Source organism: Streptomyces sp. NPDC059743 (assembly GCF_042732975.1).
Lineage (GTDB): Bacteria > Actinomycetota > Actinomycetes > Streptomycetales > Streptomycetaceae > Streptomyces.
In genome coordinates this window covers 1-114724 of sequence record NZ_JBHWGS010000025.1, presented here as the reverse complement: position 1 = coordinate 114724, position 114724 = coordinate 1, and the positions used below count along the sequence as shown (strand labels likewise).

Annotated in this window: 102 protein-coding genes and 11 pseudogenes (1 of these 113 cut by a window edge); 70 read left to right on the top strand and 43 right to left on the bottom strand. The window is 68.8% G+C overall.

Annotation, left to right across the window (positions count from 1 at the left end):
- Window positions 1–164, top strand: partial view of a sensor histidine kinase gene (locus ACFV6H_RS34485; protein WP_385550384.1) — the 3' end only. 1171 nt of this gene lie to the left of the window's left edge; the window shows 164 of its 1335 coding nt (coding positions 1172–1335); its start codon lies beyond the left edge, outside the window; it ends in the stop codon at window positions 162–164.
- Window positions 165–215: 51 nt separating this feature from the next.
- On the opposite strand, the gene ACFV6H_RS34480 is transcribed toward ACFV6H_RS34485, so the two are convergent.
- The 4 genes from ACFV6H_RS34480 to ACFV6H_RS34465 are packed head-to-tail and all read right to left on the bottom strand — an operon-like array spanning window position 216 to window position 4841.
- The gene (locus ACFV6H_RS34480) at window positions 216–2858 is read right to left on the bottom strand and encodes an FtsX-like permease family protein (RefSeq protein ID WP_385550382.1); all 2643 of its coding nucleotides are present in this window, start codon (window positions 2856–2858) and stop codon (window positions 216–218) included.
- The gene (locus ACFV6H_RS34475) at window positions 2855–3580 is read right to left on the bottom strand and encodes an ABC transporter ATP-binding protein (protein ID WP_385550380.1); all 726 of its coding nucleotides are present in this window, start codon (window positions 3578–3580) and stop codon (window positions 2855–2857) included. The genes ACFV6H_RS34480 and ACFV6H_RS34475 overlap by 4 nt, the downstream gene beginning before the upstream one ends.
- Window positions 3580–4254, bottom strand: coding sequence for an ABC transporter ATP-binding protein (locus ACFV6H_RS34470; protein ID WP_385550378.1), 675 nt, complete (start codon window positions 4252–4254; stop codon window positions 3580–3582). The genes ACFV6H_RS34475 and ACFV6H_RS34470 overlap by 1 nt, the downstream gene beginning before the upstream one ends.
- Window positions 4242–4841 (bottom strand): hypothetical protein, encoded by a 600-nt coding sequence (locus ACFV6H_RS34465; protein ID WP_385550376.1) that lies wholly within the window; start codon window positions 4839–4841, stop codon window positions 4242–4244. Before ACFV6H_RS34465 ends, ACFV6H_RS34470 begins: the two co-directional genes overlap by 13 nt.
- A gap of 136 nt (window positions 4842–4977) precedes the next feature.
- On the opposite strand from ACFV6H_RS34465, the gene ACFV6H_RS34460 reads away from it, so the two are divergent.
- The 3 genes from ACFV6H_RS34460 to ACFV6H_RS34450 all read left to right on the top strand — a co-directional run bounded on the left by ACFV6H_RS34460 (window position 4978) and on the right by ACFV6H_RS34450 (window position 9064).
- Entirely contained in the window at window positions 4978–6324 is a 1347-nt protein-coding gene (locus ACFV6H_RS34460; protein ID WP_385550374.1) for a 6-phospho-beta-glucosidase, read from the top strand.
- A 127-nt stretch (window positions 6325–6451) separates the two neighbouring features.
- Complete coding sequence (locus tag ACFV6H_RS34455; protein ID WP_385550372.1) at window positions 6452–7870, top strand: DUF2252 domain-containing protein; 1419 nt, start codon at window positions 6452–6454, stop codon at window positions 7868–7870.
- A 144-nt stretch (window positions 7871–8014) separates the two neighbouring features.
- Window positions 8015–9064 (top strand): zinc-binding alcohol dehydrogenase family protein, encoded by a 1050-nt coding sequence (locus ACFV6H_RS34450; RefSeq protein ID WP_385550369.1) that lies wholly within the window; start codon window positions 8015–8017, stop codon window positions 9062–9064.
- 65 nt (window positions 9065–9129) lie between these two features.
- Here the strand turns inward: ACFV6H_RS34450 and ACFV6H_RS34445 are convergent, their stop codons facing one another.
- Both ACFV6H_RS34445 and ACFV6H_RS34440 read right to left on the bottom strand, forming a co-directional pair.
- Complete coding sequence (locus tag ACFV6H_RS34445) at window positions 9130–11532, bottom strand: glycoside hydrolase family 65 protein (protein ID WP_385550366.1); 2403 nt, start codon at window positions 11530–11532, stop codon at window positions 9130–9132.
- 16 nt (window positions 11533–11548) lie between these two features.
- Window positions 11549–13984, bottom strand: a complete 2436-nt coding sequence (locus ACFV6H_RS34440; RefSeq protein ID WP_385550363.1) for a phosphoketolase — start codon at window positions 13982–13984, stop codon at window positions 11549–11551.
- A 472-nt stretch (window positions 13985–14456) separates the two neighbouring features.
- On the opposite strand from ACFV6H_RS34440, the gene ACFV6H_RS34435 reads away from it, so the two are divergent.
- Window positions 14457–17447, top strand: coding sequence for a carbohydrate binding domain-containing protein (locus ACFV6H_RS34435; protein ID WP_385550360.1), 2991 nt, complete (start codon window positions 14457–14459; stop codon window positions 17445–17447).
- Window positions 17448–17606: 159 nt separating this feature from the next.
- Entirely contained in the window at window positions 17607–19070 is a 1464-nt protein-coding gene (locus ACFV6H_RS34430; RefSeq protein ID WP_385550357.1) for a hypothetical protein, read from the top strand.
- Between the two features lie 85 nt (window positions 19071–19155).
- Here ACFV6H_RS34430 and ACFV6H_RS34425 read toward each other — a convergent pair whose 3' ends face one another.
- Window positions 19156–19950: a hypothetical protein gene (locus tag ACFV6H_RS34425; protein ID WP_385550354.1), complete on the bottom strand. Its 795-nt coding sequence runs from the start codon at window positions 19948–19950 to the stop codon at window positions 19156–19158.
- Window positions 19947–21617, bottom strand: a complete 1671-nt coding sequence (locus tag ACFV6H_RS34420; RefSeq protein WP_385550351.1) for a serine/threonine-protein kinase — start codon at window positions 21615–21617, stop codon at window positions 19947–19949. Before ACFV6H_RS34420 ends, ACFV6H_RS34425 begins: the two co-directional genes overlap by 4 nt.
- Window positions 21618–21823: 206 nt before the next feature.
- Between ACFV6H_RS34420 and ACFV6H_RS34415 the strand changes: the two genes are divergently transcribed.
- Window positions 21824–22000 carry a hypothetical protein gene (locus ACFV6H_RS34415; protein WP_176732601.1) on the top strand — a complete coding sequence of 59 codons (177 nt, stop codon included), beginning with the start codon at window positions 21824–21826 and terminating at the stop codon, window positions 21998–22000.
- A gap of 90 nt (window positions 22001–22090) precedes the next feature.
- Here the strand turns inward: ACFV6H_RS34415 and ACFV6H_RS34410 are convergent, their stop codons facing one another.
- Complete coding sequence (locus tag ACFV6H_RS34410; RefSeq protein WP_384787983.1) at window positions 22091–22417, bottom strand: MiAMP1 family antimicrobial peptide; 327 nt, start codon at window positions 22415–22417, stop codon at window positions 22091–22093.
- Window positions 22418–22606: 189 nt separating this feature from the next.
- Between ACFV6H_RS34410 and ACFV6H_RS34405 the strand changes: the two genes are divergently transcribed.
- Window positions 22607–23101 carry a hypothetical protein gene (locus ACFV6H_RS34405; RefSeq protein WP_385550346.1) on the top strand — a complete coding sequence of 165 codons (495 nt, stop codon included), beginning with the start codon at window positions 22607–22609 and terminating at the stop codon, window positions 23099–23101.
- Window positions 23102–23372: 271 nt separating this feature from the next.
- Entirely contained in the window at window positions 23373–24392 is a 1020-nt protein-coding gene (locus ACFV6H_RS34400; RefSeq protein WP_385550343.1) for an LLM class flavin-dependent oxidoreductase, read from the top strand.
- 48 nt (window positions 24393–24440) lie between these two features.
- Here ACFV6H_RS34400 and ACFV6H_RS34395 read toward each other — a convergent pair whose 3' ends face one another.
- Entirely contained in the window at window positions 24441–24980 is a 540-nt protein-coding gene (locus ACFV6H_RS34395; RefSeq protein ID WP_385550340.1) for a hypothetical protein, read from the bottom strand.
- A 450-nt stretch (window positions 24981–25430) separates the two neighbouring features.
- Here ACFV6H_RS34395 and ACFV6H_RS34390 point away from each other — a divergent pair, with 450 nt between their 5' ends.
- From ACFV6H_RS34390 to ACFV6H_RS34380, 3 genes are all read left to right on the top strand, one after another.
- Complete coding sequence (locus ACFV6H_RS34390; protein ID WP_385550337.1) at window positions 25431–25985, top strand: hypothetical protein; 555 nt, start codon at window positions 25431–25433, stop codon at window positions 25983–25985.
- 12 nt (window positions 25986–25997) lie between these two features.
- Window positions 25998–26471, top strand: a complete 474-nt coding sequence (locus tag ACFV6H_RS34385) for a hypothetical protein (RefSeq protein WP_385550334.1) — start codon at window positions 25998–26000, stop codon at window positions 26469–26471.
- A gap of 224 nt (window positions 26472–26695) precedes the next feature.
- A complete protein-coding gene (locus ACFV6H_RS34380) occupies window positions 26696–28837 on the top strand; it encodes a serine/threonine-protein kinase (protein ID WP_385550331.1) in 2142 nt (713 codons plus the stop codon).
- A gap of 123 nt (window positions 28838–28960) precedes the next feature.
- Here the strand turns inward: ACFV6H_RS34380 and ACFV6H_RS34375 are convergent.
- Window positions 28961–29275: pseudogene (locus ACFV6H_RS34375) on the bottom strand (VOC family protein); the annotation flags it as partial.
- On the opposite strand from ACFV6H_RS34375, the pseudogene ACFV6H_RS34370 reads away from it, so the two are divergent.
- Window positions 29263–29599: pseudogene (locus tag ACFV6H_RS34370) on the top strand (enolase C-terminal domain-like protein); the annotation flags it as partial. The pseudogenes ACFV6H_RS34375 and ACFV6H_RS34370 overlap by 13 nt on opposite strands.
- Before the next feature lie 157 nt (window positions 29600–29756).
- Here ACFV6H_RS34370 and ACFV6H_RS34365 read toward each other — a convergent pair.
- From ACFV6H_RS34365 to ACFV6H_RS34355, 3 genes and pseudogenes are all read right to left on the bottom strand, one after another.
- On the bottom strand, window positions 29757–30290 hold the full coding sequence (locus tag ACFV6H_RS34365) for a TetR/AcrR family transcriptional regulator (protein ID WP_385550423.1): 534 nt from the start codon (window positions 30288–30290) through the stop codon (window positions 29757–29759).
- Between the two features lie 22 nt (window positions 30291–30312).
- A pseudogene (locus tag ACFV6H_RS34360) lies at window positions 30313–30975 on the bottom strand (alpha/beta fold hydrolase); the annotation flags it as partial.
- A gap of 45 nt (window positions 30976–31020) precedes the next feature.
- Window positions 31021–31587: a snapalysin family zinc-dependent metalloprotease gene (locus ACFV6H_RS34355; protein ID WP_093591679.1), complete on the bottom strand. Its 567-nt coding sequence runs from the start codon at window positions 31585–31587 to the stop codon at window positions 31021–31023.
- Window positions 31588–32021: 434 nt separating this feature from the next.
- Here ACFV6H_RS34355 and ACFV6H_RS34350 point away from each other — a divergent pair.
- Window positions 32022–32692 (top strand): annotated as a pseudogene (locus ACFV6H_RS34350) (SDR family oxidoreductase).
- 488 nt (window positions 32693–33180) lie between these two features.
- Window positions 33181–33798, top strand: coding sequence for a GNAT family N-acetyltransferase (locus tag ACFV6H_RS34345; protein ID WP_385550327.1), 618 nt, complete (start codon window positions 33181–33183; stop codon window positions 33796–33798).
- Between the two features lie 14 nt (window positions 33799–33812).
- On the opposite strand, the gene ACFV6H_RS34340 is transcribed toward ACFV6H_RS34345, so the two are convergent.
- From ACFV6H_RS34340 to ACFV6H_RS34325, 4 genes are all read right to left on the bottom strand, one after another.
- Window positions 33813–34223, bottom strand: coding sequence for a transposase (locus tag ACFV6H_RS34340; protein WP_385550324.1), 411 nt, complete (start codon window positions 34221–34223; stop codon window positions 33813–33815).
- A 105-nt stretch (window positions 34224–34328) separates the two neighbouring features.
- Entirely contained in the window at window positions 34329–34463 is a 135-nt protein-coding gene (locus ACFV6H_RS34335; protein ID WP_385550321.1) for a hypothetical protein, read from the bottom strand.
- A 216-nt stretch (window positions 34464–34679) separates the two neighbouring features.
- Window positions 34680–35129, bottom strand: a complete 450-nt coding sequence (locus ACFV6H_RS34330) for a hypothetical protein (RefSeq protein ID WP_093591670.1) — start codon at window positions 35127–35129, stop codon at window positions 34680–34682.
- 381 nt (window positions 35130–35510) lie between these two features.
- The gene (locus tag ACFV6H_RS34325) at window positions 35511–36044 is read right to left on the bottom strand and encodes a helix-turn-helix domain-containing protein (protein WP_176732439.1); all 534 of its coding nucleotides are present in this window, start codon (window positions 36042–36044) and stop codon (window positions 35511–35513) included.
- Window positions 36045–36216: 172 nt separating this feature from the next.
- Between ACFV6H_RS34325 and ACFV6H_RS34320 the strand changes: the two genes are divergently transcribed.
- The 6 genes from ACFV6H_RS34320 to ACFV6H_RS34295 all read left to right on the top strand — a co-directional run bounded on the left by ACFV6H_RS34320 (window position 36217) and on the right by ACFV6H_RS34295 (window position 41920).
- Complete coding sequence (locus ACFV6H_RS34320) at window positions 36217–36576, top strand: nuclear transport factor 2 family protein (RefSeq protein WP_385550316.1); 360 nt, start codon at window positions 36217–36219, stop codon at window positions 36574–36576.
- 86 nt (window positions 36577–36662) lie between these two features.
- Window positions 36663–37505: an SDR family NAD(P)-dependent oxidoreductase gene (locus ACFV6H_RS34315; RefSeq protein WP_385550313.1), complete on the top strand. Its 843-nt coding sequence runs from the start codon at window positions 36663–36665 to the stop codon at window positions 37503–37505.
- Window positions 37506–37703: 198 nt separating this feature from the next.
- Window positions 37704–38678, top strand: coding sequence for a zinc-binding alcohol dehydrogenase family protein (locus tag ACFV6H_RS34310; RefSeq protein ID WP_385550421.1), 975 nt, complete (start codon window positions 37704–37706; stop codon window positions 38676–38678).
- Between the two features lie 184 nt (window positions 38679–38862).
- A complete protein-coding gene (locus ACFV6H_RS34305) occupies window positions 38863–39924 on the top strand; it encodes a cupin domain-containing protein (RefSeq protein ID WP_385550310.1) in 1062 nt (353 codons plus the stop codon).
- 43 nt (window positions 39925–39967) lie between these two features.
- Window positions 39968–40921, top strand: coding sequence for a hypothetical protein (locus tag ACFV6H_RS34300; protein ID WP_385550307.1), 954 nt, complete (start codon window positions 39968–39970; stop codon window positions 40919–40921).
- Between the two features lie 9 nt (window positions 40922–40930).
- Window positions 40931–41920, top strand: coding sequence for an alpha/beta fold hydrolase (locus ACFV6H_RS34295; RefSeq protein WP_385550304.1), 990 nt, complete (start codon window positions 40931–40933; stop codon window positions 41918–41920).
- A 55-nt stretch (window positions 41921–41975) separates the two neighbouring features.
- Here the strand turns inward: ACFV6H_RS34295 and poxB are convergent, their stop codons facing one another.
- The 3 genes from poxB to ACFV6H_RS34280 form a co-directional block, all read right to left on the bottom strand.
- On the bottom strand, window positions 41976–43712 hold the full coding sequence (gene poxB / locus ACFV6H_RS34290; protein WP_385550301.1) for a ubiquinone-dependent pyruvate dehydrogenase: 1737 nt from the start codon (window positions 43710–43712) through the stop codon (window positions 41976–41978).
- 183 nt (window positions 43713–43895) lie between these two features.
- Window positions 43896–44492: a DoxX family protein gene (locus tag ACFV6H_RS34285; protein ID WP_385550298.1), complete on the bottom strand. Its 597-nt coding sequence runs from the start codon at window positions 44490–44492 to the stop codon at window positions 43896–43898.
- Window positions 44493–44561: 69 nt separating this feature from the next.
- Complete coding sequence (locus ACFV6H_RS34280) at window positions 44562–44942, bottom strand: YciI family protein (protein ID WP_384986010.1); 381 nt, start codon at window positions 44940–44942, stop codon at window positions 44562–44564.
- Between the two features lie 289 nt (window positions 44943–45231).
- Between ACFV6H_RS34280 and oxc the strand changes: the two genes are divergently transcribed.
- From oxc to ACFV6H_RS34260, 4 genes are all read left to right on the top strand, one after another.
- Window positions 45232–46950: an oxalyl-CoA decarboxylase gene (gene oxc, locus ACFV6H_RS34275; RefSeq protein WP_385550419.1), complete on the top strand. Its 1719-nt coding sequence runs from the start codon at window positions 45232–45234 to the stop codon at window positions 46948–46950.
- Window positions 46951–46964: 14 nt separating this feature from the next.
- Entirely contained in the window at window positions 46965–48179 is a 1215-nt protein-coding gene (locus ACFV6H_RS34270) for a CaiB/BaiF CoA transferase family protein (protein ID WP_384986008.1), read from the top strand.
- A 73-nt stretch (window positions 48180–48252) separates the two neighbouring features.
- A complete protein-coding gene (locus tag ACFV6H_RS34265) occupies window positions 48253–49776 on the top strand; it encodes an AMP-binding protein (RefSeq protein WP_385550294.1) in 1524 nt (507 codons plus the stop codon).
- 170 nt (window positions 49777–49946) lie between these two features.
- Window positions 49947–50225 (top strand): hypothetical protein, encoded by a 279-nt coding sequence (locus tag ACFV6H_RS34260; RefSeq protein WP_385550291.1) that lies wholly within the window; start codon window positions 49947–49949, stop codon window positions 50223–50225.
- Here the strand turns inward: ACFV6H_RS34260 and ACFV6H_RS34255 are convergent.
- Window positions 50112–50669: pseudogene (locus tag ACFV6H_RS34255) on the bottom strand (TetR/AcrR family transcriptional regulator); the annotation flags it as partial. The gene ACFV6H_RS34260 and the pseudogene ACFV6H_RS34255 sit on opposite strands and share 114 nt — an antisense overlap.
- A gap of 12 nt (window positions 50670–50681) precedes the next feature.
- Here ACFV6H_RS34255 and ACFV6H_RS34250 point away from each other — a divergent pair.
- On the top strand, window positions 50682–51053 hold the full coding sequence (locus tag ACFV6H_RS34250) for an SDR family NAD(P)-dependent oxidoreductase (protein ID WP_385550288.1): 372 nt from the start codon (window positions 50682–50684) through the stop codon (window positions 51051–51053).
- Between the two features lie 315 nt (window positions 51054–51368).
- Here ACFV6H_RS34250 and ACFV6H_RS34245 read toward each other — a convergent pair.
- Window positions 51369–51584: pseudogene (locus ACFV6H_RS34245) on the bottom strand (dihydroxyacetone kinase subunit DhaK); the annotation flags it as partial.
- A 206-nt stretch (window positions 51585–51790) separates the two neighbouring features.
- Between ACFV6H_RS34245 and ACFV6H_RS34240 the strand changes: the two are divergent.
- Window positions 51791–52183, top strand: coding sequence for a hypothetical protein (locus ACFV6H_RS34240; protein WP_385550285.1), 393 nt, complete (start codon window positions 51791–51793; stop codon window positions 52181–52183).
- 28 nt (window positions 52184–52211) lie between these two features.
- Here ACFV6H_RS34240 and ACFV6H_RS34235 read toward each other — a convergent pair whose 3' ends face one another.
- Window positions 52212–52937, bottom strand: coding sequence for a dienelactone hydrolase family protein (locus tag ACFV6H_RS34235; protein ID WP_385550283.1), 726 nt, complete (start codon window positions 52935–52937; stop codon window positions 52212–52214).
- A 203-nt stretch (window positions 52938–53140) separates the two neighbouring features.
- On the opposite strand from ACFV6H_RS34235, the pseudogene ACFV6H_RS34230 reads away from it, so the two are divergent.
- The 8 genes and pseudogenes from ACFV6H_RS34230 to ACFV6H_RS34195 form a co-directional block, all read left to right on the top strand.
- A pseudogene (locus ACFV6H_RS34230) lies at window positions 53141–53457 on the top strand (transposase); the annotation flags it as partial.
- A 148-nt stretch (window positions 53458–53605) separates the two neighbouring features.
- Window positions 53606–53911: a beta-galactosidase gene (locus ACFV6H_RS34225; RefSeq protein ID WP_384986005.1), complete on the top strand. Its 306-nt coding sequence runs from the start codon at window positions 53606–53608 to the stop codon at window positions 53909–53911.
- Between the two features lie 2 nt (window positions 53912–53913).
- Window positions 53914–54156, top strand: coding sequence for a hypothetical protein (locus ACFV6H_RS34220; protein ID WP_384986004.1), 243 nt, complete (start codon window positions 53914–53916; stop codon window positions 54154–54156).
- A pseudogene (locus tag ACFV6H_RS34215) lies at window positions 54147–54293 on the top strand (hypothetical protein); the annotation flags it as partial. The gene ACFV6H_RS34220 and the pseudogene ACFV6H_RS34215, both read left to right, overlap by 10 nt.
- A 343-nt stretch (window positions 54294–54636) precedes the next feature.
- Window positions 54637–56898 carry an MMPL family transporter gene (locus tag ACFV6H_RS34210; RefSeq protein ID WP_385550280.1) on the top strand — a complete coding sequence of 754 codons (2262 nt, stop codon included), beginning with the start codon at window positions 54637–54639 and terminating at the stop codon, window positions 56896–56898.
- Window positions 56899–57018: 120 nt separating this feature from the next.
- The gene (locus ACFV6H_RS34205; protein WP_385550277.1) at window positions 57019–58230 is read left to right on the top strand and encodes a sensor histidine kinase; all 1212 of its coding nucleotides are present in this window, start codon (window positions 57019–57021) and stop codon (window positions 58228–58230) included.
- Window positions 58215–58877 carry a response regulator gene (locus ACFV6H_RS34200; protein WP_385550274.1) on the top strand — a complete coding sequence of 221 codons (663 nt, stop codon included), beginning with the start codon at window positions 58215–58217 and terminating at the stop codon, window positions 58875–58877. The genes ACFV6H_RS34205 and ACFV6H_RS34200 overlap by 16 nt, the downstream gene beginning before the upstream one ends.
- A gap of 180 nt (window positions 58878–59057) precedes the next feature.
- Complete coding sequence (locus ACFV6H_RS34195; protein WP_385550271.1) at window positions 59058–60692, top strand: bifunctional 3-(3-hydroxy-phenyl)propionate/3-hydroxycinnamic acid hydroxylase; 1635 nt, start codon at window positions 59058–59060, stop codon at window positions 60690–60692.
- Between the two features lie 117 nt (window positions 60693–60809).
- Here the strand turns inward: ACFV6H_RS34195 and cofC are convergent, their stop codons facing one another.
- From cofC to ACFV6H_RS34170, 5 genes are all read right to left on the bottom strand, one after another.
- Window positions 60810–61763 carry a 2-phospho-L-lactate guanylyltransferase gene (cofC, locus tag ACFV6H_RS34190; protein ID WP_385550268.1) on the bottom strand — a complete coding sequence of 318 codons (954 nt, stop codon included), beginning with the start codon at window positions 61761–61763 and terminating at the stop codon, window positions 60810–60812.
- Between the two features lie 140 nt (window positions 61764–61903).
- Window positions 61904–62965, bottom strand: coding sequence for a pyridoxamine 5'-phosphate oxidase family protein (locus tag ACFV6H_RS34185; RefSeq protein ID WP_385550265.1), 1062 nt, complete (start codon window positions 62963–62965; stop codon window positions 61904–61906).
- A gap of 322 nt (window positions 62966–63287) precedes the next feature.
- Window positions 63288–63734, bottom strand: coding sequence for a MarR family winged helix-turn-helix transcriptional regulator (locus ACFV6H_RS34180; RefSeq protein WP_382864401.1), 447 nt, complete (start codon window positions 63732–63734; stop codon window positions 63288–63290).
- 47 nt (window positions 63735–63781) lie between these two features.
- Window positions 63782–64153: an antibiotic biosynthesis monooxygenase family protein gene (locus tag ACFV6H_RS34175; protein WP_376385880.1), complete on the bottom strand. Its 372-nt coding sequence runs from the start codon at window positions 64151–64153 to the stop codon at window positions 63782–63784.
- 318 nt (window positions 64154–64471) lie between these two features.
- Window positions 64472–65338 (bottom strand): fumarylacetoacetate hydrolase family protein, encoded by an 867-nt coding sequence (locus ACFV6H_RS34170; protein ID WP_385550260.1) that lies wholly within the window; start codon window positions 65336–65338, stop codon window positions 64472–64474.
- A 97-nt stretch (window positions 65339–65435) separates the two neighbouring features.
- On the opposite strand from ACFV6H_RS34170, the gene ACFV6H_RS34165 reads away from it, so the two are divergent.
- A complete protein-coding gene (locus ACFV6H_RS34165; RefSeq protein WP_384787872.1) occupies window positions 65436–65942 on the top strand; it encodes a VOC family protein in 507 nt (168 codons plus the stop codon).
- An 83-nt stretch (window positions 65943–66025) separates the two neighbouring features.
- A complete protein-coding gene (locus tag ACFV6H_RS34160) occupies window positions 66026–66829 on the top strand; it encodes an IclR family transcriptional regulator (protein WP_384787869.1) in 804 nt (267 codons plus the stop codon).
- Between the two features lie 215 nt (window positions 66830–67044).
- On the opposite strand, the gene ACFV6H_RS34155 is transcribed toward ACFV6H_RS34160, so the two are convergent.
- Genes ACFV6H_RS34155 through ACFV6H_RS34145 form a run of 3 tightly spaced genes read right to left on the bottom strand, consistent with a single transcriptional unit; the run spans window position 67045 to window position 70090 of the window.
- On the bottom strand, window positions 67045–67965 hold the full coding sequence (locus ACFV6H_RS34155) for a VOC family protein (protein ID WP_385550247.1): 921 nt from the start codon (window positions 67963–67965) through the stop codon (window positions 67045–67047).
- A 15-nt stretch (window positions 67966–67980) separates the two neighbouring features.
- A complete protein-coding gene (locus ACFV6H_RS34150; protein WP_384787863.1) occupies window positions 67981–68838 on the bottom strand; it encodes a fumarylacetoacetate hydrolase family protein in 858 nt (285 codons plus the stop codon).
- Window positions 68839–68872: 34 nt separating this feature from the next.
- Window positions 68873–70090, bottom strand: coding sequence for an acyl-CoA dehydrogenase family protein (locus ACFV6H_RS34145; protein WP_385550243.1), 1218 nt, complete (start codon window positions 70088–70090; stop codon window positions 68873–68875).
- A 69-nt stretch (window positions 70091–70159) separates the two neighbouring features.
- Between ACFV6H_RS34145 and ACFV6H_RS34140 the strand changes: the two genes are divergently transcribed.
- From ACFV6H_RS34140 to ACFV6H_RS34105, 8 genes are all read left to right on the top strand, one after another.
- The gene (locus ACFV6H_RS34140; RefSeq protein ID WP_384985992.1) at window positions 70160–70990 is read left to right on the top strand and encodes a FadR/GntR family transcriptional regulator; all 831 of its coding nucleotides are present in this window, start codon (window positions 70160–70162) and stop codon (window positions 70988–70990) included.
- Window positions 70991–71329: 339 nt separating this feature from the next.
- Complete coding sequence (locus ACFV6H_RS34135) at window positions 71330–72310, top strand: TAXI family TRAP transporter solute-binding subunit (protein ID WP_385550239.1); 981 nt, start codon at window positions 71330–71332, stop codon at window positions 72308–72310.
- On the top strand, window positions 72307–73035 hold the full coding sequence (locus ACFV6H_RS34130; RefSeq protein ID WP_385550236.1) for a class II aldolase/adducin family protein: 729 nt from the start codon (window positions 72307–72309) through the stop codon (window positions 73033–73035). The genes ACFV6H_RS34135 and ACFV6H_RS34130 overlap by 4 nt, the downstream gene beginning before the upstream one ends.
- A 12-nt stretch (window positions 73036–73047) precedes the next feature.
- Complete coding sequence (locus ACFV6H_RS34125; protein ID WP_385550233.1) at window positions 73048–73815, top strand: dienelactone hydrolase family protein; 768 nt, start codon at window positions 73048–73050, stop codon at window positions 73813–73815.
- An 11-nt stretch (window positions 73816–73826) separates the two neighbouring features.
- A complete protein-coding gene (locus ACFV6H_RS34120; RefSeq protein ID WP_385550230.1) occupies window positions 73827–74813 on the top strand; it encodes a hypothetical protein in 987 nt (328 codons plus the stop codon).
- Between the two features lie 22 nt (window positions 74814–74835).
- Complete coding sequence (locus ACFV6H_RS34115; protein ID WP_384985987.1) at window positions 74836–75936, top strand: alcohol dehydrogenase catalytic domain-containing protein; 1101 nt, start codon at window positions 74836–74838, stop codon at window positions 75934–75936.
- Window positions 75933–77555 carry a bifunctional 3-(3-hydroxy-phenyl)propionate/3-hydroxycinnamic acid hydroxylase gene (locus ACFV6H_RS34110; RefSeq protein WP_385550227.1) on the top strand — a complete coding sequence of 541 codons (1623 nt, stop codon included), beginning with the start codon at window positions 75933–75935 and terminating at the stop codon, window positions 77553–77555. The genes ACFV6H_RS34115 and ACFV6H_RS34110 overlap by 4 nt, the downstream gene beginning before the upstream one ends.
- Before the next feature lie 184 nt (window positions 77556–77739).
- A complete protein-coding gene (locus ACFV6H_RS34105; protein WP_385550224.1) occupies window positions 77740–78183 on the top strand; it encodes a TIGR03618 family F420-dependent PPOX class oxidoreductase in 444 nt (147 codons plus the stop codon).
- Window positions 78184–78325: 142 nt separating this feature from the next.
- Here the strand turns inward: ACFV6H_RS34105 and npdG are convergent, their stop codons facing one another.
- The 3 genes from npdG to ACFV6H_RS34090 all read right to left on the bottom strand — a co-directional run bounded on the left by npdG (window position 78326) and on the right by ACFV6H_RS34090 (window position 81188).
- Window positions 78326–79045, bottom strand: coding sequence for an NADPH-dependent F420 reductase (npdG, locus tag ACFV6H_RS34100; protein WP_385550221.1), 720 nt, complete (start codon window positions 79043–79045; stop codon window positions 78326–78328).
- A gap of 59 nt (window positions 79046–79104) precedes the next feature.
- The gene (locus tag ACFV6H_RS34095) at window positions 79105–80553 is read right to left on the bottom strand and encodes an MFS transporter (RefSeq protein WP_385550219.1); all 1449 of its coding nucleotides are present in this window, start codon (window positions 80551–80553) and stop codon (window positions 79105–79107) included.
- 140 nt (window positions 80554–80693) lie between these two features.
- On the bottom strand, window positions 80694–81188 hold the full coding sequence (locus tag ACFV6H_RS34090; RefSeq protein ID WP_385550216.1) for an antibiotic biosynthesis monooxygenase family protein: 495 nt from the start codon (window positions 81186–81188) through the stop codon (window positions 80694–80696).
- A 1376-nt stretch (window positions 81189–82564) separates the two neighbouring features.
- On the opposite strand from ACFV6H_RS34090, the gene ACFV6H_RS34085 reads away from it, so the two are divergent.
- A complete protein-coding gene (locus tag ACFV6H_RS34085) occupies window positions 82565–82816 on the top strand; it encodes a nuclear transport factor 2 family protein (RefSeq protein ID WP_385550417.1) in 252 nt (83 codons plus the stop codon).
- A gap of 97 nt (window positions 82817–82913) precedes the next feature.
- Here ACFV6H_RS34085 and ACFV6H_RS34080 read toward each other — a convergent pair whose 3' ends face one another.
- Together ACFV6H_RS34080 and ACFV6H_RS34075 are read right to left on the bottom strand one after the other, a co-directional pair.
- Window positions 82914–86078, bottom strand: a complete 3165-nt coding sequence (locus ACFV6H_RS34080; RefSeq protein WP_385550213.1) for a discoidin domain-containing protein — start codon at window positions 86076–86078, stop codon at window positions 82914–82916.
- Between the two features lie 106 nt (window positions 86079–86184).
- Window positions 86185–86535, bottom strand: a complete 351-nt coding sequence (locus ACFV6H_RS34075; protein ID WP_385550415.1) for a LysR substrate-binding domain-containing protein — start codon at window positions 86533–86535, stop codon at window positions 86185–86187.
- Between the two features lie 256 nt (window positions 86536–86791).
- Between ACFV6H_RS34075 and ACFV6H_RS34070 the strand changes: the two genes are divergently transcribed.
- The 7 genes from ACFV6H_RS34070 (at window position 86792) to ACFV6H_RS34040 (ending at window position 94344) form a co-directional block, all read left to right on the top strand.
- The gene (locus ACFV6H_RS34070; RefSeq protein WP_385550210.1) at window positions 86792–87877 is read left to right on the top strand and encodes a LacI family DNA-binding transcriptional regulator; all 1086 of its coding nucleotides are present in this window, start codon (window positions 86792–86794) and stop codon (window positions 87875–87877) included.
- A 14-nt stretch (window positions 87878–87891) separates the two neighbouring features.
- Window positions 87892–89211 carry an ADP-ribosylglycohydrolase family protein gene (locus ACFV6H_RS34065; protein ID WP_385550207.1) on the top strand — a complete coding sequence of 440 codons (1320 nt, stop codon included), beginning with the start codon at window positions 87892–87894 and terminating at the stop codon, window positions 89209–89211.
- A complete protein-coding gene (locus ACFV6H_RS34060; protein ID WP_385550204.1) occupies window positions 89208–90215 on the top strand; it encodes a nucleoside hydrolase in 1008 nt (335 codons plus the stop codon). Before ACFV6H_RS34065 ends, ACFV6H_RS34060 begins: the two co-directional genes overlap by 4 nt.
- Before the next feature lie 32 nt (window positions 90216–90247).
- Entirely contained in the window at window positions 90248–91609 is a 1362-nt protein-coding gene (locus ACFV6H_RS34055) for an ABC transporter substrate-binding protein (RefSeq protein WP_385550201.1), read from the top strand.
- A 64-nt stretch (window positions 91610–91673) separates the two neighbouring features.
- A complete protein-coding gene (locus ACFV6H_RS34050; RefSeq protein WP_385550198.1) occupies window positions 91674–92621 on the top strand; it encodes a carbohydrate ABC transporter permease in 948 nt (315 codons plus the stop codon).
- A gap of 2 nt (window positions 92622–92623) precedes the next feature.
- A complete protein-coding gene (locus ACFV6H_RS34045) occupies window positions 92624–93502 on the top strand; it encodes a carbohydrate ABC transporter permease (RefSeq protein ID WP_385550195.1) in 879 nt (292 codons plus the stop codon).
- Between the two features lie 11 nt (window positions 93503–93513).
- The gene (locus ACFV6H_RS34040; protein ID WP_385550192.1) at window positions 93514–94344 is read left to right on the top strand and encodes a ribokinase; all 831 of its coding nucleotides are present in this window, start codon (window positions 93514–93516) and stop codon (window positions 94342–94344) included.
- A gap of 195 nt (window positions 94345–94539) precedes the next feature.
- On the opposite strand, the gene ACFV6H_RS34035 is transcribed toward ACFV6H_RS34040, so the two are convergent.
- Window positions 94540–95562, bottom strand: coding sequence for an alpha/beta hydrolase (locus ACFV6H_RS34035; RefSeq protein WP_385550189.1), 1023 nt, complete (start codon window positions 95560–95562; stop codon window positions 94540–94542).
- Window positions 95563–95656: 94 nt separating this feature from the next.
- Window positions 95657–95974: a putative quinol monooxygenase gene (locus tag ACFV6H_RS34030; RefSeq protein ID WP_385550186.1), complete on the bottom strand. Its 318-nt coding sequence runs from the start codon at window positions 95972–95974 to the stop codon at window positions 95657–95659.
- 193 nt (window positions 95975–96167) lie between these two features.
- On the opposite strand from ACFV6H_RS34030, the gene ACFV6H_RS34025 reads away from it, so the two are divergent.
- From ACFV6H_RS34025 to ACFV6H_RS33995, 7 genes are all read left to right on the top strand, one after another.
- On the top strand, window positions 96168–97073 hold the full coding sequence (locus ACFV6H_RS34025; RefSeq protein ID WP_384985969.1) for an AraC family transcriptional regulator N-terminal domain-containing protein: 906 nt from the start codon (window positions 96168–96170) through the stop codon (window positions 97071–97073).
- Window positions 97074–97491: 418 nt separating this feature from the next.
- The gene (locus ACFV6H_RS34020) at window positions 97492–98034 is read left to right on the top strand and encodes a (2Fe-2S)-binding protein (protein WP_385550183.1); all 543 of its coding nucleotides are present in this window, start codon (window positions 97492–97494) and stop codon (window positions 98032–98034) included.
- The gene (locus ACFV6H_RS34015) at window positions 98031–99020 is read left to right on the top strand and encodes an FAD binding domain-containing protein (protein ID WP_385550181.1); all 990 of its coding nucleotides are present in this window, start codon (window positions 98031–98033) and stop codon (window positions 99018–99020) included. Before ACFV6H_RS34020 ends, ACFV6H_RS34015 begins: the two co-directional genes overlap by 4 nt.
- A 232-nt stretch (window positions 99021–99252) precedes the next feature.
- Complete coding sequence (locus ACFV6H_RS34010; RefSeq protein ID WP_385550413.1) at window positions 99253–101337, top strand: xanthine dehydrogenase family protein molybdopterin-binding subunit; 2085 nt, start codon at window positions 99253–99255, stop codon at window positions 101335–101337.
- A gap of 105 nt (window positions 101338–101442) precedes the next feature.
- Window positions 101443–102435: an XdhC family protein gene (locus tag ACFV6H_RS34005; protein ID WP_385550179.1), complete on the top strand. Its 993-nt coding sequence runs from the start codon at window positions 101443–101445 to the stop codon at window positions 102433–102435.
- A gap of 550 nt (window positions 102436–102985) precedes the next feature.
- On the top strand, window positions 102986–104206 hold the full coding sequence (locus ACFV6H_RS34000; protein WP_385550176.1) for a cytochrome P450: 1221 nt from the start codon (window positions 102986–102988) through the stop codon (window positions 104204–104206).
- Window positions 104207–104439: 233 nt separating this feature from the next.
- Window positions 104440–104763: a hypothetical protein gene (locus ACFV6H_RS33995; protein WP_385550173.1), complete on the top strand. Its 324-nt coding sequence runs from the start codon at window positions 104440–104442 to the stop codon at window positions 104761–104763.
- A gap of 108 nt (window positions 104764–104871) precedes the next feature.
- Here the strand turns inward: ACFV6H_RS33995 and ACFV6H_RS33990 are convergent, their stop codons facing one another.
- Window positions 104872–105168 (bottom strand): hypothetical protein, encoded by a 297-nt coding sequence (locus tag ACFV6H_RS33990; protein WP_385550170.1) that lies wholly within the window; start codon window positions 105166–105168, stop codon window positions 104872–104874.
- A 596-nt stretch (window positions 105169–105764) separates the two neighbouring features.
- On the opposite strand from ACFV6H_RS33990, the pseudogene ACFV6H_RS33985 reads away from it, so the two are divergent.
- From ACFV6H_RS33985 to ACFV6H_RS33970, 4 genes and pseudogenes are all read left to right on the top strand, one after another.
- Window positions 105765–106040, top strand: a pseudogene (locus ACFV6H_RS33985) (TetR-like C-terminal domain-containing protein); the annotation flags it as partial.
- Between the two features lie 42 nt (window positions 106041–106082).
- On the top strand, window positions 106083–106208 hold the full coding sequence (locus ACFV6H_RS33980) for a hypothetical protein (RefSeq protein WP_385550167.1): 126 nt from the start codon (window positions 106083–106085) through the stop codon (window positions 106206–106208).
- 335 nt (window positions 106209–106543) lie between these two features.
- Window positions 106544–107194: a cysteine hydrolase family protein gene (locus ACFV6H_RS33975; protein ID WP_385550164.1), complete on the top strand. Its 651-nt coding sequence runs from the start codon at window positions 106544–106546 to the stop codon at window positions 107192–107194.
- A gap of 638 nt (window positions 107195–107832) precedes the next feature.
- Window positions 107833–108102: a hypothetical protein gene (locus ACFV6H_RS33970; RefSeq protein WP_385550161.1), complete on the top strand. Its 270-nt coding sequence runs from the start codon at window positions 107833–107835 to the stop codon at window positions 108100–108102.
- Window positions 108103–108221: 119 nt separating this feature from the next.
- On the opposite strand, the gene ACFV6H_RS33965 is transcribed toward ACFV6H_RS33970, so the two are convergent.
- A complete protein-coding gene (locus ACFV6H_RS33965; protein WP_384985955.1) occupies window positions 108222–108614 on the bottom strand; it encodes a heme-binding protein in 393 nt (130 codons plus the stop codon).
- A 336-nt stretch (window positions 108615–108950) separates the two neighbouring features.
- Here ACFV6H_RS33965 and ACFV6H_RS33960 point away from each other — a divergent pair.
- From ACFV6H_RS33960 to ACFV6H_RS33945, 4 genes and pseudogenes are all read left to right on the top strand, one after another.
- Window positions 108951–109127 (top strand): annotated as a pseudogene (locus tag ACFV6H_RS33960) (disulfide bond formation protein DsbA); the annotation flags it as partial.
- Window positions 109058–109267, top strand: a complete 210-nt coding sequence (locus tag ACFV6H_RS33955) for a hypothetical protein (protein WP_385550411.1) — start codon at window positions 109058–109060, stop codon at window positions 109265–109267. The pseudogene ACFV6H_RS33960 and the gene ACFV6H_RS33955, both read left to right, overlap by 70 nt.
- A 248-nt stretch (window positions 109268–109515) precedes the next feature.
- Window positions 109516–109788, top strand: a complete 273-nt coding sequence (locus tag ACFV6H_RS33950; RefSeq protein ID WP_385550158.1) for a hypothetical protein — start codon at window positions 109516–109518, stop codon at window positions 109786–109788.
- Window positions 109789–109925: 137 nt separating this feature from the next.
- Complete coding sequence (locus ACFV6H_RS33945) at window positions 109926–110621, top strand: type 1 glutamine amidotransferase domain-containing protein (protein ID WP_385550155.1); 696 nt, start codon at window positions 109926–109928, stop codon at window positions 110619–110621.
- Window positions 110622–110740: 119 nt separating this feature from the next.
- Here the strand turns inward: ACFV6H_RS33945 and ACFV6H_RS33940 are convergent, their stop codons facing one another.
- The gene (locus tag ACFV6H_RS33940; RefSeq protein WP_385550152.1) at window positions 110741–111145 is read right to left on the bottom strand and encodes an SDR family NAD(P)-dependent oxidoreductase; all 405 of its coding nucleotides are present in this window, start codon (window positions 111143–111145) and stop codon (window positions 110741–110743) included.
- 402 nt (window positions 111146–111547) lie between these two features.
- Entirely contained in the window at window positions 111548–111964 is a 417-nt protein-coding gene (gene tnpA, locus ACFV6H_RS33935; RefSeq protein WP_385550149.1) for an IS200/IS605 family transposase, read from the bottom strand.
- Window positions 111965–111987: 23 nt separating this feature from the next.
- Here tnpA and ACFV6H_RS33930 point away from each other — a divergent pair.
- Together ACFV6H_RS33930 and ltrA are read left to right on the top strand one after the other, a co-directional pair.
- A pseudogene (locus tag ACFV6H_RS33930) lies at window positions 111988–112824 on the top strand (RNA-guided endonuclease InsQ/TnpB family protein); the annotation flags it as partial.
- A 650-nt stretch (window positions 112825–113474) separates the two neighbouring features.
- The coding region (gene ltrA, locus ACFV6H_RS33925) for a group II intron reverse transcriptase/maturase (protein WP_385550146.1) at window positions 113475–114724 on the top strand (1250 nt) is incomplete at its 3' end.

Sequence of the window (114724 nt, the reverse complement as noted above, 5' to 3'; positions counted from 1 at the left end):
AGGACGGCCATGGCATCGGTCTCGCGCTGGCCCGCTCGCTGGCCGAGGCCGAGGGCGGCAGACTCTTCGTCTCCCGCCCTCGGCCGCACCCCAGATTCACCTGGCTCGTGGCCCTTCCCGCGCGGCCCGCGCCGGCGCGGCTCCCGTCACCCGGGACGCCGTGAGACGCTCAGGACCGATCCGCCCGGCCCGGTCCTGCCCGGCCCGTCGGTCCGTCACAGCTCCCGCAGCTCGGTGAGCGGAGGCCGGCGGGCGTGCCGTACGGCGGCCCAGGCCGCCACCGCCAGCGCCGCCACCGTGATCCCCGCCATCGCGCTCAGATAGGCCCAGGGCACGGCGATCTGTGACGGCGGCGGATCGAAGACTCCGGAGAGCACCTTCACCAGCATCCGCGACAGCGCCCAGCCGAGCACCGCGCCACCGGCGAGGCCCGACACAGCTACGAGCGCCGCCTCGCTCCACACGAATCCCGAGAGCTGCCGCCCTCGCGCGCCCAGCACCGACGCCAGCGCCAGCGTGCGCCGCCGCTCCGCCAGCCCGAGCGCCAGCACCAGACCGCCCGCGGCGGCAGCGATCACCAGCGCGAATCCCAGCTCGACCCGGGTGAGTCCGGCGAGATCCACGGCGGTGAGACTGGATCCGATCGCGGTCCGCGACGACGGCAGATCCGTGATGTGCGCGTTCGGTCCGAGCAGCGCCCGAGCCCGCGCCGCGACTGCCCGCTGATCCGTGCCGCCCGTGTCGACCAGCAGCGTACTGGCGGCACCGCTGCCCGTCGTACGGGCGATGTACGACGCGTTCGCGACCAGGAAGCTGTCCTTGGGCGCGGTCGGGAACTCCTTCACGACACCGGCGAAGTGGAAGGGCACCGTACGTGGTTGGCCTGTCCGCGCGTCGGTCAGCCGGAGCCGGACCTGATCGCCCGGGTGGAGCTGGAAATCGTGCGCCGTCTCCGCGCTCACCAGCAGCCCGTCGGGACGCCCGGCGAGACGGTCCATCAGGGCGCCCGCCGTACCGCCGGAGAAGTAGGCGTCCTGCAACCGCCCGGCCGACACGATGCTCGCAGGCCGTACACCGTACAGATCCTGGAGATCGGCGCCGACATACGCGAACCGGTGCTGGAGCGGCTCGACATGACGTACGCCGGGCACCGCGGCGACCTTGGCGATGTCCGCGGGACCGGTGGCCGAGGCCGTGGACGTGGTGACGGTGACATCGGCGCCGTTGGTCAGCACGGCGTCCACCTCGGCCTGTTGCCGGTAGGTGGAGTTGAACACGGCGGTGGACGCGGCGAACGCGCAGGCCAGCGCGAGCAGCACCACCGAGCGCAGCACCGTGCCGCGCTGCCGCGACAGACTGGCCGCGACCGTGCCGGAGAGGGCGCCGGCCGCCGGCCGGAACAGCCGTCGCAGTACGGGCCCGCCACGGTGCAGCAGCCCGTCGGTCAGCAGCCAGGCCAGCACCGCGCCGGCCGCCCACAGCAGGGCGGGGCCCGCGAAGGCCCAGTAATCGACGGACAGGCTCGCGGTGCCCTCCGGGGCCAGGACCAGTGCGTAGTTCGTCGTGCTCGTGGCGCGGAACACTGCCAGTGAGCCCGCCAGCAGCGCTGCGGCCAGCGCCCACCATGCCGGACGTGGCACCGGGCGGCGTCCGACCACCGTACGGCCGGAGACGACGGTCGCCCGCCGCGCGTCGAACCGCGCGGGCACCAGTACGGTCGCGCCCGCCACCACGACACCCGCCGCAGAGGCGACCAGCGCCCACGCCGGAGAGATGCCCGCCGTACCGAACGCCATACGGCTCACCAGCGCGGCGAGCGCCAGCCCGCCCGCCGTGCCGGCCACCGCGACGACCGCGGCCTCCACCGCCGCCAGACCCATCAGCCGGCCCAGAGTGGCTCCGCGGGCCCGCAGCAGCGCCTGTTCCCTGCGCCGACGGCCCGCTCCGGCCTGGGCGACCGCCCAGGTCAGCGCGGCGGCCAGGACGGAACCGGGCACGCCGAGGAAGAGGAACAGCAACTGCGCGTAGAGCGCGTCCGAACGGGCGGCGTCCAGAACGGCGCCCAGATTGTCACCGACCAGACCGGTACCGGCGAGCCGTACCTCCGCGTTGTGCGCGCTGCCGGTGGCCGCGGTGTACGCGGCGGCCGGATCGGCGGGCAGATCGTGGCCGCGCCGAGTGTGGATCTGCGTCCGTACGAGATCGGGCCGGGGACCGGCGAGCGGATCGAACACGGTGTGCCAGGTCTGCTCGGGCAGCAGGACGACATTGTCCGGCGGCGCCGAGGGCTGCGACTGCGGCGGCGCTCCGACCTTCTGGAACAGCGAGTCGGCGAGCGGCAGTTCCACCACACCGGCCACCTGGAGCGGCACCGCGGGCAGCCCGGCCCGCTTGACGGTGACGGTGTCGCCGGGAGCCGCGTGCAGATTGGCGGCGGTCTGCTGGGCGAGCAGCACACCCTGGCCGCTTCCCGCCAGTACCCGGATCTCGCCGGGGAAGACACTGGCGTAATCGGCGGGCAGACCCAGCACGGACCCGGGTCCGGTGCTCTGGAGTGTGCCGCCCGTCCGGGCGTCCAGCCCTTCGGTCTGCCCGTAGCCGACCGGCAGGGCCTTCTTCGTACCGGCCAGAGCGCGCACGGCGGACAGCACACCGTTCGGATCGGCGCCGTCGGCGACCTGCACCTGCCAGTCCGCGGAGACCGAACGGACCGACTGGGACGTCATGGTGGCCCGGGTCGTGGAGAGGAAGCCGCCCAGCACGGACAGCAGCGCGACGGCCACCATCACTCCCGAGGCGGTCGCGAGAAGCCGGCCGCCGCGCACGCGCAGCAGCCCGGAAAGCCACATCCTGATCATCGCGCCTCATCTTCCTGATGTTCCCGCGGCTCGGATCCCGTACGGTCCGGCAGCACCAGCCGGCCGTCGGCCATGGACCACCGCGTGGGCAGCGCCTGTGCCACCCGGGTGTCGTGCGTGGTGACCACCACGGCCGCGCCGAGCGTCCCGGCGGCGTCCAGCAGCACCGTCATCACCTGCTCGGCGCTGTGGCGGTCGAGCTGGCCCGTCGGCTCGTCCGCCAGGATCAGCCGCGGCCGTCGTGCCAGCACACGTGCCACCGCGACACGCTGGGCCTGGCCGGCCGACAACTCGTCGGGCAGCTTCGCCGCCAGCGCCGCCAGTCCCAGGCTCTCCAGCGCTGCGACGGCGCGGTCCTCAGCGTCCCTCTCCTCCGCGCCGTCGATACGCAGTGGCAGGGCGATGTTCTCCACCGCCGTGAGCGGCGGCAGCAGGCTCGGTCCCTGGAAGACAAAGCCGATGTGCCGGGCGAGCGGCCCTTCGGGCAGCCCGGGATGGGTGATCCGCCCGGCCGTGGGCCGGTCCAGACCGGCCATCAGATGCAGCAGCGTCGACTTGCCGGAGCCCGAAGGGCCCACGACCGCGATGCGCGCGCCCGCGGCGACCGTACAGCTCGCGCCGTGCACGGCCACCACCGCGCCGCTGCCCGAGCCATAGGTGCGCGCCGCGTCCGCGCAGACGACCAGCGGTTCTCCGGTCCCGGCCATCACATCCACCGTCATCACACCCACCGTCCGTCCCGCATCTGCAGCACCCGGTCGGCCACGGCGGCCACCGCCTGCGAGTGCGTGACCACCACCATGGAGGTCCCGGTCGCGGCCCGTTCGCGCAGCAGCGCGAGAATCCGCCGCTCGGTCTCCGCGTCCACCTCACCGGTGGGCTCGTCCGCGAGGACCACGGCCGGATCGTTGGCCAGTGCCACGGCCAGACCGGCACGGGCCGACTCGCCGCCGGAGAGCTGCCGGGGCAGCGCGCCCGCGCGTCCCGCGATGCCCATCCGCTCCAGCAGATCCCCTGGCCCGATGTGGTCCGGCGTACGGGAGAGCCGCCGTACGAGCCGTACATTTCCGGCGACCGTGAGGTGCTCCAGCAGATTGCCCGACTGGAACAGCACACCGATATGGCGGGCGCGGAGCCGGCCGCGCAGTTGTTCCCGCTGGTGGGACAGCGGCAGACCGGCGATATGCACCATGCCGCCGTCAGGTTCGTCCAGACCGGCCAGACAGTTCAGCAGAGTCGTCTTGCCGGAACCGGAAGGGCCCATGACCGCGACGATCTCGCCCTTCGCCACCTCCAGCCCGACGCCTTGGAGCGCGAAGGTCTCCTCCTCACCGGCCCGGAAGAACCGGTACAGGGAGCGTGCGCTGAGCGGAACGGCCGCGGTCACTGTGACCACCGGAAGGAGTCCGTGACGGTACGCCACGGATCGACGTTGTCCGCGCCGACCGCGCCGGAAAGCGTCAGCACGACCTGTTCGCCCTTCTGCCAGAACACATACCGCTCCACGTCCTGCCGGACGCTCTTGCCGGTCACTCCGTCGGCCGCCGAGTCCGCCTGATACGTGGCCAGTACGGCGCTGCCGCCCTGGCGGCTCACGGTGCTGACCTTGCCCACCGTCACATTCGTCCCGGACCGTTCCACCGCAGGCAGATCGGCCGAGCGGACCGAGTCGACGGTCGGCGCCTGAGCCGCCGGCGACCGCTCGATCCGGACGCTGTTGAACTTGTCGCTGAAGACCGTGGCGGCACCGGAGGCCTGGCGCGCCCAGCCCTCGGGCACCTTGACGCGATAACCGCCGTCGGCAGGTGACCAGTCCACGTACACCTGGTTGTCCGGGATGTCACCGGCGGGATTCACCTCCGGCGCGGGAGCCGAGGAGGACGGACCGGAGCCGGAGTTGGAGCTGGAGCCGTTGGAGGAGCACGCCACTGCTCCGGTCAGGATCACCAGACCGGTCAGGACGGCGGACAGGGTACGACGCATCGTGACACCTCTGCGCGGGGGAGAGCCGGCCGGACGACCGCCTCGGAACCGACGCTAGAAACCGGACGGCCAGCGCCCGCACCGCGACAGGTGAGCGCGCGGTTAACGTCCCGGTCCGACGAGTAGTGTTCACGGCGTGAAGCTGACTATTCTCGGCGGCGGCGGGTTCCGGGTGCCGCTGGTGTACGGAGCGCTCCTCACCGACCACGCCGAAGGCCGGGTCACCCGGGTCACTCTGCACGATCTCGATCCCGCCCGGCTCACGGCCGTCGCCCGAGTCCTGGCCGAGCAGGCCGAGGGCATCCCCGACGCACCGGCGGTCACGGCCACCACCGATCTCGACGAGGCACTGCGCGGCGCCGACTTCGTCTTCTCGGCGATCCGCGTCGGCGGACTCGAAGGACGCGCTGCCGACGAGCGCGTCGCCTTGGACCTCGGTGTCCTGGGCCAGGAGACGGTCGGCGCGGGCGGTATCGCGTACGGACTGCGCACCGTGCCCGTCGCGGTCGACATCGCGCGGCGCGTCGCCCGGCTCGCACCCGACGCCTGGGTCATCAACTTCACCAATCCCGCCGGACTGGTCACCGAGGCCATGTCCCGCCAACTCGGCGACCGAGTCATCGGCATCTGCGACTCACCTGTCGGCCTCGCCCGTCGCGTCGCCCGGATCCTCGGAGCCGACCCGGACCGCGCGTCGGCGGACTATGTGGGCCTCAACCATCTCGGCTGGCTGCGCGGCCTGCGGGTCGACGGGCGCGACGAACTCCCGCGGCTGCTCGCGGACTCCGAGGCGCTGGGCTCCTTCGAGGAGGGCAGGCTCTTCGGTCCCGAGTGGCTGCGCTCCCTGGGCGCGATTCCCAACGAGTATCTGCACTACTACTACTTCAACCGGGAAACGGTACGCGCCTACCAGGAGGCCGAGCAGACGCGCGGCGCGTTCCTCCGGGACCAACAGGCCCGTTTCTACGACGAGATGGCTCTGCCGGACGCACCTGCTCTCGCGACCTGGGACCGTACGCGCGCCGAACGCGAGGCCACGTACATGGCGGAGAACCGCGAGGCGGCGGGCGTCGGCGAACGGGACGCCGACGATCTGGAGTCCGGCGGCTACGAGAAGGTCGCCCTCGCCCTGATGCGCGCCATCGCCCGCGACGAGCGCACCACGCTCATCCTCAATGTCCGCAACCGCACCACACTGCGGGTGCTGGACGAGGACGCGGTCATCGAGGTGCCCTGTCTCGTGGACGCGAACGGCGCCCATCCGCTCTCCGTCGCGCCACTGCCGGACCACGCCACCGGCCTGGTGTGCGCCGTCAAGGCCGTGGAACGCGAGGTCCTCGCCGCGGCCGGGAGCGGCTCACGCGCGACCGCCGTCAAGGCCTTCGCCCTGCATCCGCTGGTGGACTCGGTGACCGTGGCCCACCACCTCGTTGACGGTTACACAAAGGCGCATCCCGGTCTCGCGTATCTGAACCGTCCCTGAGACGCGTCCGCGCCCTGGAAACGCCGGGATGCGGGCCGTGAGTGCTCCTGGACAGAATGGGAGGAGAGGGGCAGGACGGGGGCCGCAGGGCCGTGTGCCCTCGGCTGTCGGACAGGAGGAGCACGCCATGAACAGCGGCAGCGAAACCTCCGAAGGTACGTCGCATCTCTCGCCTCGGGAGCGGGCCGACCACGGCAGAGCCGCCCGCAAGAACGCGCCACGGTCCAGCCACGCCGGATTCACCGCCGTGCCGGGACGGCCCGATCCCGTGGAGGTGATCGAGGCACAGTCCGCCGCCCGGGTGCCGGAACTCGTGCCCATCCGCTACGGCCGTATGACGGAATCACCGTTCCGTTTCTACCGGGGCGCCGCCGCGATCATGGCCGGTGATCTGGCCGCCACGCCGCGCTCCGGCCTCACGGCGCAGCTCTGCGGAGACGCCCACCTCATGAACTTCCGGCTGCTCGCCTCGCCGGAACGGCATCTGGTGTTCGACATCAACGACTTCGACGAGACTCTGCCCGGCCCGTGGGAGTGGGATGTCAAACGGCTCGCCACAAGCCTGGTGATCGCGGGCCGGGAGAACGGCTACACGGAGACGGAGCGCGCGGACATCGTCCGGACCGCCGTACGGTCGTACCGCGCGCATATGCGCACCTACGCCGGTATGAGCAATCTCGATGTCTGGTACGACCGGGCCGACGAGGAGGAGCTACGGGCGATGACCGCGCCGCAGCTCGGCAGACGAGGCCGCGGACGTCTCACCAGGACCATGGCCAAGGCCCGGACCAGGGACAACATCAAGGCCTTCGACAAGCTCACCCGGATCGGCGGCGGCGAGCGCCGGTTCGCGCCCGATCCACCGCTGATCGTGCCGCTGGACGACCTGCCGTCGGACGCCGGGCGCGACAGGATGGGCCGGGAACTGCGCGACCTGGTCGACCGGTACGGCCGGAGCCTGTCCACGGACCGCCGGCATCTCCTCCACGAGTACAGGGTGGCCGACATCGCCCGTAAGGTCGTCGGCGTCGGAAGCGTCGGTACCCGCTGCTGGATCCTGCTGCTGCTCGGCAAGGACGACGAGGATCCGCTGATCCTCCAGGCCAAGGAGGCCGACCGGTCCGTGCTCGCCGAGCATGTCGGCCCGAGCGCGTACGACAACCAGGGACAGCGTGTCGTCGCCGGACAGCGTCTGATGCAGGCCGTCGGCGACATCTTCCTCGGCTGGGACCGGGTCCTCGGGCTCGATGACCGGCGGAGGGACTTCTACGTCCGCCAGCTGCACGACTGGAAGGGCATTGTCGAGCCGCAGAACATGGTGCCCAGAGGGATGCGCGTGTTCGGCGACCTCTGCGGCGCCACGCTCGCCCGGGCCCACGCCCGCTCCGGGGACCGGATCGCCATCGCCGCCTATCTCGGTGCCGGGGACTCCTTCGACCGCGCGCTTGCCGAGTTCGCGGAGCGCTACGCGGACCGGAACGAGGCCGACCATCGCGCGCTGACGGACGCGGTGGAGGCCGGGCGGGTACGGGCCGAAGCGGCCTGAGCACTGGGAGCACCTGGGAGGACCCGGGGAAGCCGGGGCCGGACGGCAGCGCCGCGCCCGGGCGACGTACGAGGCCACGGCAGCCGGCGACGGGCGGTCCGGCGACCGTTTGCTCCTCGTCCGTGCCCGCCGCACGCTGGAGACATGGCTTCTCCCGCTTCCGCCGCCTCTCCCGCGGCCATCCCCGACGCACTGAGCGCCTGGGCCGTCGAGACGCCCGGACCGGTCGCCACCGGGCCGCTGGTCCGTATCCGCCGCCGCACACCGGTCCCGGGCCCCGGGGATCTGCTGCTGCGCGTGGAGGCCTGCGGTGTCTGCCGTACGGATCTGCATCTCGCCGAGGGAGATCTGAGCCCGCACCGTCCGTCGACCGTCCCGGGCCATGAGATCGTCGGCCGGGTGATCGCCACCGGCGAGGGCGTGACCCGGTTCCGCACCGGCGACCGGGCCGGCGGCGCCTGGCTGCGCGGCACCTGCGGGACCTGCCGCTATTGTCTGGCCGGCCGGGAGAACCTCTGCCCGTGGTCCGTCTACACCGGATGGGACGCGGACGGCGGCTTCGCCGATCTGACCGTGGTGCCCGAGGCCTTCGCCTATCCACTGCCCGAATCCCGCGATCCGGTCCTGCTCGCGCCGCTCCTGTGCGCCGGGATCATCGGCTACCGCGCGCTGCGCCGCAGCGCGCTGCCCGAGGGCGGACGGCTGGGACTCTACGGATTCGGCGGCTCCGCCCATCTCGCCGCCCAGGTGGCCCTCGCCGAGGGCGCCACCGTCCATGTGCTGACCAGATCGGCGCGGGCACGCGAACTCGCCCTGGAGCTCGGCGCCGCTTCCGCGGGCGACGCCTACGACCGTCCGCCCGAGCTGCTGGACTCGGCGATCCTGTTCGCTCCGGTCGGTGATCTCGTACCGGTGGCGATGGAGGCCCTGGACCGCTCCGGCACGCTGGCCATCGCCGGGATCCATCTCACCGACATTCCCGTGCTGAACTACGAGCGCCATCTCTTCCAGGAGCGGAATCTGCGCAGCGTCACCTCCAACACACGCCACGACGGCCGGGAGTTCCTGGCGCTCGCCGAGCGCATCGGCATCCAGGTCACCACCAGTCCGTACCCGATGAGCAGGGCCGACCGGGCACTCGCCGATCTGGCGGGCGACCGGGTGCAGGGCGCCGCCGTACTCGTACCGGACTGACGCGCACACCGCGGCACGACCTCACACCTCGGCACGACGCACACCTGGACGCAGTGTGCCCGCGCTCACGCGCCGGGCAGATCCAGCCAGCGGACCGTACCGGGCGCGATCGTGTGCGCCCGGCCGCCGAGCATCACCCGTACCGGATCCGCGTCCGACGCCGGTACACCGACGCGTACGCGCTCCGCACGGATCCGCAGATCCACGTCCCAGTCGTTCCGGTAGCGGATGCCCACCCGGAACTTCGAGAGCTGGGGCAGCGGTGCCGGATCCAGCCACACCGCGTCCTCACGGGTCTCCAGACCGGTCAGACCACGCTGGACGAAGTCCAGGGTGCCCGCCATCGCACCGAGATGGATGCCCTCCGCCGTGGTGCCGCCCTGGACGTCCGCCACATCGCCGGTCAGCGCCTCCTTGGCGTACGTCCACGCCTCGTCCCGGTGGATCCGCGCCAGTACCCACGCGTGGACCAGCGCGCTGAGCGTGGAGCCGTGGCTCGTACGGCGCTCGTAGTAGTCGACGGTGGTACGCCAGGAGTCGTCGTCCAGCCGGTGCCCGAGCCGGCGGAAGAGACCGGCCAGTTCACCGGGCGAGAAGAGATATCCCAGCATCAGCACATCGGCCTGCTTGGACGCCTGGTAGCGGTTGACGGTGTCGCCCTCGGCCTCCAGGATCCGGTCCAGCCGCCGGATGTCGCCGTACCGCGCGCGATAGCCCGCCCAGTCCAGCTCGGCGAGGTCTCCGTAACCCGCGAACTGGCTGATGACACCGCGGTGGAACGGCACATGGAGCGTGCGCGAGAGGTCGTCCCAGCGCTCCGGCTCGTCCGTGTCGAGCTGGAGCCGCTCGAAGAGCCGGCGGCGGCGCGAGGCGGGCAGCGCGCCGCAGAGTTCACGCGCCCGCGCCAGCACCCAGGCCGCGGTGACATTCGTATAGGCGTTGTCGTCCAGACCTGGAGCCGTCGCTCCCGGATAGCCGTCGTGGTACTCGTCGGGACCCATGACACCGCGGATGCGGTACCGGGCCACGGACGGATCCCAGACCGCGGCGCTCGCCCAGAACCGGGCGATCTGGAGCAGTGTCTCCGCGCCCTTGGTGTGCAGGAACTTCAGATCACCGCTGGCCTGGCAGTACTGCCACACGTTGTACGCCACCGCGGAACCGACATGGTGCTGCAATCGCGAATGGTTCGCGAGCCAGCGGCCCGAGAGCGGGTTGAGATGCACCTCCTGGGTCTCCTCGCGCCCGTCGCTGCCGCTCTGCCACGGATACATCGCTCCCAGCCGGCCCGCCTCCCGCGCCGCGCGGCACGCGGCGGGCAGCCGCCGGTGCCGATAGCCCAGCAGGCCCCGGGAGACCTCGGGGAAGTGCAGATTCAGAAACGGCAGCACGAACAGCTCGTCCCAGAAGACATGCCCTCGGTACGCCTCGCCGTGCAGTCCTCTGGCGGGCACTCCGACATCCAGTTCGGCCGTGTGCGGCGAGAGCGTCTGGAGGACATGGAAGAGATGCAGCCGCAGGATCCGGCCCGCCTCTCCGGGTACGTCCAGGGCCGCACGGCGCCAGATGTCCTCCCAGGCCCGGCGGTGCGAGGCCAGCAGCCGTGCGAAGCCGGGCGCCCGCCGTGCCTCTTCGACGGCGGCGGACCGTGGATCGCTGATCGCCGGATCACGGGAGGTGTACAGGGCGACCGTCTTGTCGACGGTGACGGTCCTTCCGGGCGTTACGGGGATCAGCAGCGTCCGGAGAGTCTGACGCTCCGTCAGCCGCGCGGTGGTCGTGACGGTCTCGCCGGAGGCGGCGGCGCGGATGCGCGCGGCGAGCGCGACGCGGATGTCGGAGGTGACGGTGCGACAGCGCAGCCAGTCGGTGTCGCCGTGCTTGGTGCCGGTGTGCCAGTGGGTGAGATGCCGGTTCGCCAGCTCGCCGTACCGCTCGACTCCGTCGTTGCGTACATCGCCGTCGAGCCCCGACTCCACCTCGATGCTCCCGGCCCATCCCTCGGCGGTGAACGAGGTGCGCTGCGCGGCCAGATGCGGCTCTCCCATATGCACCAGCCGGCACTGCTCGGCCGTCAGCCGGCGCCCGGCGCCGTCCTCGTACACCGACCGGATGACGAGCGTGCCCTGCCGCAGATCCAGGGTCCGCCGGTGCTCGGCCAGTTCGGCCCGGTCGGGGGAGAGCCACGGTCCTGGCTCGGCTCCTTCGGGGCGCAGACGGTAGCGCAGAGGCAGCCAGTCGGGCAGATTGACCAGATCCTCGTTCTCGATCCGGTGTCCCGCCACGGTCGAGACCAGCCGGTTGTAGCAGCCCGCCACATAGGTGCCGTGATAGTGCGCCGGCCCCGACGAGGTTTCGGAGACCGCGCCCCGGGTCGCGAAGTAGCCGTTGCCCAGGGTGCAGAGGGCCTCGCGCAGCCGCTCCGACTCCGGCTCGTAGCCCTCGTACGTCCAGTTCCAGGCGCGCACCGTCAGTCTCCGCCGGTCACAGGCGTGTCGTGGGATAGATCTCGCTGTCCACGGGCACCGGCTGCCAGGTCCAGTCGGTCACCTCCGGCAGGTCGACGCCGTGCTCACGGATCCAGGAGTGATGCCTGAGCCTGGCCTCCTCCATCGCCTGCCGCACATGAGTGGCGCGTACGGCCAGTCCCGGTACGCGGTCGATGACATCCATGACCAGCCGGTAGCGGTCGAGATTGTTGCGGACCACCATGTCGAAGGGCGTTGTGGTGGTGCCCGACTCCTCGTAACCGCGTACATGCAGATGCTCATGGCCGGTATGGCGGTAGGCGAGGCGGTGGATCAGCCAGGGATAGCCGTGGTAGGCGAAGATCACCGGCTTGTCGCGGGTGAACAGCGCGTCGTAGTGGCTGTCGGACAGTCCGTGCGGATGCCAGGTCTCCGGCAGCAGCCGGGCCAGATCGACCACATTGACGACACGGACCGCGAGCCGGGGAAGATGGCGGCGGATCAGCAGGGCGGCGGCCAGCACCTCCTGGGTCGGGACATCGCCCGCGCAGGCCAGCACCACATCCGGTTCCTCGCCCTCGCGCTCGGTACCGGCCCACTCCCACACACCCGCGCCACGGGCGCAGTGGGCCCGCGCCTCGTCCAGCGTGAGCCAGTCGTAGCACGGCTGCTTTCCCGCGACGACGACATTGACATAGTCGCGGCTGCGCAGCACATGGTCGGCGACACAGAGCAGGGTGTTGGTGTCCGGCGGCAGATAGACCCGTACGACCTCGGGCGCCTTGTTCAGCACATGGTCGATGAAGCCGGGATCCTGGTGGGAGAAGCCGTTGTGGTCCTGGCGCCAGACATGCGAGGTCAGCAGATAGTTGAGCGAGGCGATCGGGCGCCGCCACGGCAGCGTACGGGAGACCTTCAGCCACTTGATGTGCTGGTTGACCATCGAGTCCACGATATGGACGAAGGCCTCGTAGCACGAGAAGAGGCCGTGCCGTCCGGTCAGCAGATAGCCCTCCAGCCAGCCCTGACAGGTGTGCTCGGAGAGGATCTCCATGACACGGCCGTGCCGGTCGAGATGCTCGTCCACGGGCAGCGTCTGAGCCTGCCAGGCCTTGCCCGAGGCCTTGTAGAGGGCCTGGAGCCGGTTGGAGGCCGTCTCGTCCGGGCCGACGACACGGAAGTCACGGCGCTCGGTCGTGGCCTCCATGACCGCTTCCAGCAGATCGCCCAGCACCCGGGTCGGTTCATGCAGACTGACACCGGGCCGGTCGACCCGTACGGCGTACGGCTCCAGGGCCGGCACGGGCAGCTCGCGCAGCAGGAGACCGCCGTTGGCGTACGGCGTGGCGCCGAGCCGCCGCGTGCCCTCGGGGACACAGGCGAGTACCCCCGCCCGTGGCCGGCCCTGGCCGTCGAAGAGCTCCTCGGGCCGGTACGAGCGCAGCCACGCCTCCAACTGCCGCAGATGCTGCGGATTCTCGCGTACGGCGGGCAGCGGCACCTGATGCGCGCGCCAGGTCCCTTCGACCGGCAGTCCGTCCACGGTGACCGGACCGGTCCAGCCCTTGGGTGTACGGAGCACGATCACCGGCCAGCGGGGCCGGGCGGTGGCGCCCTCCAGCCGGGCGGTGCGCTGGATCAGCGCGATACGGTCCAGCGCGCTGTCCATCGCCCGGGCCATCGCGCGGTGGACGGTGTCCGGGTCGTCGCCGCCGACATGCAGCGGCTCATGGCCGTAGCCGCGCAGCAGCTCGTCCAGCTCGGGCTCGGGGATACGGGCGAGCAGGGCCGGATTGGCGATCTTGTAGCCGTTGAGATGGAGGATCGGCAGCACCGCGCCGTCGCGCACCGGATCGAGGAACTTGTTGGAGTGCCAGGACGCCGCCAGCGGCCCGGTCTCCGCCTCGCCGTCGCCGATCACACACGCGACCAGCAGATCCGGACGGTCGAGCGCGGCGCCGTAGGCATGGGAGAGCGAGTAGCCGAGTTCACCGCCCTCGTGGATCGAGCCGGGCGTCTCGGGCGCGACATGGCTGGGCACGCCGCCGGGGAAGGAGAACTGGCGGAAGAGCCGGGCCATGCCGTCCCGGTCCCGGCCGATGTCCGGGTAGACCTCCGAGTAGCTGCCCTCCAGCCAGGCGTTGGCCAGCACCGCGGGACCGCCGTGTCCCGGGCCCCAGACACAGACCGAGTCCTGGCCACGGGCCCGGATGACACGGTTGAGATGGGTGTACACCAGATTCAGCCCAGGAGACGTACCCCAGTGGCCCAGCAGCCGCGGTTTGATGTGCTCCGGGCGCAGCGGCTCGGTGAGCAGCGGATTGGCCATCAGATAGATCTGACCGACCGCCAGATAGTTGGCGGCCCGCCAATGGGCCACCAGAGCGGCCAGTTCCTCGTCGGTGACGGCGGCCGTGACCGTGGTCCGCGCCGACGTGCTCGCCTCGCGCATGGCTCTCCTCCGCGGCTCGTGGGTGTCGTGGTCAGCCTTGTCGGGGGCGATCGGTGCCCGTTGGGTCCTGATGTCAAACGGCTGTCGTCGGGCCGGGCCCCGGCAGATGGCCAGGCCCTGTGGAGGTCCGGCGCTGGCCAGCCTGGCCGAGCCGGACGAAGGGCTCCAGGGCCGTTCGGGCCACACCCGGGGCCCGAACGGGTGGCGGCCGGTGGCGCGGCTGGACGACCGTGCGGAGGTCGTGGGACCACCTGTGCGGCTGTCGCCGGAGAAGCCTGTGAAAAGCCTTTACGCCGTTGTCATGCCCAGGTAGCTTCCGTTCTGCAAGAGCTTGCAGAAAGTTCCTGGTTCTTCTTGCGAAGCCATCGCCCGACCGTCGTGGAGTGTCCGGCCGGCGATGCGCGGCGCCCGCTCGCACCTCCCGCTGACGGCCGTCGGCACGCATGGCGACGGCCTCGTATTGGAGACGCTCATGAGACGCAAACTCCGCCGCCTGGCGCAGCGCCCTCTCGCGGCGCTCGTGGCGGCAACCGGCCTCCTGGGACTGATCTCGGGCATACCGGCGAAAGGAGCCGACCGTACGGAAACCGGCGTCCCGGAACAGGTCGCCGCCGCCGCGAACACGGCGACGGTCTTCTACTACACGAAGACCAAGAACTGGCCCGCCGCCTATCTGCACTACGCGCCGGACGGCGGGTCATGGACCGCCGTGCCCGGTGTACGGATGGAGCCGGCCTGTACGGACTGGGTGAAGCGGACGGTCGATCTGGGATCCGCCGCGGGGCTACGAGCCGCCTTCAACAACGGCGGCGGCACCTGGGACAACAACAACGGCGCCGACTACGCGCTGGGCACCGGCACCATCACCGTCAAGGACGGCGTCGTCGCCCACAGCGATCCGTGCGCCGGAACCGAGCCTCCGGCTGGTAACAGCGCGACCGTCTACTACGCCACGGCCGCCCTCAACTGGTCCGCGTACAACCTCCATTGGGCGCAGACGGGCGGCTCGTGGACCACCGTCCCAGGCACCGCTATGGAGCCGGCCTGCACCGGCTGGGTCAGCAGGACCGTCGATCTCGGCACCGCCACCACCTGGCAGGCGACCTTCAACAACGGCAATGGCGTCTGGGACAACAACAACGGCGCCAACTACGCGCTGACCACCGGCCGCACCACCGTCGACAACAGGACCGTCACCAAGGACGCCAAGGATCCATGCGCGGCGCAGCCACCGGACACCGAGGCGCCCACCGTGCCCGCGAAGGTGACCGCGAGCGCCACCGGCACCTCCGTCGTCGTGTCCTGGGAGCCGTCCACCGACAACACCGGTGTGACCGGATACCAGATCACCCGTACCGGCGGCACCCGCGGCACCGTCGTCACCGATGCCGGCTCCACGGTCCACGCCGACACCGGTCTGGAGGAGCGGACCACCTATACGTACACGGTGAAGGCCCTGGACGCGGCCGGGAACGTCTCCGCGGCCTCGACGGCCGTCCAGGCCACGACCGATGTGAAGCCGCCCGCGCCCGCCGGCGGCCGGCCGCTCGGTACCGATCCGCGCAAGGACCCGATCTACTTCGTCCTCACCGCGCGGTTCAACGACGGCGACAGCGCCAACAACCGCGGCGGCAGCCAGCATGTGCGGTCCGGCAACGCCGCCAACGAAGACCCCATGTTCCGGGGCAACTTCAAGGGCCTGGTCGACAAGCTCGACTACATCAAAGGGCTCGGCTTCTCCGCCGTGTGGATCACTCCGGTGGTCCTCAACCGGTCCGACTACGACTACCACGGCTACCACGGTTACGACTTCTACAAGGTCGATCCCCGGCTGGAGTCCGCGGGCGCCTCGTACCAGGACCTGATCAACGCGGCCCACGCCAAGGGCATGAAGATCTATCAGGACGTCGTCTACAACCACTCCTCCCGCTGGGGCGCCAAGGGCCTGTTCACGCCCACCGTCTACGGTGTCCGCGACGCGCAGTGGAGCTGGTACTACGACGAGAAGAACGAGGGCTTCACCTATGACGGTCTCACCGTCGAGCCCAAGTCCGGGAAGTCGTACTACACCGGTGACCTCTGGTCGACCGCCGAGCCGTCCGGCAACACCTGTCTGAACTGGGGCAAACCCACCGGCGGCAGGAGTCCCGAGGGCTACACGCTCTACAACTGCCAGTGGCCCAGCCCCACTTCGGGCATGTTCCCCAAGCCGTACTACCACCAGTGCTGGATCGGCAACTGGGAGGGCGAGGACGCGCGCTCCTGCTGGCTGCACGAGGACCTCGCGGATTTCAACACCGAATCGGCGCCCGTACAGAACTATCTGATCGGCGCCTACAACAAATACATCGACATGGGCGTCGACGGTTTCCGCGTCGACACTGCCGTGCACATCCCGCGCGTCACCTGGAACCGCCGCTTCCTGCCCGCCATCCAGGAACGCGTCACCGAGAAGTTCGGTGCGGAGGCGGCCCGTAACTTCTTTGTCTTCGGCGAGGTCGCGGCCTTCGTCAACGACAAGTGGAACCGGGGCTCGGTCAACCACTCCGCGCAGTTCTACACCTGGAAGGAGCGCAAGGAGTACAGCGCCGACGACACGGCCGCCGCGCTCGAACAGTTCACCTACGAGAACCAGCTCGGCACGGGCAATCAGCCCACCTCCGCCAACGCCTTCCTCAACGGGAACAGTTACCACGCGCCCGACCACAGCCGGTTCTCCGGCATGAACATCATCGACATGCGTATGCACATGAACTTCGGTGACGCACCCAACGCGTTCCACAACGGCAAGGACTCCGACGACTCCACCAACGACGCGACCTACAACGTCGTCTATGTCGACAGCCATGACTACGGTCCCAACAAGTCCTCGACCCGCTATGCCGGCGGCACCGACGCCTGGGCCGAGAACATGTCGCTGATGTGGACCTTCCGCGGTATTCCCACGCTCTACTACGGATCCGAGATCGAGTTCCAGAAGGGCAAGCAGATCGACTGCGGACCGAGCTGCCCGCTCGCCACCACCGGCCGCGCCTACTACGGCGGCCATCTCGCCGGAGATGTCAGGGCCTCGGACTTCAGCAAGGTCGAGTCGGCGAGCGGCGAGGTCGCCGCCACGCTCAGCCGGCCCTTGGTCAAGCATGTCCAGCGGCTCAACGAGATCCGGCGCGCGGTGCCCGCGCTCCAGATGGGCCAGTACTCCACGGAGGGCATCAGCGGCTCCATGGCCTTCAAGCGCCGCTACACGGCGGGCGCGACGGACAGCTTCGCGCTGGTCACTGTCACGGGCGGCGCCACCTACACCGGGATTCCCAACGGTACGTACAGGGACGCCGTCACCGGCGACGCGAAGGCGGTGACCGACGGCAGCCTGACCGTCGCCGCGCCCGGGAAGGGCAACCTCCGGGTGTACGTACTCGACGGGCCCGGCCGGATCGGCGCGCCGGGACCGTATCTGAAGTGAGCCAACGACCGTACGGGGCACACCGGGAGGCGATACGGCCCGGTGGTGCCCCGTACAACTTTTCGACGGTCCCGTGGGTCCTGATGACCGTAGCCGTATCTTCGGCTGTCCTTCTGACCAATTCGATCAGCTCGATCAACCCGACCAATGGGAGACGTCATGACCGGACGCCTGACCCTGACCCGTCGCCTCATCACACCGTTCCTTGCTGTCTTCGCTCTGGTAGCCGCGGGTGCGGGGCCCGCCCATGCCGACGAGTCGGACGCGCTGTGGATCGCGGTTCCGTACGAGATGGCCCTGCTCGGCGCGGACGCCGACGGAAGCGCGCCCACCAGAACACTGAACATCGAACTCTCGCACGACAACACCGACATGGTGGTGCCCGCGGGCACACTCACCGTCGATGTCACCGAGCTGGCGGACCTCGCCGAGATCACCTGGCCCGCCAACTGCACCGAAAGGATCGGCGGGACGGGCCAGGACCGTACCGTCACCGGTGACTGCTCCTTCCCGGGGCTGTCGACGGACAGCTATGTCCACGGGGCCGAGATCGGAATAACGGCCACGTCCGCCGCCGTCGAGGGAACGGTCGCGACGATCAGGTCCTCGGCCGTGGCGGGCGATCTGACGGCGTATCCGGCCGAGACGACCGTGACCGTGGTCAACGGACCCGATCTGGGCCTCGTCCAGGCACCGAACCAGAACGGTGTGAAACCGAGGACCCGTGTCGATGTGCCCATCACCCTTGCCAACAACGGCAACCGGACCGCGGACCGCACTCTGCTGACCTTGTTCGCCTCGCACGGCCTGGACTTCGCCGCCCGGTACGGGAACTGCGAGTACGCCGACGAGGGTTCGCCGGCCACTCCCGTCGGCACCTGGGCCCTGTGCGTACTGGACGAGCCCGTCGCTCCCGGCCAGGCCTTCTCCCTCGACGCGGGCGCGCTGCGGACCAAGAAGAGCGTTCTCTACGACCGCTTCGACTACGGAGTCGAGCCGTACTCGGACGAGGCACTGGAACAGGCGCGCGCGGGACGCCCGTTCGTCCGGGGCAGCGGAGCCGAACTCGATCTGCGTCCGGCGGGTGCCGCGACTCGCACCGCTGTGGGCGCCGCTGCGGCTGATGTCGCGGACGATGTCGACGTCGACACGTCGGACAACTTCCGCTCCATGCTCATCAACGCCATCAACACCGCGGATCTGAAACTGATCGGCAGCAAGGTCGCGGGCGCGGCGGGCGAGACCGTCACCGCATCGGTCACGGTGAAGAACCGCGGTCCGGCGTGGGTGGCCTCACTCGGCGCGGGTGAGCCGGTGGCGACCGTGGACTTCACCGTTCCGCGCGGGACGACCGTCACCGCCAAGCCGGAGGAGTGCTACGCGCTCGACGCCTCGGGCGAATGGCAGGAGGAGCAGCTCGGCGCGCCTCGCTACCGCTGCACGACGCCCGTCTTCCTGCACGAGCGGGCGAGTTACACCTTCCCGTTCTCGCTCCGAGTCGACCGTGTCGTGCCGGGCGCTCGCGGCAAGGCGGTCACTCTCAACGACCGGCCGGACCTGAGGATCAGCGACTTCGACCCGAATCTGGCCAACAACAGGGCCTTTGTGGTGGTGAACGGCTGACCGGTTGACCGGCTGGCCGGTCGGCCGACCGACTGGCTGACCGGCCGGGTGAGCCGCCGCCGTGGCACGGAGGTACGGCGGCGGCTCAGACACACCGGTAGACGAAGCGTGTGACGGCCGTGTGCCGGGACGGCGAGGTGATCCGCAGTTCGGCGGTGGCCCGGTACTCGCCTCGGCCACGGAAGGTCCACAACAGATGCAGACGGGCGGTCTTCTGACCACGCGTCACCTTCTCGCGCAGCAGGCCGGAGGACGTGCCGTCGCTGCGCAGCCAGCGGTAGGTGATCGTGCCGGGGCGCCCGTTGGTCCGCACCACGCCGACGATGTCCGACGTACCGTCACATCCGGCCCCGCGTAAGGCGGTTCGTACGGTCACGTCCTGTACGGCGAGGGCGGGCCCGTACCGCTGCCAGGCGAGGAACACCAGAACGGCGAGCAGGACCGCGGCGGCGAGCGCGTACCGGCGCGGGCCTCCGGAGCGGTGCTCGGGGACCGGCTCCGGGCCGGGCGGCTGTCCGGGCAGAGTGCCGTGCCAGAGGGCGGCTGCGGTGGTGGTGTTCTCATGGTGCCGGGTGCGGACGGCGGCGGTCACTCCGGGGCCGAAGCGGAGGATCTGGCCTTCGACACGGTCCGGCGCCGCCTCCGGCAGCGGATCCGGCGCATCCGGTGCGAGGAGCGGTTCCGGGACCTGTGTCGGCTCGGGCCGTTCGAACCAGTGGCTGCCGAGGACGGTCGCGCTGTAGGTGTCGGGACCGGGACTGGGACCGGGACCGCTGGCGGGCAGGGTCTCGTTGCCGCTCTCGTTGGCGGCTTCGTTCTCGTTCTCCGGGCGCTCGGGCTTTGCGTCGTCGCGGTGGTAAGGGATACGGGGATCGCTCATGAGATGACGCACCGCCGGATCAGGATCTGCTGCGAGGAGCCGCCGCTCGCCGCCGCCGGATCGGTGGTCGCCTGTACGCCCCAGTAGCAGCCCTGCCGCTGGAAGGTGTGGTCGAGTTGGATCGTGTACTGCGTGGCGCCCTCGCGCCGGAAGGTCTGCGAGCCGTCCTGGGCGCCGAGCTCACCGGATGTCTCGCCGGCGAACCAGGTGATGACGACGGTGACGGGACCTGTGCCGTCCGTCGCGATGCTGACGGCGGCGGCGGCGGTCGTCGTACCCGTCTGCCGTAGTCCGGTGACGGAGACGGACTTCACGCGTACGGGATCCGTCGTCGGAGCCGAGGAGGTCGGTGTGACCGAGGGAGTGGACGAGGACGGTGAGGCGGGCGGTGGCGGTGGCGCCACGGGCGGTGTGGAGGTACCGGCCGTCCCGGCAGTCGCGCTGTCGGTGACGGAGGGCGAGGTGGGCGAGCCGCCGGGAGAGGCACTGCCCGTCGGCGACGGGCTCATGGAGTCGGACGGGCCGGCGGACGCGGTGGCGTCCGGACCCGCGCCCGGGTTCTGGACCGGGCCCGCGGTGGTGACCGCCTGGGCCGTTGTCCGTTCCGGACTGTCTCCCACCGCTCCTGCGGCCACGGCCGCCACGACGGCGATGACCAGTGCGACAGCGGTGGCCAGCATCCCTCTCACGCCGGGCTTCCAGCTACGCCCTCGCCTGCCACCGCGCCGTCCGCCTCCACCGCGCCGTCCACCGCCCAGCGCCGTCGTGGCCAGCGCGGTCGTGCCCGCAGGCCCGCCGCCCGCGTACGGGAGGAGCAGTGGGAGCAGGGCGGCGAGCGCGGCGAGCTTCCGCTGTCCCCGCTCCTCCCAGTCCGGGCCGTAGGCCGTCCCGGCGATCTCCTCCAGCTCCGCGACGAACGCGTCCGCGTTGTGAGGCCGTTCCCGGGGCTCCTTGGCCAGACCGCGCCGGATCAGCGGACGGACCGGTTCGGGAGCCTCCTCCTCGGGAACGGGCGCGCCGATGTGCTGGAGCGCCAGCTCGGCGAAGTTCTCGCCGGAGAACGGCTTGCGGCCGGTGAGGCATTCGTAGAAGGTCGCGGTCGCCGCGTAGACATCGGCCGCGGGGGAGGCGGGCTCTCCGTTCCACTGTTCCGGGGCCATATAGGCGGGAGTTCCGGCCACGCCCGGGGTGCTGCCACGGCCCGTGGCGATGCCGAAGTCCACGAGCTTGGACGAACCGTCCATGGCGACCAGGACGTTTTCCGGCTTGTAGTCGCGGTGGACGACGCCCGCCCGGTGCGCGGCAGCCAGCCCGAGCAGCGATCCCTTGAGCACCACGAGCGCCGCTTCCGGACTGGTGGGGCCCTCCTGCCGCAGCAGCGCGCTCAGGGCGATGCCGTCGACCAGCTCCATCACGATGGCGGCGCCGCGCGGTGCCTCGACGTACTCGTACAGACCCACCACATACGGTGTGTCGAGGCCGCTGAGCAGACGCGCCTCGGCCCGGAACGAGCGGACGAACGCGGAGTCGGTGCGCAGGCGCTCGCTGAGATACTTGACGGCGACGGGTACGCCGGTGGCGTCATGGACGGCGAGGACGACCCGCCCACTGCCGCCGGAGCCCAGTTCGCGGGACTCCGTATATCCGGGGACGGACCAGGCGTTCATTTCTCCCCCTCGGCGGCGCCGCCGGTCGCTGTCGCGCGACCGGCGGACGGTAGCCCACACCCTGTCCTCATGGCAGACACAAATCCGCCACGTCCGGTTCCCGTACGGAAGTCCGATACGGCATCGGTCCTTTTTGGGAGGTAAAGTCGATGTATGGGGCCAGAGTCCCCGGCCTCATATGGAGTCACGACTTCCAAGAGGTTCTTATGGCCGACACCGACTTCTACTCCCGCGACCGGCCGGACAACCCCAAGCTGCCGGAGGACCGCCCGCGCGGCCGTTCGGAGAGCTTCGTACCGGAACATCACCGCATACGGACCACCACGCTTCTCCTCATCGCCTTTGTCGTGCTGGTGCTCGTGGGGATCCTGCTCTTCCCTTGAGTGCGGATCCCTTGAGTACGGAACGCCCGGCCGGAGAATCCCGGCCGGGCGCCCGCAAGGACTGCGTTGGACTGCCTTGGACCGTATCCGTCAGCAGTGGATATGGATGCTCTTCCAGCCGAACGACGCGTTCCGCTCCGAGTCGCCCCGGAACGTGTAGTGCCCGTGACCTCGGGGACAGTCGCGGTCGTTGAACATCGTCGCGTCCTGTCCACGGTGGTCGAAGTAGTAGGAGCCGCGCTTGCCCTCGTCGAGATTGCTGCAACCGCAGGCCAGGATGTGCTGGGGCTGGCCCTGCTGATTCGACCGCGGGTAGCCGTACCAGTCGCTCGCCAGCGCGGCTCCGGACGTCAGGGCCAGCACGGCGGACGTCACGGCCGAGGTGACAGCGAGACGCAGGGTGTGACGGTTACGCATGGCAACTCCTCTGGTTGACCAAAAACAGAAGATGACTTTGCGATGTCATGTGAACACGAAGTGTGATGGGTGCGCGAATGGAACCGGCGCAGTCGGTGTAAGCCCGAGGCCGACGTTCCGCCGCGTCCTCACCGTGTGGTGTCCAACCAGGGCGCGGGCCCGGCCGTCCTCCGTACGAGGGGGAGCCATATGGGGACTGCGCGCATCCTGCTGCCGCCGCTGCGGCTGCTGGCCCGGGTCGGTGTCCGGGCGGGCGGGCCGCTGCTCGGCGCCGCGCTGACGCGGTGTCTCACGCCCGGCTGGGTGCTGCTACGGCCGCAGCCGCTGGCGCGGCGCCTCGCCTGGGGCGAGGAGGCCGTAGCGATATACCGCGCCCTTACCGCTCGCGCGGGCGGGCGCGCGGCCTACCGGGACGGCCTGGCCCGGTCCCTCGCCCTGTACGCCCATGTGCTGCTCCAGACGGGCCGGTACGAGGACGCTCTCGCCGCGGCGGACGAGTCCCTGGCGGTCCCTGGCGCCCGTGCCTCCTCGACACAGACGGCCTACACCCTCCACGCCCGCGCCCTGGCCCTGGCGGAGACGGACCGGCTGGACGAGGCGCTCACCGTGGCCCGGGACTGTGTGGCGGCATGGCAGTGGGCCACGACAGACCCGTTCCCGTCGTTCGTCTACCGGATTCCCTAGGTTGCCGTCGGCACGGACGCCGACGGGCCCCGGACGTCACCACGTCCGGGGCCCGCCGACCACATGCCTCATTCAACGAGTGTCGGACGCTGGTGTCACGGCCTGAGCCAGGACTGTGCCTCCCACCCGCGCGGCGCGGCGAGTTGCGCGGCGAGCTGGGGCGGTGAGCCGGGGCGGCGTGACGTCGGCACCAGCCCGTAGAGGACCGCCTGCGACAATCGGGACTGTGCTGGTGTGCGGAGGAGCACGCCGTGGACGATGGAGGATCCCTGTGCCGCTGACTTCGGAACCGTTGCGGAAGCTGGGCTTCTTGACCATTGGGTTGTTCGACGAGGCCGATCCTCGCCGCGGTCACGAGTCGACACTGGAGATCATCGAGCTCGGTGAGAAGCTGGGCTTCGACAGCGCGTGGATGCGGCACCGTCATCTTCAGTACGGCATCGCCTCTCCCGTCGCGGTCCTGGCGGCGGCCACGCAGCGCACCAGCCGTATCGAGCTGGGCACAGCGGTCATCCCTCTTGGCTGGGAGAATCCGCTGCGGCTGGCGGAGGACCTGGCGACCGTCGACATCCTGTCCGGGGGCCGCCTCAATCCGGGTGTCAGTGTCGGCCCGCCGATGCACTACGACCAGGTCAAGCACGCGCTCTATCCCGACACCGCCGACATCGAGGACTTCAGCTACGACCGTGTGCGGCGGCTCCTGGACTTCGTACGCGGTGAACCGGCCACCGATTTCAGCGGTGTTGAGGGCTTCGAGGTGTTCTCCGACCGTGTCCAGCCCCATGCTCACGGTCTGGGCCGTCGCATGTGGTACGGCGGCGCGAGCCTGCGGTCGGCTCAGTGGGCCGGTGAGAACGGGATGAACTTCTTGACCAGCAGCGTCGTGAAGGCGGAGGAGTCCGAGGACTTCGCCGAGATCCAGCTCTCGCACATACGGACATTCCGCGCCCATCACCCGGACGGCGACCGCGCCCGCGTCTCCCAGGGACTCGTTGTCATCCCCACCGACACCGCCTCGCCGGAGCAACGTGTGAAGTACGAGGAATACGCCCGGAAGCGCACGCCACGTACCGCCACACCGCAGGGACCGGCACGCATGATGTTCGCGCCCGATCTCGTAGGAACCTCTGCGGAGATCGCCGAACGCCTCTACTCCCACGCCGCTTTCCGTGAGATCGACGAGGTCGCGTTCGCGCTGCCCTTCACCTTCGATCACGACGACTACGTCCAGATCCTCACCGACATCGCCACCAACCTGGGGTCGGCACTCGGCTGGCAAGCAGCCACCTGATCATGGCGCCGGGGCCGGAGTTGGCCCGTAGCGCCAGGTCGCGAAGGCTCAGTGCTCGGCATGGAGAGCGCTCCTGGCAGCCGTTTGAAAGGCATACCCGAGCTGGGTCCGTGCTGCTTCCGCAGCCCTGTACTCCGCTTCGCAGGCAGCGAGGCGTGTGCTCTCGCCACGGCGCGCGCATTCGTACCAGGAGGTGCCCGCACGGTCCATCCGCCACATGGCCTCGCGGAGTGCTGCGACTGCCTCGGCCACCTTGTTGGGACCGGCGATACTCGCGGCGTCCGCGGCCAGGCTGAACCTTGCCCACCCGGTCTGTGCCTCCAGTGCACTCTGCTGCCGCTGCCCGGCTGTGCTGTCCTCCGCGAGCAGGTGATTGGCCAACTTCCACCATGCCGCGGTCAACTGCTTGGAGGTGTCCATGCAGACGAGGTACGCCTCACGACGCGTCTGTTCAAGGCGGTTCTCACGGTCGATCAGCTGCTGGCGCCGCTGCTGGGCACCCTGACCAAGAGTACTGAGGAGCCCACCGCCCATTCCCCCGAGCGCACCGACGGCAGCACCGATCACAGCGGCCAACCCCGCGTCCATGACGACAACCGTATTGCCGGATGCGCTGCTTGTCGCGAAAATCTCGACAACCGAGCCCGCCGATCACCCGGCGTACGACGTTGATCTCGACGGCCGACTCCCGTTGGCCCCACTCGTGGGTTCGGCCGCATCACTCCATCAGGTGATTGAGCTGGGAAAACGGTCCCGAATCGCCAGGGATGCGAAATTCTCGTATCCCACAGCGAGTAGAGGAGACCAAAGCGAATGCGTCTTTCGTGGAAGAACGCTACGGCGTCCGGCTGTCTCGCGCTGGCGGTGACGGCGTCCGTTACCGGAGCAGCGCACGCCGTACCTGCGATGAACAGTGCCTCCGTGGGCAGTACGCACACAGTCGCAGCCACAGTCACAGCCACGTCTGCGACGACTCCCGCCGACGACAGGACTTTTGTCTCGACCACGGCCACGGGCGGGTCGGAAACGACTCTGCGCGTGACGCTGGACCCGAATTCCGATGGCTCTCCGCTGAAGTTGACCCGCGCGGAACGCGACCGGATCGCCGCGATCGTCGGCGCACCGACGACCGGCCGGAAGGCCGCCCAGGAGGCTTCGGGCGGCGCCCGGCACCAGGTGGGACCGGTGCAACCGGTGGGACCGGCGGGACCGATGGAGAGGAAGAGGGCACCCGCGACGCTGCGCTGTGACAAGAATCCGAGCTGGAGCGATGCGAACGGCACACTGCACGCTCGCTTCAACTGCAAGTACAGCACCATCAACTGGGGCTACAAGATCTCCGCGCGGGTGAAGTCCTTCATTACCTCAAAGGTCAACGAGAGGGGCGTCTCGTGGTGGAACAATGGCAAGAGGAAACCGAAGAACGCGGGCCATGTGGTGGGCAAGAGCTACCATTTCCACGGCACTCTCAAGCCCGTAAGGCACGGCGATCACGTTCAGTTCCAGGACTATATGACCTTCCGGGTCAATATCGGCGGGAGGACCGGCACCGGGTCCATCACCTGGGCGTCGGATGTCAAGGCGAAGAAGTAGTGAAGCGGCACGATGAAACTGACCACCACCTCAGTCCTGAACTGGGCGGAAGACATTCTGCGGCAGCTCGGTGATCCCGTCGGCCACACTCTGAACGTGACGGTGTCAGCCGCTGATCGCGAGCCCGAAGTACCGTCCGGCGAAGGAGCGTTCATCTCTCGACTGGACATGGACGTTCACAACGGCGAAGGGCCGGCCGAGCCGTCCTCCGCTCCTCATCCTTGCTCGGTCCTCGTCGTGCTCGCGTTCGATGACGGCTCCTCCACCAGCGTGCTTCTGGAGCAGTCCATGACCGAAGCCGAAGCCGTGGCCCTCCTGGCCGAACAGTTGCAGGACAGCGTGCTGGAGCACACCGCCGGCACTCCGGTCCCGCCCTGTCCGGGGCACAGCCACCCTGCCGTGGCCAAGGTGGTGAACGGCGTGGCCTCCTGGACCTGCCCACAGAACGGCAGAACACGTCCCATCCTTTCGGGCGCTGCCGAATAGCTGAGGCGCGGCGGGTAGCGGTACGGCTCGTACCGCCGTACGCCGTACCGCCTTTCGCGGACCGCCGCGCCGCCGTCCGACCACTCCGAAGCCACCAAGGCAGGATTCCCGGCCAATTCCACGCGATGACGCGGCATGGGCGCCAGGTGATTGGGAAGATCGCCTGCCAAGGTGTCGGAGGCGGACAGCGTGGCGACAGGGCAGGGGCGGAAGGGTGTGAGCGCGTGCCGCTGAGCGCGGTGGATCCGGATTCGGTCGGTGGCTACCAGCTTCTGGACCGGCTCGGGTCCGGTGGCATGGGGGTGGTCTATCTGGCGCGCTCCGCGTCCGGCAGACAGGTCGCGGTCAAGGTCGTGCACGCGCAGTTCGCCCAGAACGAGGAGTTCAGAACTCGCTTCCGGCAGGAGGTGGCCGCGGTCAGACGGGTCAGCGGCGCGTTCACCGCCTCGGTGGTGGATGCCGATCCCGATGCCGGGCTGCCGTGGATGGCCACGCTGTACGTGCCCGCTCCCACGTTGTCGGACCGGGTCGACAAACAGGGGCCGTTGCCGGCGGCGGAGGTGCTGCGGCTGGCCCGGGGGCTGGTGGAGGCGCTGGGCGACATCCACCGTGTGGACGTGGTGCACCGCGATCTGAAGCCGGCGAATGTGCTGATGGCACCGGATGGACCGCGGGTCATCGACTTCGGGATCTCGCGGGCGGTCGACCACGAGTCGCTCACGTTCACCGGGCACATCATGGGTACACCACCGTTTATGTCGCCGGAGGCGTTGAGCCGTCCACGTGAGGTGACCACGGCCTCGGACATCTTCTCGCTCGGCGCGCTGCTGGTGTACGCGGCAACCGGCCACGGGCCCTTCGACGCGGAGAGTCCCTATCTGACGATGTATCAGGTGGTGCACGAGCCGCCCGCTCTGGACCGTGTGGCGCCGCCACTGCGCGGGATTGTCGAACGGTGTCTGGACAAGGATCCGTCGGGCCGGCCGGATCTGGGAGAACTGGCCCGGATGCTGGGCGAGTTGTCCGAGGAGGACCTGTCGGCCGACGACGACGCCTCGGATTTTGTGGTGGCCGGGCGGTCGTCGGGTTCGGGGTGGTTACGGCCGTTGCGTGGCAGGTCCTCGCTCGCCCTGATGGCCGCGGTCACCGTGGTCGGTCTCGGGGCGGGCGCGCTGGTGCTGACGGACGACATGGGCACCGGGAAGCCGGCGGACGATCGGCCGTCCGCGATGCCCTCCTCGGCGGGCGTCGGCCGGCCTTCGCCGGTGCGGGAGGCTGCGTTGCCCGCGGGCTGGCGGCCGTGGGAGCTGGCCCTGTCCGGTGCGAACGGCGAGCCCGATGCGTTCGCGGACTGCCGTTCGGACGGACTCGCCGTCTACTGCAGTGGGAACGGTTTCCACGCGGCGCGGATCAACGCCGCGTCCGGGCGTGTCGACTGGCGGGTCCCGTCCTCCGAGCCCGGGTCGTCCGGCGATGTCGATGTGCGCGCCGGGCGTGTTTTGCTGCGTGGGCCTGCCGATTCGGACGGTTCGCAGAGGGAGGATCTCATCGTCCTGGACGCGAAGACCGGAAAGAGGCTCTGGACGAGAAGGGCGGCCTTTACCGGCAGGGTGGCGTTCTTCGGTCGTGCGGTGCTTTCCAGTGACGGCCTTGAGAACGGCTCGCTTGTCGGGCGCGATGCCGCCACCGGTGCCGAGCTGTGGTCGACGCCGTGGCCCGGTGACGGGCTGATCTGTGAGTCCCTGGTCTTCGACGACGCGCCGTACGCCGCGTGTTCCGGCACTCCGCAGGAGGGGACCGCTTTTCTGCGCCTGGATCCGAAGAGCGGGACCGCGGAGGAGATCACCCATGTGAAGGGTCTCACCCACGCAGTCGGGCTCGACGGAAGCGACCTGCTCATACTGGTCTGGGCTGCCGAGGACGGACCGGTTGAGCGGGTCCGTTCCCTGCTGCGTGTCGATGTACGGACGGGCGTCCGGCGGACGTTGAACCTGCCCGCGCGTCCGGTCGGCGCCGCGACACTGGCCGAGGGCCGTCTCTTCTTCGTCCAGGACACCGGCCGTGTTACCGCGATCGACACCACCACGGGTGAGCAGTTGTGGAGCGAGGACACCACGGTGGATCTGCTGGGACCGCCGATCGCCTCCGGGCGGGAGGGAGCGGTCTATCTGTCGAGCTACAGCGGACGGCTGGTCGCCCTGGACCTGCGAACAGGCCGCAAGCGATGGCAGACACCCGCCATGGGCACAAGCGCCTTCGGTTCATCGGAGGGAACGTCCCCGATGCGGACAGGCGGCTCACTGGTCACCATGGCCAACGGAAGCCTCCGCTCCCTCGATCCCCTCCACCCGAACACGTCGAACTGACCACTCAGCGGCCACCGAACCGCCGCGTCGGCCGCAGACCGCGTCATCGGCCACCTCGGGCCGCCGCTCGGGTAAGAGAGGCCCAAGGGAGACGGCTCCCCGCCTCGCCGTTTCGGAGGATGCTCAGTCGAGACAGAACTTGTTGCCCTCGATGTCCTGCATCACGATGCACGAATCGTTGCCGTCATAAAGCAGCCGCACGCGTACCGCGCCGAGCGCGATCAGTCGTGCGCACTCGGCTTCGAGCGTGGCGAGGCGCTCTTCACCCACGAGCCCGGTGCCGGCTCGCACATCGAGATGCAGCCGATTCTTGACGACCTTGCCTTCGGGGACGCGCTGGAAGTACAGTCGCGGGCCCACGCCTGAGGGATCACTGCAGGCGAACCATGAACCCTGATCCTCAGGAGGCAGGGAGAGGTTGAAATCGTCCCACGTGGCCCGCGGAGAACCAGGAGGCGCTGCGCCTGGTGCGGCGGCACACCACTGTTCCGCTCGCCATCGGAGAGGTCTTCAACACCGTCCACGACTACCAGACGCTCGTCACCGAGCAGTTGATCGACTGTGTACGCTCCGCCGTCACCCACTTCGGCGGTGTCACACCTCTGCGCAAGTTCTTCGACTTCGCGGCCTAGTTGTATTGATCAAGAGCGGCATCCACGGGCCGGAGGACATCTCACCGTGGGCCTGGCCGCGGCCCACCCTTACCGGCAGGCGTATCTGCCGGTGAACCGGCTCCAGGACGGTACGGTCCACGACTGGTGACCGGCTGCGGATGACGGGGCGCCGGGCAGGCCCGCCCGACGCGCTGTGGCGTGCGGGGCGGGGAAGCGGCTTGGCGGGGCGCGCGGCCGGGACTCGTCACTGTCGTCCGAGCCGTCCACGGTTCGGTGACACGGGTCCTGTGCCGTCGAAGGCGTTCTCAGACGGCGCGCAGGCCTCGGTCGGTGAAGGCGATCAGCCACTCGAAGCTCTCGTCGATGTCGGTGCTCCACTGGAAGCCGTTGGCCGCCTGTAGCGTGGCGAAGCCGTGGCAGAGGCTGCGGAGCATGCGCAGGGCGTGGTTCACGTCGGATTCTGCGATCTCGTAGCCACGCAGGACCGCCGTGAACGCGTCGAGCAGCCGCCGGCTCGCGGCGGCCAGCGGGTCGTCCGGGCCGGACGGTTCCATGCCGAGCGTGGCGGCGTACCGGCCAGGGTGCGCCAGGACGAAGGCACGGAAAGCGCGGGCCGCAGCTGCCAGGGCGTCGCGGCCCGCGTACCCCTGGACCGCGCCGCCGACGGCGTCGGCGGCCTCGCTCAACGCCAGGGCCGCGATGCGCCGGTTGAGGTTTTCCTGGCCGCTTACGTGCTTGTACAGGGACGGGGTACGCACGCCCACCCGCTCGGCCAGCAGACCCATCGTCAGGCCGGCGAGGCCCACCTCGTCGGCGAGGGCGGCACCGGCCGCGACCACGGCGGCCGGGTCCAGACCGGCCCTAGGCATGAGCGGCCTCCGACCGGAGGAAGGCGAGTATCAGCGAAACCACCTGGTCGGAGAACTGGTCGTGCGGGTAGTGCCCGGCGCCCTCGATCATCTCAAGGCGACCGAGGCCGGAGGGCAGGGCATCAACGATCGCCGAACCCTCGGCGTGCGGGTCGGCCCAGTCGGGGTCGAGCGTGCCCATCACGACCAGGACCGGGCAGCGGACGTTGCCGAGCTGCGCGCCGGCGTCGGTCGGGGCGCTGCGGCCCATGCCTTGCATGGCCTTCATCCGGCCCGGCTCGCGCAGCAGGGAGTCGATGCGGCCGAGCCGCTCGGCCCAGTCGGCCGGCTTCACACCGGGGTAGGCCACGTCGAGGTACGAGCGCCAGAACGGCACGCTGCCGAACGCGCCTGTGCCGAGCAGCCGCAGCATGCCCTGCCGGAAGCGCTTCACCCGCAGGTCACCGACGCGGATCGACTGCTTGCGGGTGAACGGCGCCAACTCGACAGCCGCGGTGATCAGCGAGGGCTCCTGCGCGGCGGCGATGGTGGCGGCGCCGCCGGAGATCGAGTGGCCGACGAGCAGTGCCGGGCCGCCCAGGTGGCGGATCACGGCGGGCGCCCGGTCCGAGGCGCGGACGTCGGCGCCATCGGCCGCCCCGGAACGCGCTCTGCGCTCCGGGGCGTACGGTCACTTCCGCTTGGGGCCCCGCGCCGTGTCTCAGTCCACGATCATGAGGTTGAGCGGTACTGCTGGGGCCGTCGGCGCGAACGCGCCGCCGAAGTACCCTTCGACCTCGGCCTTCTCGGCTGTGTTCGGATAGGCGTTCGTGCACGTGGTTCCTGCGCTGGAACCGGACATCAGGCTTGAACACGGTCCGGGCTTGCGGTCCGGCAGTCCCAGAATGTGGCCCAGTTCGTGGGATGAGATGCGGATTGTGTTATGGCCCTCGTTCACTGCCTGTCGTCCGATGTAGACGGTTCCGTTGCCCAGGGAGGTGGTGATGGCGCGGGGCCAGCCGTTGTCCGCCAGGACTCGTATGTTGGCGCGCTGCCCGGCCGCGGCCGGCCGCAGTTCGACGGCGTCGACGCTCTCGTTCCAGATCGCCGCGCCTCGGTCGACCGCGGACCTGAACTCGGCGGAGCCGCTGGCGTCGTAGGTGACTACGCGCGCGGCCAGGGCTCTGTCCGTGTCCGCCGATGGGGCAGCCACGGCCTGGCCGCCCATCAGGGAAAAGGTCACGGCCAGGGCGGCGGCGAGTCCTCCGGTCAACGTACGGACGTGCATGGTCGACCTCCTTGTAGAGAGATGGTCGTGCACATGACATGACTTTGCCTCTGCTCACTGCCCAGCGAGGACTGACACCAATCCGTCGATCTGAGGCACTTGGTCACAGAGGCCAGCCCGTATTCCCCTGTTGGTGCGTCCGCTGCTCGATCGCGGGGACTTCAGAGCCGGTTCGACGCGCTCGCCGCAAGAGGCGGCCGGATATTCACAGTGACGGCGCCCAGTCCAGAACGCTTGATGACGCCTCTCGTTGCGAGGTCGTCGGGCCGAGTGGGATCCGTCCTGCTGACGGGTATCGGCGGCCTCAGTCCCTCCGGCCGGTGGCGACGGCGTCGTCGCCGAAGGCCGCGGCGAGTGCCTGTGCGATCAGTTCGACGGGCGCGTCGCGCGGCATTGGTCAGGCGATCGCGAGCCGGCTCGCGGCCGAAGGGGCCATGGTCATCGTGCACTTCGGCACGGACGAGACCGGGGCGGCGGCGACGGCCGGGAGGATAGAACGCGCCGGTGGAACCGCCCTCGTAGTCCGGGCCGAACTGGGCGTGGACGGTGACGTCGAGACGCTCTTCACCGGTGGCGAGGCCGGCTTGGCCGGTCGGCCGCTCGACATCCTCGTCAACAATGCCGCAGCCACGCCGACTGGCCCGCTCGGCGCAACGAGCCGGGCGGACTTCGACTGCCTGTTCGCGGTGAACGTGCGAGCGCCGTACTTCATCATCGAGCACACGCTGCCGCTGCTGCGGGACGGCGGCCGGATCATCACGATCTCGTCGGTGGCGACCCGGATGGCCAACCCGCCCAGACGTCTTTCGCCATGACGAAGGCCGCGGTCGAGACGATGAGCAGGACCCTGGCCAACCAACTCGGGCCCCGAGGCGTCACGGTGAACGCGGTCGCCCCCGGAGCCACCAGGACGGCGGCCAACGGAGCCGTTTTCGACGTGCCGGGCCTCGCCGAACGGATCGCCGGCATGACCGCGCTCGACCGCCTGGGCGGACCCGGCGACGTCGCCGACGTGGTCGCCTTCCTTGCCTCCGACGCCGCCCGCTGGATCACCGGTCAGATCATCGACGCGAGCGGTGGCCTGTTCCTCGGTCCACGCGTCTGACCGGCGAGGGCGACGCGACGGCGGCAGAGGACTGCGCCAGGCGGAGGCCCGGAACGCGCGCCCGGCCACCGCCGACGGACCGACTCGGGCAGTCGACGGTTCCTGCTGGCGGTGTGGCGGGTTGCGGGCGGGTTGCTGTCGACGGCTTCGGTGATTTCGTCGTGCCCGAGGTCAAAGACTTCGTGGAGTGCGAATATCGCCCGCTCGGTGGGTGTGGGGGCGTCCGGCTGAGTATGTTCTGGGCGTGATCGGTGCGAGGTCGAGGGGTCCCACGCGCCCTATGTGGTCTGTCAAGGTTGCGGGGTAGCTTGCTGGCGTGACTGGCCAGAATGCGGGCATGCGACGGCAGTTGGCGGCGAGGAGTCCGAGACGTCCTGGTCCCGATTGAGGAACCAGGGGGTGGCTATGTTCACAAGAATGGTTCTGGCTCAGATCCCGTGCAGCGGTAGCTGTGCGTGATGAAGGCAACATGATCTGCGTCTCGACGATTGGGCCAGCGATCCCGGAGCGATGGTGCGGCGACGAACAACGACTCCCTCCTCGGCCGCGCTGTCCGTCTCATTCCGCTGTCCGTTGATCATGCAGAAGCGTTGTTCCCCTCGGCGTCGGATCCTGAAGTCTGGCGTTGGATGCCACGGCCTCGCCCCGGCTCCCTGATAGAGACGCGGGAGATGATCAGCCAGATGTTGGCGGATCGGACGAGGAGATGCTTCGCTGTCCAGCGCCTCACGGACGAGACAGTGATCGGCTCGACCAGTCTGTATGAGCTTGACCTCGCTGAGGGCCACGCTGAGATTGGTGCGACCTGGTTCGACCGTGTTTGTTGGGGCGGTCCCTACAATGCTGAGTCCAAGTTTCTACTGTTGGCACACGCCTTCGGCGATCTGGGCCTTGCTCGAATTGCCTTGCGAACCGACAACCTGAACGTACGGTCCCAGCAGGCGATGACACGGCTGGGCCTGGTCTATGAAGGGACGTTGCGCAGCCACATGGTGCGCCAGGACGGTACGCGTCGTGATTCGCTTTACTACAGCGTCCTCGTGGAGGAATGGCCATCCGTGCGCGACAAGCTTGTTACTCGGGTGGCGGCCAAAGCCGGTGTCTGATCGTGTAGGGCCCGTCACCGAGCGAGGAGGACCCGCTTCCGCAGGAGAGCGAAACCGGCGCGGCCGAACGCCTGCCTCTTGAGCATCTTGAGCCGGTTGATGTGTCCCTCGACGATGCCCGAGTTCCAGGGCAGGGTGAGTCCGGCGATTACGGCGTCACGGTCTCTGCCGATGCCGGCGGCCAGGGTGTGGAGGCCCGGCGGGCCGTCTTCTTGTCGGACGGCGGCGAGCCAGTCCGGCAGGCGCTCGCCTTGACGCCCGGTGAGCATGGCTGCGAATGACCGGACGTGCCGGATGAGCGCGTCGAGTTCGGGGTAATGCGTCGGCACGTTCTTGAGCTGGAACTGCTCGGATTCGGTGAGGTTTTCCGGGTGCCGGAGGATCCGTCCGGCGACGGCCCGAGGTGAGGGCGGCCGGGCGGTCACCGGTCGTGGCGAGGTGCGCGTGGAGTGCAGTCAGGCGCGAATCCGCTGGTAGCTGCCCTTGTAACCGAGCGGCACGATCTCCTCGCAGAGTTTCCACGCGTTGGTTCAGCTCTCGTTCCCGCGGTCGTTCAGGTAGGGCTTGTAGTCATCAAGGACTGAGAAGCCGTTCTGCCACTGGCCGGTGAACAGTTTTTCCGGCTTCGCGGCGTCGGCGAACTGTTTGACGGTGTGCCGGCTCACACCGGGCTACCGCTGGACCGATCGCAGGCCGTGTCCTGCTTCCAGCAGGGCATGAACGGCTCCGTGCCGGGCCCGAGTCCGGTCGGCTGGGCGAGGACGCGGGTGGTGGTGGCGCGCGCGGCGCCTGTGGCCGCGAGGTCCGGTACCCGGTTCGACCGTCCCGGGAGCCGTTGGCCGCCGCCGGCGGGCCGGGCGCTGATCCGGGAGGTCAGGCGCTCAGGTCTGGCATTGGCTCGTGGCCGCAGGAGACCAACCGCTCCAGGCGGCGCCGGCGGCTTGAGCATGCACTCGAATCTGGGCCTTTCCTCCACAAATCAGGGACTTGCTTCCGACTTCGACAGGGCCGACGGTCGCGCCAGGTGCGACGTTGGTGCGACCGCTGCCGATCTTCCGCCAGGTCGAACCGTCGTACAGCCAGAACGCTTCGTAGGAGACCGTCAGAGCCCTGGTACCGGTGTTACGCAGCTTGACGTGCGCCGTCACTTCTCGATAAGGGACGCCTTCCACCGAGTGTCGCTCGGCGCTGATACAGCCATTGACGGCGACCCGGCCGGTCGACACACCTCCGCCACAGGCGATCGCCGTAGCGTGGGCGTCGCCTGCCGGGACCGTCAGCATGGTGAGCGCGACTGTGCTCAGGATCGTTCCGATACGCCTCAAACGCATGGTCTGTCCCCTCTTCGAGTTCTTCTCCCTGGAGAGACCATGGCGCTATTCGGGGCATGATGGGCGATTTCATCGATTTCATCACCCGATAGGTGTAAGCAGCCCGCCGCAGCCGCGGACGATGCGTGCCGCCGTCGACGTCGAGGGGCGACCGCGTCCGCCGGGCATTCGCGAGCGATCCTTCCGTTCGGATCCATACGAAACCGATCAGAGTGACGTTGGCAAGGTGACTCCGCCGAGAACAACGGGTCACCCGTTAGCGCCGTACCGCACTCTGAACGGAGCCCGGGCTCCTCCCGGACGGCTCCTCCCGGATGAGGAGGTCGCCAAGGCTTCTTGAAAGCCGGCCGGCGTCGAGGCGGCGGTCGGCAGGCAGTGCGGTTACGCCGCGCCCGGCTCCGGCTCGGCGCTTCGCGATCGCCGCTGCCGCTCCAGTTCGGCATAGCGCGCCCTCATCGCCCCGCTGGCGGCCGGCCCGGCGGTGAACACATATGCGTCGCTGTCGTCGAGGCTCTTACCGGTGCGGGCGTCGACCACGACCGGATCGGCCTCCTGACCGGTCTCGGCATCGACAAGGACCATGGATCGATCCTGCGGGGCGAGATGCCGGTTACCCCAGGCGGCCAGGGCGACGATCACGGGCCGCAGGGAGTGCCCGCGTTCGGTGAGGACGTACTCGTGGCGGACCGGGTTCGTCTGGTAGGGCCGCCGTTCCAGCAGGCCATCGGCGACCAGGGTCTTCAGTCGTGCGGTGAGCATGCTGGTGGAAATGCCCAGGCTCTGCTGGAACTGATCGAAGCGTGTATAGCCGTCGAAGGCGTCGTGGAGGATCAGCAGCGTCCACCACTCGCCGACATGCTGCACCGTGGTCGACAGCGGGCACTCGCGATCCTCCAGCCGGATCCTGCTCGACATGACACCTCCGGGTTACTGCTAAAGTGAAAGTCACTGGCTTCTATTTTAGCAGTTGCCAGGGGTGTGCCCGTCGTGCGTCCACCTGCGGGACAGTCCCGGACATGGTGTCCGGCGTCTGCACAGCGACCGCCACGCCCGGGCCGCCAACATTCAGCGCACATGCGAGGCAGACATGACCGAACATTCCGGCCCAGTCGATGTCGCCGGCCTGCCAGAGGTCGTCGGACGTTACCTGCGGGCCCACGACATGCGGAACATCTCCACTGCCGCGGCAGCGTTCGCGCCGGAGGCCAATGTCACAGACGACGGCCGCACCTACCGGGGATCCGTTGCCATCAAAGGCTGGCTGGAGCAGGCCACCTCCCAGTACACCTACACCACTACGCCTGTTGGAGCCGAGCGCGACGGCCCCGACAGGTACACCGTCGTCCAGCACCTCGAAGGCGACTTCCCCGGCGGCCGTGTCGATCTGCGCTACCGCTTCGTCCTCGACGAGCACGGACTGATCAGCGAACTTGCCATCGCCCCCTGACGGCCGCCGAGCCATCACAGCCGAGCCATCACAGCCGAGCCATCACAGCATCCACCGATCCGCCTGCCCCTAGATCATGAGGAAGTATGAAGACCTGGTTCATCACCGGCGGGACCTCGGGTGGTTTCGGCCTGGCCTACGCCGACGCGGCCCTGGAGCGCGGTGACAACGTCGTCCTTACCGCCCGCCGCCCGCATTTGCTCGACGACTGGGCCTGCCCCCACGGCGGCAGAGTGCTCGTCCTGCCGCTGGATGTCACCGACGCCCAACAGGTCCGCGAGGCTGTCCGTGCCGCCGAGGAACGATTCGGTCGTATCGACGTCCTGGTCAACAACGCCGGCCGGGGCTGGTACGGCTCCGTCGAAGGCACGACCGACACCGACGTCAGGCAGTCCTTCGAACTGAACTTCTTCTCCGTCACCGAGATCCTGCGCGCCGTCCTCCCGGGCATGCGAGCCCGTGGCAGCGGATGGATCATCAACATGTCCTCGGTCGCAGGCCTGAGAGGCGTGCCCGGCTTCGGCTACTACAGCGCCGCGAAGTTCGCCATCGAGGGCCTCACCGAGGTGCTGCGGCAAGAAGTGGCCCCCTTCGGCATCAACGTCCTGGCCGTCGAACCCGGCGCCTTCCGTACCCGTGCGTACTCCGCCTTCGCCGACGAAACCGTGTCCGAGACGGTGGACGCCTACCTGCCGTTCGTCGAGGCCGTTCGCGCCTCCATGGTTGACCAGAACGGCCGACAGCCAGGCGATCCCTACCGGGGAGTACAGGCCGTTGTGAACGCAATGAATCAGGACAAGCCTCCCCATCGGCTCGTTCTGGGCACCGTCGGCTACGACGCCGTCCACGGCCAGCTGGAAGGCATGATCGAAGAGTTGCGCGACTACGAAGCCGCCTCGCGCAGCGCGGACTTCCCTCCCGCGCCATAGCTGCGGCTCGCGCCTTGAGGACGAGCCCCAGACTCGCGAGCTGGTCTTCCTGGCCCTCGCGGGCGCCTGGCGTATCTGGCCCCGGCCGCCGCGTGTTCTGTCCTGGGCCGGTAGAACATTTGGACATGTCTTTCACGGTCTGTGACAGTGAAAGAGAAGCCGGACACCCACTTCCACCGCGGAAAGGGCAGTGTCATCATGCGCGCTCTGCGATTCGACCGCTTCGGTGATCCCCATGTCCTGCACCTTGTCGACCTGCCCGATCCCGTGGCACGGCACGGCGACGCTGTCATAGCGGTCAAGGCTGCCTCGGTGAATCCCTCGGACCTGAAGAATGTCGCCGGCCAGATATCGGGAACGACCCTTCCCCGAATTCCCGGGCGTGACTTTTCCGGCGTTGTCCTGGACGGACCGCGGGACTGGGCCGGGGCGGAGGTCTGGGGGACCGGCGGCGACCTCGGCATCACACGCGACGGTTCGCACGCGGAGCTGCTTGCCACACCCGCGGCGGCGCTGGTGCGCAAGCCCGGGCGGCTGAGCTTCGAGGAGGCTTCGACCGTGGGGGTCAATTTCGTCGTCGGCTGGCTCGGCACAGTCGAAGCCGCGCGGCTTGCCACGGGCGAGAACATCGCTGTGTTCGGCGTTTCGGGCGGCGTGGGTGGCGCTGTCGCCCAGATCGCTCGTGCCCTTGGCGGCCATGTGATCGGCGTGGACCGGACACAGCCCGCCGACAACACCCCGGCCGCGGCGGTCATTGAGGAGTTCATCGCGTTCGATGGCAGCGCGCAGGACATCGGGGCGCAGGTCAAACGGCTCACCGCCGGAAAAGGTGCGGATGTGGTCTATGACGCAGTCGGTGGCGTCACCACGCAGGCGGCCCTGGCCTCGCTCGCGCACAGCGGTCGGCTCGTGGTGATCAGCGCTGTCGGCACGCGGACCGTGGAGATCGACCTTGTCGACCTCTACCACAACGAAACGCGGATCTTGGGCTGCAACAGCCTCAGCCTCGACGCCGCCCAATCCGGCGCGCGGCTCGACTCGATCACGCCGTACTTTGAGTCCGGACAATTCCGCCCACTCCCCATCACGGACCGCTATCCCCTGGACAACGGGACGGACGCCTATCTCGCGGTGGAGAAGGGGATACGAGGCCGAATGGTCATCTGTCCCTGAACCGCCGTTCGCGACGCAGGCCAACATCTGCATAATCCGCACGTTTTGACAACGACCCGCCGTGGGCGAAAATGGAAGTGGTGTGCTCTTACGAGCCGCGAGAGCCGGCCCAACGAAACCGGTCGCGGAATCGCCGACCCCGCATGGTGGTCGACCCGCCGGCCCCGGGCGGGAAGGTTGAGCGATGGCCAAGGCCAGGACACCCCAGAACCTCAACACCAGGACACCCCAGAACTTCAACAGGCCAATCCAGCGAGACGCACCGCTGCTCAGGCGCGGCAAGCTGGTGAAGCCGGGCGAGGGGGTCTCGATCTGGTGGATGGGCGACGACCGGATCACCTTTGCCGCCGTCAGCGAGGACACGGGAAGTGAGTACGCGTTCTGGCTGGACTATCCACCGCCCGGCACCGGTCCGCCCAGGCACGTCCATTCACGGGAGGAAGAGGGCTTCTTCCTGCTCCACGGGAATCTCGAACTGAAGGCGGGCGGAATCCACACCACCGTGGGTGACGGCACATTCTTCGCGGCGCCTCGCGGCATCCCTCATGAGTGGCGCAATATCGGCGAGAACAACGCCGAACTCATTACCTTCACCACCCCGGGCGGCAATGAGGGCTTCTTCCTCGAACTGGGCGCACCGGGCGATGAACCTCCGAGTGAACACGGGACGATGCCGGTCAAGGAGATCAACGCCCGGACCCCGCGCTACGGCGTCACTTACCTGGAAAGCGGCCCCGACGGGCGCGAAAGGCCCCTTCCGATCGGTGAAGGACGCGGCCCCACCCTGGTGCTCCCGGATGAAGGCGACCGCCGGTACGCCGCCGGAGCGACGTACAACATCAAAGCGGCAGGTCTCGCGACCGCGGACGCCTACACGGTCACCGAGATCACCCTTGAGCCGGGCGGCGGGATGCCCGCCCATCGCCATGCCCGCTATGAGGAGGCGTTCTACGTCCTGGAAGGGACCGCGGCCGTGCTGGTCGACGGAGAGGAGTACGAAGCCTCCGCCGGAGCAGCCGTGCTCGTGCCCTGGGGGGTACGCCACCGGGTACGGAACCGCAGCGATCGGAGTGTACGGCTGTTCAACCTGACGGTGCCCGGCGGGATCGAGGAGTACTACCGCGCCGCGTGCCGTCCGTCTCCCGGACCGGGCAGCGCCCCGGACGGAGATCTCAACCGGCTGAGGGCGGCTGGGAGTCGGTTCGGTATCGAAGTCGACAGCGACGACCAGGGGATGCCGGCCTGAACGCCGGCCCTCGGGTCGATGTCCTTGAAACAGGAGAGTTGTGATGACGACAGACGCCAAATTTTTGACGGGCAGCGACGGTCTCGTGGCTGTCGACAAGCTGGGGAACCACATCCTGTTCCTCGATCCGGAGACCTATGAGGTCGAGTTGACCCTCGAAGGCTTCGCGCCGAGGGTGCACGAGCTTCTCGTCTCGCCCGATCACCGTTTCGCGTATGTCCCCATCTACGGCGCCGGCATCCACGGGGACAACCCCCATCCGGGCCACCTGATCGCCAAGTTCGACCTGCGGGAACGGAAGCATGTCGGTGACCTCAGCACGTACCCGCACCTGGCCCCGCACGGCCTGCGCTGGGGCGCGGACGGCCAGTTGTACTGCGTGTGCGAGAACAGCGGCGTGGTGCTCGAAATGGACCCCGAGAGCGGCACGACGGAGAACGTGATCGAGGTGGGCTCCAACAAGGCACACCGCGTCGAGGTGCTGCCGGACAACAGCAAGCTCTACACCGAGAACGAGGAGGACACGTTCGCGTCGGTCGTCGATCTGGCCACGAAACGCGTGGTCAAGAAGATTCCCGCACCGAACGGCGCCGCGGGAATCGGCATGTCCCCCGACGGGGAGACGGTCATCCTCGTCGACGCACAGCAGCCGCAGCTCTTCGTGGTCGACACGGTCTCGGACGAAATCCGCGCGACGATCACACTCGACGGGCACCAGAAGGCGGCCCAGATCGCGCGCTACAGCCCCGACGGCAGGTATCTCGTGGTCACGAACTTCGAGGAGCCGCTGGCCACCGTCTTCTCCGAGGACCTCAAGTCACAGACCCTGCTGCACCTCGGCCAGGGCCCCATGAACATGGCCTTCCACGAGGACGGGGAAACGGTGCTCATCGCGAATCACAACGAAGGCTCGCTGGCCGTGTGCAACCTCGAACGCGGCGAGGTCCTGCGTACCGTGCAAGCGGGTGTCGGCATCGAGACCCTCTCGTTCTTCTAGAGGCCGCTCATGACCACCGACTGGAAATCCAAGGCCGAGTCAGGCTTCCACACCGTCAGCGACTTCCGGTTCGACGACGGACACCGCCTCGATGTGACCTTGGCGTACCACACACTCGGAACCTTGAACGCTCGCGCGGACAACGCGGTGATGTTGTTGCACGGCACAACCGGCTCCGGTCGGCAGTTCCTGCAACCGTCCATCGCCGACTTCCTGTTCGGGAGCGGCCGGCCTCTTGATGTGAGCAGATTCTTCGTGATCATGCCGGACGCCATCGGGCACGGCAGGTCGAGTCGGCCCAGTGAGGGGCTTGGACCCGACTTCCCGCACTACGGCTACGGCGACATGGTCGAGGGACAGCATCGGCTGCTGGCCGACGGGCTGGGCATCGAGCGGCTACGGCTGCTGCTCGGCACCTCGATGGGCGGGATGCAGACGTGGATATGGGGCCAGCGGTATCCGGACCAGCAGGCGCTGATGGCGATCGCCAGTCTTCCCGAGCGCATTACCGGGCGGAACCTGCTGTGGCGGAGGATGCTCATCCATCTGATCGAGTCCGACCCCGGATACGCCGACGGCCGCTACAACAAGCAGCCGGCCGGAGTCGGTCACGCGATGGCGCTGTTCCGGCTCATGGTCGGCAGCGCGCGGCATATGGCCTCCGATCTTCGGTCCATCGATGTCACCGACAGACAGATCGAGGGAATTGAGTCGCAGGCACTGGATGGTGAGGACGCCAACGACGTCATCTGGGAGTTCGACGCGTCCAGGGACTATGACCCGGCGCCCGGCCTCCAGGCGATACGGGCACCGCTGCTGGCTGTCAATTTCGAGGACGACGAACTCAACCCCGTCGAACTCGGGGGACTGGAAAGAGCCATCGCTGCGGTTCCCCACGGACGGGCCATGACACTCCCGGCCGGCCCGAAAACACGGGGGCACCAGACGCTCCATGTCGCCGAAGTGTGGTGCGACCACCTCGCCGAGTGGCTGGCGTAGACCCGGGGGTGAAGGCTCGTCGGAAGGTTGAAGGCTCGTCGGAAGTGGGGCTGGTCTACTCGGCGCTGAGCTGGCGCAGGTTGGTCTTGGTGAGTTCGAGGATCTCGTCTCCCCGGCCGGAGAGGATGGTCCGGGTGGCGAACAGGCTGAAGCCTTTGAGCTGCCCAAGGGTGATTTTCGGGGGCAACGACAGCTCGTACCGTTCGGTACGGGCGTCGATCAGCGCCGGTCCGTCGTGCGCGAAGGCCGCGCGCAGGACGTCCTCCAGTTCGTCGGCGCGTCCGGCGCGCGCTGCGAACAGACCGGCGGCGCGGGCCAGGGCGCTGAAGTCAGGGTTGTCTAGATCTGTGCCGTAGGTGACGATGCCCGCGGCTGTCATCTCCAGCTCGACGAAGGACAGCGCCGAGTTGTTGAAGACGACGATCTTCACCGGCAGGTCCAGTTGGCGCAGCGTGATCAGTTCGCCGAGCAGCATGGCCACGCCGCCGTCACCTGACAGTGCCACCACCTGGCGGCCGGGCTGACTGGCCTGGACGCCGATGGCGTGCGGCAGCGCGTTGGCCATCGAGCCGTGGTTGAAGGAACCGATGAGCCGCCGCTCGCCGTTCATGCGCAGATAACGGGCCGCCCACACCGTCGGAGTCCCCACATCGGCGGTGAAGACCGCGTCACGCGCCGCCAGCCGGTCGATCGCGGCGGCGACCTGCTGCGGGTGCATGGGGGAGCCGGCCGGTTTAGCCTCGGCCAGCCGGTCCAGACGGGCCCGCACCCGCCGGTAGTGTCCGGTCATCTTCTCCGCGAAGTCGTCGTCCGTACGGCGCTCCAGCAGGGGCAGCAGCGCCTGCGCGGTCTCCTTGACGGTCCCCACCAAGGGAACATCCACCTGCGTGCGGCGGCCGATCTGCTCGCCGCGCACGTCGACCTGTACGACGGGGACGTTCTCCGGGTAGAACGACCGGTACGGGAAGTCGGTGCCGAGCATCAGCAGCGCGTCGCAGTGCTCCATCGCCCGGTAGCCGGAGCTGTAGCCGATCAGCCCGGTCAGGCCGACGTCGTAGGGATTGTCGTACTCAAGGAAGTCCTTGCCGCGCAGCGAGTGGACCATCGGCGCCTTCAGCGCCTTGGCCAGGGCGACTGCCTCGTCGTGGGCGCCCGCGCAGCCCGCCCCGGCCAGGATGGTGACCCGTTCGGCGGCGTTGAGTACGCGCGCCGCCTGCGCGAGCGACCGGTCGTCCGGCCGGATGAGTGAGGCCGACTTGAACACCGGGCGCGGTGGTGGCGTGGAGGCGGCGCGGTCGAGGAACAGTTCGCCGGGGATGACCACCACCCCGACGCCGCCGCGCTCCAGGGCCGTGCGCATGGCGATCTCCAGCAGCCTCGGCAATTGCTCGGGCACGCTCGCCATCTCGCAGTACACACTGCACTCGCGGAACAGCTCCTGTGGGTGTGTCTCCTGGAAGTAGCCCCCGCCGATCTCCACGCGCGGGATGTGCGCGGCGATGACGAGCACCGGCACCCGGCTGCGCTGTGCGTCGAACATGCCGTTGATGAGGTGCAGGTTCCCGGGGCCGCAGCTACCGGCCGCGACCGCGAGCTCGCCGGTGACGCCTGCCTCGGCGGCGGCCGCGAACGCGGCGGCCTCCTCGTGCCTGACGTGCTCCCAGGCGATGCCGCCGTCGCGGCGCAGGGCGTCGGTGAACCCGTTGAGGGAGTCTCCCGGCAGGCCGTAGATCCGCCGCACACCGGCGGCCTTGAGCGTAGAGATCATGGCATCCGCGACTGTGACGGCCATCCGTTCCTCCTCGGGCTGGGGCGAGCAAGCTCCCGATCAGCATGAACCGCTTCGGGCAGCGTCGCCGACCTTCCTCGGCCATCCGGCAGCACAGGATCTGCGTGTGCGGTGACCGCCCGCGCCGTCACGGTGATCGGCCGTTCCGGGCATTGGGCCGGTAGTTGTTGAGTCTCAGTAGCCAATTCAGCGGTTGTGCGCGACGTCCCGTACCGCAGGCTGCCCGTCCGCCCGCCACAACACCCGCCGTGTGGCCAGGCCCCCCAGCACGCCGGCCGCACAGCCGAGGATGCCCGCGGACGCGGGCCAGTCGATGCCGGCCAGCCGGTCGAGTGACCAGACACCCGGCCCGGCGAGCCCGGTGACGGCGACGGACGCGATCAGGACCAGCGGGTACTCGTATCCGTCATCCTGGACCCACGGCCCGTGCGGGTACTTCACCGTGACCGCAACGGTCATGACACTGGCGACGGCCCCCACCGCGAACGGTGTCAGGAGCCCGGCCGCGAGCAGCAGGCCCCCGCCTGTCTGACCGCTCCCCGCCGCCACCGCGGTGAGCCGCCCGCCGCGGAAGCCGTCGTGCCGGAACTCCTCGGCGCCGGCGGCCAGTCCGGCTCCGCCCAGCCAGTGCGTCATCTTCTGCAGGCCATGGGCGGCGACCAGCCCTCCAACGACGATACGGAGGGCGAGCAGCCCGGCGTCGGTACGGCCGGCGCCCGGGCCGGCCGTGCCTCCTGCCGCACGCAGAGACCGTTGTCTGATGGTGAGACGTGGATACCGCATGGTCACTTCTTTTCTCGTTTGACGCCTTTAGTACAAGGCCCTCATCTGTAGTGCGCAAGCTGTGTGTGCTCAATGCAGATGGAAGGAGGAACCGGAGGCGACGAGCGAGATCGCAATGCGTCCCTCGCGCAGTTCCCAGGGGAACGGGCCCTCGAAGGTACGCAGTCCCTGTCGGCACAGCGGGTCTTCGGCGAGCAGCTCGCGGGCCTCGTCGGCGGTGCCGGTGTTGAGGATGGTGAGACCATCACCGACCTGCACACCTGGTTCGACGAACGGCCCTGACGCCCAGAGCAGCCCGCGCCCTTCCAGCTCGATCATGTACCGGAGGTGGTCCGCGACGTAGGGCGTGATCTCGGCGTCCTCGGCGACCTTGCGGTTGATCGCCGCGAACAGCCGTTTCCTGGTCATGGGGGCGAGGAGTTGCTCTACGGTCTCGTCCGTCGCGGACATGTGGGCGCTCCTTCTGATCAGGGCAGTGCGGCAGTGTGTCCGCGTGTTGAACAGGACAGAACTCCGGTAGGACGAGGGTTCTCATGAATCGGCCGACGAGGCAACACGGCCCGCTGATGCGCCTCTTCCGCAGAGGTCGGAGCACCGTCGGCAGTGGCAGTGCCAACGGACCTGGTTGGACGCCTTCGGAAGGCGTGATCACCGTCTCGGTGCGAAGGTTGAGTTCAGTTGCTCACATTCCTGGGCGATTGATTTGGCATGCATACATGCGGCGTCGGGCGGAGCGGACATGTCTGAGCGGTCAACCCAGCGATTGACCAATGGGTTCAATCTGCTTGTCGACGCACTCCAGGCCAATGGGGTGCAGAACATGTATGGCGTGGTCGGAATTCCGGTCACGGATGTGGCGCGTCTGGCGCAGGCCCGTGGCATGAGGTACATCGGATTCCGGCACGAGGCGTCGGCCGGGAACGCCGCGGCGATCGCGGGTTTTCTGACGCGGCGTCCAGGTGTCTGTCTCACTGTTTCCGCGCCGGGCTTTCTGAACGGCCTGGTCTCTCTCGCGGCGGCGACGGTCAACTGCTTCCCCATGATCCAGATCAGTGGTTCCAGCGAACGGCCCGTCGTCGATCTCCAGCAGGGCGACTACGAAGAACTCGACCAGTTCAGCAGCGCGAAGCCGTTCGCGAAGGCGGCGTACCGCGTCGACCGTCCCGAGGACATCGGGCTGGCCACCGCTCGCGCTGTCCGGGCGGCTGTGGCCGGACGGCCCGGTGGTGTCTATCTGGATATCCCTGCCGCGGTTCTCGGCGCGACTCTCGACGCGTCGAAAGGAGCTGAATCGATCTTCAGCCCCGTGGATCCGGCTCCGACTCAACTGCCGGACCCCGCCTCCATCAGGCGGGCCCTCGACCTGTTGCAACGTGCACAGCGGCCTCTCATCGTGCTGGGCAAGGGAGCGGCGTACGCGCAGGCGGACGAGTCCATCCGGACCTTCATCGAGCAGACCGGCATCCCGTTCCTTCCCATGTCGATGGCGAAGGGGCTGCTGCCGGACGGTCACCCGCAGTCCGCGGCGGCCGCCCGCTCCTTCACGATCGGCCATGCCGACGTTGTCTTCATGGTCGGCGCACGGCTCAATTGGATGCTGAGACATGGGGAACCACCCTTGTGGAACCCGGACGCGAAGTTCGTGCAGGTCGACGTCGCAGCCACGGAATTCGACAGCAACCGCCCCATCGCGGCTCCCATCCTCGGGGATATCCGCTCCGTCTTCGACGTGCTGGTGAAAAAGCTTGAGCACTATCCGGTCCAGGTTCCCAGTCAATGGACCGACGAGATCGAGAGCCATAAGGCCAAGAATGTCGAGAAGATGGCCGCCCGTCTCGCCGCGCCCCATACACCGATGGGATTTTACGGCGCGCTCCGGGTGGTCCGGGATTTCATCGCGGACCACCCGGAAACGTATCTGGTCAATGAGGGAGCCAATACGCTCGACTTCGGCCGGGACGTCATCGACATCCATAAACCGCGGCACCGCCTCGACAGCGGTACGTGGGGTGTCATGGGGATCGGAATGGGCTACGCGATCGCGGCAGCCGTGGAGACAGGCGATCCCGTGATCGTCGTGACAGGCGACAGCGCCTTCGGGTTCAGCGGTATGGAGGTCGAGACGGTCTGCCGCTACAGACTTCCCGTGGTGACCCTCGTGTTCAACAACGGCGGCGTCTACAAGGGCGACGCGGTGAACACCGAGTCCGCCGATCCGGCACCGACCGTGCTCATGCACGACGCACGCTACGACAGGATCGCCGAGGCTTTCGGAGCCGTCGGCCACAACGCCACCACACCCGAAGAACTCGACTCCGCGCTGCGCCAGGCCATGGCATCGAAGAAACCAGCGGTCATCAACTGTGTCATCGATCCCACACTGGGCACGGAAAGCGGACATCTGCAGAACCTCAACCCACAGAGTTCGGTGCCGGAAACAGCACTGAAAACAACGTAAGGGGACGGCCTCAAATGACGGCAACCGCACGCGCGGCAAAAGACCGGGCGAAGACCGACGCACGGAGCGCCGGGCATCTCGATCCTGAGAAGCCGTATCCGCTCGCGGGAATCACCGTACTCGACTTCACGCATGTGCTGGCGGGGCCGACATGTTCGCGTATGCTCGCGGACGGCGGAGCCCGGGTCATCAAGGTCGAGCGACCGGGCGTGGGAGACGACACCCGTAAAATGGGGCCGTTCCTCAAAGACGGGAGCAGCGAGTACTACCGCTTCGCGAACCTCGGCAAGCAGTCGATCGCCATCGACCTCAAGGAACCCGAGGACATGGCGCTCGTCAAGCGGATGCTCGGCAAAGTGGACGTGGTCGTGGAGAACTTCCGGCCCGGCGTGATGGCCAAACTCGGTATGGACCCCGAAGAACTGGTCAAGGAATTTCCGCGTCTTGTGGTGTGTTCGATCTCCGGCTTCGGCCAGTACGGGCCGATGCACGACCAAGCCGCGTACGACACGATCATCCAGGCCCTGTCCGGGATCATGGACGCGACCGGTACACCGGACGGCGGTCCCACGCGTGTCGGCACGTCCCTCTCGGACATCGCCGCGGGTATCTACGGGTATTGCGGCATCGTGACCGCGCTGCTCGCCCGGGAGAGCACCGGCATGGGGAGCACGGTCGACATCGCCATGCTCGATTCGACGTTCGCCCTCCTTGAGCACGGACTCATGGACGCACTCGGCCCGAGGGTGCGGCCCCAACGGCTCGGGAACCGGCATCCGTTCATGTATCCCTTCGACACCTTCGCCTGCCGGGACCAGCCACTCGCCATCACCGTCGGAAATGACCACCTGTTCGGAATCCTGGCCGAAGTACTCGGCAAACCTGAACTGGCGACGGACGACCGCTTCGACACGAACGCGAAGAGGTCCGACAACTGGGCCCCGCTGAAGCAGGAGATGGAAGCCGTGCTCACGGGCGACACGGCCGCCGTATGGCGCGAGAAGCTCGAACAGGCCGGAATTCCCGTGGGCGTGGTCCTCAACGTGGACGACACGCGCAGACTCCCCCAGATCAAGGCCCGGGCCATGGTGAAAAATATCGGGGGCTACGACGTGCCCGGCAGCCCAATGAAATACGGACGGTACAACTCTCTTGGGACACTGGCGCCATCGCCTGCTCTCGACGAGCACGGTGACGCCATCCGCGCCGAATTCCAAGAACAGAAGTAAAGCGGTCGTGCCACCCACGGGCGAGATCTCACCTACGGGCCGTACAGCCACCGGCCGCCCGTGGCTCTTCGCGATGCTCACTGCCGCCGCAGCCTCACACGGCGCACACACCGCCGTCCATGGGACGGCCGGAAACACGGGCGCCACCTACACCGAGCTGACGGAGGCATCCGCCGACTTCGCGAGACAAGCGCAGAGAGCAGGTGTCCGACGAGGCGACACCATCGGATTGCTGTCTGACAATCGCCTTGAGTTTGTCATTTCCTTGTTCGGATTGTCGTCCCTCGGCGCCGTCGCAGCTCCGATCGATCCTCGGCTGGCGCCGGGAGAGGTACGCACACGCCTCCAGGCCGTAGGCGCTCGGGCGGTGCTCACAACGACGCCGCCCGAGAACGACATCAGGTCCGTACCCGCGTTTCATGTGCGGGCACATCGTGGCTCCCACGGTCTGGCCCTCACCCTCACCACGGATCCGCACACTTCCTTGGCAGACCGCGGCCAGGGGAGTCCGGCTCTGCCTCCGGGGTGTGAACTGATCCTGTTCACCGCGGGGTCGACAGGCCGGCCCAAGGCGGTTCCTCTTACCGGCACCAACCTCGGCTCGTCGGTCGGAGGAGTCATCTCCAGCCTTCGACTCGGGGCGTCGGACGCGACGTTGCTCGCCATGCCGCTGTTCCACGGACACGGCCTGATGGGAGGTCTCCTGGCCACTCTCGCATCGGGAGGACGCGTCGCACTGCCTTCCTCGGGGCGCTTCAGCGCCCACTCCTTCTGGCCCGAGATGACAGACCTCGGAGCCACCTGGTACACGGCGGTTCCCTCGATCCATCAGATCCTCCTGCTGCGTGCGTCGTCGGAGTATCCAGGGCCGCGTGAAGCACCGTTGCGTTTCATCCGGAGTTGCAGCGCTCCCTTGTCCGCTGCCACCGCTCAAAAGCTCACATCGGCCTTCCACGCACCCGTGGTTCGCGCCTATGGGATGACCGAAACGGCTCATCAGACCGCGTCCGCGCAGCTGAACAACCTGACCGGCTCCGACGAGAGATACGTCGGCGTGCCGACCGGCGTCGAGGTCGGCATCACCGCCCCGGACGGTTCATCCGTCCCGATCGGCGAAGAGGGAGAGATCGTCGTTCACGGAGCGTCGGTCATGCCTGGATATCTCGGCGATGAGCCGGCCGAACCGGCTCTTGCCGGCGGGCGATTCCGTACCGGAGACCTGGGCCGCCTTGACTCCGACGGCGCGCTCTACCTCACCGGCCGGATCAAGGAACTGATCAATCGGGGCGGTGAAAAGATCTCTCCGGAATCCGTCGAATCCGTTCTCGCGCAGCACCCTCAGGTGGTCCAGGCAGTGGCGTTCGGAATTCCCGATCCGCTGTACGGTGAGCGCGTCGCAGCCGCGGTCACGCTGGCGGGTGGATCAACTGCCACTCCGGATGCGCTGAGGGAGTTCTGCGCAAAGCACGGGAGCGGCATCCTGGTTCCCGATCGGATCATGATTGTGCCGAGGATGCCGTTGACAGCGAAGGGAACCGCTGATCGCCGCGTACTCGCGTGCAGAGCGACAAGCGGCGAGGGGTCGGTGCCGCGGTGATCGGTCTCCCCGCCGGCCGGCGCACTGACACGGGAGGAGCCGACTGCACAGCGGGCCCTTGAGCAGGTCCGGGTGGCAGGGAGTACACCCCAGGGCGAAAATGCCGTTGTGGACGACAGCCTCGAATCGGCGAGGTGAGCCCGACGTACTGCCCCTTGGAGAACCGTCCCATGGCCCCGGGTACCGGTCACAACGCGACCGAAGGCGTCTCCACCCATTCCGCTTGGAGCCTGGGCGGCATGGTGGTGCGCCGGATCGACGAGACGGGTCTGCCGCTGCAAACGGTCGCCCTCCAAGGGGGGCCGAAAGACGCACGCCGGGCGGGTCTCGGAGAGTGGCCAGTTGCGCAGGGCGGCGTCGGCCATCTCCTGGAGTTCGTCGCGGCCGACACCGCTCGCGGCTTGTACGGCGATGCCGTAGGCGAAGGTGGTGAGGTAGCGCGCCAGTAGCCCCGGATCGGTCTGCGGAGGCAGGTCGCCGTCGTCGACGGCGCGCTGGAACCGCTCTCGGACGCAGGAGTAGCCGTTGTTGCGCCAGGCGACGAGGAGGTCACGGACTTCCTGCCCGGAGTCGCTGGTGGTCAGGGCGCCGTGGACGCCCAGACACCCATGGGGATTGGCCGGGCGGGTGGTGGTTCGCACGGTGCCGGCCAGAATTGCGGTGGCGACGCCGAGGGCGGTCGGCTCCTCCATGGCTCGGGCCAGGTATGCGCTCGGGCCTTCGGTGCAGCGCTCCAGAGCCTTGCGGAACAGCTTCTCCTTGTTGCCGAAGGCTGCGTACATGCTGGTGGTGGAGATGCCCATCGCGGCCCGACGTCCTGGTGAACAACGCGGGCATCTTGGGGGGACGGAGTCACCGACGGTCCCACGGCTTTTCGGGCCTTCGACACCAATACGGTGGGAATCGTGTGTGTCACGGAGGCGGCGCTTCCCTTGCTGCGCAAGTCCTCGAACCCAACCGTGGTCACCGTTTCCAGCAGTGCCGGGTCCTTCTGGGCAGTGACCAATCCGGACCGGCCGGAGTTCAACTTGCCGTTGGCGCTTTACTCTGCGTCCAAGTCCGCAGCCACCATGCTCACGGTCCAGTACGCCAAGTCCCAGCCGGGCATCAAGTTCAACGCCGTCGAGCCCGGCACCACCGCGACCGACCTGACCGCGGCATTCGGAATCGGAAGGACGCCGGAGGAGAGTGCCAGGGTCGTCGTGCGTCTCGCAACTCTCGACGCGGACGGTTCGACGGGAACTTTCCAGGACGAAAACGGGGAAGTGCCCTGGTAACCGTGTGGGAACGGTCGCAGGGCAGCCCAGGCGGGCTGCCCCCCGACCGTTCCCACAGGCCCTGAGACCGACTCCGGGACCTGGAGTGCACGAGCGGTCATCAGCGCGATCGGACCTGGTGGCGGCCGTTCCTGCGCGCGGTGCCCGGGCGAGGGGACTTCGGCGAGTGTGAAGGCGGGTTTGTGTGTCGCGAGGGATGTGTGGGCGCGTGCGGCGACAGCGAGGCTGCGGGAGCGGGCGGTAATCCGGTTGCCCAGGTCGGGCGAGTTCGTCCAGGGTGGCCCCCTGATCGGCAGCGGCCCCCAGGACCTTCTCGACGACGACGGCTGCGGCCATGCCCCGGCGGCCGGCGCCGGACGAGCTGGTGGCGATGTCGTCGTCAACCCGTACCGGCAGCACACGCACGCCGGTGGCACGCAGTTTCTCGGCAGTGATGACGAAGCTGACAGTGTCGCCGGTGTAGTTCATGACGATGAGCAGCACGGAGTCGCTGTCTGTCGTCGTGGCCGCGACCGTCGCCGCCTCGGTGATCTGCTGGTGGTGCGGGCTTGTGAAGATCGCGCCGGGTACGACGGCGTCGAGGCCTCACCCCGGTCGAACCGCTCAGCCGCTTCCAGCCGTAACTGCTCCCGGAACTCCTGCCGTTCGGCGGCCAGGCCGCCACCCTGTGGATAACGCATGCACCGTTGATGTCGTGGACGATGAGCCCGTCCGAGCACCAGAGGTAGCGACCTCCCATGGCTTCCCCGCTTTCGGCCCATCTCACCATGATGACCTCGACCTGGGCGAGGGTGATCATGGTCGTGCTCCACCGGGAGCCGTCCTTGAAGTCCACGAAGACGTCGACGTTGTCCACGGACTCCAGGTCCTCGTCGGCGTTCGGCAGGAATACAGCTTCGAAGTGCTCCGTGTCGGTCGGCTGCCCGGCGATCCGCAGGGTACGGGCCGGGTGCCTCACGGCGTGGGTCCAGCTGATGGAGGCGCTGGTGGCCGAGCGCCACCTCGACCGGCCGGTACCGCCGATGGCCGGTACCGCCTCGATCGGGGCGGTTGTGTATCTGCCGGCTGCCGCCATCGAGGAGGGCCGGGGCCTGTCCTCGATGAGCGGCATCCTGGCCGACACCGCCTAGCGTCTGCTGTCGGCCTGACGGCTCGGCCTCACTTCAGGTGCCGGGCGAAGAACCGGTTCCCGTCGTCCACCTCGAACCACGGGGTGCCGGTGTGTCCGCCCGGATTGGCGTGCAGTGTCTTCTCCTTGGTGCCGAAGGCGTCGAACAGGTCCAGGGCCCGCTGGCGGGGGTTTCCCTTGTCGTCCCATTGCAGCAGGAACAGCAGCGGAACGGTGATCTGCCGGGCCTCCTCGCGCTGGGCGCGGGGCACGTAACCCCCGGCGAAGAAACCGGCGGCCGCGATGCGTGGTTCGACCACCGCCAGCCGAATGCCGATGGCGGTCATCCCCGAGTACCCGACCGGGCCGCCGATCTCGGGCAGCGAAAGGAGGGCGTCCAGGGTGGTCCGCCATTCCGGGACCGCCTTTTCGACCAGCGGGACGATGAAGGACTCGAAGATCTCGTCGACCGGCTCGCCGGCTGCCATCGCCCGGCGGAGGTCGGCGCGGGCCTGTTCATCGACGGCGGAACGGGGCCGGTCGCCGTGCCCGGGGTGGTCGATGGCGGCCACCGCGTAGCCGTACTCCGCCGCGGAGTGCCGGGCCCGGGCCACCAGCCGTGATTCCCGCTTGTGCAAGCCGCCGTTGTGGCCGATCAGGATCAGCGGGGCCGGTGCTGCGGATCCAGACGTCCACAGGGTGCCGGGGATCTCGCCGAGGGTGAATTCGCGTTCGAGGACGCCGTCGTCGAGGCGCTGTTCAGAAGTGAATTGCATGGTCTTGCCTTTCGGGAGTGCTCTGAGCGGCGCTCCCGGACGACCTATCGTCCGACCGTGACCCCGGAGGGGAGCACCCATGTCGATACTGCGTTCACGGGTACCACCTCCTCGTTCTCTCGCACGGCCTCCGGAAAAGTAGCAGTGGTCGCCGTGGCCCGCCAACGGGTTTTTGCGGAGGGCCTTCTGGCACGCTTCCGGCCATCGACGGTGATCTTGTGCCCGATGGACCTGTGGGCCCGCGTGGCCCCCCTTGCTGCCACAGCGCCCCGAGCGGTGGCACCGGCACGCAGGACGGCATCGGATACCCGACCGTACCGCGCCGGCGGGCATCCTCTACGTGCTGCGTACCGGAGTGGCCTGGCGTGACGTGCCACGTCAGGTGGTGGGTTGCTCAGGCATCACGGCTCGGCGCCGCCTGCGGGACCGGACCGAAGCCGGCAGCTGGCCCCCCCCGGCTGCACGCCGCCCTGCTCGCCGAGCTCCGGCCGTCGGCCTACTGGAGATGGACAACTGCGCCGCGGTGCGCCGGGCCATGGCACAACACCGGCCCGGCGCACCCGCACGGGTGCAGTCACACCGGCACCCCACACTCGCCGGAACACCTTTCAGGCGGAGGGCGATCCTCCCTGCGCCCACCGCCTGACTCCAACAGAGGAAGCAGACCCATGCCGGAACTGCGCATCGACTCGGAAGGATTCCGTCTCGACAATGCTCCGTTCCAGATCCTCTCCGGTGGTCTGCACTACTTCCGCGTCCACCTCGGATTCCGCGTCCACCTCGGACACTGGCGCGACCGCCTGCGCAAGGCCCGCCTGATGGGCCTCAACACCGTCGACGCGTACGTCCCCTGGAACCTGCACGAGCCCACGCGCGGCGAGTCCCGCATGGACGGTGGGCTGAACTTGTCGGCGTTCCTCGAGTTCGCGCTGCCCGGCTCGGGCGGGAGGCAGTCGCGGACGAGCGCCCGCTGAAGATGGAGCAGCTCGGCCAGGACGTCAGCTTCGTCCTGTACGAGACCAACCTGACCACACCGGGCCACGCACTCCTCGCCATCACCGCGTACGGCGACCGCGCCCAGGTCTACGTCGTCGGCAGGCCCGTCGAGGTTCTCGAGGCCTCGTCTTCGCCGCGTGACCGAACCCCGCCGGACCTGGGCCCACCTTCCACCAGAGGCACTTCCATCTTTATGCGGCGGCCGACACCTTCCTCGACCTGACCGGCTGGACCAAGGGAGCCGCCTGGGTCAACGGCTTTCACCTCGGCCGGCCACCGGCCGCAGCGTCGTGGACCTACACGACACACCGGACCTGGGGCCGGCCGAGGAGTAAATCCGTGCTGCGGTCCGAACAGTGACGAATCCCCGGTTCACGAGACCGGGGATTCGTTGTGTATCAAGGCCGCGTACCGCGAGCGAGGGTGGATCACGACGATTCACCCTGGCACCGCGAAGGATCCGCTTCTTTCCCGGAGGGACGGGACCGGCTCTCCCACCTGGGCTTCCCCTACCTGCGGACCACCCTGCCGCGACTTCCTACTGCCGCCGCAGTACAGCGCAGAGCCTGTCGGTGGACGACGACGATGACCTGCCAGGAGACGAACAATCGGGGCATTGGCAGGGGCCGGTCGTAATGCCGGCGGGTCAGCCCCAACGGGGCGTCGCCCTGTCGTCTCGAATACTGACAGGAGAGCTTCTTTCGTGGCTACCTTCCTATACCGACTAGGTCACCTGGCGTTCCGGCAACGGCGATGGGTGGCCTTGATGTGGGTGGCGATCCTCGCCGCCACCGCCTTCGCCGCGGTCAAGGCCCCCGCAGCGCCCGACGACGGGTTCGCGATGCCGGGCACGGAGTCGCAGAAGGCCTTCGACCTGTTGGACCAGCGCTTCCCGGCGGGCAACTCCGAGGGTGCGGACGCCCGCCTCGTCTTCGTCGCGCCGGACGGCCAGAAGATCACCGCGACGCGGTACAAAGAAGCCATCGACGAGGCCGTCACCGCGGTGGCCGACGGCGGGCAGGTCGCGACCGCCCTCAACCCGTTCGACGCGCACGCGGTGAGCAAGGACAACTCGACGGCGTATTCCAGCATTTCGTACGGCGAGAAGGCTGAAGATCTCACCGACGCCACGAAGAAAACGCTCACCGACGCGGCCGACGACGCACGCGAGGCGGGTCTGACTGTCGAGATCGGTGGTTCCGCGCTGGGGGTCGCGCCCGAGTTCGGCGGGACCACCGAGATCATCGGTGTGGCCATCGCCGCGGTGGTGCTGGTCATCACCTTCGGGTCGCTCGCAGCGGCGGGTCTGCCGCTGCTCACGGCGCTGCTGAGCATCGGCGTCGGTGTGGCCGGGATCGTCGCCGTGGGCCTCTCCACGACGACCACCACCCTCGCCCTGATGCTGGGGCTGGCGGTGGGCATCGACTACGCCTTGTTCATCGTCTCGCGCTACAGCGCCGAACGAGCCGCGGGCCACAGTCCCGCGGAGGCGGCGGCCCGCGCCGCGGGAACAGCCGGCTCCGCCGTGGTGTTCGCGGGTCTCACCGTGGTCATCGCGCTCGCCGGACTGTCCGTGGTGGGCGTTCCCACGCTCACGAAGATGGGCCTGGCCGCGGCCGCGACGGTGGTCATCGCCGTTCTCATCGCGGTGACCTTGGTGCCCGCGGTCCTGGGCTTCGCGCCGAAGGCCGTCCTCCCCCGCAAGGTCCGCAAAGCTCTACGGGGCGGCGACGGTCACGGCGCCGGAGCGTCGGGCCCGCGGCCACCTCAGGGTACGGAGCCGACTCCCGCGACCAAGCCCAATATGGGCACGCGCTGGGCCCGTTTTGTGGTGGGCCGGCCCCTGCCGGTACTTCTGCTGAGCATCGTGGGTCTGGGGATACTCGCGGTGCCGACCCTCGACCTGCGGCTGGGCCTGCCCGGTGATGAGGCGCAGCCCACGTCGACCACCCAGCGCCGTGCCTATGACGACTTGGCGGAAGGCTTCGGGCCCGGCTTCAACGGTCCCCTGACCGTGGTCGTCGACGCGAAGGGCGCGCAGGACCCGAAGGCGGCGGTGGCGGCGGTCGCCAAGAAGCTGGCCGCGACCGACGGTGTCGTCTCCGTGTCACCCGCCATGTTCAACAAGTCCGGCGACACCGCGATCATCAGTGCCACCCCCTCCACCGGCCCCAGCGAAGAAGGGACCAAGGATCTCGTTCACACCCTCCGTGAGGAGAGGGCCGGCCTCAAGGCCGACACCGGGGCGACCATGCTCGTCACCGGCACCACCGCGGTCAACATCGATGTGTCGCAGAAACTCACCGACGCGCTGGTGCCGTATCTGGCGGTGGTGGTGAGCCTGGCCTTCCTGCTCCTGATGGTCGTCTTCCGATCCGTCCTCGTACCGCTCAAGGCCGCTCTGGGCTTCCTGCTCTCCGTGGCCGCGTCCTTCGGAGTGATCGTCGCGATCTTCCAGTGGGGCTGGCTGGCCGGCCTCGTCGGTGTCGAACAGACCGGTCCCGTGATGAGCATGATGCCGATCTTCCTGATCGGTGTGGTCTTCGGACTCGCCATGGACTACGAGGTCTTCCTCGTCACCCGGATGCGTGAGGCGTACATCCACGGCGAAAGCACCGGGCAGGCCATCGTCACCGGATTCCGGCACAGCGCACGCGTCGTCGTCGCGGCGGCCGTCATCATGATCGCCGTCTTCGCCGGATTCATCGGATCCGGAGAATCCTTGATCAAGATGATGGGTGTGGGGCTGTCCTCCGCCGTCTTCTTCGACGCGTTTGTCGTTCGCATGACCATTGTCCCCGCCGTCCTGGCCCTTCTGGGCGACAAGGCGTGGTGGATGCCGCGCCGGCTGGCCAAGATCGTGCCCAACGTGGATGTGGAGGGTGAAGCGCTGGGCCAGGGACAGCCCGGCCAGGCCCTTCCGGGACACCTGGACGAGCAGGGCCGCGAAGCGGTTCACGTCTGAGAGTGAGAGTCCCGTACACGAGCGGGAGGGCCGCACGTGGCGACACGTGTGGCCCTCCTCCGTGACGGGAAGGGCGTCTCTCCATCGCAGACGATGGGGACCAGGAAGGAAGAGTCCAGCATGACCACCGACCGACACCATCCGGACAGACGCCTGCCGACCAAGGGCGACTGGCTTCTCGCCCCTGGTCTGTTCGGTGTCTCGATCGCCGGGCTCTCCATGACCGACGATCTGGGTCCGTCCGGCCTTGTGCTCATGGCAGCCGCGTGCGGCATGTTGGCGTGGTACCAGGCTCGCCCCCGGACGGTGGTCGTGCTGGTCACCTTGTGCACCATGGCCATGGGAGTCATGGGTTCCGTATTCAGCCCGTTGTTGATGGCCCCGGTTCTCGCCGCCGTCTACCTCCTGCCCCAGCAGGTCGAGCGCCGCACGGCCCAGGTCTTCACGGTCACCGCTGTGAGCCTGCTGTTGATCACCTCGCTGATGTCCGGGACGGGAGGGATCCTGGGGCACGAGCGGCTCGGCTTCGTCCCCTGGGTCCTGCTCGCCGGCGCCATCGGCGACGCGGTCCGCAACCGGCGCGACTATGTGAGCGCCGTGGAGGCCCGGGCGGAACTGGCCGAGCGCACCCGTGAAGAGGAGGCGCGCCAGCGTGTCGGCGAGGAACGTATGCGGATAGCCCGAGATCTTCACGATGTCATCGCCCACCACATGGCGCTCGCCCATGTCCAGGCCGGCGCCGCCGCGCATCTCCTGCCCACCGACCCCCGCCAGGCCCAGCAGTTGCTCGGCCATCTCACCGACACCACATCCTCCGTCCTGCACGAACTCAGGGCCACCCTCGGCCTGCTGCGCCGGACCGACCGCCCCGACGCGCCGCTCGAACCTGCTCCCGGCCTCGCCCAACTCCCCGATCTCATCGCGGCGTTCGAGGCGGCGGGTCTGGCCGTCACCGTCTCGCCGCAGGGAGTCGTACAGCCGCTGTCTCCCGGCGTCGATCTCACGGCATACCGTGTGGTCCAGGAAGCGCTGACCAACGTCGTCAAACATGCGGACACCGGCGAGGCCACCGTGCGGCTGGTCTACTCCCGCCGAGGTCTCACGATCACCGTGTCCGACAACGGGCAGTCCCACGACCCGGGCACCCGGCCCGCGGGTTACGGCCTCATCGGCATGCGCGAACGGGTGCGGTCCGTCGGCGGTCAGCTCTTCACGGGCCGTCGCCCGCAGGGCGGATTCGAAGTGACCACAGAGCTCCCCCTGCAGAGCGACAACCCGAACCGGACCGGCGGACCTGATGAGAAGGACGTGCCCTCATGGCCATTCGGGTAGTGCTCGCGGACGACCAGGCTCTGCTCCGGGGGACGTTCCAGCTGCTGATCGATTCCTGCGACGACATGCAAGTGGTCGCGGTCGCCGGCGACGGGGAGGAAGCCATCGCCGCGGCACGCGCCACGCGTCCGGACGTGATCGTCATGGACATCCGCATGCCCGGCGTCAACGGCCTTGCCGCGACCGCCGAGATCTGCCGGGACGAGAGTCTGCGCGACACCAAGGTCTTGATCCTCACGACCTTCGAGATCGACGAGTACGTCGCCCAGGCCCTGCGCGCAGGTGCCAGCGGGTTCCTCGGCAAGAACATCGGCTCCGGCGAGTTCCTGGACGCCATCCGTACGGTGGCGGCGGGGGACGCGTTGCTGTCGCCCGCCGCCACCCGGTCCTTGATCGGTGAATTCCTGACCCGCCCGGTGCGAGGCCGGATGTCGTCTTCCGCGGCCCTGGACACCCTCACCTCACGCGAACGGGAGATCGTGGCACATGTCGCCGCCGGACTGTCCAACGACGAGATCGCCACGGACCTCTGCCTGAGCCCCCTGACAGTGAAGAGCCACGTCCAACGTGCCATAGCGAAACTGGACGCCCGGGACCGGGCCCGGCTGGTCGTCATCGCGTACCAGTCGGGGCTGGTCCAGCCGTAACCCGTCCCATCGCCGCTCAGGTTCACTGTATTCATCATGACCATTTTGCTACACGCCTCTTGACGCTCCGGCCCGCGCGAATGCAGCATCAAGGTAATCATCATGATGAATATTGATGACCGGACAAGGGTGCCGCTGTCGCCGATTGATGACGGAACCCACAGCGAGTCGAGGAGAGCCGTGAGTAGAAGTCCCTCGAAGGTGCACGACGTCGCGATCGTCGGCTTCGGTCCCGTCGGCCAGATGCTGGCCCTGCTGCTTGGCCGGGCCGGTCATGACGTCATCGCACTTGAGCGCTGGCCCGGTTCCTACGACTTGCCCCGAGCGGTGCACTTCGACCACGAGATCGGCCGCATATTCCAGGCCGCGGGAGTGGGGGAGGAGGTGCGTGCGATCACTGACCCGGTGCCCGACAACTACGAGTGGCGCAACGCGGCCGGTGAGTCGCTGGTGCGCATCGACTGGTCCGGCGACGGTCCGTCCGGCTGGCCCACCGCCAGCTTCTTCTACCAGCCCCAACTGGAAGCCGTCCTCGCCAAGGCCGCCGAGAGACAGTCCACGGTCACCGTGCGCCGCGGCTGCGAGGTCACCGACCTGCGGCTGGACGAGGAATCCGTCCGCCTCACCACCAGTGGGGATGACGGCGCGGGGGAGGTACGGGCTCGCTATGTGATCGGCGCCGACGGGGCCAACAGCTTCGTCCGCGACAGGATGGACACCTCCATCAGCGACCTCGGCTTCTTCTACGACTGGCTGATCGTCGACACACTTCCGCACGAGCGGGCCGAGTGGTCTCCGATGAACTGGCAGCTGTGCGACCCCGAGCGCCCCACCACGATCGTCTCCGGCGGTCCTGGCCGGCGCCGTTGGGAGTTTCTGCGACTGCCGCACGAAAGCGTCGAGGAACTCAACACCCGGGAGACGACGTGGCGCCTGCTGGAGCCGTGGGGACGCACACCGGAGAACACCACGATCGAGCGGCACACCGTCTATACCTTCCAGGCCCGATGGGTGGACCGCTGGCGCGACGGACGACTCATCCTCGCCGGTGACGCCGCCCACCAGATGCCGCCATTCGCAGGACAGGGCATGTGCTCAGGGATGCGTGACGCGATCAACCTGGCCTGGAAACTGGACCTGGTCCTGACGGAGCGGGCGGCCTCGTCACTGCTGGACACCTACACCTCCGAGCGCAGCAACCACGTCCAGCACGCCATAGGCGTGTCGATGGCCCTGGGGCAGGTCATCTGCGTACTCGATCACGACACCGCCGCGGCGCGTGACGCCCGCATGATCGCCGCCGGTGCCGACCCGCGGCACGCACTCCCGGCCGCCCCGCCGCCCGTCCTCGGCGACGGTGTCCTCCAATCGGCGCCCGACGGCACCCGCGCCCCGAACGTCGGCCATCTCACCCCGCAGTACGAGGTCACCCATCAGGGCCGCACCGCTCTGTCGGACGATCACACCAGCGGCGGGTTCACGGTCCTCACCGACGGACCCGCCCCGCTCGACGCCCTGGACGCCGCCGACCGCGACTTCCTCTCGGACATCGGTGCGACCGCCGTCCCGCTGTATGCCGACAATGCCCCGCCCGAGGGCTACCTCGACGGACCCGACGGCTACCTTCCCCACATGCGCGAGCACGGTCATGTCGCCGCGGTCGTCCGGCCGGACTTCTACCTGTTCGGCGCCGCCGTCGACGGGCCGGGACTCAAGGACCTGGTCGTCCAGTTGCGGCAGCAGTTGCGGCGGCCCACCCCAGTTGTCCACCGCACACCGGCGGCCACACCACTTACAGCCGTCGCCGAGGAATAGGCGTCCTTCCGCGGACCGTGCCCCCGCCGTCGGTGGCATCCCCCGGCGCCACACCGCCGACGGCGGGACGGCCATCGCCTCGCCGGCCGATGCCCCCGACGTGCCGGGGCGCGCGGACTACCCGGGCAGCGGACCGGCGCCGCCGAGTGCGTCCGGGATCAGAGGGCGCGTGTGCCGGCCCGTGCCGAGGGCGTGGGCGGCCCTGAGGTCGTCGAGGGTGTCCACGTCCAGCCGGACGCTGAGCGCCGCCGGATCGGTCAGTTCGTACGCGCCGCTCCGCCGGTGCCGGGCACGTGAGGCGTCCTCGAAGGACGGGGCGAGATCCTGCGCGCGCCTCGCGGCGAGCAGCGTCGTGCCCCGGCGCCTCTGATCGGCGAGGAAGGACCGCGGATGCCGGGCGGCGGCGGCCAGTACTTCGCCCAGTTCCGCGCTGCGCAGCGCGGGCAGATCGGCGGTCAGCACCGCCACGGGGCCACACATCCCCGCCGCCAGCACCTCGGCCGCAGCGGTGCTGATCGCCGCGTTCAGCCCGGCGGAGAGCCGGTCCGGCACGGTTCCCGCCCCTGCCGCCCGCGCGTCGGCCGCCGCTTCCCCGTCGCTCGTCACCACCAGGACCGAGCCGACCCCGGGGGCGGCGAGGACGGCGTCGAGGGTGTCCCGGAAGAAGGCACGGGCAAGCGCCGCGCGGGCGCCCGGATCCGGACAACGCAGACGGGACTTGGCCCGGTGGAAGGGCTTGACCGGCAACAGCACGGTCCAGTCGGCCGGCACGTACACGGGCGCGTTGGCCGGGATGAACGGCAGCGCGGACTCGGTGAAGCCACCCGTCCTGCGCTGCACGCCTGCTGGCACCCGCAGATGGTGCAGCCAGTGGTGGCTCAAGCCCGTCGTGCCGTCCCTGGTGCGGGCCGCCGTGCCGGTGAGCGCGGTCAGGTCGGGACCGCGGGCCTGGAGCAGTACGGCGGCCTCTGTCATGTCGAGCGACACTCCGTTGGCCGCCCGCTTCAAGGCCCGGCGCAGGGCGCTGGCTGTCGGCCTGTCGGCTGCCGGGGTGTCGTCGTGACCGTTCATGCCGCTCCTCGACGTGCCGGAGGTCTGGGAGGTGGGGGTGCCCGGGACGAGGCGCGGTGCTCTGTCCGCGGCACCGCCTGCCCCGCCCGGCGGCTGGGCGGGGCAGGCGGTCCGTTCTGGCGAGGCGGCGGGGCCGAGCGTCAGGGGCGGCCGGGTCCACCGGGTCCACCTGGGCCACCGCTCAGTTCGGGGCGGGCCTTCGCGTACTCGCCGATGGTCGACTGCATACGGCCGGACCGTGACACGACGCTGACCTCGGGCCACGGGGGCGCGGGCAGTTCGCTGTCCGGCGTGGTGATCGCCAGGTCCAGGTGGTCCAGGTGGATGTGCAAGGAGGCCATCATCGGCAGTACGGCGTCATCCTTGCCGAAGGGGCCGTACGAGACCTTGAGTACGCCGTCGGTGAGGACGTAGGAGAGCGTGACATCCGGCGACAGGGCCGGGTGCGTCGTCGTCCACCGGAAGGCCAGGGCGTGCGGGGGCTCGACCCGGGTCACCTTGCCCAGGGCGAACGCCTTGGCCTGCGGGTTGAGATGGGCGTAGACCGTGGCGCCCTCGCGCAGCTCGGGGAGGAACTCGACCGGGTGCTGCCACAGCACCAGCCGGGCCGGCTCGGTGAGCGCGGCCCAGACCGCCTCGGGCGAATGGGACACCGGGCGCTCGAACTCGATCCACCGGCCCGCCTCGTCCTCCCGGACGACGCCGTCGGGGGCGCTGCGCGGGACCTCGTCACCGGCCGGGGCGCCGCCGGCGCCCGGTCGGCCGCCCGGCCGCTGACGGGCGGCCGGACCGAGCTGACGCGGGTCGAAGCTGTGGTACGTGACCTTGGACGGCGTCACACGGATCTGGAGGACGGTGACGGCCGCCTGCTCCTGGTCGGTGGGCGCGGACGTGCCGCCCTCCTGCGCGTGCCCCTGGAGAAGCCGGGCCTTCTGCTCCTGCTGGAGTTCGTGGATGGTCGCCGTCCCTCGTACCTCCACGTACCGCATGGGGGAGGCGGGGTCGATGATCAGGACGTTGACCCGGGGGTCCGCCCGGAGGTTGTTCAGCCGCTTCGCGGTCGGAGCCGTGTTCGTCACCAACTGGTCACCCTCCAGCACGACTCCGGAGACCACGGAGTGCGGACTGCCGTCGGGGAGCAGGGTGGTGAAGGTGGCCGGAGTCTTCGTACTGAGGAGAGCTGCGGCTTCTGGAGGAAACATGGTTACTCCCTGGGTGCGTGCCCGGCGCGTCGACTGAGGGAGCGCCTGGCAGCCCGTGTTCATGAGGCGTGGAATGTGGTCGGGGCCCGGGGATTCGTGACGTCCGCGGGGCCAGGGGATCCGCTGGGCCCGCGGGATCCTCGGGTCGTTCGGTGAGTCGGCCGGAGCCGGAGAATGGGAACAGGGCCGCTGATGAGGGAGGAGGCCCGCTGCTTCGGCTAGCCGAGTCCTTTATGTCAGACGCCTTGTCCCGCGGAGTGGGAAAGGAAGGATGTGTCGTGGTGACCGCGTGCCCGAGGGACGTCAGGGCCGCTGCGGGCCCTCAGGGAGCCTGGTGGGCGGCCTCGGCGAGGTCGTGCAGGTCCGGCAGGGCCGCGGCGATCCGTTCGACGGCAGCGGGACTGAGCGTGCTCAGGGCGGCCTCGACGTTGCGGTAGATGCCGGCGTTGACCTCCCGGCCCTCCGCGAGCATGCGGGGGGTGGGTCGCAACTGAGCCTGACGCCGGTCGTCGGGATGGGGGGACCGCTCCAGCAGCCCGTCCTTCACCAGCTGGGTCACCAGGGTGCTCACATTGTTCGGCTGCATGCGGAGCATCCGCGCGGCCTCCCTGACACTGACCCCGGGCCTGTCGGTCACGAGCTGGAGCAGTTCCACCTGCGCCGGGGGGCGCACGTGTTCGCCGACCGGAGTCCGGGTGGCCTGCAGCAGCGTCCGGTGCAGGGTCCACACCAGGCGGGCGAGGTCGGTGGGGAGGTCCGGGTGCGGCATGACCGGACTGTACCTCCTGCCCCCCGAGGGACCACATGGGTGCCTGGTCAGGCGACGCAGATGCCGGGCATGGCCATCTTCTGGTACAGGACCGGGTAGGCGACCGAGCCCTCCGGCGGGAGGATCAGGGAGTCCGCGAAGTCCTTGCGGGCGAAGACCGCTTTGAGCGCGGTCCCCGACTCCCACACCGCGACGTTGGTGAGGACCCTGCTGTCGCCGACACCGCGGTAGAGCTGCGCCGAGATGAAGCCGGGCTGGGCCGTCATCACTTCGCACTCCTTGGCCCACGCCTCCAGACACGCCTCGATTCCCCCTTCGGGGGCGATGAAGGTGTTGATGACGGTGACGGGGCTGTCGTCCGACTGCTCGACCTGGGTGAAGAAGGGGCAGCTCTCGTCGATGTTCCTGATTTCCATCATGATGTGCTCTCCGTTCCGGGTGCTGGATGGGTACGCCGGGCGAGGGCGCCGGAGGCGTCGTACCGTCGGCGCGCCGTCCGGCGCGGGTACTGCGGAAAGAACCGGCGGGAGGTGTCCGGCGGGAGTTCTCCGGAGTGAGGCATCCGCGCCGTTGCGCCCACCCGTCGCTCGGTGGCTGGGCATGTTCCGCGCCCAGCGCCACGAGGGGCCGCGCAGCCGTACGGGCCGCGAGCCGACGGGCCGCTCGTGCGGGTCGCCTTCGACCATCTCGAATTTGACTCTACTACTAGAGGTTATGAAGCGCATCCCTGCCGCAGGTCAAGAGTTTCCCGGATGCCCGCCGAGGCTGTACGGCTCCTCCTGGACGCATTCGTTCCGCGTCTCGCCCAGCCCTTCGATGACCGTGCGGAGCACCTGTCCCTTCTGGAGGTAGACCTGGGGGCTGCGGCCGTCCCCCACGCCGCCCGGCGTCCCCGTGCAGACCACGTCGCCCGGCAGGAGTGTGACGATCTCGCTGACGTACGCCACGATGTCCGCGATCCCGAAGAGCAGGTCGGAGGTGCGGGATCGCTGCATCACGACGCCGTCGACCTCGCACCTGATCTCCAGGTCGGGCTCCCGGTCCCCGAACTCGTCGGCCGTGACCAGCTCCGGGCCGATCGGAGTGGTCGCCTCGAACGTCTTGCCAGCGAGGAACTCGCGTGTGCGGCGCTGGTAGTCGCGGACCGTCACGTCGTTGACCACCGTGTAGCCCGCGATGTGCTCCAGGGCCCGCTCGCGCGTCACGTGGCGCCCGGGTCGGCCGATCACGAAGCCCAGCTCCGCCTCCCAGTCGACGCGGTCGCTCACACGCGGCAGCACGATCGCGTCGCGGGCGCCGATCAGGGAGCCGTCGTACTTCGCGAAGAGCGTCGGGTACTTGGGAGTGTCGCGCCCCATCTCCTCGATGTGGGAGGCGTAGTTCAGGCCCAGGCAGATGATCTTGTTCGGATGGGGAATGAGGGGCGCGTAGTTGGCCTCCTCCACGGCCACCCGCCCCCACTGGCCGTCGGCTGCCGTCTGCCGGTAGTCGGCACCCGAGGAGAGCAGGGCGCCCAAGTCGGGCTGGGGGAGCAGGGTGTACGAATCCCCGTCCAGGCGGGCCGCAAAGGTCTGTTCCCTTACACGCAGTGTGGCGAGTCGCACGGTGCACCTCATCTTTCGTCGTTGACCTACCGCAGGGGTGATCGTACGCTAGTAGCGATTTGCAGGATACATGTCCTGCAAAACGAGACATGAAGAGATGGGATGGATCGTGGCGATCACCGGGCTGGGCCACACGGGGCTCTGGGTGTACGACCTGGAGAAGATGCGCGACTTCTACGAGAGGGTGCTGGGGCTGACGGTCACCGATGCCGACGACGGGCTGGCGATCGTCTTCTTCAGTGCCCGGCCCGAGGAGGAGCACCACGAGTTCGTCCTCCAGCGCGGCAGGACCGCCGCGATCGGTGACAAGCAGCAGCACCAGATCTCCTGGCGGGTGGAATCGCTCGAGGATCTGCGCGCCTTCCATACGCGGTTCGCCGCGGAGGGCGTCGACGTCCAGCAGGAGGTGACCCACGGCAACGCCTTCGGCATCTACTTCTTCGACCCGGAAGGGAACCGCAACGAGGTCTATCTCCGCGTCGAGCGGGACGTCCGCCAGCCGTTCCGCAAGTCGATCGACTTCGGACTCCCGGCGGAGGAGATCCATGCCGAGGCCGACCGGCTGCTCGCCGACGGGGAGAACCCGTACCAGCCGGTGCAGTAGTCCGCGCCGACCGGTGCGGAGGCAAGCCGGCGCCGGCGGAACCGGCGGCGCCGACCGACAGGCAACCCTGATACGTTTCCTGCATGTCAGGAATCACGCCGCGTGAGACAGGTAGCGGCCAGGGGTACCGCGGACGCAACTCCACGGCGGACCGGGCCCTGGACATCCTGCTCATGTTCACCGACGACCGGCTCGACCTTTCCGCCGCGGAGGTCGCCGCGCGCCTGGACGTCGCACGCTCCACCGCCTACCGGTACCTCCAGAGCCTCACCTCCAACGGATTCCTGGAGGAGAACGACGGCTCCGGCTTCCGGCTCGGCCCCCGCGTCCTCGATCTCGCCCGCCTGGCCCGCAAGGGCGTCGGACTCTCCGACCTGGCCCGGCCCGTCATGCGGGAACTGGTGGAGCGCACCGGCATGTTCGTCCTGCTCACCCGGCGCTCCGGCGCGGCCGTGGTCTGCCTGGAGCGGGAGGAGACGGGCTCGGCCCTGCGCCTGTCCTACGAACGCGGCCAGGTGCTGTCGGTCAACGCCGGCGCCGCCGCACTCGCCCTGACGGCCTGGGCCCCCGAGGCAGAACTCGACGAACTGCTGGCCCTTCCGCTGCCGCGCTACACCGACGCGACCCACACCGACCCCGACCGTCTGCGCGCCCACCTCGCGGAGATCCGCGAACAGGGGTACGTCGTCGGCCGCGGTGAGCTGGACCCCGACGTCCTGGGGGTCGGCGCGCCCGTCACCGGGGAGCAGGACCGGGTGGTGGCGGCGCTCAGCGTCGCCGCGCTCTCGCACCGCGTCCCCGACCGCGAGGTCCCGCGCTACGTCAAGGCCGTACGGGAGGCCGCGGCCGAACTGTCGGATCAGGTCCGCCGTATGGGCATCGGCTGACGCTCGCCCGCCCGGCACGACCGCCCCGCTCGGCAGCCCACCCGTCGCCCGTCCGCCACCGCGCCGCTACCTGCTTTCCGCCGAAGCCACCGCGCCCGCGCCCCCGGTTGGGGACGCGGGCGTCGGCGGCGGCAGAGGGCGCGGGCGGGCGAGGCGGGACATGCCTGCCGGGTGCGCGTCCGTGGACGTGGCACACCCGCCGTGGCGTCGCCGGCCTATCCGCTGTGGGAACCTGTCATCAGGCCCGCCAGGTCGTCCGGCCGGATGAACGAGGGCGGCGGGGGCGGACCCCAGTTGAACAGTCCCTTGGCGCCGTCGAACACCTCCGGCTTCCACAACTGGTCGTCGACCACAGAGTCCATGTCGGAGTAGTACTCGGAGAAGTTGCCGGCCGGGTCCTTCAGGTACCAGAAGAAGTTCGAGCCGGCGTGGTGGCGGCCCAGCCCCCACACATGCCGTTCGGGGTGTTCCTCCAGCATCGCCATCGCGCCCCGCCCGACGTCGTCCACGTCGTCGACCTGCCAGGACGTGTGGTGCAGGAAGGCCACGGGCGCGGAGAGCACCAGGACATTGTGGTGGTCGGTCGAGCAGCGCAGGAAGGCGCCGAAATCGCCCATCAGGTCCGAGACCTTCAGACCGAGTCCGTCCCGGAAGAATCCGGTGGTCGCGGCGAAGTCGGTGGTGCCCAGGACGGCGTGCCCCAGCTTGCGCGGCCGGATGCGGTCGTTCCGCATCAGACCGGGCGCGCGCACGTTGACGCGCTCGGTGCGGCCGGGCCCGTTGTAGGGCGTGGCGGCGGTCTCCGGCTGGCTCATTCGTGGCTCGACCCGCAGAACGGCGCGCAGCCCGGTGGTCTTCTCGATCGCGGTCAGGGTGGAGCCGTCCCGGTGGGCGTGGACGCCGAGCCGTGTCAGCCGCGCGGCGGCCCGTTCAAGGTCGTCGGGGCTGTCCACGCCGATGGACAGTTCCACCAGGCGGCGGGTGGGCGCGTGGACGACATGGAGCTGGCGTCCGCCGTCGCGGGTGCTCAGCCAGCCTCCGTCCTCGGGGGTGAGGCCGAACTCGGTGTAGTAGGAGATCGTCCGGGCGGGATCGGGAACGCCCATGACGACGGAGGACAGACGGTGCAGGGACATGTGGGACTCCCGGGTTCAGAGACTCGGCCGGTCGCGGAAGGTCTGGCGCAGTTCCCCGATGCCTTCGATCCAGCTGACCAGCGAGTCACCGGCGGATATCCAGCGCTGCGGACTCCGGCCCAGGCCGACGCCGGCGGGGGTGCCGGTGAAGACGACGTCACCGGGGAGCAGCGGCAGGATCGCCGACAGCCGGGCGATCAGCGCGGGGACGGAGAAGATGAGGTCGTCGGTGCGGCCCTTCTGAACCTCCTCGCCGTTCAGGGAACAGCCGAGCGCGAGGTTGTCGGGATCACCGATCGAGTCCGGGGTGACCAGGAACGGGCCGGTCGGGGAGAAGCCGGGAAAGGACTTGCCGAGGCCGAACTGCGCTGCGGGGCCGGACAGCTGGGTGATGCGCTCGGAGAGGTCCTGTCCGGCGGTGAGGCCGGCCACGTGCGGCCACGCGTCGTCCTCCGCGACGTGATGGGCCCGGTCGCCGATGACGGCGACCAGCTCCACCTCCCAGTCGGTGTGGCCGTCCGGCGGGAGGTCCACTTCGGTGACGGGACCGGTGATGCTGGAGACGTACTTGGGGAAGACCGGCGGTAGCGTGGTCGGGGCCTCGAAGCCGGACTCGGCTGCGTGGGCTCGGTAGTTGAGCCCGACCGCGAAGACCTGGCGGGGCCGCGGCGCGGGCGCGCCCAGCTCCTCGGGGGTGAAGGGACGCCCTTGCGGGAGGACGGCGGTGGTCTGCCAGCCGCGGAAGCTCCACCAGTCCTGGTAGATGTCCTGCGGATCGGGTCCGAACCGGCCGTCGCTGGCCTGTTCGACGTCTACGGCCAGGCCGTCGTCGGTGACGAGGACGAGACGGCCGGAGAGATTGGCGGTGCGCACGTAATGCTCCTGTTCGCCACGGGGGCAGGGATCCTCAGACGAGGGGAGTGATCGTTTCGTCGACGCCGAGCAGGGCCTTGCCGTAGACCTCCAGGGCCACGGTCGGGGCGGCCATGGCGTGCCGGCCGGCGGTGTTGGCGTCCCGCCAGATGCGCTGGAGGGGGTTGGCCTCGGCGAAGGAGGCGGCGCCGTGCACGTTCAGCAGGATGTTGATCGCCTCCAGCACGTTCTGGATGGCCCAGCCGGTGTACGCGCGTACGCGGGCCCGCTGGGTGAAGTCCGGGTAGGTGTCGCGCCGTGCCGCTTCGTCGATGTCGGCGGCGGCCCGTTCGGCGAGGAGAGCGGCGGTGTCGATCCGCAGCGCCGCCTCGGCGATCCGCAACTGCACGGCGACCGAATCGGCCTGGGTCTCGTAGAAGGTGTATGAGATGGGTTTTTGGCCGGCCTTCTCTGTCACGTACTTCAACGCGGCTCGGCCCAGGCCCAGTTGGGGGCCGGCGAGTACCAGCGTCAGGATCGGCACGAACGCCGAGCGGGAGAGGACCTCGTCCTCGTGCTCCGTGGCGTAGTGGCCCCCGATCGCGGCAGGCACCGAGATGACGCGGTACTCGGGGACGAAGAAGTCCTCCCCGGTCAGGCAGTTGGAGGCGGTGCCCTTCATGCCCGCCACGAACCAGGTGTCCTCCAGGGACAGGTCCGTACGCGGTACGAGGGCCAGCCCCTGGTCGACCACCGTGCCGTCGGTGTCGGTCACCGGGATGCCCAGGACGGCCCAGCCGGAGTGAGCGGAACCGGAGTTGTAGTACCAGCGGCCCGACACCAGCCAGCCGCCCTCGACCCGGACGGTCGTGGAGGTGGGGGTGAGGACGCCGGTGACCCGGACGTCCGGGTCGGCGCCGAACACCTCGTCCTGCGCCTTGGTGGGGAAGAGACTGGTCAGCCAGTTGCACACATTGACGAGGGCGACCACCCAGGAGGTGGATCCGTCGCCCTCGGCGAGCGCGGCCGACACGTCCAGCATGGTCCGCGTGGACGACTGGTGGCCGCCGTAGCGCGTCGGGGTGGCGAGTTTGAACAGGCCGGCCTCGGCGATGGCGTCGATCACCTCGTCCGGCACCTGACGGTTCGCCTCGGCGGTGGCGGCGTGCTCGCGCAGAAGGGGTTGCAGGGCCACGGCACGGGCCAGGAGTTCGTCGTGTGTCGCGCGGGACTCCTGCTCACCGAGGTCGACGGCCATCAGGACTCCATTCATCATCATGATTATAGTGATGTTGTCGGGTGATTTTGCCGGGCGTCAAGAGGTGCGACGCTGTCCGCCACAATGAACGGACAGTTGTGTGGACTGCGGGCGGGAGCGGTTGTGGCGGCGCGAGGCGGAACGGACGGTCGGAACGGACGGGCGCAGGGGCCGGGCGGGTATCTCGATCCTCCGGCGCTGCGGCGGACGGAGTGGGAGCAGGCGCCCGTGAAGTCGCGGGCGGAGGGGGCCGCCGAGTTCGTGGCGCACCTCGCGGCGAGCGTCGAACGCGGCTCCCGGCTGGGTACCAAGGACGAGCTGCGCGTGCGGTGCGGGGTGTCGGTGGGTACGTTCAACGAGGCGCTCCGGCTGCTGCTGGTGCGCGGGGTCGTGACGGTCCGGCCGGGGTCCGGCGGCGGCCTGTTCGCCGCCGAGCAGAATCCCATGGTCCGTCTTGGCAACTCGGTCCTGGCCCTGGACGCCTCCCAGGCGGACGTGACCGAGGCTCTGCGCATCCGCGGTGCGCTGGAGCCGCTGCTGTGGCAGGACGCGCTCTGGCACGCCTCCCCGGCGGATGTCCGTGACCTGCGCGTCATCCTGAAGGGGATGCGCGAGGCCGCCGAGGCCGGCGACGCGGACACGTTCGTACGGGCCAACTGGAGCCTGCACAGGCGGGTCGCGGACGTCGCGCCCAACGCGCTCCTGCGGTCGCTGTACACGAACCTCCTCGATCTCGTGGCGAGTCATGCCGTGGGCGTCCAGCCCGGTGCGGGCTTGTCGCTCGACGAGTACGTCCTGGACCGCTATCGGCAGCATGCGGCGATGGTGGACGCGCTCGACAAGCGGGACGAGGCCGCCCTGATGCGCCATGTCGCCGACCACGACTCGGTGGCCGGCGGGGTGATCAGGGAGTGACCAGTGGCTGGATCGGTGGCTGACCGCGGAGTGGTCAGGGGCTGAGGTGTCCGGTCGGCGTCGGCCGCCCGGTGGAGGACTTCGCGGTGCTCCGGTCGGGGTGCGAGTCGCGCCCGCCGCGGAAGGACCGCTCGTGCGACCGCGGGCCGGGGCCCGGTCGCCCGTACAGATTGCTCCGTTCGTCCTGTGGTGACTTTCGGTCGGTCGAGTCTACCATTATAGGTCTAGTGCTATACATCTAGTTGTAGAGTTAAATCGAATCGACTCTCGCCTTCCTGTGGTTGGCCTCCTATGGTGGCTGATAAGCAGGACACGCCTCCTCATATTCAGGACAGAGGTATGATGGATCCGACTCACCCGGGACAAGAACGTCCCGCCGAACCCCGTATCGGCCGTTCCCTCACGCTGCATCTGCGCGGTGACTGGGGGACCGCGAACCTGCACCGTGTCTGCGGCTGGATCGCCCAGGAACTCGCCGACCGCTGCGGCCCGCACACCCGGATCGCCACCTGGAACAGCCGCGGCTTCAGCGACGCAGTCCACGCCGTCGGCCGCGGCGAGGTTCAGGTCGCGCTCACCACCCCGGCCGCCTTCGCCGCCGCTGCCCTCGACGGCCGGGGCGTCTTCACCGACGAGTACTACCCCGATCTGCGTGCCCTCGGCGTGGTCCCACAGCGCGACCGCCTGGTCGTCGCCGTCCACAAGGACCTGGAGATCACCAGCTTCGCCCAACTGCGGGCCGACAAGCCCGTCCTGCGGCTGGCCACGTCCGTCCGCGACGGCGTCAACCACGTCGGACTCGCCGCGCACGAGATCCTCACCCGCTCGGGCGTCGACGTGACCGGCTGGGGAGGCCGGCTGCTGGAGGACGAGCGGCCCTTCGAGTCCCTCGACCACGCCAGGGACGGCCGGGCCAACGCCATCGTCCACGAAGCGGTCATGCTGCCCGCCTGGCAGGACATCGGCCGCGCGTTCAACTTCCTGGCCGTCGAGGACGAGGTGCTGGACGGACTGCGGGCCGACTTCGGCTGGCCCGACGCGTACGTCGACGACGGTTGGTTCGCCGGCCAGGACGGCTTCCGCACTCTCGACTTCTCCGACTTCCTGGTCCTCACCCGGGACGACCTCCCCGAGGACGTCGCCTACGCCATCGCCTGGGTGCTGGGAGAGACCCGGCACCTCATCGAGGGGCAGTACCGCCACCTGCCGCCCGAGCGCAGCCCCATCACATACCCGCTGGATCCCGTCACCATGGGCCGGTCACCCGTGCCCCTGCACCTCGGGGCCGCCCATTACTACAACGCCCTGCCCCGGCCATGACACCCGATCAGGCCCAGCGGCTCGCCGTCGAGGCCTCCCACGCCCTGGCCGCCGCCGGACAGGGCGACATGGTCTGGGGCCATGCCGCCGTACGCGATCCGCGGGGACGAGGCATCTGGATCAAGGCCCCGGGCTGGGGCCTGGAAGAGGTGCGGGAGGACCGCCTCCAGCTCGTCTCCTGGGACGCCACGGTCCTGCACGGCACCGGGGCCCCGCACAAGGAGTGCCACATCCACCTGCGACTCCTCGCGGCGTCACCGGACCTGGTCTGTACTGTGCACACCCACGCGTCGGCCGCCGTCGCGTTCGCCGCTCTCGGAACCCCGCTGCTCCCGCTGTCCCACGAGGGCGCCCTCTTCGGCGGCGAGGACGTACCCCGCTTCCGGGCCACCGGCGCCCTCGTCAGCACCCCTCAGCTCGGCAAGGCGCTCGCCGCCGACCTGGGCACCGCGCCCGCCGCGCTGCTCCCCAAGCACGGCCTGGTCGGCGCGGGGCGCACCGTCCCGTCCGCCGTGATGCACGCCGTCCTGCTGGAGCGCGCCTGTGCCACGCAGGTCCGGGCCGCGGCGGCGGGCACGATCCGCGTTCACTCCGACCGGGCCGAGGCCCGCGCCAAACGCGCCGAGTGCTGGCCCGAAAGCCAGCTGGAGGCCGGCTGGCGCTATCTCCTGCGCCGAGCGGCCGACACCCTCCCACCTGCCCTCCCGCCCGCCGAATTCCCGTGAGGACCCCGCACCATGACTGACAGGAACAGCGTCACCCCCCGCGATGACGACTGGTTCACCGTGGCCACCGCCGACGGACCCATGCGCGTGTACGCCGCCCGCCCGGCCGCCCCGGCGGACCGGGCCGTGATCGTGCTCCAAGAGGCGTTCGGGGTCAACGAACACATCCAGGACATCACTCGCCGCTACGCCGCGCGGGGCTTTCTGGCCGTGGCCCCCGATCTCTTCCACCGCAACGGTGTCGGCACGCTCGACTACCGGCAGCACGCCGAGGCCATGCCCCTGATCGGGGCGATCGGGCCGGACGACATCGTCACCGACATCCGGGCCGTCCTCCATCACCTGGAGTCGGCGGAGGGCGTCGTCGTCGGCCGGACCGCCGTCAACGGCTTCTGCTTCGGGGGCCGGGCCGCCTTCACCGCCGCCACCGGCATCACCGGACTCGGCGCCGTCGTCGTGTTCTACGGCCCCGGCATCGCGTCCGGACCGCACGCGGTCGTGGACCGCGCCGACCGGATCGACGCCCCCGTCCTGCTGCACGTCGGCTCGGCGGACCCCGCCATCCCCGCCGACCAGGTCACGGCCATCGAACGGGCGCTCACCGCCGCCGGAGCCGACTTCGAGAGCCACGTCTACCCGGGCGTCGGCCACGCGTTCGCCTGCGACGCCCGGCCGCACATGTACGTCGAGGGCAGCGCCCGTACCGCCTGGCAGCGCACCCACGCCTTCCTCGACCGGCACCTGCCCGACGGCGTCCGACCCTCCGCCTCCCTCGACTGAAGGAACATGCCATGCCGAGCGTCACCGAAGTGCTCAGGACCGTGTTCTCCGAACAGGCGGACACGTATGTGAAACGCGACGAGCGACTGCTGCTATCCCCACCGCATCCCAACCCGTTCCCGGTGAAGTTGTGGAGCGATCACGAGCCACTGAGCGTTGTGCACTACCCGCAGGAGTACGAGGCCGTGCCGTTCGCCCCGCCGCGCGGCGTGTACGAGAGCGCCCAGGTCCGGGTCGAGTGGCAGACCATGGACAACCGCCAGCCCTTCTACCACCGCAACTGCGATGTCGACGAGATCTCGTACCAGATTGCGGGCGACCGCACACTCATGACCGAACTCGGCGTGGTGGAGCACCGCCCCGGTGAGTTCTCGCGTATCCCCCGGGGCGTCGCCCACGACAACTACGGCCGTCGCGAGAGCCATCTGCTGTTCTACTCGCCCGCCCCGGTCAGTGAGGAGACGGGCCCCTCGCGCCGGTCCGAGGCCGCGCTGCCGCCCTTCCCCGGCTGGGAACCCGGCGACCGCAACGAAGCGATCACCCAGTGCATGGGCACCCCCGGCCACGACATCACCGTGGCGCCCGTCGACGAACGGCAGCTCCTCGACCACGTCCACCGGGACAAGCGGCGGCTGAGCGTGCTCGCGCTTCCGGACTCGCCCGGCGCGACCTGGCTCTACCGCTCCGACACCTTCCGGCTCGGCACCGTACGGCAGCTGCCCGACACCCCGAGGATCTACCGCCGCACCCTCGACGCGGACGAGATCCAGTACCAGATCAGCGGCCGGCGCACCCTCGTCAGCCAGCGCGGGACCGTCGAGCTGGGCCCCGGCGATTTCGTGCGCATCCCGCTCGGCGTCGCGCACACCAGCCTGTGCGCCGCCGGGGAGAGCCGCCACCTCGCCCTCCACTCCGACCGTGACCTGCCGCAGATCGCCCGGACCACCAGGACCGCCGCGTACCTCGCGCCGGGCGACCTGACAGACCTGCTCGCCTGACTCCCTCGACCAGGAGCTCCACATGACCGCCATGCTCGCCGCGCGCGCCCAGCAGGGTTCCGACGCGCTGCACCTGCGCAAGATAGCCGTCCCCGAGCCGGGCCCCTCGGACGTCGTGGTCCGGGTCGCCTCCGCCGGACTCGCCCCCGGCATGATGACCCTGCTGGCCCAGGGCGCCTTCGGACACCTGCCCACCACCCTGGGGCACGAGGCCGCGGGCACCGTCGCCGCAGTCGGTGACGACGTCACCACGGTCGCTCCCGGCGCTCGAGTCCGGGTCCACCCCAACCTCAACTGCCGCGCGTGCGGCCACTGCCGGTCCGACCGCGACATGATGTGCCCGCAGCAGGCCATGATCGGACACGCCGCCTTCGGCGACGTCCCCATGCCGCTCTACGACCGCTACCACGACGGCGGCCTCGCGGAGTACCTGCGCGTGCCGCACTGGCTGGTCGACCCGCTTCCCGACCACGTCTCCTTCGACGTCGGAGCCAAGGTCCACGACCTGGCCAACGCCGTCCGCGCACTGAAGTGCGCCGACCTGCCCCTGGGGGCCACCCTCGTGGTCACCGCGGCCACCGGCACCATGGGTACCGCCACCATCAGACTCGCCCGCCACTTCGGCGTCTCCCGCCTGATCCTCGTCGGCCGCAGCGCCGAACGCCTCGCGGCCGTGCGCCACCTCGCGGACGGCGTCGAGACGCACACCGTCGCGCTGGAGGAGCTGCCGGGGAACTGGTCCGCCGACCGCGGACTGACCCGGGCGATCCGCGCCCTCGCCCCCCAAGGAGCCGACGCGGTCGTCGACTACATCCCGGACGGGCCGGCGACCGTGCAGGCACTGACCTCGCTCGCCACCGGCGGCACGTTCGTCCACATGGGCGCCAACAGGACCCTGCTGACGGTGCCGCTCGCCGCGATCATGGTGAATTGCTGGCGCATCGTGGGGACCCGCGCCTGTACCCGTACCGACGCCGAAGAGGTCCTCGCCCTGCTCGGACGCGGCAGCCTGCGCGCCGAGGACCTCATCACCCACCGCTATCCGCTGGGACAGGCCCACGAGGCGGTCGCCGCGCTCCAGAGCCGTACCGATCCGATCTGGATGGCGGTGGTCAACCCGTGACGGCGGCCCGCCGCGCACCCGTTCTCGTCGTCGGCGGCGGCCCGGTCGGCCTCACCGCCGCCAACCTCCTGGTGGCCCGGGGCGTGCCCGTGGTCCTGGTCGAGCGCAACGCCGCCACCAGCGACGAGGCCAAGGCCATCAGCCTGGACGACGAGTCCCTGCGCGCCCTCCAGCCGGGCGGCCTCGCCCAGCGGGTGCTCGACATCGTCGTCCCAGGCACGGGCACCCGCTACTACGACCGCCGCGGGCGCCCCCTCTTCCACGCCCGGGGACCGCGGCCGTACCGCCTCGGCCACCCGTTCAAGAACCAGTTCGCCCAGCCCGAGCTGGAGAAGATCCTCCTTGACGAGCTGAAGTCGCATCCGCTGGCCGACGTCCGGTTCGCCACCGAACTGCGCACCGTGCAGGAGCGGGCCGACGGCAGCGGAGTCACCGCCGGACTCGCGGCGACCGGCAGCGAGCCCGGCACCGAACTCCTCGACGCCTCCTGGCTCCTGGCGTGCGACGGCGCCCGGTCCTCCGTTCGCGAGCTGTGCGGCATCGGGATGACCGGGACCAGCCACCAGCAGGTGTGGCTGGTGGCCGACTTGACGGGGGACCGGCACGACGAGCGCTACGGCATGCACCGGGGCACTCCGGACCGGCCCACCGTGATCGTGCCCGGCCGGGGCGGACGCTGCCGCTACGAGTTCCTCCTGCACCCCGGCGAGGGGGAGAAGGGGACCACTCCCGGGTTCGAGACGCTGCGCCGGCTCGTCGCCCCCTACCGGACGCTCGACGAGGACCAGGTCGAGCGTTGCACCGCCTACACCTTCAACGCCGTCGTCGCCGACCGCTGGCGCCGGGGACACGTGCTGCTGCTGGGCGACGCCGCACACATGATGCCGCCGTTCGCCGGGCAGGGCCTGAACTCGGGGATCCGGGACGCCGCGAACCTGGTGTGGAAGGTCGAGCAGGTCTGGCGCGGGACCGCCGCGGCGAGCCTCCTCGACACCTACGAGGCGGAGCGGCGGCCGCACGCCACGGCGGTGGTGAACTACTCCGAGCGGCTCGGCGAGGTCGTCATGACCACTTCGCGGGCCCGCGCCCTCGTACGGGACCTGACGGTCCGTGCGCTGCTGCGGGTGCCGGCCGGGCGGGACTATCTCACCGAGATGCGGTTCCGGCCCGTCGCCCGGCACCGGGCGGGGCTCGTCGTCGGGGACCATCCGCTGACCGGCACGCTGCTGCCGCAGCCCTTGGTCCTTGTCCCGCCGAGTCTGCGTCCGCGCCCCCTGGACGATGTGCTGGGTGAGTCGTACGCCCTGCTGGGCGTCGACGTGACGGAGGCGGACTGGGCGCGCTTCGACACCGGCCACTGGCCCGACAGCGCGTTGGACGTACGGCGCGTGGACGTCCTCCTCGGCGACCGGCTGCCGTCGGCCGGGGGCCGGCGGACCGCCGTCGCGGACGCCGACCGCGGCCTGGAAGAGGCCCTCGGCGCCGCGCGCAACCGCTTCGTCCTGGTCAAGCCCGACCGCTACATCGCCGCTGTCATGGGTCCGGACGACATTCCCGCGGTCGCGGCGGTCCTCCGGCGAGGCCTGCGAGCGGCCGACGGTGAAGACCTGCCGGACTGATCTCGATCATTGATTGTTGCGAATGTCGAGAGCATATCCCTGAATAACAGGACTATTTCACGGGCCGGGGCGTGAGCCGCCCGGTGCCCTCGCGCCGATTCCCGTGTTCCCGCGCACTCCGTGTCCGCGGGCACCCCGTTTCTTCGCGCACGCCGTGCGCGTCGCTGTCCCGAGGAGATCCGCCATGTTCTCTGAAGAAGTTGTGGCCCTGCTCAGCAAGCGCGTCACCGGAGTCATCACCACGCTGCTTCCCGACGGCAGCCCGCACTCCGTCATCGCCGGTGTTGTCATCGAGGGCGACGAACTCGTCTCCCACACGGGCCCCGGCGCCCGCCGTCTGGACAACCTCCGCGCCGACCCGCGCATCAACATCATCGCGATCGACCCCGAGACCCCCATGCGGTATCTGGAGGTGCGCGGGACCGCGGTCATCGAGGAGACCAAGGGAGCTGACCTCGTCCAGACGTTCAAGGACCATGCCGAGAAGTACGACCTGCCGGAGGAGGCGGGCAAAGTCGCCCCCGAGGCGACGGTCGTCAAGATCCGAGTCACGCCGAGGAAGATCGGCTACCACGACCTGGACCCCAGCCGCATGGACCCCGAGCGGCTCCAGAACCGCCGTTCCTAGAGCGTGTCTTGGGGATCAGGCGAACCCAGCAAGATCCACAAGACACGCCTCAGGTCCTGTCCGGTCGACCTTCGTGGACCGGCCCGGGGCATTCGTTGGCTGACGCGGTGCCCCAGCCAACGGGACCCGCGTCGGGCCGGTGTCAGACGTCGGTGACGCGGAGGCCGGCGTGGGCCTTGTAGCGGTGGTTGACGGAGATCAGATTGGCGACGAGGGACTCGACCTGGTGAGTGTTGCGCAGCCGTCCGGCGTAGACGCCCCGTATGCCCGGGATCCGCCCGGCCAGGGCCTGCACGGTCTCCACGTCGGCGCGTTCCTCGCCCAAGACCATGACGTCGGTGTCGATCCGGTCGATGACGGGGTCCTGGAGCAGTACGGCGGAGAGATGGTGGAAGGCGGCGGTGACGCGGGAGTCGGGCAGCAGGGCGGCGGCCTGTTCGGCGGCGCTGCCTTCCTCCGGCTTCAGCGCATAGGCGCCCTTCTTGTCGAAACCGAGGGGATTGACGCAGTCGACGACGAGCTTGCCGGCCAACTCCTCCCGCAGTGCCTCCAGGGTGGCGCGGTGGCCGTCCCAGGGCACGGCGACGATCACGACGTCACTCCGGCGGGCGGTCCCGGAGTTGTCCGCGCCCTCGATCCCGAGGCCCAGCGCCTCGGCGACGGCCTCGGCGCGATCGGCCGCACGTGAACCGATGATCACCTTCTGGCCGGCCTTCGCCAGGCGATATGCCAAGCCCTTGCCCTGGGGGCCGGTCCCGCCGAGCACGCCCACGATCAGACCGGAGACGTCGGGCAGTTCCCACGGATCCTTCGCGGCGGCCTTGGAGCGGGTGTCGTGAGCGGGGTGGTGCGTGGTGGACATGGACAACCTTGTGGTGAGGGGGACGCGGGTGCGCCCCGCGAGGGGAGGAGGCGAGGGGACTACTTGGCGAGTGCGTCGGCCGGACGCTCCACGCGGGGCATGAGCGTGGAGACGAGGACGCCGAGGGTCGCCATGGCGGTGAGGAGGTAGTAGCCGTTGGTGAACGCCGAGTCCTGGTAGAAGGCCATCCCGTTCACGACGTTGGACTGATTCGACATCACGACGAACACCAACTGGAGCCCCAGGATGGCGATGACGGCGCCGAGCATGCCGCTCAGTCCGTTGGCGGGGGCCTGGTCGTCGGGCCCGACCACCGACACGATCATGGCGTTCGAGGTGCCCTGGATGACGCCGGTGCCGACGGCGACCACGATGCCGGTGAGGATGATCTCGGTCGTGGTGCGGTGGTACAGCGCGCACAGGAGGAGCCCGGCGGTCATCGTCAGACTGCCCGCGAGCCACACCGCGCGCGGCGGTACCTTGCGCAGCACGTACCCGGTCAGCAGACCCGCCGCGACCCACGCCAGCGCGGCCGGGATGCCGATCAGGGCCAGGTGGGTGAGGCTCCAGCCGAGGCTGGCGGACACGTGCGGAATCGCGGGGAACAGCGCCAGGAACGTCAGGACCGTGGGGGCGATGTTGGCGGTGCCGACGATGAGCGCCGGCCCGGTCAGCACGGTGGACACCGACCGGCGGCCCAGGATCCGGACGTCGAAGATGGGCCGCGGTGTGCGCAGTTCGACCACCACGAAGAGGGCGAACAGCGCGCAGCCCCCGATCAGGCAGCCCAGGATGCTCGCGCTGGTCCAGCCCCAGTCCCCGCCCATGCCGACGCCGATGGCCACGACGGACGTACCTGTGCCCATGAGGATTCCGCCCAGCCAGTCCAGGCCCGCCAGGCTGCCGCGGACCGGCGTCTCCGGGATCAGGGCGATGCACACGACGGAGAGCAAGGTCACTCCGGCCATCGTCCACAGCACGCTGCGCCAGCCGTGGTGGTCCATCAGCAGGCCCGCCACGAGCGGGGACGCCAGGGAGGCGCCGCCCATGACGGCACCGATGACGGTGTAGACGCTTGCTACGCGCTCACGCGGGAAGAGGTCGCGCACAGAGGCGAAGACCAGCGCGGCGACCGGTCCGTAGAAACCCGCCAGGGCTCGGCCGACGAGCATGACCGCGTAGTTCGATGACAGCGCCACGACCACGTCACCGGCCAGGCCGATGCCGATCAGCACGAGCATGACCTTGCGCTTGCCGCAGATCTGGCCGAACCGCATGGCGAACGGTGTGATCGCCAGGGTCACGATGAACAGCGTCACGCTGAACCAGGCGATGTGCGTCGTACGGAAGTGCTGGGCCACGGCCGCCTGCGCGTTGCCGCTCATGGTGCCCACGATCGCGATGACCTGGGCGGGCCAGGTTACGGCGGCGAGAAGGTACAGATAGCGCCCACGGGACATCGGCAGCGGTTTCTCGGCGACGGCTTCGGGCGATGTGACTGCGGTCATGGTGCGGCTCCTGTTGTCTGGGGGAGGTCTCACTCGGGAGGCATCCCGGAGTGCCCGTACGGGTGCCCGTACGGGAGAAGATCCGGAGGACGGCGAGCCGTGACGTGCCGGGGCGGTGGCCGCGCGGTGCGCCGAGCGGGTCAGATGAGCGTCTGCTGGACGGTGAAGACGGAGAAGCTGCGGTCCGGGTCGACCAGGCCGGACTGCCGTTCGTGGATGACGGCGCGGTGGCCGGCGTCCCAGGCGACCCGGTCCTCCACCGCCCGGAACGCGACGCAGGTGCCCGGGACGGCCGTCGTGCGGGTGAGGACCGGGTACGACACGGACCCGTCCGGATGGAGCGGCAGCAGGGCCTGGAACCGCGGATCGTGGAACGCGGTCCGGAGCGCGGACGTCGACTCCCGCACGGCCACGTTGGCGAGTACGTGGCTTCCACCGACGCCCTGGTGCAACTGGGCCGCGATGAAGCCCGGTTGGGTCATGATCTCGGAGTCCTGCCGCCGGACGTCGATGACCGCCTCGACCTGCCCCGGTGGGGCGGCAAACGTGTTGATGAGGGTCACAGGGCCTTCGTCGGGGACGGTCAGCTGCGCCAGGAACGTGGCGTCGGGCTCGATGTCCTTCAAGTTGATCATGTGAGGTTCCCAAGGGAGGAGGAGCCGGCCCGCGTCGGCGGAACGACCACCGACGGGCACGCGGGATGAACGACTGTTGCCTCACCGCCTGCCTGTCGGGCCGGGTCGACTCAGCCTTCGGGACGAGGCGGTTTATTCATCATGATGATTACAGTGAGATTGCCTGCTGCCCTTACAGCCGGTCAAGAGGTGTGCAGTCAATCAATATGACGTTTTCCTGAAAGCGACCTCGAACGCCGGGCTCTGCCAGCCGCGGGCGGGCCCGCGCCGACATGATTCGGCTTGGTCGCCCTGATCCTTCCGGTCTCGCTCGTTCGCGCCCGCCCACCCCGGTCACGTGGCCGACGTGAGGTATGTCGAGACGTGAGGTATGTCGAGCGTGGCGGCGGTAGGCCGAAAGGGCCCCTGGGCCGGGAACACCGTCCGCCTGCGGCAGAGGCGGGAACCGGGCCTGGGCGTCCACCCCTCGCGTCTACTGGCCCGTTGAACGGGCAGGGCCTCGATCCGTGCCCCGCGGCCACGAGCCGCCGATGTGGGGAACCGCCGTTCAGTTCGGGCCGGTCCCGGCCTCCTCGGCGATGGTCCCGGGCCAGGGCACTCTGATGGCGCGTCCACATGCGGTGGGCGTATTCGGTCAGGACCGGTGTGGTGTTGACGAGTTCGGCGAACGCGGTGAAGCGGGCGCCGGAGTCGCCGACGACGTCTTGCGTGTGGTGGATGTGCTCGCGCAGAGCCTGAGGAAGATCGACTGGCCCGGGGGGCGCGGTCGCTCACCTGCGTTGTGCGAAGGCAACGCGGAGCGGGTGACGAAGTTCGAGGAGGCGGACTGCCGGTGGCATGGCAGGTCTCCGCCCGCACCCATGCCAGTAATGCCGTGGCGGAGGAGAACGCATACAACCGGCCTTTCCCGGCTGCCGCGTGGCTGGAGCCGGGGGCGCGCTTCGTCCTGCTCGCTGCCGTCGGCCGCGGTCGGCTGAGCCGCCGACGCGCAGCCGAGCCGACCCTTGCGTGCGGCGTCGGCGGGTCGGTTGCTGGGCCCTGGTCTTCTGGCGCCGTTGGGAAAGCCTTGCGTCCTGTCTCACTGCGGCGGGTGATGGGGCCGCCGTGCTGCTCGTGTGACAGGACGTCCGCGTCGGTGTCCTGCTGGATGCCGAGGGTCTTCGTGATCGCGTCGAAGACCTCGGGTGGCGTGGGTGGCGTGTGACCGTCGGTCGCCCGGGGGAGGTCGACCAGGACCATGGGCGACGAGGCAGGCCCGGTCCAGTCCAGTCCAGTCCAGGGTGCCGGGCGCGTCCACGTCGCGCGAGGTCAAGCGCCGGTACGACCCCCACCCCGCGTGAGACCGTGGTGGGGGTGCTGATCCTCGCGGTGGGCCCCTGGACACCAGCCACGTGATCAGCAACATCCCGACGACGGTCGACGACGACACCGCGAACGCACGGGCCTACGCGACGGCCCAGCACTTCCCGCCTGGCGACGGACCCAAGCCGGAGCGCACCCGGCAGGCGCTGACGATGAACCGCTACGACGCCGACCTGGTCCGCGACGGCGAGACCTCGCGTATCAGGCGCCTCACCGTCGACAGCGCGTGGTTCTCCGGCGACCCGACCGTGCTCCTGGGCGAGTGACCGCCCACCCGACGTCCGCAGAGTGGTAGCAGCGGGTTGGGCCCTCCCTTTCGCCGGGAGGGCCCAACCCCGTTCGCGGAGACGGTCCGTGGGAGGCCTACGGAGCGAGCACGGACAGTGAGACCACCCGGGCGTCGTGCGTACCGCGCTCACCGACGGTGAGCGCCACATAGCGCGTGCCGCCCTTGGGGGTCAGTGTGCCGGTACGGCTCCTGACACGCAGGGCTCCCACCGGTGTGTACGTCAGCCCGTCCGCGCTGAACTCGACCTCGGAGGTCGGGATCCGGCCGCTCGTCCAGGTCACCCGTACCTCACCGACCGGAACCACCGCACCCAGGTCCACCACCATCCGGCCCTTCGCGCCCGGGTTCCAGGAGGTGTGCGGGTCACCGTCGACCGCGCCCGCCGGATCGGACATTCCGGGGGGCAGGGGCGTCGTCGGGAACGTGACACGCCCGAGCGCGAGATCCGGCAACGGATAGCCGGTGACGCCGGTTACGGACACCCGCTCCGTGCGCCCCCGGCGGACGTCGACACGCACGCTCCGGCCTCCGGGTGCCGTGAGGACGAGTCGGCACGGCGGCCCCGAGAGCGTGACCGTCGCCGCGTCGACGACCTCGGCGCGCACTCCGGCAGGGATGCGCGAACGCGTGTCCGACCGCAGGGTGAAACGGGCCGGCGCGATCGCCGCGGACGCGGCGGCCAGCTCCGCCACATGGTCGGTGCCGGTCGCCGTGACGGTCTGGGTCCCGGCGTACAGCTGGACCGTACGGGTGTCCTGCGCCACGGACACGGTGGTCCTCACCGCGGCGGCGGACAGGTTGAAGAGGCTGAGGTGTCCCCCGGCGACGCTGGCCTTCACCGCCGCGGCGGCGGCGACCGGAGCCAGGCGGGCCGCGGCGGCCTTCACGTCTGACGCCGACCCTCCCACGTACCCCTCGACCACGATCGGCTCGGCCGGTCCGTCGGACAGGACGAGGATGTCGCCGGAGACGGTGAGGGGGTTCTTCGCGTCCCGGACGACAAACCCGGCCCTGCCGTCGACGGCGACCCAGCCGCCGCCACTGGTGAGGTCGGGACGCGGATACCTGATGAGATCGGTCCACGCCTTCCCGTCCGCGGAGCCCTGGACCACATAACCCCGCCCCGCGGCCGCCTCCCAGCGCAGCGTGACGCGGTCGAAGCTCCGCGCCTCGCCCAGGTCGATGGCGAGCCAGCTGTCCGCCTTCGGACGGTCGGCGACGGAGACGGCCCAGCGGGTCGTGAGATCGCCGTCGACGGCGAGAGGCGCGCCCTTGCCGGTGTCCGCGGAGGAGGCCGTCGCGGTGCCGCCCCGTGCCAGGTCGGCGCCGTCGGCGCCGTCGCGCACCTCGACCGCGTACAGCGAGTAACCGTAGCGGGGGTCAGGGCTGATGCCCTGGACCCGTAGGTGACGGTACGACACCCGGGCGAGGGCGAGGTCGTCGGTGCGCCCGGCCGTCGAAGGCGGCGCGGTACCCGCGTCCTTGGCCGCGACGCTGACGCTGCCCTCGGCGGTGGTGTACGTACGGCTGCCGTCCAGCCCGGCGATGCCCGGCATCGTCAGGTTCCGCACCTCGATATGGCCCTCGCCCGCCGCCGTTCCGCCGGTCGCGTAGACGACGTCACCCGACGGCAGGGTGGTGAACCCGGCGTAGCCCGTGCCGAGTGTGAACACCGTGGCGCTGCCGTCGAAGCCGTCACGGACCCGGCTGTAGGTGGCGATGGTGCGTGTTGTCACGCTGCCCGCGATCGAGGGCAGGAACATCGGAGTGGTGCCGCTCAGCGCGAACAGCCAGTCGTCGTGGGCCGGTTGCCAGCAGAACTTGACGAAGCCCGGCTTGCTGACGGCCGCGGCCCAGGCCGCGGGGGACTGGTGCGCCACCAGCCCGGGGCCCGTGCCGAAGTCCTTCACCCCGCTCGCCCGCGCGAACAACTCCGCGTCGGTGAGGGGACGGACCGCCGCACCCTGCCCGGCCCGCCATTCGTGCAGCAGATAACTGATGGCGACCTCGGCGCGGGCCTCCGGCTCGTACTTGGGCTCACCGGAGAACTTGGTGAGCCGGTAGGCCGGCGCGTACGCCTGGTAGGCCGCCAGGCGCTCGGCGAGCGCGGCCTCGGAGCGGGCCGCGGCCCGGTCCCCCAACACCTGGGCGAGGAAGGCGATCGGGATGACGTCACGCCCGTACAGGTACTCACGGTCGTTGACCATCGGCATCAGCGGTTCGCCCGCGTCGCTCATGACGGTGAGCAGGGTGTCCCAGAGCGGACCGGCGTTGGGCTGCGCGGTGAGCACCTGGGGCAGCGGACGTCCCGCGGTGATGAAGTGGGCCGCGTTACGTCCCGACGTACGCCACAACTCCTCCTGGTAGTGCGGGCCGAAGGAGTTGTGGTTCTCGACGATGAACGTGTCGTACAGGTTCTGTGCCGTGTTGTCGCTGATCGCGACGCCGTCCACGAGGGCGGGATTGGCACGGTCCGCGACCGGAAGGCCGGCCTCGTTGCGGCTCCACCGGCCGAAGGCGTCGCTCCAGGCGTCATGGCGAGGGTCGTCGGCGGCCCAGGCGAGACCCGGCGCGAGCGACTGGGCGTAGACACCCATCTCCTCCAGCTTCGTGTCGCCCACGTGACCGCCGGTGAGGCCGTTGGGCGTCCAGCCGCCGGAGGCGGGGTCGTTGGCCGTGCCGAGCGCCGTCGTGTACGCGGCCTGGGCGCGGACAATGGTGTCGATGTTGGTACGGGTCGTGTCGTCCAGCTGGTCCCACAACAGCCGGGCGGCGAGCACGAAGTACAGCTGGAAAGTGGTGTCGAAGAACAGGGTGCGGCCCCATTCGGAGCCGCCGGTGAGGCGGTTCGACGCGGCGAAGTGCGTGAGGGTGGCGAGGGTACGCGAGCGCAGGGTCTCCTTGTCGATCCCGGCCCGCTCGGCGTCGTAGGTACCCCGGGTGAGCAGGAGGGCATGGCCGAGGACCACCGCGAAGCCGAAGTCCTTGGCGGTGTAATAGCCCTTGGCCGCGTCCCACTGTGTCTCCGACCAGCGGGTGTGCGTGAGCAACGCCTGATGGTAGGCGGCGGCGACATCGTCCGGCGGCGCGGAGTGGGGCGCCTGCTCGTGGCGGTCGGCCGCCGAGGCGGGTCCGGCCTCGGCCAGGGAAAGCGGCACTGCGGTCAATGCGGCGGTCAGGCCGGCGAGTTGGGCGAAACGGCGCCTGTTCAGTTCGGCCGGTTGATGGGTCACGCGCATGCACCTCCTGGGGCACGAGGCTTCGACAACGTTGTCAAGCGCGCTTATTCTTGGACCAGGCAGCCGGAACGTCAAGGAGTCCGACCGGTCTCCGCCCAAGGCGGCTTCATCGGTTCGTGAGCTCCCGCGGTGCCGGATCGCGCTGCCTGCGCAGGTCAAGGAACGCCTCCGTCGTCGCGCTGGGGCGCCGGTTCGCGGCGATGGCGACCGCGAGTTGCCACCGCAGTTCGTGGTCGGCCACCTCCAGGACGTCCAGGCCGGTGTGATCGCTGACGAGGAAGCGGCTGAGGAATACGATCCCGAGCCCCGCGCGGATGGAGTGCACGGCGGTTCCGATGTCCGCGACGTCGAGGGTCACCTCCCGCTCGACCCGGAAGGGTGCCCTGTGTCCGGTGTACGGCGTCCTTGGCCGCGCTCGCGGAGCTGAGCGTCTCCCGTGCCCGGGACAGGAACACACTCCGGCGGCGGTCAGTGTGACGGCGTTGGGATTCCGGGCGAACAAGGCGGAGCCCAGTGGCTCCGGGCATCACACGCGTTGCTGACATCCATCACGAGAAATCGCCGGCTGTGATGGCCACCCGGTGTGACCGTGAAAGAGGTCGAAGCGTGATGAACGTTTGTCGAATTCCGGACAGCACACCTCTTGACTTCATGGCCGGATCTGGATGACTGTTGCTCCCGTACGCAAACCGGTTTGCAACGAAGGAGCGCAGATGGTGGAGACGGGTGGTGCGCCCAAGGGGACTCCCGGGCAAACCGGTTTGGAGGGCGACCGGCCCAAGGGGCCCGCGACCATTTCCGACGTTGCCGCACGGGCCGGAGTGAGCAAGACGACGGTCTCCCACGTCCTGTCAGGACGGCGGCCCGTTTCCGAGGCCACCCGCCGCAAGGTGACGCGGGCGATCGAGGAGATGGGGTTCCAGCAGAACTTCTTCGCACTCGGCCTGTCCGGTCGCCGTAGTCAGACCGTCGCCCTGGTCGTCCAGGACCTGACCAACCCGTTCTATCCCGCGCTCGCACGGGGTCTTCAGCAAGCGGTCGGCGGGCGGGACTACGTCGTCCTGCTGGCGGACGTCGGAGCCGGCACGCCACCGATCGAGGCCTTCCTCAACGAGGCCGTCCAGCGCCGCGTCGACGGAGTGGTCGTGGCCGCCGTCGACGTACCGGACCGGCTGCTTGAACCTCTGCTCGCCTCAGGGGCCCGTGTGGTGACCGTCGGCTCACCTCGGCACGGGACGTCGACCGACGTGGTGTCGTCCGACGATGAGAGGATCGCCGCCGACGCGGTCGCCTACCTGCACGCCCAGGGCCACCGGAACCTGGGCATCATCTCCGGACCCGTCCGGGTCGCCCCCGGTTCCGCCCGCCTCGACGGTTACCGGCAGGCTCTGCGCGACCACGGCCTGCGGCCGTTGCGGGCGGCCGAGGCGGTGGGGGACTGGACGAGGGACTCCGGGGCCAAGGCGATGCAACGGCTGATGGACCTGGAGCGCCGGCCCACAGCGGTTTTCTGCGCCAACGACCTCATGGCGATCGGCGCCCTCGATTCGGCCCGTTCGCTCGGTCTGTCTGTTCCCTCGGATGTCGCCGTCCTGGGTGTGGACGACATCGACGCGGCCGGCCTTGTCAGTCCTTCCCTGACCACGGTGCGGGTCCCGGCCCAAGAGATCGGGCGTGTGGCGGGAGAGCTGCTGCTCGCCCGCATAGACGATCCCTCCGGAACGCCGCTAGACGATCCCTCCGGAACACCGCGCCGCGTCCTGGTTCAGCACCACCTCGTTCACCGTGAATCTGCCTGAGGAGCTCACAGCTCGTGCACGACGTACTTGACCCACGTGATCTCGTCCCCGACGAAGCCGAACAGCTTCTGTCATCGGGCTACGCTGCCGGAGAACTGCTGGACGCGGCTCGTCGGGCCGCCGCGGTCGACGACCTCGCGGAACTGGCCTCCATAGCGGAGGCACTGGGCGCTCTGCGGCGCTCCACCAGCTGGGACTACGACGAACCGTCCGACGCACAGGAGATATGGGCGGCCCTCGCCCCGCCGTCACCCGCCCGGCCTGTCTTCGCGGAACAGCTTCCCCGCCGACTCGCGGGTGCCTGGCTGGGACGGTGTGTGGCCAACACGATGGGCAAACCCGTCGAGGGACTGACGCGGGACGAGGTCGCCATCTACCTTCGGGCCGTCGGCCAATGGCCGCAGACCGGATTCATCCCTCTGCTGGACGAATTGCCCGCCGGGGTCAGCCACCTGCATGAATCGGCACCGTACGCGTCAGCCGGCCACTTTGACGCCATCCCGCGGGACGACGACCTGGACTGGACGATCCTTGGCCTGCACCTGCTGGAGACGTACGGGCGCGGCCTGACGACAGAGGACATAGCCCACGAGTGGCTCGACCGCATTCCCTTCACCCAGACGTTCACGGCGGAGCGGGCCGCGTACCGCAACCTCGTCCGGGGCCTGCGGCTGCCGCACACGGCCACCCATGACAACCCGTACCGCGAGTGGATCGGCGCGCTGATCCGAACCGACATCTACGGCTATGTTCAGCCGGGCAAGCCACGCACCGCGGCGAAGATGGCGCTGACCGACGCGGTTCTGTCACACACCGCCAACGGGATCTACGGTGCGATGTGGTCGGCCGCACTGGTCGCCGAGGCCCTGGTCGCCACCGAGCCGGTGGACGCCCTGCGCGCCGCACTCACCGTCGTCCCACCGCGCTCCCGGCTCCACGTGAGCCAGGCCGGTGTGCTGCGCCTGTTCGAAGAGGGTGCCACCGCCGAGGCGGCGCAGCAGTGGATCGACAAGGAGCTGGGCGACTACAACTGGGTGCACACCGTCAACAACGCCGCCATCATCGCGGCGGCCCTCCTGTGGGGTGAGGGTGACTTCGTCCGCACGGTGGCCCTCGCCGTCAGCGCCGGTCGTGACACCGACTCGACCGCGGCCACGGTCGGCAGTGTCTTCGGTGCCCTGCACGGGTCCGACGCCGTACCCGCCCGGCTGGTGGAACCGACCGGGGGAGTGGTCCGCAGCGCCGTACGGGGCTTCGACCGCATCACCGTCACCGAACTCGCCGCACGGACGGAAGCCGTCCGTGTCGCCTTCGAACAGGAAGTGCACGCATGACCGCCACCCGCAGGATCGTGATCGACACCGACCCCGGTCTGGGCGAACCCGGATCTGACATCGACGACGGCCTGGCCATCGCGTTGGCCCTGCGCTCGCCCGAATTGACCGTCGAGGCACTGACCGTCGTCAACGGCAACGTCGATGTCGACACGGGAGTCGACGTCGCCAGGCGTCTTACCCAGCGACTGGGGCACCCGGACCTCCCCGTCCTGCGCGGCGCCGACCGGCCACTGTTGCGCGACATGGCTCCTCTGCGCGCACTGTTCGACGATGTCGTCGGTGACCGTCCCGCCGTCCCCACGGCAGCGGACGACCGGCTCGGACCGACCAGCGACCTCACAGCTGCCGCGTATCTCGTGGAACTGGCAGCCGCGAATCCGGGCGAGATCTCGGTGGTCGCCATCGGCCCCATGACCAACCTGGCGCTCGCGCTGCGCCTCGACCCGGCGTTCGCCCAGAACGTGGCGGAAATCGTCATGATGGCAGGCTCCGCCACCGGGTACGCCCAGAACATCACCGTCGTCGGCGACTTCAATGCCTACGTCGACCCGGAGGCCCTCGCGATCGTCCTGGCCAGTGGCGCCGGACTGCGCATGGTGGGCATCGACCAGACGTCCCGGGTGCGGCTCACCCGCGACGACGCCGCAGTGCTGTCCTGCGGCGACTCCTTCGGCCGCTGGGCCGGAGAGTGCGCGCTGGCCTGGATCGAGTTCCTGTCCAGGGCCTTCCCGCTGCGCCAGGAGCATCGGGAGGCGTGCTTCCTGCACGACCCACTCGTTGTGGCGGCCTTCATCGACCCGTCCCTGTGCACGTGGGCCGACGCCCATGTCGCCACCGACACCACCAGCGAGCTCGCCCGGGGCCTGGTCGTGGCCGACCGTGGCCTCGCCCTCGCCCCGCCACTCGGACCCCCCAACGCCTCGGTCGCCGTCGACACCGACGTGCCTGGCTTCGGCCGCCTCTTCCTCGATCGCCTTACCGGTACTTCTGCCGGCGATTGACCGCAATCCCATGACCGTCAGAGAGGACCGTCATGAAGCTTCCCGTCCTTCCCCGTCCTGCCCGGGCGGCAACACAACTCGCAGTCGGCGCGATCGCCGTGGCCCTGCTGGTCACGGGCTGCGGTTCCGGGACCGGTTCGTCCGGCGGCGGACAGCAGCCGGTCGGCCTCACCTCGGCCGACGCGCTCAAGGATCCGACCAAGCCGGTCACGATCAACTACGCGGGCGCCGCGTACTCGGCCGACGACATCAAGCCGGTGCTCGAGGCCTTCCACGAGGAACACCCGAACATCACCGTCAACTACCAGGCGGTCCCGTTCGACCAGTTCAACAGCGTCCTCAGCACCCGCCTGAGCCGCAAGGACTCGACTCTCGACGTCTACGACGTCGACATGCCCCGTACCGACGCATACCAGGCACGGGGCTGGCTCACCGACCTGTCCAAGGCGTTCCCGGACATGGCGGGCATGGTCGACAAGACGTCACTGGACGCCGCGACCAGCGACGGAAAGCTCGTCGCGATGCCCTTCCAGACGTCGAGCCAGCTGCTCTACTACAACAAGGCGCTGCTCAAGAAGGCCGGCGTTCCCTTCCCCTCGGCGAAGCCCGCCGACCGGCTGACCTGGGAGACGGTCACCGCCGACGCCAAGAAGACCCAGCAGGCCGGCGCCAAGTATGGACTGGTGCTCGATCAAGTCAACCGGTACTACCAGTTGCAACCCCTGGCCGAGAGCCTCGGCGGCGGCTCAGGCGCCGGCGGCGACAAGAACCTGACTCCCGAACTGCAGACCGCGGGCTGGGAGAAGTCGATGGACTGGTACAGCTCGCTGTTCAAGGACAAGATCTCCCCTCGCGGCGTGCCGGTGGCACAGACTCCTGACCTCTTCGCCTCGGGCCAGGTCGCGTTCTTCCCCGGCGGCCCCTGGTGGGGCCCCAAGTTCGCCGCGAACCCCGAATTGGACTTCGGCGTCACCGCCTACCCCTACTTCAAGGGCGGCAAGGCGGTCACCCCCACCGGCGGGTGGTCTCTCGGGCTGAACCCCGCGAGCAAGAAGGCGGTCGCCTCCGAGATCTTCATGAAGTTCATGGGGCTCGACAACGGTGGGTTCGCCCAGTACATGCCCAGCCTCGCGGTACCGCCCTCCAACACGGCGGGTACGGCGAGCTTCTACGACGAGAAGATCTTCAAGGATCCTCGCATGGCGGGCGCCGTGGACCTGACCAAGTACGAACTGGCCAACACGGCCACGCTGCGTGCGAGGACCACCGGCTACGTCGAGTTCGAGGACACGCTGTCCAAGACCTTCGACGACATCAGCAACGGCGCCTCCGTGAAGAGCGCGCTGTCGTCGGCCACCAGCACGATCAACCAGGCGTGGGCGAAGTACCGCTGACCCATGCGAGCCGACCGGCCGGGGCGAGCCGATGGAGCCCCGGCCGGCGAGAGGGACACCCGCAATGACACTCACAACGCACCCTCCGGAAGCCGGAGAAACAGCTCCGCCGCCACAGCGCAAGGGCAGCCTTCACCGGCGCAGGCTCGTAGGCAACCTCAGCGCGGCGGCGATCTTCCTGACACCCGCGCTCGCGCTCATCATCGTGCTGCGGCTCGTCCCGGTCATCCAGGCCGTGAACGACGCCACTCACACGAGTCTGCCCGGCAGTACGCTGCCGCCGCGCTTCGTCGGGCTGGACAACTTCACCGCCTTGTTCTCGTCCCACGCCTTCTGGTCCTCCGTCCAGCAGACCCTGATCTTCAACGTCATCGTCAACCCGTTGCAGATCGTGCTGGCACTGGCCCTCGCGGTGCTCCTCACCCAGAACCTGCCGGCCACTGGCATCTGGCGCACACTGATCTTTCTGCCCGCCGCGGTCCCGATGACCGGTTCCGCAGTGGTATGGGGTATCGCGCTGCGCCCGGACGGCCCCGTCAACGCAGCGCTCGCCGGGGTCGGCATCCACCAACAACCCTTCCTCACCGGACAGGGACAGGTCGTCGCGAGCCTCATCCTCATCGCCAGCTGGATCGGCGTCGGTTACTGGATGATCTTCCTCATCGCAGGTCTCAACGACATCCCGACCGTGTACTACGAGGCCGCCGCGATCGACGGAGCGGGGCCGCTGCGCCGCTTCTGGTCGGTGACGCTTCCCCTGCTCCGTCGGCCGCTGTTGTTCGTCCTGGTCGCCGACACCGTCTCGAACTTCGTACTGTTCGCGCCCATGCAGATCCTCACCGACGGGGGGCCGCAGGGAAAGTCGAACTTCCTCATGTACGACATCTTCCACAACAGCTTCGAGCTCGCTGATCCGCACACCGCCGCGGCGGAACTCCTTGTGCTGCTCGCCCTGATGATCGTCATTGTCGCGGTTCAGTTCCGGCTGCTGCGCAGCGCCGAGGAGAACTGATCATGAACCGCACCTCACTTCCGAACCCTGGCCCGTCCGCAGCCTCGACACCCAGCCGCACCGGCCGTGTCGTGCTGGCCGTCATCGCCGTCGTCGTAGGCATCACCTTCCTCCTGCCAGTCCTCTGGCTCATCGCCAGCACGTTCCGCAGCGCCACCGAAACCTTCGCCGGCAACTCCTCCTTGAACTGGCACATGCTGTGGCCCGAGCACTGGACCCTCAGCAACATCCACTCGGCGATCGACAACGGCTTCCTGCGCAACCTCTCCAACAGTGTGATTGTCGCCGCCCTGACCGTCGTCCTCGGCATGGTGATTTCCGCGATGGCAGCCTTCGCGCTGGCGGTGGTCGACTTCCCGGGCCGTAAATTCGTCTTCGGTATGGTCGTGCTGAGCTTCCTCGTGCCCTTCGAGGCCATCGCCATCCCCTTGGCACACACGTTCAGCGACTGGGAACTCACCAACAGCGTTCCCGCCCTTGTGCTGCCTGGACTGGGGAACGGACTGGCGATCTTCACACTCCGTCAGTTCTTCCTGGGCATCCCGTCGGAACTGGCCGAAGCCGCACGTGTGGACGGTGCCGGGTGGCCCCGCATCTTCCTCAGGATCTACCTTCCACTGACCCGCCCGGCGCTCATCGGTACCGGTCTCATCCTGTTCCTCTTCCAGTGGCAGGCTTATCTGTGGCCCATCCTTGTCACCACCAGTGACGGCAAGGACCTCGCACCCGTCGCCATCGCCAAGACCTTCAACGCGTTCAGTAGCGACTACGGCCGCGTCTTCGCCGAGACAGCGGTGCTGGCAGTCATTCCCGCCGTGATTCTGCTCGGCCTGCAGCGCTACTTCGTCGCATCAGTCGCCACCACTGGGAGTAAGAATTGACCCGCGTAGCCGTGGTCGGATCCGCGAACCTCGACCTCGTCGCCCATACCCCTCGTCGCCCTGACCCGGGCGAGACCGTCCTGGGCACCGACTATTTGCAGCACCCGGGCGGGAAGGGCCTCAATCAGGCGGCCGCGGCGGCAACCGTAACCACGACGGCGTTCGTCGGCCGTCGCGGATCCGACGGCGCCGGCCGGGCGCTGGAGACCGAGCTCATACGGCGAGGGGTCGACACCTCCCATTTCCTTGCCCTCAAAGGACCCAGCGGTCACGCCCTCATCACGGTGACGCCCGATGGTGAGAACAGCATCACCGTGCTCCCTGAGGCCAACCGCCTGTTGCTGCCCGCCGACGTCACGCGTGCACTCGACCTCCTTGCCCCCCAACTCGTTCTCACCCAGCTGGAGATCCCGCAGGTGACCACCGAGGCCACGGCACGGTGGTCAGTCACTCATGGCGCACGGCTGATGCTCAACGCCAGCCCCAGCGCCACCCTGCCCGAACACGTCCTTGCCGCCGCGGATCCCCTCATCGTCAACCTCACCGAAGCACACCACCTGACCTTCGCCGAAACACCGGAGGATTCCGCGAACCTCCTTGCGGAGCGATGCGTTTCCGTCATCATCACACTCGGTTCCGACGGTTCTCTCGTCGTAGAGAAAGGGCGGACCACTCACCTTCCCGCATCGAGGCTGACACCGGTCGACACCACAGGAGCCGGTGATGTGTTCGCCGGTGTCACGGCGGCTCACCTCGCCCACGGGTCCAGCCTCGTCGAAGCAGCACAACAGGCAACCCTTGCAGCAGCCCAGGCCATCCGGACACCGCGGTCCAGCCGATAGGGGCACCTCGTGGACCGTAGAGACCACGTACTACGCTTCTGCCCGAGAAGTTCCCGTAACCTGAACTTCGCCTTCCTCCACGATGGCCCCGGATTCTGCTGGATGTGTCGAGTGCAGGCCGAGCCTGTACATGGTTGGGAGGGCAGCGACCGTCATTCCGGTGCAGTCGATGCGGTGGCACAGCGGACACAATCCCTACGGCAAGCTCGGCGGGAGTGGCAGGATGCCCATACTTGCCGTTTTCTCGGCCGCATCGGCAGGGGCGGGGGTCAGGACTCGGGTGAGCCAGTCGTTGCGTGTTCGGCGCGCTCCGGTGGAGACCGCGGCCTGCGGGTACAGTGCGTCGAATCCGTGGAAGCCTCCCGCCCAGATGTGCAGTTCTGCCTGGCCGCCGGCTGCCCAGATCCTGGTGGCGTAGTCGATGTCCTCGTCGCGGAAGACCTCGGCCGTGCCTGCGTCGATGTAGGTGGTCGGCAGGTTTGAGAGGTCGTCGGCCACCGCGGGTGAGACATAGCCGGGCACCTGCTCGTTCTCGATGTCGCCGAGTACGGAGCGCCAGCCGAACTCGTTCATCTCGCGGGTCCAGACGCCGGGTGTGCCGGAGTACTGCCGGCTGGAGGTGGTGGTGTTGCGGTGGTCGAGCATGGGGCCGATCAGGACCTGGGCGGCGATCGCCGGGGCGCCGTGGTCGCGGGCCAGGAGGGTGACCCCGGCGGTGAGGCCGCCGCCGGCGCTGGCGCCCGCGACGATGATACGAGCGGGGTCGATGCCCAGTTCGGTGGCGTGTTCGGCGATCCAGAGCAGTCCCTGGTAGCAGTCGTCGACCAGGGTTGTGCCGGTGGCCTCCGGCGCCAGCCGGTAGTCCACGGAGATGACGACCGCGCCGAACAGGTCCAGCCACTCCAGCGGGATGTCGATCTGCGAGAAGCGGTCCCCCATGACCATCCCGCCGCCGTGCATCCAGTAGACGCACGGTGCCCCGGTGGAGCTGTCGGTTCCGGCGGGGCTGAAGACCGACAGCGGAATCTGTGCGCCGTCCGCGGCGGATACGGTGACGTCACGCCGCTCGACTGCGCGACCTACGAGAAGAGGTTCGACCGGCATCGATGAGAAGGGGCGGATCTGTGCGAGCGCTTCGGAGTCGAGCTCGGAACGCAGGGGCATGCCGGCGAGCAGCGCGCGCAGCTCGGGGTCCAGTTCGGGTCGTGCCGGGGTCACGGTGGACACCTTTCGTCGGGTTGTGCCGGGTGATCGGGGAGGAAGCGGCCGGATCGCGAGGATTGAGGAATGACCGGCCGACCGGTCCGGGGTCTCAGAAGGCGGCCTTGCCGCGGACCGGTACGTAGTCGGTGTACGCGGACTCCTTGGCAAGCAGTCCGCCGATCTGCGCCACGATGGCCTGGGCGGCCTCGCCGGCGAAGATCCGGTGGTGGTCCTCCTCGCTGGTCCAGCCTTCGGTGACGTGGACGACGTCGGGGTCCGACGCGGAACGGGAGACGAGGTAGACGACGCAGTGTTCGCTCGCGCCGGGGCTGCCCTCGTTCAGGCCGGTCAGCAGCAGGTCGACCAGTTGATCACCCATTCCGGGCTTGGCGGTCAGGGTGGCGTTGAATCCGTAGTTGGTGGTCATGACTACCTTCTTCTGCGGGCGGCGGAGTGTGGATGTGCGGTCCTGGAGCGAGAGCCCAGTGGCTTGCTCCTGGATTCCAGTGATTCCATTCAACCGGCGTGACCTGCGGAAACGGTAGAACGATGCTCGCGGGCGCTTGCACGATCCTCTCTGGTTCGAGAGCAGGTGCCCGGCTGTGTGCTGCAATTGAGGCATGCATCTCGACGAGCTCCGTACCTTGCTGACCCGGCATGCGCGGCCCGACTGGACCACCGCCATCGACGGCGTACTCATCTCGAAGGTCGAGCGGTCCGATCCGCCGGCGCCGTCGATGTCCGGCACGGTGCTGGCGGTGATCGCGCAGGGCGCCAAACGCCTCGCGTTGGGCGACCGGGTGTTCGAGTACCGCGCCGGGCAGTACCTCATCGCCTCGGTCGATCTGCCCGTCACCGGCCAGTTCATTGAGGCCAGTCCGGAGTACCCGGCCATGGGGGTCGGGCTCACGCTGGAACCGTCCGCCGTCGCCGAACTGCTGCTCCAGGCCGGGCCGGGAGAAGCCCCCCGCTCCGGCGGGAGCGCGGTGCCGGGCATCGCTGTCAGCGACGCTCCCGACGCACTGCTCGACGCCGTGGTCCGGTTGCTGCGCCTGCTCGATGAGCCCCGTGACCGGACGGTGCTCGCGCCGCTCGTCAAGCGCGAGATCCTGTGGCGGCTGATCACCGGTGAGCAGGGCGGCATCGTGCGCCAGCTGGGCCTTGCCGACAGCAGCCTCAGCCATGTCGCGCGGGCGGTGCGGTGGATCCGCGAGCACTACGCGCAGCCGTTCAAGGTCGAGGAGGTGGCGCAGCTGTCCGGCATGAGCGTTTCCGCCTTCTACCGCAACTTCCAGGCGGTGACCGCGATGAGCCCCATCCAGTTTCAGAAGCAGATCCGGCTCCAGCAGGCCCGGCTGCTGCTGGCCACCCATCCCAACGACGTCACCGGGGTCGGTCACCGCGTCGGCTACGACAGCTCGTCGCAGTTCAGCCGGGAATACCGCCGCCAGTTCGGCGCACCACCCAGCCAGGACGCCACCACCCTGCGCCATACCGTGCTCACCGCCACGGGCGTCCTTCCCTGACGTAACGGGACATCAGCCGGGCATGCCCTCGGGTGGAAGAGAACTGTGCAAGGGGACGCGGGTATTGTCCTACCGCTTTCCCTGGTGAGCCTAATTGAATAGGCTTTTCGATTCCCGTGGGGCGGGCAAAGGGCTCCCCTTTGTTCCTCTTTGCTGCCCACCGCGAGTTTGCCGGGGCCGAAGTGGCCGGCGCGCCTGATCATTTGAACGCGCTTTTACCGGTGGCACGTCGGACTATCTACCTGACCCGGAGCAGGATTGTGCAAGACTCCGCCAGTTCTGTGCAACGCATCCCTGTGCTGGGCTGGTTGAATATCCACTGTCCCTGTGGATCTGTTGCGGGGTAAATGCTGTGGACGTGCCTGGCGGCGTCCGTGCCGTATGCGCGCGGATCCCCCGCACGCGGAGAAAGGAAATGATGACGGACGACACCCACAGCGGGATATCGCTCCACGTCAACGGTCTGACGCACCGACTGGCCGTCGACAACCGCAGGACACTGCTCGACGCGTTACGGGAACAGATCGGCCATACAGGGCCGAAAAAGGGCTGCGATCAGGGGCAGTGCGGTGCCTGCACCGTTCTGCTCGACGGCCGGCGTGTGGTGTCCTGTCTGACGCTGGCGGTCGCCGCCGACGGGGCTGAGGTCACCACGGTCGAAGGTCTCGCCGTGGATGGTGAACTACAGCCGCTTCAGCAGGCTTTCGTACGGCTCGACGGTTTCCAGTGCGGATACTGCACTCCCGGGCAGCTCTGCTCGGCTGTCGGGATGCTGGCCGAGCACGCGGCGGGCTGGCCCAGTGCGGCCACCGCCGATGTCTCACCCGACGGCCCGGCGTCCGAACTGGACACGGTGGAGGTGCGCGAGCGGATGAGCGGCAACCTGTGCCGCTGCGGCGCGTATCCGTCGATCGTGCGCGCCGTGCTCGAAACGGCGTCCCGCAAGGAGGCGACGAGGTGAAGGAGTTCGCCTATGACCGGCCCGCGCAGGTCCGGGAGGCTCTCACCCTGGTCGCCGGGAACGCCGGTGCCCGGTACCTGGGCGGTGGCACGAATCTCGTCGATCTGATGAAGAGCGAGATCGAGACGCCGTCCCGGCTGGTGGATGTGCGTCATCTGCCGCTTGACGGCATCCATGAGGCGCCCGACGGCGGGCTCGTCATCGGTGCGACGACGACCAACAGTGATGTCGCGGCTCACCCTGAGGTACGCCGCCGGTATCCGGCCTTGAGTCAGGCAATTCTGGCGGGTGCGTCGGGGCAACTGCGCAACATGGCCACGGCGGGCGGCAATCTGCTGCAGCGGACCCGTTGTGCCTACTTCGCCGATCCCTCGGAGCCGTGCAACAAGCGGGTTCCCGGCAGCGGGTGTGCCGCGATCACCGGGGAGCATCACAACCACGCGATCCTCGGCTGGTCCGACCACTGTGTGGCGACCCATCCTTCGGACATGGCAGTGGCTCTGGCCGCGTTCGACGCGGTCGTGCACTACGAGACGCTCGACGGGGTCCATGAGATTCCGCTGTCGGAGTTCTACCCGCCCGTCGGTGACACGCCGCAGCAGGAGACGGTACTGCCGCCGGGCGCCTTGATCACCGCGGTGACCCTGCCGGCCTCCGCGGTGTCCCCGCGGTCGCGCTACCGCAAGGTCCGCGAGCGCGCGTCCTACGCCTTCGCCAACGTGTCCGTCGCGGCGGCTCTGGACGTCCACGAGGGAACGGTCCGCGGTGCGCGGATCGCCTTGGGAGGTCTGGCGTCGCGGCCCTGGCGCGCTCGGGTCGCCGAGTCCGTCCTGCGGGACGGACCGGGCACCGCCGACATGTTCCGGGCCGCCGCCGATGCGGAGCTGTCCGCCGCGCGACCGTTGAACGACAACGGATACAAGGTGACATTGGCGCGCAATCTGATCGAGGCAGTCCTGACCGAGCTCGCCGAGCGGACCGAGTGACGACCGGCCGGCTGCCGTCGCCCTGCTGACGCTACGAACGTGAAGCCGAGCACTTTCTCGGCTTCACCAGCATCGCCCGCACCTTCATCTGCCACCACAGGCTCACCAAATGAGATGACTTTTCAAGGAGATCCAACGCGTGAACGCGTTCTCTGCCGGCGCGTCTGCGGACGCGAAGAAACCAACTGGGCATTTCACCGTCGCTCCGTCCACTGCCCCGGCGATTCCGCTCATGTCCGTCGTGGGAACCGCACAGCCCCGGGTCGAGGGCGCGGCCAAGGTCACCGGCGGCGTCCGCTACGCCGCCGACGAGCCGATGCGGGACCTCGCCTTCGGCTGTGTCGTCACCTCCACGGTGACCCGGGGACACATCCGTGACATCGATGTCTCCGCCGCGGAGGGCATGCCCGGTGTGCTGGGTGTGATCGACCACCGCAACGCGCCCCGGCTCAACCTGGAGGCAGGATCGTTCTTCGGTCCCGACGGCGGCATGCACCTGCTCCAGAACAATGAGGTCCCCCACTCCGGCCGGCCGATCGCGCTGGTGATGGCGGAGACGATGGAGCAGGCCCGGTCGGCGGCCGTAGCGCTGCGGGTGACGTACGACGAGGAACCGCATGACGTGGACTTCTCACTCGAGCACCCGGCCGCCCGGCCTGCGACACCGTTCTTCGGCGAGGACGCGAACGTCGGTGACGTGGACGCGGAGCTGGCGGTGAGCGCGGTGGTCGTGGACGAGCGGTACCGGACGCCCGAGGAACACGGCGCCGCCATGGAGCCGCACTCCGCGACCGCCTGGTGGGAAGACGAGCGTCTCCAGGTCATCGACTCCAACCAGGGGCCCTTCCTGGTCGCCATGACGGTGGCCACTCTGTTCTCCCTGGACCCGAAACAGGTGCGCGTCCGCGCTCCGCACGTCGGCGGCGGCTTCGGGTCCAAATCGGGGGGCTGTGGTCCCCAGCTGGTCCTGGCGGTGATGGCCACGACGATGCTCGGCCGTCCCGTACGTGTCACCCTGACCCGGAGCCAGGTGTTCCAGACGGTCTCGGCACGGCCGGCGACCGACCAGCGGGTCCGGATCGGGGCGGATGCCGACGGTCGTCTGCGGGCGATCCACCACGTGTCGGCCTTCGAGGTCTCGCCGCTCGCGGACTACCTGGAGAACTGCACCGAGCTGTCCAACACGCTCTATGCGGCACCGGCGATCCGTACCCGGCGCACCGCGGTCCCGGTCGACATCCTGCCGCCGTACTCGCTGCGTGGGCCCGGTGCGACGCCGGGTTCGTTCGCGCTCGAATCCGCCATGGACGAGGTGGCGGAGCGGCTGTGCATGGACCCTCTCGAACTCCGGCTGCGCAACGAGCCCGCCGTCGGCCCCGTATCCGGTCTTCCGTTCAGCCGCCGCAACCTCGTCCCGTGTCTGCGGGAGGGCGCTCGCCGGTTCGGCTGGGCCACACGTGACCACCGCCCACGGATGCGGACGGAGGGACATCTGCTTGTCGGCACCGGAATGGCGGCCACGTCCTTCGGCGCGGGGGCACTGCCCTCCTCGGCGTCGATCACCGCCGAGACCGACGGGACGTTCACCGTGGCCATCGGCGCCTGCGACATCGGTACCGGCGCACGGACCGCGCTGACCGCGGTGGCCGCTGACGCGCTGCGCGTCGATACCGCGCGGATACGCGTTCTGATCGCGGACAGCGACCTCGGTCCGGCGTGGAGCGCGGGCGGATCCAGAGGGACGACGTCCTGGGCGTGGGCGATCACCGAGGCCGCGGCGAAGCTGCGTTCCCAAATGGACGACGCCACGCTGCCGCTGACCGTTTCGGCCGACACCACCGAGTCGCTCGGCGAGCTGCCCCTCATGGAACGGCACTCCTACAGTGCCGTGTTCTGCGAAGTGACCGTCGATCCCGCGACCGGCGAGGTGCGCGTGCGGCGGCTGCTGGGGATGTTCGCCGTGGGCCGCGTGATCAATCCGCTCCTCGCACGCAGCCAGCTCGTGGGAGGAATGGTCATGGGGCTGTCGATGGCCCTGCACGAAGAAGGCGTCCGTGATCCGGCCACGGGTCGGCACATCAACGCGGACCTCGCCGGATACCACATCGCCGCACACGCCGACGTCCCCGACATCGAAGCCGACTTCGTACCCGACTACGAACCTGGCGACCCGTCAGGCATCAAAGGCGTGGGAGAGATCGGCACCGTCGGCACCGCGGCCGCGATCGCGAACGCCGTCTGGCACGCCACGGGAGTCCGCCAGCGGACTCTCCCGGTCCGTCTCGACCGCGTACTGGAAGAGCAGCCTCTGCGATGACTCATCCGCGTCCAAGGTCCGCGCCGAGCCGAAGGACCGCCGGATCGGTTTCGCTGTCGGGCCTGCCAGGACAGGAGGCATAGATGCTGCGTACAGGAGGCATGGATGCTGCGTGAAGTCTGGCCGTACATCGACGCCCACCGGCGTGCGGGCCGGCCGGTCGTGCTGGCCCGCCTGGTGGACCGCGACGGGCCCGCGTCACGACCACTCGGCGCCACGATGGCAGTCGCCGGGGACGGTACATGGCGAGGCTCGCTGTCGGGCGGCTGCGTCGAGGGCATCATCCTCGACGCGGCCCGCGACGTTCTGGCGGGAGCCGCACCGCATGTGACCACCGTGGCACCCGGAGAGCACCTGCTGCCGTGGGAGGACGCGCCGGCCTGTGCCGGAGAACTGCGGGTCCAGATCGCTGCCGCGCCGCCCGAGCCGGTTCACTCCGCGATCACCACGGCACTGGCCGAGGACCGTCCACTCGCGGTACGGGTCGCTCTTCAGCCCCCGTACACCTGGTCGGTGGCCGCGAGCACGGATCAACTGCCCGACAGCGGACCCGCCTTCGTGGAAGAGCTGACGAGACGGCCGCGGCTGCTGCTGGTCGGTGCCACGGATCTCGCAGCGATCCTGGCCACCCTGGCAGGCCCGTTGCACCGCAGGACCGTTGTCCTCGACCCCCGGCCAGGCCACATCGCAGCCGGCGCCTTCCCCGACACCGTCACGACCATCCGCGCCTGGCCCGACGACTGGATCACCCGCCACCCGCTCCACGCCGACGACGCGGTCGTCACGCTCAGCCACGACCCGCGCATCGACGACCGCGCCATCCGTGCCGCCCTGGCCGGCCCGGCCGGATACATCGCCGCCCTGGGCAGCCGGGCCACCCACGCACAACGCCTGCGACGCCTGGCCGACATCCCGGGACTGGACCGCCTCAACGGCCCGGCAGGCCTCGACCTCGGCGGAACCTCCCTCGCCGAGAGCGCCCTGTCCATCCTCGCCGAGCTCGTCGCGGTGAACAACGGACGCAACGGACGCCGACTGCGCGACGGCCACCTGCCCATCCGCGCCACAACGGCCACGGCGCACGCACAAAGCGCGTGACACGATCAAGGTGTACACCGCGCTCGCCATCACCACCAGTGACACCGGCGCGGCCTGCACCTCCATCGGCGCCGCGAGGCCGTCGACGGGGAAGAGGCGTTCGCCGACGGAATCGCTCATCTCTTCGGCAAGGCCGGATGCCCTCGCTGCGCCAGTGTGTTCAACATCGCGGACGAATACATGTCCGCCGACCTTCCCGTCCTGCGGTAAGCCACGGTGGATCGGACGTGATCGGCCATGGACCGGGAGCGGAGCCACGGCTGGTCGCGGTGACAGTGCCATGGAAGACGCAGGGGTTGCCACGGCCCGAAAGTTTTTGAGGGCGTTGGTTGTTCGCTTGCGGCCCGGTTCAGCATATGTGCGTGGCGTGTTCGTCACCGTTGCCAGGCTCCGGATCGTCGCGTAGAAGAAAGAGGACAAGCCCGACGCTGTGCGGGTCGGCGGTTCCGGGCCCTGCTGATTCCGACATCGACGGCTGCGATGTGCGCGCGGCGGGCACGGCAGCCGAGAGGAGCGCAATATGTCTGCTTTATTCGATTCTCGGTGTCCTGTGCTGGATCCCACCGCCCGTGCGGCCCACGCCGACGCGGCTGTCCTGCGCGCCATGGGCCCGGCAACCGCGGTCGAACTCCCGGGGGGTGTCCGCGCCTGGTCGGTCACGCGCCACAGCGTCATCCAAAAACTGACCAACGACCCCCGCGTCTCCCGCGATCCTCGTCGGCACTGGCCCGGCCTCGCCGACGTACCCGAGGGCTGGCCCCTTGCGGTCTCCGCCCTCATGCAGAACTTCCTGAACACCTACGGCGAGGAGCACCGCAGGTTACGCCGCAGAATGGCCCCGTCGTTCTCACCGCGACGGGTGGAGGCAATGCGTCCGCAGATCCAGGCGACTGCGGACCGTCTGGTCGAAGCGCTCCACTCCCTGCCACCCGGCCGGAGTGCCGACATCCGGCGCACACTGTCCCTGCCCCTGACCATGACGGTCATCTGCGACCTGTTCGGTGTCCCCGACGCCCTCCGGGAAAACCTCGGCGCCTCCATCGACGCGCTGATGGACACCACGGCAAGCCCCGAGCAGGGACAAGCCCGCCTGGCCGAACTTTACACACGGCTCGCCGAGTTGCTGGAGCACAAGAGGGCGCATCCCGGTTCCGACTTCACCAGCGACCTGGTCACCCCGTCCGCAGACGGTGAGGCGCCACTGACCGACAAGGAACTGCTCGACCATCTCTTCCTCATGCTCGCCGCAGGATACGAGACAGCCGTCAACCTCATCACCAGCGCCGTCCACGCCCTGCTCTCGCGGCCCGAACACCTTGTCCATCTCCACCAGGGCACAGTCAGCTGGGATGACGTGATCGAAGAGACGCTGCGCCACAACGGCCCGATCATGCACCACCCGATGCGCTACGCCATCGAAGACATCGACCTCGGCGAAGGCGTCGTCATCGGCAGGGGCGAACCGGTCATCATCGCCTTCGCGGCCGCCGGACGTGACCCCGAGATCCACCCGGACAGGCCAGACACGTTCGATCCCACCCGAAGCGGAAAAGAACACCTTGCCTTCGGACACGGCCCCCACTTCTGCCTCGGCGCCCACCTCGCCCGGGCAGAGACCCACGTCGCTCTGACCACCCTGTTCGCCCGCCTGCCACACCTCACTCTCGCCCACCCCGACCAGCGGCCTGCCCCCGTCCCCTCGCTCTCCCTCAACGGCCCCGCCCAGCTCCACGTCATCCCCCATCCCAGAGCTCCAGCAACCCCCGTGTGACTCCCCACCGAAACGCGAACTCTGCCTGGTCCCGGACAAGGGCGAGGGCGGGGGAACCAGACTCTCGCCGATTTTCCAGGCGCGGCGCCGACTTCCACTGCCGCGCTGGAAGTACCGCGAGCGAGGCGTGTGCCCACGGTGCAGGTATGAGGCGAACCTGAACCCTGACGGGCTGTGCCGGTCGTGCCTCCAGGCGATCAGGACCTGCGGATGTCGCCGCCATCACCGCCGATGTGCGGGCCTCGCTGGAGGCCGACGCGGCCGCCGCCCAGAAGGAGTTCCTGGCGCTGATGGACCTGGTCGAGCTGGACGCGGACCCGGTGGCGACAGCGCCCGCGCCGGCGTTCACCGCGCTCCAGGCAGAGCCGGAGTGCCGACGGTGCGTGCTGGCGATGCTGGTCCGCACGCCCGAGGCCGAGGCGGAGCTGAGCGGGGTCGATCCCGCGCGTCAGGCCCTGGTAGCGGCCCGGGAGGCGGCGAAGAAGAATACGGCGGCCGCAAGGAGAAGTCGCGGCGCCGGAACTCGCGGCGTGACGGCCGCGACCCGCTCGGCGTAGGGACCGTGACCGAGCGCCTGGGCCGTCCCGGCCGCCGGTGGCGACGTCCTCATGCACGCCGGACACGGGTACTCGGGACCAGCCGCGCAGGTGCCGGGGCAAGCCGAGTCAGTTGTCTCCGCCGCTGCCCAGTTCGTCGTCGGCGAGCAGGTACAGGCCGTCGTCGAACACGGTCAGCACCACCACGACCATCACCGCGTGCGCGATCACGTACTCGATCAGGACCCCAGGCGCGACCTGCGCTTTCCGGTTGTCCTCATGAGTGCCGATGGGTGCGGTGGCCTTGTGGTACGGGTTCCTCGCGAGGACAGCGAGGCCACGGTCGATGAGCGCCCGGCGCTCAGGGGACAGCTCCGCCAGCGACTGAGCGCACTCGACCGTGTATGTGACCCTGAAACCGTCCATGCCCTCACCCTAGCCAACCCGCTCCAGTCTCGGACTCTTGTCTGCCGTGGAGGATGGCCGGCGTCTCAGAACAATGAGGAATCATCAGCGCTGCCGCGATCGGCTGCGGGACCTTCGTCGATCTCATAATCGGCCGCCGGCAGGCCCGCGATCAGGCGCAGGTGGAGTGCGGATGGTTGCAGGACATCCCGACACCTGCCCGGAGCGGGGCGTCGACCTGATGATCGGGGTTCTGATCGGCGGCCGAGATCCTCAGGTATCCCACAAGGTCACCGGTCCGTACGGCCGGAACGGAGCTCCCCGGCATCATTGCAGCGATCCGCGCCACCATGGACGCCGACCAAGCCGCGGAGTTCGACCGCGAGATTGAACATCAATCGTCGAGTCCGACGGGCTCGGCAAACTCAGCATGGAAGGCATCACCACCCGGGCCGGCGTCAGCAAGGTCACCGTCTACCGCTGGTGGTCCCACCCCGGCGAGGTACTCGTCGACGGCCTCCTGAACGTCGTCGAGCCATCACTGACCGGGCAGGACACAAGCGACTTCGTCCACGACTGGGGACGCCGGTTCAACGCCGTCGTGCGCTTCCTCAACGGCCCGCACGGTCATGGGGGCCGCCCAGGCCGGCGAAGGCGTATGCGAGGTCTACCTGACCCGCTTTCACCAGCCCCGACGCGTCGACATCGAGGCCCACGTCGACCAAGCCATCAGCAACGGGCAACTCGCCCCGCACACCGACGCCGACACCTTGATCGATCTCGTCTGCGGAGCCCTGTACTACCGGCTCCTCATCGGCCACCTGCCACTCACCCAGTGCCGGACACAGCAGATCCTGGCCACGGCTCTACGGGGCGCGGTCTCGCGCCGCTGACAGTCCGAGACCCACCCGGCACGCGAGCAGGCGACGAGCGACATGACCGCACCGCACATGACCTTCGGCATCGACGCTGTCGATGACCTGGCGCTGAGCTCCGCACTCGTCGGATGCGGCGGAGGCGGCACGTCACGCTACGCGGCCGCACAGCTGCGTCCGCTGTGATAATTCGAGGCCGGGATCCGGGGTTCCAGCCAGATGCACGAGCTTTGCGAAAGTGAGAGGCTGGAAAGTGATGAGCGGGATGAGGTCCCGCCTGCCACGGCGCCCAGGGTGGGGCCGGAATTCCTCGCACGATGGCACGGTGGTGTGGCGACAGATACAACCGACGTGGAGGAATTCTCATGGCAAAGGTTCGCTCCGACCGGTGAGGCCGGTGTCGCAAGACTGTGAAGGCTCATTTCAGGGCTCAGAGAGCGCACCGAGCTGTCGTCTCGCAGGGCTTCCGGTCGATCCGCGATGTTGTCCGCCACGCGATGCAGGACGGGATTGAGAAACCGATGAACGCCAAAGATGTGACCTACCTGCCGGACGAAACGGCTCTGCTCATCATTGATCCGTACAACGATTTTCTTTCCGAGGGTGGAAAACTGTGGCCGCAGGCCAAGGAAGTAGCTGAGGGCGTCGACCTCATCGCACACATGCGGACCGTGCTGGCCGCGGCCCGCGACCAGGGCCTTCAGGTTTTTATCGTGCCTCATCACCAGACGGTCCCGAGCGACTACCTCACGTGGGACCATCTGTCTCCGACGCAGAAACGCATCATCAAGGCGCAGACCTTCGCCAAGGGCAGCTGGGGAGCAGAGTGGCACCCGGACTTCCGGCCGCGCGAACGCGAGCTGGTCATGAACCAGCACTGGTCCTCGAGCGGCTTCGCGAATACAGATCTGGACCTCATGCTTAAGCAGCACGGCATCCGTAAAGTCGTGCTCATCGGCATGAAGGCGAACACTTGCGTGGACACGACCGCGCGCTTCGGCCAGGAACTCGGATATCACGTGACCCTCATCCGAGACGCCATCGGCGCCTTCAAGTGGGAGGAGATGTCTGCCACGTTCGACATCAACGCTCCACAGTACGCCCACGCGATCCTTACCACCGACGAGTTCGTCGGCATTGTGCAGCCGCAGCCTCATGCAGCGGCCTCATGACCTGACGCGATCCCGGGTGCGGACCGACGAGGCGTGGCGGAGTTCCGCCGCGGACAATGGTCACCGCCGTTGTCGTGCCGAGCGGCGAAGCCGGCGTCGACGGTGCAGATATGCGCCTTCGCCTTTACGTCAACGCTGACGGAGTCCGGCTCGCGACGGCGGGGCCGGGATGTCGAAGTCCCGCCCCTATCGGCGACACGCGGTCTTTTGGATGGTCGGCCGCCGTATCCGTCCTCTTCGATGGAGCGATCACGGTGACGAAAACCCCTCAATCCGGCGACAGGTCGGGAGATCGACCCCGAGTTCGCACTCGGAGGTACGGCGGAGGCCGACCGGGCCGCATGTCTGGCCAACGACGCGTTCGACAGCTACAACCACACCACGCTGGCCGAACGAGCGGCCTCGGATTGCCGACCGGCTCGACGCCGTCGCCGACGACTTGGCCGAGCGGACCGCCCTGAAGAACGGCCTGGGGCAACTCGTGAACGGTGTTACGCAGGCCAGCCGATGAGCCCCCGCGTGCGGCAGCGGCGGGCGGCAACGGCCAGGCGCCCGCCGGCGCGGCGCGTACCGGGAGGTCGGGCAAGCGGCCGCAGCGCGCAGACGACCGGCTGATTGGTCTCCTCGTTGCTGCAGCCATGGCCATCACCAACTGGCTGCTGGCCCACTGGCGGGTCCAGATCGTCCTCGGCACGCTCGCGGTGTCGGCTGGCGGCGGCTTACTCTGCCAGAAGCAGCAGAGAGCGCAGTGGGAAGCGGTACGCGCAGACGGCCTGCGATACCGGCTGACCCAGTTGGACGCCCTGCACCATTCTCGGTTCGCGGATGGGGTGCGGGACTTGATGCACCGTGACGGCTGTCGGAACGCGCTCCGCGTCGGCGGTGGCGGAGACCCGGGTGCGGGCTGATGCGCTCACCGGCGCGCGGGGATCCGGAACCAGGCCGGTCGGGTCAGCGCCCGTGTCGCCAAACCCCATGAAACGCGGGCTGTTCATCTTCACGCAGCAGAGCAGTTTCGCCGGTCGTGTCAGGCGAGGCACGCCTCGGCAACCGCGGTGTCCTCGGCTACCTGACCGCCGGAGGCGCCGACGGCGCCGATGACGCGGCCGCCGCTGACAATGGGCAGGCCGCCGCCGAAGGTCACCAGGCCGCCGTTGGTGACCTCGATGTTGTACAGATCGCCGCCGGGCTGTGACAGCTTGCCGATCGCCGCTGACGGCATCTTGAAGAAGGCGGCCGTCCTCGCCTTACGGATCGCGATGTCGATGGAGCCCAGCCAGGCGTCCTCCATCCTGGAGAAGTGCAGCAGATGACCGCCGGCATCCACCACGGCGATGTTCATGGGCACGCCCATCTCGGTTGCCTTGGCGATGCCCGCGGCCGTGCGGTCCATCGCCTCCTGCAGCGTCAGATCAGTCACTGTCTCAGGTCCTTTCCGGTGTTTGCGGTGCCCCGCCGGTCCGCTCGGGGCCGCGGCGGGCGAGTTGATTGGCTGTGGGTGCTCAGCACAGGCTGTACGGGTACTGAAGCAGTGGTTCCATGTCTCGGTCGGCACATTCCGGGGGAGCAGCGATGGACATCGTGCTTTGCCGCACACCACCATCTCTGCGATCGTTCGCAGGCAGTACCCCTCTTCTTCGGCTTGAACGGCTGTCACGTTGACGGCTGTGGCTTGAGCACAACCTCGTCCTGACGGGCGAGGCGTGGGTGTTGGGACGTGTCCTGACCGTGGCCGGACTCATCCACGGCCCTTGGCACCCGGTATCACCTGCACAAGCGGCCCGCGCGCCGGGCGACGCCGGAAGCGGCGCTGCAGGAGGCGGGATCGCCGGTGGACCTGGCGGACTCCGGTGACGCCGACCGCTGGGACCACGAGCTGCGGGCGTCCCACGGTCGAGGGCTCACTCTGGTGGGACAGAATGGCGAAACCTGATCATCACCGTACCGGGCTCCGGCTCCGCCGCCGATCCCATCGCCTTCTTCGGTCCCGTCGTGTCTCCCTCACCCAAGGGAGAGGACGCCGGCCGACTGTGGGACGGAGTGCTTGCCGTCGCCGGCACGCCGGGTTTTTGATGAGATCAAGCGCACCCGCGCCGACACCGGCGCCGCTGACTTCAGCTGATCTCAGGTGCTCACCGTTCGGCTCGCACGCATGGGTGTGCTCATCTTCGGCTCGTTGAACTCCGGCAGGTTTTTCGGGCGGGTCGACTCCACTGCGGGGCACCGCAACCCGAGCACGGCGCGAAGTTGTTCGATCTGTCGTACCAGGTGTCCGGGCCAAGGCTGATGCCGTCCAGGAGTTCTCCGCGTCGGCTGCCGACGTGGGTGTACCTCTTGCCCGCCTCGCCATTGCCTTCGTGGGCGCCCTGCCCAGCGGTCACCTCGGTGCTGATCTGTCCCCTCCGCCCCGAGCAACTGGCCGACCTGCTGGCCGTGCCGATCTGGAACTCGACAACGCCGTCCTCGACCGCATCGACGACATTGTCCCGCCCGGCATCGGCGTGCACCCCGACGGCTTCTATACCGACCCCGGCCCACTCATCCGGGACAAGCGCCTGCGCCACCGCCGACCCACCGGCCACCTGCGCAGGTGAGGCAGGCCACGATGCGCCATCGGGTGGTTCAGCTGGGTCGAGCCGCCACACGCATGCGAACGAATGGAAGCGCGCCTACCATGACAAAGTGGCTTAATTCGCCAAACGGGTTAAATCGCACAGGAGGCGAATGAGTGATGGCGAAGGTCTTGTTCATAGTGAGCGGAGCCACGTACTGGGTACTGAAGGACGGCACCAGGTACGCGACCGGTTACTGGGCCGAGGAGTTCGCGAGTCCGTACAAGCTGCTCACGGACGCCGGCCACTCGGTGGTGGTCGCCACACCGGGCGGCACCACCCCGAACGTCGACATGATGAGCCTGCGCCCGGCCATGGCGGGCGGTGAAGACGGGGCCCTCCGCCTGGAGGAGATCATCCGGGACGCGGAAGTGATGCGGCGGCCGCTCAAGCTGTCGGACGTGCGCCTTGAGGACTACGACGCGGTCTACCTGCCGGGCGGCCACGGCCCGATGGCGGACCTGGCTTTCGACGCCGACGCGGGCCGACTGCTTACCGCCCAACTGGAATCGGGCAACCCGCTGGCGATCGTGTGCCACGCACCGGCCGCGATGCTGGCCACCAGAATCCACGGCGTCTCGCCCTTCAGGGGCTACAACGTCACCGGCTTCAGCAACGAGGAAGAGGAGGCGGTAGGTCTGGCCTCCCGGGCGACCTGGCTGCTGGAGACGGACCTCAAGGAGAAGGTCGGCGTGAATTACAGCCGCGGCCCGATCTGGGAGCCTTTCATGGTCGAGGACCGCAACCTCGTCACCGGACAGAATCCTCGCTCCGCCGGTGTGCTGGGAGACCGGCTGCTGGACATTGTCAAGTGAGGACGCTCGGCAGCCGCCCGGCGGCCCGGACACCGCGCGCCCCAGCCCGCCCTTGGTGAGTGAGATGAGCGCCTCTGCAACTCGCGCATCGGCATCGTTTACGAGACTGGTGGAGGTGTTCACCACATGCCCCAGCCGTCGCGCGCGAGCATTGCACCGATGGCGCTGCGGGAAACGTCGAAGAAGCCGCGCACGTTCACCCCCACCACCGACGCCAAGTCCTCATCGGTGTACTCGGTGAACGGTTTGGAGACGAAGATCCCCGCACAGTTGACCAGTGTGTCGACACGGCCGAAACGTCTCGTTGTCGCCTCGACCAACCTCGCTGCGGTACCGGGCGCGGTCACATCACCGGCAAGGGCCAGCACCTTACGGTCATCCGACGACGGGATGGAGCGGCCGGTCGCCGTAACGCCGTAGCCGAGCCCTCGACAAGCCTCCACGACGGCCGCTCCGATGCCTCCTGAAGCCCCGGTGACAATGGCGACCTTCTGGCTGGATGTTATGAGGGAATCTTGAGCCACAAGGACTCGTGCAGAGGTGATCCTGCGACGTAGGCAAGACCCGGGGCGAGGAGTAGCCCTAGGTCGCGTCCTGTGGCGAGGCCAGCAAGTTGTGCCAATCGTGGCTGCAACCGCCAGGCATCGCCGTGGCCTATATGGGCGCCGCGGGCGAGGGCATCAACGCCCCGTATGGCGCGCCGGTCGACCTCACCCGCGACATCCACCGGGCACACCGACGCCTACGACGTGGCCGACCGCATCCGCTCCTGGCGCATCTGAGCCAGAACCGTTCACGCCATCCGGACGGGGCGGCCGGCGGCATCACGTTGCTGCCCAGAAGGAGGCCGCTACCGGGACTAACCGCAGTGCACCGGGCTTCAGTCTGGTGGTGAAGCGATTCTGGATGCTGCTCTGACCGGCAGGCTAGAGCGGGCGGTTCTGCTGGTCGATGTACTGACGGACGATCGACAGCGGAGCCCCGCCCGCCGACCCGGCGAAGTACGAGCCGGACCACAGGCGCTGAGCCCGCCAGTAGTGCCGGACCAGTTCCGGGTATTCCTGTCGGAGCCTGCGTGAGCTGACGCCCTTGAGCGAGTTGACCAGCTTGGACAGGGCCACTTTCGGCGGGAAGTTCACCAGTAGATGCACGTGGTTGTTCTCGCCGTTGAACTCCACCAGCTCGCACTCGAAGTCCTTGCACACGGCGCGCATGATCTCTTCCATGCGCGTCAGGTGCGCGTCCTTGAAGACCTCGTGCCAGTACTTCGTCACGAAAACCAAGTGGGCGTGGAGGGCGAAAACGCAGTGCCTGCCAGTACGGATGCTCTGATACTCAGCCATAAACCAACGGTATGGTGCTGATCATGCAGCTCAGGTACAGCTTCCGCCTGTACCCGAACGGTCCCCGGCGTTCCGCGTTGGCAAGGGCGTTCGGGTGCTCACGGGTGGTCTGCAACGATGCGCTGCGCGCTCGTGAGACCGCCCGCGTGGAGGGTGCGCCGTTCCCGAAGACCGGGGAACTGTCGAAGCTGCTGATCACCGACGCGAAGAAGACCGACGGGCGTGGTTGGCTCGGCGAGGTATCGGCCGTGGTGCTGCAGCAGTCCCTGCGGGATCTGGATACCGCGTACCGGAACTTCTTCGACGGGCTCAAGGGCAAGCGACCGCGCATGGGCGCTCCCCGGTTCAAGAGCCGCAAGGACAGCCGGCAGGCCGTCAGGTTCACCGCGAACGCACGGTGGAAGATCACCACGGGCGGGGACCTGTTGTTGCCGAAGATCGGCGATGTGCGGGTCAAGTGGTCCCGCGTCCTTCCCTCCGTGCCGTCCACGGTCACCGTGGTCAAGGACGCTGCCGGTAGGTATTTCGCGAGCTTCGTCGTGGAGACCGGCCCTGACGAGGCCCTGCCCCGGACGGATGCTCAGGTCGGTATCGACCTTGGCCTGTCCCACTTCGCGGTCCTCTCGGACGGCACGAAGACCGACGCCCCGCGCTTCCTGCGCCGCGCCGAGAAGAAACTCAAGAAGGAACAGCGACGCCTGTCCCGTAAGACCAAGGGCAGCAGCAACAGGACGAAGGCCCGCATCAAGGTCGCCCGCGCTCACACACGGGTGGCCGACGCACGGCGCGAGTTTCACCATCAGCTCTCAACGAAGATCATCCGTGAGAACCAAGCGGGTGCGACACGAGGTCGCTCCATTCAAGTGGCCGTATTTCGAATGGGAGAGATATCGGAGATACGGCTCGGGCCAGTGTCCAGGCCCGTTCCCACGCCCACATGCGCCGCTGGTAACGGCGGGGTGTGAAGCTGGGCGTTCACGCTCAAGAGCGGCCCGGCCATCGGGCGGCAACAAGCAAGGGAAAGACTGGACGGGCGAACGCAAGTGAACTCCTGATGATGCCTCGTGATTCTCAGGCTGCGCGGTGGCAATGCAAGCGGCAGTCGTAGGGCCCGACGCTGGAAGGCGGACGGTGGCCCCCGCGGATTGCTTGGCGGGGACCGGACACCACTGGCCCCGGGGTAAAGGGAGCGCCCTCACCAGTCGCATCTTGATGGTGCGGAACGTGGAAACCCCGTTGAGGTCCAGCCGGAGACGGCTGGTAAGCCGACCGTAAGGAAGGCCCAACTCCTCAGCGGGAACAGGATGCCCCAAGAAGCGAACGCCGGCAGGCCGAAAGGCCAGGGGAAAGCAGATCACGGCAGCACTCCTGTTCTGTCCCTGCATAACTCGCCGGATACGGGCTCCATGGCCCGGCTCGAAAGAGAGCTGACGTGGGTCAGGTAGGCCTTTGAAGAGAAACGCAAAGAGACCCGAACCGACGGGCAAGTTAGACGCTGGGGGGGGAACAGATGGGAAAGAGGCAATCCGCCTCGCACTCGGCTGTCCCGGTGAACGGACCGAAGGACGGCTCCTGGGACTGGCACAGCATCGACTGGGCTCAGTGCGAGGAAGACGTACGGCGACTGAGGCGCAGGATCTTCAAGGCATCGCAGGAAGGGGACCTGAAGAAGGTCCGCAATCTGCAGAAGCTCATGTTGCGCAGCCGCAGCAACACGCTGGTCAGCGTGAAGCGGGTCGCACAGCAGAGCGCTGGACGCAAGACGGCCGGTATCGACGGACAGCTCGCTCTAACGCCGAAGGCAAGAGGCGAACTGGCGGCCCAGGTTCACAGGAACGCAGAACCGTGGAAGACCAAGCCCGTCAAGCGTGTGTACATCCCGAAGAGCAATGGGAAGCAACGACCACTCGGTATTCCGGTCCTTCGGGACCGGGCACTCCAGGCCCGTGTGAAGAACGCGCTGGAGCCCGAGTGGGAGGCCCGGTTCGAGGCGAGGTCGTACGGCTTCCGTCCCGGCCGGGGCTGCCATGACGCGATCGAGGCCATCTTCGGCGCCACCGCCCGCAAGGACGCGAAACGCCTGTGGGTACTCGATGCCGACCTGGCAGCGGCGTTCGACCGCATCAGCCACGACCACCTGCTGAAGGCCGTCGGGCAGTTCCCCGCACGGGGGCTGGTCCGCGACTGGCTGAAAGCCGGGGTCATGGATCGCGGCCGATACGCCCCGACCGAGGAAGGCACCCCGCAGGGCGGGGTGATCAGTCCTTTGTTGCTGAATGTCGCTCTTCACGGAATGGAGGTGGCCGCCGGGTGCCGCTATCGCAGCGGGGGACGACAACGTGACCCCATCGCGGCAGAAGGCACTCCGATCCTTGTGCGCTACGCAGACGATTTCGTCGCGCTCTGTCACAGCGAGGAGCAAGCACAGCGGGTCAGGGTCATGCTCGGTGAGTGGTTGTCCCCCCGAGGTCTTCGCTTTAATGAAGAGAAGACCAGAATCGTCCACCTCGCTGAGGGGTTCGATTTCCTGGGGTTCAACGTCAGGCGGTACGGAAGCAAGACACTTGTCAAACCGAGCAAGGAGGCCATCAAGAGGGTCCGGGCCAGGCTGAAAGCGGTAATGATGACCCTGAACGGGTCTAACAATGCCGCAGTCATGCTGAAGCTGACTCCCATCATCAGAGGATGGTCGGCCTACTACCGGACAGTGGTGTCCAGCAAGGTGTTCGCCGCGCTGGACCACTATGTGTTCAAGCTCAC

Bases quoted from the DNA above. Each gene is read 5' to 3' on its own strand.
- ACFV6H_RS34480 (WP_385550382.1), bottom strand. From the start codon at position 2,858: ATGATCAGGATGTGGCTTTCCGGGCTGCTGCGCGTGCGCGGCGGCCGG.
- ACFV6H_RS34475 (WP_385550380.1), bottom strand. From the start codon at position 3,580: ATGACGGTGGATGTGATGGCCGGGACCGGAGAACCGCTGGTCGTCTGC.
- ACFV6H_RS34465 (WP_385550376.1), bottom strand. From the start codon at position 4,841: ATGCGTCGTACCCTGTCCGCCGTCCTGACCGGTCTGGTGATCCTGACC.
- ACFV6H_RS34455 (WP_385550372.1), top strand. From the start codon at position 6,452: ATGAACAGCGGCAGCGAAACCTCCGAAGGTACGTCGCATCTCTCGCCT.
- ACFV6H_RS34450 (WP_385550369.1), top strand. From the start codon at position 8,015: ATGGCTTCTCCCGCTTCCGCCGCCTCTCCCGCGGCCATCCCCGACGCA.
- ACFV6H_RS34440 (WP_385550363.1), bottom strand. From the start codon at position 13,984: ATGCGCGAGGCGAGCACGTCGGCGCGGACCACGGTCACGGCCGCCGTC.
- ACFV6H_RS34435 (WP_385550360.1), top strand. From the start codon at position 14,457: ATGAGACGCAAACTCCGCCGCCTGGCGCAGCGCCCTCTCGCGGCGCTC.
- ACFV6H_RS34430 (WP_385550357.1), top strand. From the start codon at position 17,607: ATGACCGGACGCCTGACCCTGACCCGTCGCCTCATCACACCGTTCCTT.
- ACFV6H_RS34425 (WP_385550354.1), bottom strand. From the start codon at position 19,950: ATGAGCGATCCCCGTATCCCTTACCACCGCGACGACGCAAAGCCCGAG.
- ACFV6H_RS34420 (WP_385550351.1), bottom strand. From the start codon at position 21,617: ATGAACGCCTGGTCCGTCCCCGGATATACGGAGTCCCGCGAACTGGGC.
- ACFV6H_RS34415 (WP_176732601.1), top strand. From the start codon at position 21,824: ATGGCCGACACCGACTTCTACTCCCGCGACCGGCCGGACAACCCCAAG.
- ACFV6H_RS34410 (WP_384787983.1), bottom strand. From the start codon at position 22,417: ATGCGTAACCGTCACACCCTGCGTCTCGCTGTCACCTCGGCCGTGACG.
- ACFV6H_RS34405 (WP_385550346.1), top strand. From the start codon at position 22,607: ATGGGGACTGCGCGCATCCTGCTGCCGCCGCTGCGGCTGCTGGCCCGG.
- ACFV6H_RS34395 (WP_385550340.1), bottom strand. From the start codon at position 24,980: ATGGACGCGGGGTTGGCCGCTGTGATCGGTGCTGCCGTCGGTGCGCTC.
- ACFV6H_RS34385 (WP_385550334.1), top strand. From the start codon at position 25,998: ATGAAACTGACCACCACCTCAGTCCTGAACTGGGCGGAAGACATTCTG.
- ACFV6H_RS34355 (WP_093591679.1), bottom strand. From the start codon at position 31,587: ATGCACGTCCGTACGTTGACCGGAGGACTCGCCGCCGCCCTGGCCGTG.
- ACFV6H_RS34330 (WP_093591670.1), bottom strand. From the start codon at position 35,129: ATGCGTTTGAGGCGTATCGGAACGATCCTGAGCACAGTCGCGCTCACC.
- ACFV6H_RS34325 (WP_176732439.1), bottom strand. From the start codon at position 36,044: ATGTCGAGCAGGATCCGGCTGGAGGATCGCGAGTGCCCGCTGTCGACC.
- ACFV6H_RS34320 (WP_385550316.1), top strand. From the start codon at position 36,217: ATGACCGAACATTCCGGCCCAGTCGATGTCGCCGGCCTGCCAGAGGTC.
- ACFV6H_RS34315 (WP_385550313.1), top strand. From the start codon at position 36,663: ATGAAGACCTGGTTCATCACCGGCGGGACCTCGGGTGGTTTCGGCCTG.
- ACFV6H_RS34310 (WP_385550421.1), top strand. From the start codon at position 37,704: ATGCGCGCTCTGCGATTCGACCGCTTCGGTGATCCCCATGTCCTGCAC.
- ACFV6H_RS34305 (WP_385550310.1), top strand. From the start codon at position 38,863: ATGGCCAAGGCCAGGACACCCCAGAACCTCAACACCAGGACACCCCAG.
- ACFV6H_RS34300 (WP_385550307.1), top strand. From the start codon at position 39,968: ATGACGACAGACGCCAAATTTTTGACGGGCAGCGACGGTCTCGTGGCT.
- ACFV6H_RS34295 (WP_385550304.1), top strand. From the start codon at position 40,931: ATGACCACCGACTGGAAATCCAAGGCCGAGTCAGGCTTCCACACCGTC.
- poxB (WP_385550301.1), bottom strand. From the start codon at position 43,712: ATGGCCGTCACAGTCGCGGATGCCATGATCTCTACGCTCAAGGCCGCC.
- ACFV6H_RS34285 (WP_385550298.1), bottom strand. From the start codon at position 44,492: ATGCGGTATCCACGTCTCACCATCAGACAACGGTCTCTGCGTGCGGCA.
- ACFV6H_RS34280 (WP_384986010.1), bottom strand. From the start codon at position 44,942: ATGTCCGCGACGGACGAGACCGTAGAGCAACTCCTCGCCCCCATGACC.
- oxc (WP_385550419.1), top strand. From the start codon at position 45,232: ATGTCTGAGCGGTCAACCCAGCGATTGACCAATGGGTTCAATCTGCTT.
- ACFV6H_RS34270 (WP_384986008.1), top strand. From the start codon at position 46,965: ATGACGGCAACCGCACGCGCGGCAAAAGACCGGGCGAAGACCGACGCA.
- ACFV6H_RS34265 (WP_385550294.1), top strand. From the start codon at position 48,253: ATGCTCACTGCCGCCGCAGCCTCACACGGCGCACACACCGCCGTCCAT.
- ACFV6H_RS34260 (WP_385550291.1), top strand. From the start codon at position 49,947: ATGGCCCCGGGTACCGGTCACAACGCGACCGAAGGCGTCTCCACCCAT.
- ACFV6H_RS34240 (WP_385550285.1), top strand. From the start codon at position 51,791: ATGGCTTCCCCGCTTTCGGCCCATCTCACCATGATGACCTCGACCTGG.
- ACFV6H_RS34235 (WP_385550283.1), bottom strand. From the start codon at position 52,937: ATGCAATTCACTTCTGAACAGCGCCTCGACGACGGCGTCCTCGAACGC.
- ACFV6H_RS34225 (WP_384986005.1), top strand. From the start codon at position 53,606: ATGCCGGAACTGCGCATCGACTCGGAAGGATTCCGTCTCGACAATGCT.
- ACFV6H_RS34220 (WP_384986004.1), top strand. From the start codon at position 53,914: ATGGAGCAGCTCGGCCAGGACGTCAGCTTCGTCCTGTACGAGACCAAC.
- ACFV6H_RS34205 (WP_385550277.1), top strand. From the start codon at position 57,019: ATGACCACCGACCGACACCATCCGGACAGACGCCTGCCGACCAAGGGC.
- ACFV6H_RS34200 (WP_385550274.1), top strand. From the start codon at position 58,215: ATGGCCATTCGGGTAGTGCTCGCGGACGACCAGGCTCTGCTCCGGGGG.
- cofC (WP_385550268.1), bottom strand. From the start codon at position 61,763: ATGAACGGTCACGACGACACCCCGGCAGCCGACAGGCCGACAGCCAGC.
- ACFV6H_RS34185 (WP_385550265.1), bottom strand. From the start codon at position 62,965: ATGTTTCCTCCAGAAGCCGCAGCTCTCCTCAGTACGAAGACTCCGGCC.
- ACFV6H_RS34180 (WP_382864401.1), bottom strand. From the start codon at position 63,734: ATGCCGCACCCGGACCTCCCCACCGACCTCGCCCGCCTGGTGTGGACC.
- ACFV6H_RS34175 (WP_376385880.1), bottom strand. From the start codon at position 64,153: ATGATGGAAATCAGGAACATCGACGAGAGCTGCCCCTTCTTCACCCAG.
- ACFV6H_RS34165 (WP_384787872.1), top strand. From the start codon at position 65,436: ATGGGATGGATCGTGGCGATCACCGGGCTGGGCCACACGGGGCTCTGG.
- ACFV6H_RS34160 (WP_384787869.1), top strand. From the start codon at position 66,026: ATGTCAGGAATCACGCCGCGTGAGACAGGTAGCGGCCAGGGGTACCGC.
- ACFV6H_RS34155 (WP_385550247.1), bottom strand. From the start codon at position 67,965: ATGTCCCTGCACCGTCTGTCCTCCGTCGTCATGGGCGTTCCCGATCCC.
- ACFV6H_RS34145 (WP_385550243.1), bottom strand. From the start codon at position 70,090: ATGAATGGAGTCCTGATGGCCGTCGACCTCGGTGAGCAGGAGTCCCGC.
- ACFV6H_RS34140 (WP_384985992.1), top strand. From the start codon at position 70,160: ATGAACGGACAGTTGTGTGGACTGCGGGCGGGAGCGGTTGTGGCGGCG.
- ACFV6H_RS34135 (WP_385550239.1), top strand. From the start codon at position 71,330: ATGATGGATCCGACTCACCCGGGACAAGAACGTCCCGCCGAACCCCGT.
- ACFV6H_RS34130 (WP_385550236.1), top strand. From the start codon at position 72,307: ATGACACCCGATCAGGCCCAGCGGCTCGCCGTCGAGGCCTCCCACGCC.
- ACFV6H_RS34125 (WP_385550233.1), top strand. From the start codon at position 73,048: ATGACTGACAGGAACAGCGTCACCCCCCGCGATGACGACTGGTTCACC.
- ACFV6H_RS34120 (WP_385550230.1), top strand. From the start codon at position 73,827: ATGCCGAGCGTCACCGAAGTGCTCAGGACCGTGTTCTCCGAACAGGCG.
- ACFV6H_RS34115 (WP_384985987.1), top strand. From the start codon at position 74,836: ATGACCGCCATGCTCGCCGCGCGCGCCCAGCAGGGTTCCGACGCGCTG.
- ACFV6H_RS34105 (WP_385550224.1), top strand. From the start codon at position 77,740: ATGTTCTCTGAAGAAGTTGTGGCCCTGCTCAGCAAGCGCGTCACCGGA.
- npdG (WP_385550221.1), bottom strand. From the start codon at position 79,045: ATGTCCACCACGCACCACCCCGCTCACGACACCCGCTCCAAGGCCGCC.
- ACFV6H_RS34095 (WP_385550219.1), bottom strand. From the start codon at position 80,553: ATGACCGCAGTCACATCGCCCGAAGCCGTCGCCGAGAAACCGCTGCCG.
- ACFV6H_RS34090 (WP_385550216.1), bottom strand. From the start codon at position 81,188: ATGATCAACTTGAAGGACATCGAGCCCGACGCCACGTTCCTGGCGCAG.
- ACFV6H_RS34080 (WP_385550213.1), bottom strand. From the start codon at position 86,078: ATGCGCGTGACCCATCAACCGGCCGAACTGAACAGGCGCCGTTTCGCC.
- ACFV6H_RS34070 (WP_385550210.1), top strand. From the start codon at position 86,792: ATGGTGGAGACGGGTGGTGCGCCCAAGGGGACTCCCGGGCAAACCGGT.
- ACFV6H_RS34060 (WP_385550204.1), top strand. From the start codon at position 89,208: ATGACCGCCACCCGCAGGATCGTGATCGACACCGACCCCGGTCTGGGC.
- ACFV6H_RS34055 (WP_385550201.1), top strand. From the start codon at position 90,248: ATGAAGCTTCCCGTCCTTCCCCGTCCTGCCCGGGCGGCAACACAACTC.
- ACFV6H_RS34050 (WP_385550198.1), top strand. From the start codon at position 91,674: ATGACACTCACAACGCACCCTCCGGAAGCCGGAGAAACAGCTCCGCCG.
- ACFV6H_RS34045 (WP_385550195.1), top strand. From the start codon at position 92,624: ATGAACCGCACCTCACTTCCGAACCCTGGCCCGTCCGCAGCCTCGACA.
- ACFV6H_RS34030 (WP_385550186.1), bottom strand. From the start codon at position 95,974: ATGACCACCAACTACGGATTCAACGCCACCCTGACCGCCAAGCCCGGA.
- ACFV6H_RS34025 (WP_384985969.1), top strand. From the start codon at position 96,168: ATGCATCTCGACGAGCTCCGTACCTTGCTGACCCGGCATGCGCGGCCC.
- ACFV6H_RS34020 (WP_385550183.1), top strand. From the start codon at position 97,492: ATGACGGACGACACCCACAGCGGGATATCGCTCCACGTCAACGGTCTG.
- ACFV6H_RS34010 (WP_385550413.1), top strand. From the start codon at position 99,253: ATGTCCGTCGTGGGAACCGCACAGCCCCGGGTCGAGGGCGCGGCCAAG.
- ACFV6H_RS34005 (WP_385550179.1), top strand. From the start codon at position 101,443: ATGCTGCGTGAAGTCTGGCCGTACATCGACGCCCACCGGCGTGCGGGC.
- ACFV6H_RS33990 (WP_385550170.1), bottom strand. From the start codon at position 105,168: ATGGACGGTTTCAGGGTCACATACACGGTCGAGTGCGCTCAGTCGCTG.
- ACFV6H_RS33980 (WP_385550167.1), top strand. From the start codon at position 106,083: ATGACCGCACCGCACATGACCTTCGGCATCGACGCTGTCGATGACCTG.
- ACFV6H_RS33975 (WP_385550164.1), top strand. From the start codon at position 106,544: ATGAACGCCAAAGATGTGACCTACCTGCCGGACGAAACGGCTCTGCTC.
- ACFV6H_RS33970 (WP_385550161.1), top strand. From the start codon at position 107,833: ATGGCCATCACCAACTGGCTGCTGGCCCACTGGCGGGTCCAGATCGTC.
- ACFV6H_RS33945 (WP_385550155.1), top strand. From the start codon at position 109,926: ATGGCGAAGGTCTTGTTCATAGTGAGCGGAGCCACGTACTGGGTACTG.
- tnpA (WP_385550149.1), bottom strand. From the start codon at position 111,964: ATGGCTGAGTATCAGAGCATCCGTACTGGCAGGCACTGCGTTTTCGCC.